This window comes from Legionella steelei (assembly GCF_001468005.1).
Classification (GTDB): domain Bacteria; phylum Pseudomonadota; class Gammaproteobacteria; order Legionellales; family Legionellaceae; genus Legionella; species Legionella steelei.
Genome location: NZ_LNYY01000019.1, coordinates 1,720,084 through 1,835,426 on the forward strand (window position 1 = coordinate 1,720,084; position 115,343 = coordinate 1,835,426).

Sequence of the window (115,343 nt, forward strand, 5' to 3'; positions counted from 1 at the left end):
ATATGATTTACCGTTCGCTACTTTTGCGCTCCCTATTCATGCCTATTTCACGGTGTATCAAAAAGAGGATTGCATGCAACATTGGTTACGCGCCATAAAAGCAGTGGAAGCAATTAACGATTTGGATCTTAATTATCCCTTCTGTGGCTTCACAATTCCCTTATCTGCAACCGTCAACAGCAACACCATCTATCATACTTTTGCACAAGTAATGGACGTCCCCTTACATGCTTTTGATGGTTTTTTCCATGTTGGGATAGAAGCATCTGTTTATGAACGAATTCAACATCGCTTGTAAAATAGCGGTAGCCTGGTTGCAAGCAACCAGGCTACTCCATACCAAAACAGCAAACTTTAAAGCGCAATAACGTCTGTTTGTGAAGGCACTGAATAGATTCCCATGGTGTTTGTATCATTTGATAAAGTGACTGTCATTCCCAAATTATTTGCAGGTAAGCCATCTATAAGTACATTAAATGCACCAGTTAAAGGCGTGACTAAAAGCATGAAGGTTCCCGAAATCACGCCCCCCATAGTCCCTGCTTGATCCCCATTTGATTCGGGAATAATGGTTCCTATATTACAACTTGGTGATGAATTAATTAATACCATGGGTACAAAATCAACACTCATGAGCCAAGTGCCGATATTCATAAAAGGATTAGGAACACCCCGAGGAGGCATTTTACATATATCAATTGGGCCCGCAGTCATCACCTCTCCACCAATCATACACGCCATTGTCATATTTCACCCCAACTGAACTTGTTTCGCCGCAATCTTTGCATCACCCTCAGCATGAATTTCCATTTCATCACAATCAATCCGGTAATTGTGTTTTACAATAGTTCGTAATCGGCCTAGAAATTGATGCTCCAGTTCATTTACCCATTGATAAACACGTAATGCCTGGGTATTAATCGTGTCACTAATTGTTTGTATATACTGACAAATCATCTTGAGTGATTGATAAGAGAATTTTAACTCTTCCCCACTAAAGTGGGCATGTTTCATCGAAAATTTACCATTAACACAATCAATATTGTGTAATGATGCATTTAAATTGATTGCATCATCTGCCATCAGGCTAATCGTAGGAGCCTTAAGTTTTAAGCTGTTATCCTCGCCAACCACACTTAAATTCTCCCCCAATTTAAGCGAGAAAGCGGCTGATTGATGACGATGAATAATCGATAAAATATAATAATTATTTGCGTCTTTAAATAGTAACACTTCGTCATCAACTATAGGAGTTAGTAAACACGAAAAAGCGGGCTGTGCACTAACCAAGTGTCCTTGGAGAAGCACATGGTAGGTATCATCTGAAAAGAATTTAATTTTTCCCTTCAGAATCTCACCGTGGGTACTTATACTGGTGACATCAGATTCAAGCATGAGGAACTCCTTAATTTTATGACCATTGTTCTGCTTCCAATAATTCTTTATTTGTTTGCAGTACGTTATCAAGAGCTACATGCTCCCAATTAACTCGAACTTCGCTAATATGATGCAAAGAGGCTAAATTTAAATTTGCCTTGGTAAAATTGCACGTCGTTAAAGAACTGTTATTGAATCGTGCATAACTGAGTTCGGCTTGTATAAAGGAGCTATCTCTTATTTCCGATTCTTCAAATAATGACTGCCTTAAGTCAGCAGAGTCAAAGCGACAATTTATGATCCTGGACTGATTAAAATTGCTTGGACTTAATCGACACTGAGAAAAATCAACGCCCTCTAATTGAGTTTCCTGAAGACATACTGCTGTCAGGTCCATTCCTTTAAAAGTAGTTTGTTTTATAGTCGCTTTAAATAAATTGATGTGTTTTGTTTCTGTTGCTATCGAAAAATCTGTTCCTTGAATTTTCGCCTCAATAAATAAGCCTCTATGGAGGTTACAACGGTTAAATTGAATTTGATTCAATTCACTTGCTTCAAAATTTGCCGCGGTCAAGTTGACGTTTTCAAAGAGGACTGAAAAAAAATTTGAATTTTTTGCAGTTATTTTTTCCATATTGCTATCAATAAATTTACTCTCAGATAAATCACATTTTGAAAGATTGATTTTAGTAAGATTACAGTTTATGAATGCACAATTTTTAAGATCCTGGCCACGAAATTTGCTGTTAGAGAAATCTGATTCCGTGGCACATAGGTCAATGTAGCCCTCATTTGAGTTTAAATCAGTAGCAATCCAACTAGACTTGTGGCTTATCAGTTGATTTATTGTGGAGGAAATTATTGTACATAACTGCATCGTGCATGATTCAAAAGTAACCTGTTCAAATCGACATTTTTCAAAAACAGATGCAACGAATAGGACATTTTTAAACACCACATTTTTAAATTCGACTTCCAAAAATACGCCGCGCCGTGATTCAATACCTTCAATGGTTATCGAGTCCAATGACACTTTTTGAATTATCTCTTTTTGGGATAGTTTAGTTACTAATTCTTCAGCGTTCATAAAGACTCTTCTTCTTGTAACGAAATGTTTCTCACTAAGCAATCCAGAATTTTTACATTATTTTTCTGACAGTCTGTAAACGGTATGCTGTATAAATTGCAATGGTTAAATTCGATATTTTCAAAAGTTGAACTATGAAAAACACCTTGAAAAAAATTGATGTCCTGGAAAATACTAGAGTCCACTTTACAATTAACAAACCTGAATTTTTTAGCATTACACGTGCTAAACATTGATTTTTTCACGATGCTATTAATAAACTGAGATGCATTAATATCACACCCACTCATAGAAATTTGTTCGTAATGGCCACCCAATATGGCTGCTTTGCGCAGATCACAATGCTCGAAATTGCTCGCTGATATATGAGTATGGTCATTACCACGCAAATTCGTAATCACACATTTTATAAAGTTGCCGCGAGTCAATTGTGCATTCATCAGGTTGAAACCAGACAATGAACAGTTGGAAAAAGTACACTCCGAAATATGTGTTCCTTTACAGCTTAAATGGTCAAAATTACTATCTTCCATTATTAGATTATCAATAGTACATTTCGTGAGTGAGAGTTTTGGGGCAATAATATTGTTCCCGTGCACATTGGATAGTTTTGTGTCCTCCATGTGTGCATGAGATAAATCAGCTTTAACAAAATTAGGATTGATCCAAACGCATTGATTAATATTCGCAAATTGCAGTCTTGCCTCAGAAAAATTGCACGAATCAAAAGTGCTGTCTGAAATATCGAGAAAATTGGCTTTTAGACCGACAAATAAGCTTCCATTAAACTGACAATTTTTAAGTTTGATGTAATTTAAAAAAGCTGAAGAAAAATTGCATTCTTTTCCTGAACACGCTTCGATCAGTGTTTTATGCAAATCGCTTTCTTTAAAATCAGTTCGATTTAAAACAGCATTTTTTATTAAAGCTTGTGATAAGTTGGCACCATCCAATATCGCTTCGGATAAATTGGTATTAATCATTGTTGTTGTTGATAGATTCGCTTTGCTCAAGCGGGTGCGATTCAAATTGCAATCACTCAAATTACAACCTGCTAAATTGATACCCGATAAATCTAAATCGGAAAAATCGATCCCGGACAAATTTTCACCGGAAAACTCTTTTTTCTGCAGGAAACCTTCGATTATATCTTCACGTGAATAAGTAGACGTTCCAACTTTTCCAGTTCGAAATTGAGTAAAGGCATTGGCTTTATCTAAGCGTACAAGTTGCTGTTTAAACTGTTCCGCCTTATGTAATATCTCAGCTTGTTTTGCTTCTGGAAGCGTATCATTGATGTTTTGTTTTTTTAGAAAGTCCAAATAATTTAAATGGGCTTGATTGATGTTTTGTTGCGTATTTTCAAACAAAGATTTATTAAACACCGGTACTGTTTGATTTCGATTTTTATAAAACTGTTCTACTTCCCGCAGGATTTCCTGTGGTGTTTTTCCTTTAAAAAAGTTCCCAGCGTCGATCTCTTCCAAGCTTTTGCCAGAGTGAAAAATTTTAGCCAGGTCTTTAAATTCTTTATCCAAATTCAATCCGAGCTTGGACGGGACGGCTGTTCGAGTTCTAGTTCGCGATTCTTTGGGCTGGATTTGTGCGGCCATTTCTTTTGTTTTATTACGTAGTTTAACGTAATAATCGATATCCTTTTTTGTTTCACTTAAGGGTTCACTAACGCTATAGATAAAATCAATGTCATTGGCCGCAATATCATTCGTATCAATCATACCATGCCAAATGAGGACTCCCGTTTCCTCATCAGGCAGTAACCAGAGCGTATCCAAATTCAGATTTAATTCGCTCAAACTCTCAGGACTGTCAATGCGTTTATAAAAACAACGTACACGTAAACCAGGCAGCTGACTTTTGATAATTGATTTTTCAGGATGCATATGGGTACAAGTAAATACTTCATCACCATTAAAATAATGCTCGCTTTGCTGATCTGGGGCAGCAAGGTTAAAATAAAGCCAATCAATATCCGCAGGATAATAAGGACTTTCATTTAATAACCAATCTTCGTTAAAGGTTCCGAACTTATCAAGTTGGTACTTGCACGTAGGTGAGCGAGGTAGTAATAAGGCAGGCAATGGGGCATCCGTTGGCTGTTTTATAAGGTGTGCAGGTATTTCAATATTGGGTGGCTTTATTTCACTATACGAGTCAGTTGATGCGATATACCCTTTGCCCTCGGGATTTATCTCATGTTCTTTGCCTCCAAAAGCATTAGTTAAAGTAATGGGGATGCTGCGAAAATGGTTGGGTTGGGATAGATGGTACTTTGATTCCATTCCCACCCATTGCCTATCGCCAAAAACGGTTAACTGTTTTTGCATATTACCCACTTGTATCGTTACAAAACTTTTACTCGTGTTGTCTTCATAGGCGTAACAAGAACCCTTGACAAAAAACTCCGCCCTTTTTTTGGGCATATATAAATCGATGAATTCGCCCTGACTCGAATTAAATGATTTTTTTGCAACCTTCCAAAAATCAGCATAACTCAGGAATTTTCCACTTTTTGAAAAAGAAAACATGGCCATGATGGTAATGGCTAATTTTGATTTGCCCTGATGGCGGTGGTTGAATGTAATAATAGTGTGGGGTTTATCTTTAAATATCTTCATCTTTGAAGAGTAGTCCTGATGCTGCACAGCAACTTTAAAAAGTTACTGACAAATATGATGCATGGAGAAATTATTGTCAATCTCATACTATTAAAGAACGTGTTATTAATTAATTAGCTAGGCTAAAAAAAGTACGCCATCTTGACAGCAACAAGAGGGCTTCGTTATTGTCATCACTGTTGTTACATAATATCTAATCCCCATCATAAGTCCTAACGATTTCAAGGGAACAGGAGTCTTAATGAAAACCCAAATAGTGATGCCTAAACTAGAAATTCCAGGTGTGAACCAGTCAGAAATAATTGTTTTGGAATTCGAGGGTAAGCAAGCTATTTCTGAGTTATATCAGTTTAAAATAGAATTTGTGAGTAAGATTTCAATTCAGGCAAAGCAAGTCATTAATCAAAAAGCACAATTAATATTTGCTAAAAAAGGAAGTGGCACTACTCCATTGCATGGGGAGGTCGTATCCTTTACACAGCTTGACGGGGTCGATAATTATCACCGGTACAAAATTAATTTAATGCCGAAAGTTCATCGCCTGCAACAGACCAAACAAAATGAAGTTTTTCTTAAGAAATCGATCCCCCAGATTATTAAACTAATATTAGATAAACATGGAATTTCTCGAGTTAAATTAGATTTAATGACAGAGCATAAACCGAAAGCCTTTGTTTTTCAGTATAATGAGATTGACTGGGATTTTATTTCACGCTGGATGGAGTATGAAGGTTTATTTTATTATTTTAGTCAAGATGAAAGTGGCGAAACACTGGTCATAACAGATAACAATTCAACTCTGAAAAACAATCAGGATATAGATGAAATTTATTATCAGTCTTATACCTCGGATAGTGAAAAAAAATCCACTGCAAATTTAGCTTACAATTTTCAATTGACTACTGAAGCACAACCGCAAAAAGTCACAGTAAAGTCATATTTTCATGAGCAATCATCAAAACTCTATTCCTCTAAAGCAATAATTGATGAGCAAGGTAGTGGTGAAATATTATTTTGGGCAGAAAACGTCCGAAGCAATAAAGAGAATCAGCAGATAGCGAAATTTATTAGTGAAAGTTATAAATGTAAAAAAGAGGTTTTAACGGCTATTTCTTCCGGCTCACTCATTATTCCAGGGACTATAATTCATCACAAAAATTTCAAGATAGCTTCATTAAATAAGCCTATGTTGATTGTTGAAAGTATTTATAGTGGTTCACAAAAGCGCTCGTTCACATCCCTTCACTCAGGAGAGGAGCACTCTCCTAAGGATTATTTTAAATGCGAGTATCGGGCAATTGATAAATGCCTTGCTTATCGGCGGACTATTCAGAACCGCATCCCGCGTATTACCGGCATGCTACCCGCTTTTATTGATCATGAAGGAGATGAAAATACGGTACAAATTAATAAAAAGGGAATGTATAAATTTCGTTTTCCAACGAGTGATGATAAACCTGGAAAAGGCTCTGCGTGGACGCGAAAAATGGAATCGTACATTGGGGATCAATACGCACTTAATATGCCGCTTCGCAAAGGTGATGAAGTGTTAATCGGATTTCAATATGGTAATCCAGACTTACCGATTATACTTGGCTCGGTTAGTAATTCTACGCATCGAAATATCATTACCGCCAATAGCCAAAATTATTTGGGGTTATACACCAAAGAAAACAACATGTTCATGATAAATGAGCAGGATGGTAAAACAAAAGGTATGCAATTTTCGACTAATAATAATAATACTACTATGGTACTAGGTACTGATAATATATTTGATTCACAATTAGACGCAGGATATACCCTCAGAACAGACAATAGCGTCTGCCAGAGTATTGGAAAAAACTCTGTTACTGATATATCGAATCATAACGTGACAAGCATCGGAGGAGATAATATTACGAGTGTTAAGGGAACCACTTCGAATACCATTTATGGAGCAGATTATTACACGTGTTATGGCATGCGCTCTGCCACAATAACCGGGCTCGATTTTATCTCAAGAACTGGTGCGATAATCGAATCTACATCTGGTTTCCAAGTAAAATTAACTGGTGGTTGGCGATACGAACAAGACACCTCGACGAGCTTGAAAACAGCACCAGTTATTATGCAGGAAGCTGAAGTATCAATTGCACTGACAGTGGGTGAATCGTCAATTACCATCACTGAAGAGGGAATTACAATCACTGCCCCCACTATTGACCTTGTATCAGAAGCTGCCATAACCTTGACAACTGATGCGACCATAAATTTAGCAAGTACCGATGTAAATATATTGGGCAACATATCTGGTGGGCCTATGCTGGAGCTAGGGATGGCAGGGGGAGAAGGGGCGGCACCTGCGATGAGTGCGGCACTAATTCAAGCTGTAGCAGAGGCGGCAACAAATGCTGCAGAAAGTGTACCTTTGATAGGGGCAGCTATGGGGGCGTGGAGTGCCGCCAAAGAAGAGATTACACTCGTAGCGGATACGTTTGTTGAACTAGGGAGTAGTTTTAAGGCAGAACTGCAGCCTCTAATAGGGAAAGCATCGGCCGTAAAGGAGAAAGTAACGGGGGGAATAAGGACTGTAGATGAGTCTGTTATTACACCAATAACATCTAAAGCAGGTTACTTTACATCGTTAGCGAGTCAGTCCAAACTATTAGGTCCAGGGCTTGGAATCCCTAAAGAGGTGACTAGCGAAACTGAAGATAACTCATAAATGAGTGAGGGCTCTGTAATTTTGACATGCTCAAGATTTATATTCAATTTCATCAGCTTAATAAGTAGAATAATTTTGCAATTTTTGAGATTTATGCTAGCTTTAATTAATATTAAGAAAGATTTTTTTATTATAATGAACCCGATTTATTAAGGATAAAAAATGACGAACAAGGAACAATCTGTCGCTCCAAAGGAACGTATTAATATAGTTTATAAAGCGCTTATAGAAGGGGTTGAAGAGGAGATTGAGCTTCCTTTACGACAACTCGTTCTCGGGGAGTTCTATCCTAGCGGGGACAATACACCTTTAGAAAAACGTCGCACCGTAAATATCAACAAGGACAATTTTAATGATGTGCTCAAAGAACACCACATTAAATTAGCTCTTCGTGTAGCGAATCGTTTTAGCAAAAACAAAGATGATACCGTAAGTGTCGATTTAAAATTTGAAACGATGAGAGACTTTGATCCTGATGGAATCTTACATCAAGTGCCACAGTTACAAAAACTATTTGAGATACGAGAGGCATTAAAAGCACTAAAGGGGCCGCTTGGAAATATTCCTGAGTTTCGACGCAGATTGGATGCTATTGTTAAAGATTCTGCCGCTCGCGAGGAACTCATCAAGGAAATCAAGGACAAAAAATAAGCCAAAATAGAGTTGCAGGATCAAGGAGACAGCCATGGCTGATGCACAAGATAATGCTAAGAAAAAAGAAGAAAAATCTCTGAAAGAATTATTTGCCGGAACAAATATTACAGCGGATGAAGAGCAATATGCCCTCACTCAGAAAGGTCTACTCGCATTTATAGATAATATTGTTGAAACGAAACGCACTGATGAAACAGTGACTCCTGCTTTAGTGGATGACATCATCGCACTTTTGGATAAACAACTTTCTGCACAAATGGACGAAATTCTCCACAATCCTGATTTTCAAAAACTCGAATCAGCATGGCGTAGTTTAAAATATTTAGTGGATCGCACCGATTTTCGTGAAAACAGTTTGATTGAATACATACATGTATCAAAAGATGAATTGTTTGATGACTTTATTGATGCCCCTGAAATTCCCAAATCCGGTTTATACAAACAAGTGTATACCAAAGAATATGGACAATTCGGTGGTAGACCTTATGGTGCCATCATTGGTAATTACTCATTTAACCCAAGTTATAAAGATGTGACGCTACTCAGGAATATCGCCGCTGTTTGTGCTATGGCTCATGTTCCTTTTATCTCCGCAGCAAGTCCGGATTTTTTCAACATCAAATCGATGTCTGAATTGCCTCATTTAAATGATATCGAAGCAATCTTTGAAAGCCCTGTTTATATTGCTTGGCATAGCTTACGAGAGTCTGAGGATGCTCGTTATATAGGATTGGTTTTACCGCGCTTCATGTTACGTATGCCCTATGGTAAAGATACTTATGGAGTTCGCTCATTTAATTATGAGGAAGATGTAAGCTCCGGTGAAAATGCTTTTTCGTGGGGAAATAGTGCTTTTGCTTTTGCTGGATGTTTGTCTCAGAGTTTCGCCAAATACCGTTGGTGCGTCAACATTATTGGCCCACAAGGTGGCGGTGCTGTTGAAAACTTACCGTCTTATTTTTATGAAGCAATGGGTGAAATTCAAACCAAAATTCCGACTGAATTACTCATTTCAGAACGGCGTGAATATGAATTGTCCGAGCAAGGATTTATTCCACTCACTATGCGCAAAGGGGCTGATAATGCTGCTTTTTTCTCAGCAAACTCAATCCAAAAAGCAAAACATTTTCCAGATACCCCTGAAGGAAAAACAGCACAAACGAATTATCGATTAGGAACACAGTTCCCTTATATGTTTATTATTTGCAGACTGGCTCACTATTTGAAAGTGATACAACGTGAAAAAATTGGTCTCGCTAAAGAGCGCGATGATATAGAACGTGAATTAAATACCTGGATTAATGGTTATGTTGTAGATATGGATAACCCAGTTCCTGAAGTTAGAGCCAAAAAGCCATTAAGGCTTGCTAAAGTGAATGTTGAAGATGTTCCTGGTGAACCTGGATGGTATAAATGTGTATTAATTGTTCGGCCTCATTTTAAATTCATGGGTGCTTATATCACGTTACAATTAACAGGTAGTCTCGATCTTAAACAAGGAGAATAAAAGTGGCTTCAAATGAAAGTGAGGGACATGATATAGCCGTGTTACCTATGTTACCAGACTCTGAGATTGCAAGAACGCAGTATAAGCTCATGGCAAAAATTACCACTCAAGCCTCCGGAGTCGTGAAAGGCAGCAGTACTGTCAAAGGCTATGAGGGATGGGTAACGCTTTTAGATTTTAAGCAACGCATCACACGAGCATTCGATGCACAAAACCAACTGATTGGCGTTCCCGATTGTAAATATTTTCGCCTCACCGGGTTATGGGATCAGGCAGGAGTTGTACCCCATACTCAAAGTATCTTCACAGGCGAAGAAATAAATTCTGCCATTATTCATTGTTTACGCTCCAGTGCTTCAGGAGAAGTTGAGGCAGCGGTTGAAATTACTCTGGAAAAAGCCAAAGTATTGGAAGTAGATTACGCCTACTCTCATCCAGCAGGCCCTCTATTCATTGTGGACATGCGTCCTACTGTCTATAAAGTGATGGATAAGAAAAACAACCAAGAATTTGGTTGGGACTTAACTAAATTAATGCGAGTTGGTTAATGAGGAAAGAGCGTTTAACTGAACGAGTTCGTCGCTATGCTCGTCAAGGGGCTCTTTTATCAGCCAGGTTGGATTCATCCATACTGATTGAATCAGTTCGTAGTCATATCGAAAAAATATTGTCCACAAGACAAGGTAGCGTGCCCATTGATAAGGAATATGGGCTATCAGAGTTACCCATGCTTGTGGAAGATTATTCTTTTGCATATCAAGACGAATTAAGAACTCATTTGGAAGAGACCATTCTTCGTTACGAACCACGTTTAGGCTCTGTTCAGGTGTCTAAAATTTTAATTGACCCAAGCCAACAAATTATTACTTGTAATATTGCAGGGCAGTTAAATAAGTCATTTGATAGCCTCGATGTTTATTTTACTACTATTTTAACAAGCAAGGGTCGCGTGCTTGTTACGTTGTAACTCTAAGAGCCTGTTCAAAAGTCTTTTAGCTTGAGGCGGAACGTCGTAGCTGGGTGAAGGCGAAGTCGTAACCCAGGTTCCGAAGAGGTTCCGCTGTGCTGCACTCTAGGCTACAAGATAAAAGACGTTGAATAAGGCTCTAAGGTAGAAATATGATAATTGATTATTACCAAAACGAATTAAATAAAATAAGAAAACTCGCTAGAGAATATGCCGAACACTATCCTGCAATCGCCCCACTGCTAAGGGAGCAAAGCACTGATCCTGATGTTGAGCGCATTCTAGAAGGAGTCGCTTTTCTTACCAGCCAAATACAAATGGTCATTGATGAAAAATTACCTGGAATGGTCGATGATTTAACCCAATTATTTTTCACGCTCTATTCAAAACCCGTACCCAGTACTTCAGTCATTCAGTTTATACCTAAAAGTAACTTAGGCGAGGCGCTTTTAATTCCTAAAGGAACGGAGTTGGCCTCTATTCCTATTAACGAAGTGAACTGTCTGTTTCGTACCACAGTACCCTTAGTCGTGGAACCGGTCACTATTACAGAGATTAATTTTCAAGATTCAGTGAGTGGTGTAAGTCAGTTTGAAATCAATTGCCATCTTTGTGGCATCACCTTAAAAAATTGGCAAGCCTCCTCACTGCGCTTTTTTATTAATCAAAATTTGCAAGACGCGTGTAATACCTTTTATCTACTCCAAAGATATGTTAGTAGAATTACAATTGAAGCCCCAGGAGAGGAAAAACTGGTTTTATCTCCAGACTATTTGCAGCCTTGTGGTTTTGATAATGAAGAGGTTTTATACCCACTGGCCTCTAACGTTCATCACCCACATAGGGTTTTATATGAGTACCTCCATCAACCCTATAAGTTTCTATTTCTGCGTTTAGACGGCTTAGAACGATGGAAAAAAAATACCGATGGATTTGATTTTAAAATCAATTTTGAATTAGAAGAAGTACCTCCATGGATGGATGGCTTAGACAATTTACAATTGGAATTGCACGCCGTCCCCATCATTAATTTATTTGCTCATCATGCTGAACCTATTTTTCTCGATCATAAGCAGCCTGACTATCAAATTGTTCCCAACAATGATTTTGGCGAAAACTATGCCGTATATGATGTAAAAAAAGTCACGGGGTATCGTCAGCAAGAAAGAAAGCTTATTGAGTACGATCACTTATTAAACTTTAACCAAGAATTAAATTTAAACTACAAATATACGTATCATCATAGACCGTCAGTCACTGGACCAGGGCGAAATACCTACATTAGTTTCTTTTATGATTTCAATAAAGGGTTTCCTGTTGATGAAACCTTATCTATAGAACTCGTGTGCAGCAATGGTGCGTTACCCAGACTCTTAGATAAAGGAGATATTACACTCTCCACTGACAGCTCACCTGAGAATTTGGCTTATACGAATCTTATCCCTCCCTCTTCGTTCTTAGTCCCAACGTATGATCGGGCCTTAATATGGAATTTCCAATCCTTATTAGCACTTAATTTGTTGCAAATACTGGATAAAAATCGCCTGCGACATCTGTTTAATTTATATCTCTATGAGAAAGGAGAAAATTATCAACTGAATATGAGTCGAGTAAAAGGCATTGAAAATATCGTTGTTAATAAAGCGCGTCGTCTCTACTATGGAGAAATGATCGCAGGCTCTCATATTACGCTAATTTGTGACCCTGATTGCTTTAAATGCATTGGAGATATGTATTTATTTGGCTGTGTGTTGGATGCTTTTTTTGGATTCAATGCCCCAATCAATACATTCACTCTATTGCATATGCAAAATTCTAGAACTAAAGAGGTATGGAAATGGCAACCGAGGTTGAACAATCCGAGCTTAATATCTTAGAAAAGCTATTAACTCAACCTAAAAGCTTTAATTTTTACCAAGCAATTCGTTTGATTGGTCATCTCGTATCCTATGAAACAAAACACGGTGGATTAAAAGGAAAATTAGATATCATTCCTTTATTAAGCTTAGCCTTTCCAGAAACCGATATTCATGAAATTCAGCATTATAGTGACTCAAACCAGTTTATCCTAATTGCCACTTTTTTTAGTTTATACGGGACAACCTCTCCCCTCCCCACTTTTTATACAGAACAGCTCATCCAAGATAATGATCTGGATTCAGATGAAGTGAAATGTTTGCTGGATATCTTTCATAAGCGACTATATAAGATGCTTTATCAAGCATGGTCCAAAAATAGAATATTTGAGCAATTTGCAGAGCATCATGATGCCATTTATAGGGAAGCCCTGTATGGATTTATCGGATTAGCAGGAAAGGAGCTGCGACAAAAAATACCTCAATATAATTATTTGCTGCGCTATTCCAGTCACTGGATTTCTGATCATAAATCCATTTGGAGTCTAAAAAGTCTATTAAATGATTATTTCAAAGTGCCGATTAATGTCTATTCATTTTTTCGCTCAGTACAAGATATACCCGAAGAGCAATATTGCCTTTTGGCTAAGGCAAATCATCATTTAAGCCAAACTGCGTATCTGGGCAGTCAGTTTAAATCAAACAGTAATAGTTTACTCATTTCTATAGGCCCTTTAGGTACTGATGCTTTTCCTACTTTTTTAGCAAATACCGCAAACATAAATCGATTAAAATTACTCCTCCAACTTTATGTCAAAGAACCTTTCTCCTATTTTATTGAAGTCATTTTAGATAAAGGTAGTTTCAAACCGATACGATTAGCCTACGAGACAACCAGTATTTTGGGTGTGGTCAGTTGGTTATCGCCACAAAAAGATATTGAGATGTTCAAAGTGCGATATTGGTTAAAATAATTGCGTGATTGTTTGAAAATTGTGCGACATTTTCCTTGCTGATACCCAGGACACTCAGAGAAACATAGTAAGATTTAAGAACTTATTGTTTTCCTTAAGAGTTCTGATACCATGGAAATAAATATTCGCTTTGTTGCTATTCGCCTTAAAAGGACTATATCATGAACCTCATACGCAGGACATGGTGAACAAATTTTGGGGATCGCGTAACAAAGAAGGTCAACAAACCTAATTAACGCAGATGTTAAGGATAATAAAATTAAAGTCATGCTAAGAATAATAATTTGTCTCTTCATGCTCATTATAGGTGGATGCACAACGGGGGGAAAAGATAAAGAGCCTCAGTTAGCAAGCAGCTACCAAGATAATGCCATCCTTATTCGTGCAATAGCCAGCAAAGACTTAAATATATATGACCATAAAAGACATACACTAAAGTTCGCTGTAGTCCAGGTAGAAAAAATAGATGACGTGCAAAGCAAAATAGTTACTGCAGAAGGAATTAGTCAATTACTTGATGCAGATACTGAAGCGAATAACACCAGGCAAACGGATAAAAAAATACATATCCAAACTTTTTTTATCGCCCCAGGCATGACCCAAACCTTTACAATCGCACGGATGGCAGAGGCAAAAAAAGTTCTTGTCGTTGCAGGATATTACAATTTAACAGCCGCTGGGGTAGTTCGTGTCTACGAAATTCCAGTATTTAACAAGTGGAATCCGCTTACATTTTGGAAAAAAACAAGACAGATGGGGCGACTTGGTATTTATCTTGAATTTGGATCACGCGGTATTAACTATACTGAAAGCTCCACAAAAGCATCAATAATCACGAAAACAAGAAATCGTGTGTCCTTAAAAAAATATTGGGATAAATAAATATGATTTGGAATACGCCGATAGATTGGGAACATGGGCTTTTTTTACAACCTCAACACTTTCAATATACTGAGATCAACCAACATTATATTCACTCGCAATCATTACGCTATCAAACCCCATACTTTTGGGGATTTACTGAATTGGAAGTCAATGACAAATCCTTTAAAAGCGGTATTTTCGATGTAGAAAAAATGGCATTTTTTTTACCCAGTGGTGAGTTTGTTGAGGTGGATGTAAATGCCAAGTTTTTACCCCGATCATTTAAATCAGATTGGCCTACAAACGCAAACTCGCTGAAAGTATACATTGGTGTTAAAGAACTTTCGAAAAATGTGGCGAATGTAACGACTGTCGAGAATCTAGAAAATTTAAATAGTGTGGGTACGCGTTATATTAGTTGTAGTGCAGGAGATGAACTTCCAGATTACTACCACCAAGGTGCACAAGCGCATTTGCGGTCCTTGTTTTATGTTGTAAAATTATTTTGGGAATTCGAAATTGAAAATACGCACAATTATTCCATTATCCAAGTAGCAGAGTTGCGACGGGCTAATGATGAAATGTATTATGCCGCTGATTTTTATCCTTCATGTGTCAGCATTAATGCACACAAAAACTTAATGGCATTACTCAACCGCATTCAAAATGATTTAGTGAAGACAACAAGCAAATTGGAGAAATTTAAACAACCAATTGATACATACAGTACCCATGTTGATAACAGTAATTTTGCACGTTTATTTTCACTGCGGTCATTATTACAAAATGTTGCCGTAGTGGAACATTTTCTCAATGCCAAAATCGTCCATCCTTGGCAAATATATGGCCTATTCCAACGCTTGATTGGAGAATTAAGTTTTTATTCAACCGAAATTAATTTCTTTGAGGGTGGTAATGGAACTATTTCCGCAATACCTGTTTATGATCACAGCGACCTGAGTAAAAGTTTTAAGTTAATCGAGGCATTGATTACCAAGTTGTTAACGCTTATTACTGCCGATCCGGATCGCATTCGTCGGATGGTCAAAGAGAAAAATCATTATTATGCAGATCTCGGTAACAGTTTTATCCAAAAAGACAGAAGTTACTTCTTGGTGATTTATGCACAAAATGATCAAGACGAAATTGCGGAAATGATTAAAGATTTTGGCAAGTTATGTGCCTATTCAGAAATTGAAAATTATATAGATTTTGCATTACCCGGAGCACCTATCACCAGACTTCTCACCGCCCCCGAAGGTGTACCCAAAGGAGCGAATTGTCTTTATTATCATGTTGACCATAAGTCAGTAATGTGGTCAAAAATCGAGATGGAACGAAAGGTTGCATTTTATCTAGGGAAAACACCAGTAGACATAGTAATCGATGTTGTTGCTGTAGGAGGATAAAATGAATCTGCAAACCATTTTTTATGATTTATTCAAATACGTTTGGGATTTAAATGTAAATCAGTTTGCGACCGTTAGTTATGATGATTTCAGAAGCAAAGTAACTTTTTTAATTGCTGAAATTAAAATGAAGGAGCATGAAGTTGATAAACATAATTTAAATTCAGCGTTATTTGCGGTTTGTGCCTGGATTGATGAATTAGTACAAAAATCAAATTGGGTAGGCGTGAGACAGTGGCAAGATAAATTATTACAGGCTGAATATTTTAATACAACGAGTGCTGGTGAAGAGTTTTTTACGCGTTTAAGCAAAATCCCCAGCAAACAAGATGACTTATTTAGAATCTATTATCGATGCTTGGTTCTCGGATTTGAAGGCGTTTATCATAAACCTGTTGATAAGCCTGACTTGCTAAAGTATAAAAATTTTGCCCTAGAACAATTAAGTCACGGGTTTAACATAGCGAACTATCCCGATGATTTTGTTGCATTCCCCATGGCTTATAAAAATGATAATTTACAAGTTATTCCCCCGAAATTAGATCAATATCGAAGTTTTTTGTGGTGGTTGTTACCTATTCCAGTGATTTTAATAATATATTTCTTTTTTTATTTTGTAATTAATAATACAGTTACTAACTATTTACATTTAATTAAATAGGGCCTGTTTTACATTTTGCTAGCTTGAGTCAAAATGACTTGATTTTCGAGCACCGAAGCGCAACATACATCAAGTATGTGAGCATCGGAACACAGGGAATCAGGGCATTTTGACCAGGATAATAGAAATGGCCCATTTCGCTAGCTTGAGTCAAAATGACTTAATTTTCGAGCACCGAAGCGCAGCATACATCAAGTATGTGAGCATCGGAACACAGGGAATCAGGGCATTTTGACCAGGATAGTAGAAATGGAAACAGCCCTAAGCAAGAGAGTCAAATGGGACGATTAGGACATATCATTTTCTGGATCTTGCTTGTCGTTATTTTAGGCGCTTATGCCGCCTTTATAACGTTTCATCTCGATTATCCTATATGGATCGGCATACTTATTTTCTTTGCTATGCTCTTGGCATTCATTATTCTCGACAGCATTACTTGGGCTATTAGGAAGTGGTATAAAAAAAGAAAAGCTGCGAAAGCCAAAGAATCCGGTGAAAAAATTGAGACCGAAGGTTTGCGCCTCACTTTAGAAAACGCGCTTAATTATATAGAAACAAATCATATTGCCGGTGGAGCAAAACGTTTCTGGCAAATGCCCTGGATAATTTTTTTTGGCAAAACAACCATTCTCATTTCAAATGGATTGAAGCTACATACCCATTTTATGGTGGGGGATGCGGAAGATGAAGCGCTGCAACGAAATCAAGTTTATGTGCTCGACAATTTTGCTATCTGGTGTGTTGATGCAGAACTCTTTGAAACAAACACCTCAAAAAAAGTAGAAAAACAATGGCTAGATTTTCTTAAGCACATTAAGAGTCAGAAAAAAGCCATTACCCCAGTCGATCAAGTGGTCATTGAGCTGCCTGCCTCTAAGCTTTTAAATGGCGATAAATCGGACATTGCTCATCTTGCGCGAACATTGAAAGATCGCATTGATCAAGTCAGTCTCCTCACCGGCTATCGTCAACAAGTACTGTTTTGCATCACGCGTTGTAATGAATTAGATGGTTTTCAGGAGTTTGCAGGACTTATGCCTGAGCGTTTATGGACGCAAGCAATGGGATATATTGTTGCGAACCCACTCAAGGATTCCACATCAACTGAGCCACTCAAATACCTCAGCAATCGTGCTGAAGAAGTCATTGATATTGTTTTATATGAGACACAAAAACCAATAGATGTCACTGCATTTAATTTCCCATTGACCGTGAAAAAGCTCAAAGAAAATTATTCGCGTTTTACCAATTTATTTTTTGCACCTTCAGCTTATACTGAACCAGCGGTATTACACGGGGTTTATTTGCTTGGTGAATATCAAAATAATGGCTCGGAAGAGAGCGTTTTTTACTATGATTTTATTGATCAAATTCAGCTCTCGCTGATACGCCCTATGTCCTTATTAAACTCCGAAATAAAACAACGAAACAAACGGAGATGGGAGTATTTAGGAGCCTGGTATTTGGTGGGTGCAGTTGCTGCTGGCTATCTAATCTATGTCTATAATGCGACGTCCAATCGTTTAGTGGAGCTGATAAGGCCGCTACCCAAAAAAGAATCCTTCTCTGATCAATTAGAACAAAACCTACTGCAGTTCGGCGATTATCATACGTTGATGAGCCAACTTGATCTCTTTAGAAATCAGTTGCAAATTAAAGTATTGCCTTACCGAGGAGGCTTAAATCGATTATATGCTTATTACAGCCAACAATTTGTTGATAATTTTAAACAATATATCTTAACGCCTCTTGATAGTCACATGGAGCAAATGCTTGCTCATGGGGGTCTAACGGATATACAAAAAGCATATTTAGTCCAAAACATGGTAAGTCGGATTAATTTAATTCAAGCAAAGATAATAAGCGGAGTTAGTCCTAACACAATCATGCAAATGCCCGATCCCCAAATAAAATACCTGGGGTACAACCGCCTACCCGAACGCTTCCTCAATACGTTTGGTCCATTATACAAAGATTATGTCATTTGGAATTCAAACACGGAGCAACTACGAGTTGAATCAGGTAAACTAATTCTATGGCTTGATCAATCACATATTTTGTCATCGGATTTACGATGGCTGCTGGCGTGGGGTAATACTCAAGATGGGGTGTCTGAAATTGGCTTAAACAGTTTCTGGGTAGGCTCAAATGTTGTTAGAGATTATCTCATCGCCCCTGCATACACCAAAGCAGGATTTGCAGCCATTCAGTCGTTATTGGTACAAATTAATCATGCCTTACCTCTATATATCGACATTAGTGCTCCCAAAAGTAGTTTTGAACTGTGGTATGCCGCAGCACGGCTCACCGTGTGGAGAAATTTTGCGCTCAATTTCTATAAAGGGACTAAAACACTAGCCTTCCAATACGAATGGGATCAAACTTTTAATGACATGCTGCAGTCCAGTAGTCCTTATAATGCCTTCTTACAAGAATTAGCATCAGAGTTTCAAGGTAAACTACCATTTACAACACCTCATTGGGTTAAGCTTGTTCTGCAATTCTCCGATCTAATGGTGTACAGTCATAGTAGCGATAAGGGTATCGAGTTTAAGCAGCTTTCTGACCTGATGGCTGACTGGATGAAGAAACTCCAAGAAAAGCCTTCTCAGTGGAAAAATAATAACGTCGACAATAAAAATTCCGCGAGCGTTGGCCCCAATAACATGTTCAACAGACCCCCTAGCGTCGCGAATAAATTAAACTTTAATACTCAAGTGAACGCGGTGAAGTCCTATATGAGATACCGTGATTTATTAAAGCAACTTTATAAGGAACCTTACGTACAATCAGTTAAGGCTTATATGACGGCTAGAGAGTTGTATTTGAGCCAAATTGAAGTAGACAGGCAGTCATCTGTAGTCATGCAAGCGTATCAAGCCCTAGTCGATATGAGACGCTCATTGGAGCATTTTGATCAACTTGATGCATCTAACCCTTTTTGGATGCTGATGCGGGGACCATTGGATTATTACATTGACTATACCAATCGTTTTGCCTCTTGCTTTGTACAACAGAAGTGGCTCGATGAAGTGTATCTACGCACGATCGCTTTAAGTGGTGAAGAGTTGAATCAGACATTATTTGCTAAAGGCGGCTTGGTGTGGATCTTTAATGACAAATATGCCCTTCCTTTCGTCAAACAAATAGGAACACGTTTCTTACCCAGATATGTGTTAAATCATGAGTTCCCTTTCACTGACCAATATTATCAATTATTAAACTTTGGGATGAGAATTAATGAGGACATGGAAGCGCTAAGCCATATGAAACAAAAACCCGAAGAAGGCTCTCCTGTTGATTTACTGGTCTATTCTCAACCTACAAACTTAGATGTCAACGCGACCACACTTCCTTATAAAACAGTATTACGCGTTGAATGTAAAGACAAGCAATATACATTAGAAAATTATAACTACCCATCAGTGGAAAAAATTTCTAATTGGAAACTGGATAGCTGCGGGCCTACAGAGATTTCACTGTACTTTGCTGGCGCACGATTGGTCGTTCAGTATCCTGGAAATGAAGGGTTTTTGCACTTTTTACAGGATTTTAATACCGGCGTAAAAAGCTTTCATCCTCAAGACTTTCCAGAACATGCTAAATTTTTGCAAGCAAACAAAATTGATAAAATGCGCATCAGTTATTACGTTAAAGGTGGCGGTGACATTATGTGGCAGATTGAAAAATACTTTGCCGCACAAAAAGACTTAAGAGTAGCACAACAAAATCTCGCACATGTAACTAAGCTCCCAAGAACCATCACTAATTGCTGGGCGCAGGGAGAATACGATGTTTAGAGCTGACTCCATACACACGTTAGGAACAAATCCTATTCCTGGATTCAGCAAAGCAGGCCAACAATGTTATGACTTTGCTCAGTACACCCTGATTCGTAATGAAATTCAAAAACTATCAAGAATTGGCCAGTCATCTGACGTTGATTGGCCGCGTATTAGCGATAATGCAATTGAGTTGTTGACCTATCATACTAAAGACGTACAAATCGCCACCTATTTAGCATACAGCTTATTTCATCAATACCAATTTAAAGGACTCGCAGCCGGACTAGCATTTCTTGTGGATTTCGTTGTCAACTTCTGGGAAGACGCATACCCACAAGGGCGTTTGCAAGCAAAAATTGAATCGTTAAACTGGTGTGCGACACAATCATTAAGTCATTTATCGCAAATGAAATTAACGCTTGATGATGAGGAATTTCAGCAACAAATTATCCACACCTTAAAAAAACTCGAGAGTGAATTGCTTGCGCGCGCGGTAAATATCGATCTTTTTGCCAATTTGCGGGAAAAAATAGAATCAGCGAATACTTTTGCTCCACAAGTCATAGAGCACAAGGAGCAACCGTTTATTGAGTTGCACGAATCCAAACAACAAAAAGCATCAAATATCCATTTAGAGCCTGCCTTACTGATATTAACTCAATCCGCACGAGAACTCATGGAAAAGGATTCATCCAATCCCTATGCCTACTATTTAAATCGGGTTGCCGCTTGGGGGGGAATCAATGCCATACCTTATAACGAAGAGGGATTAACCTTCGTCAAACCACCCGAATACTTTAATCTAGAGCGTATTAAAAGAGTTCAAAGTACAGGAAATTTAAGTGACATAGTCGCCACAGCGGAAGACATAATACCGCAAGAGCCTTTTTGGTTAGACTTAAATTTGATTAGCTTAAATGCCTTGAACAAACTCGATAAAAAATTTAATCAGGCTTATGAAGCCGTCAAACTCGAGCTAATTCATTTTATAAATAGAATTCCTGGTATTGAACAATTAAAATTTAGCAACAATACCCCCTTTATCAGTGAAAACTATGTAGAACAAATCAATCAGCTCATGGCAAAGAAGATTCCTCTGGGCATGGACAGTGAAAAAACTTTATCAGTCATCGAGCAAAAGCAACTGCACGAGATAAAAGAAGTCATTGCGCAGTTGGACAAGAAAAAAACACCTACACACATCCACCAACTTGAATTGCTTCGTAAAGACGCAATCAGTGATAAGGTGAAGTTATTCGCTTACATGACCGTATGTGAGTCATTGCTTGCCGCAAATGAGTACGCCATTTTAAAACCCTATACTGCATTTATTGTTGAACTCATTGAGCAACATCAATTAGTTACCTGGGAACCAAGCTTAGCTTTAGATGCTCTTATTTTGACTTATCGTTGTATGAAATTTTTGAAAAATAATAGTTCCGCTCAAGAGTTGGAGCATGTCTTTTCACTGATTACGAAGATGGACATCAAAGTGGCAATGGAACTTGCACATATCTAAGCCTGGTGAAATGAAGTGAAACCCCACTTTCGGCCCTTCGAACCTGCACCCAGGCTATAGATAAACGTGCTCATTGGATTGGAAGCTTATCTTACGCCCAAGGCTAACTGAGCTAACAGACAAATACCATTAGCAAACATTCCAGCAGCATATCCCATACTTGCGGACTGGCTGGTCACAGTGAGCATGCTTGGAAGTCGAGAAGGCCCAGGCAATAAAGCATCGGCTACGCCATATAAAAAACCTAAGGTATTACATGCCTTATCAAATGTGGAGCTGTCGCCTTGTGCTGCTTTATAGGCTGTTTCTTCGGCTTTTTCAGCTGCGCGCTTAGGTTTTGGGCCTACCGTGCTTTCGTATAATCCAGCATATTCAGACGCAGCCTTCATTGCCTTTTTGCCTACAGCAGTGCGTCCCAAGTCTGCTTGATGGTTCGCTAGATCAGCAGCAAATTGTCCTCTGGAATAATTGTCAGGCCAGGAGCTAATTTCATTTTCGGGCAACTTAAATGGCATCGGCGCCTTACTGCGTATCAGTGTATTAAGTAGAATCATAAAGTACATATCCGCTATTTTCTTATTTGATTCGTTATTTAATTTTATTTGCGCCCGAACATCTTGGGGTTTCTGTCCTTCAGAAATTAAACGCATAGCCTCTGTTTCTTCAGGACCCCATGATTCTCCTGGCAACATTTCATCGGTTACTTCTTTAAAAATTTCCTCAAAATGAGAAGAGGCACGCATATCGCCAAGGTCTTGTTTAAAATACTTTGGGTCTGTAGACATAGTTATTTACCTCTGTGGCTCTAATTTGCTTTAATTATAGTATAATTTTCAGACAATCCATGCTCTTTAACAAAAGGGATTAATTGCATAAAATAAAAAATTTATTGCACTAAGAGCATGAATAATAATGAAAACGTATAGAAAAGAATTGTGGTTTCATCTTCCCGAACGGATGGGGTTTATCAATATAACCGATAAAGTACAAGAATGTTTAAATGACAGTGGTATTCAAGAGGGATTCGTTTTGGTGAATGCAATGCATATCACCGCCTCCGTTTTTATCAACGATGATGAAGAGGGACTGCACCAAGATTATAAAAAATGGCTGGAACACATTGCACCTCATGAGCCTATATCACATTATCAACATAACAACACTGGAGAAGATAATGCCGATGCCCATATTAAGAGACAAATTATGGGTCGCGAGGTAGTAGTCGCGATTACCGCAGGAAAACTCGATTTTGGACCTTGGGAACAAATTTTTTATGGCGAATTCGATGGACTTCGCGATAAACGAGTTTTAGTTAAAATTATTGGTGCCTAGTCAAACGCTAGGCTTATTAGCCAGCCTACGTTTATTTAGTCATTTTTTGTCAACGAATTAGCTAACACCTACAGGAAGGACAGACTCAATGGCTCTTTAAGCCAATTTTAAGAACGACGCGTCATGGGTGGGAGCAATAAGTTCTTCTTTAGTATCTGAGGCAAATAGCCCAAGGCAGCGACAATCCCGGCCAGTAAAGCGACGGCCCCGGAAATCGTCATAAACTCACCGAGCACGTGTATACTGATTGTATCTTCCGGAGGATATTCCAAAAAAGTTAATGTATGCATTCCTGGACTGTAGATGAAGTTATTTTGTATTTCTAAATGTCTGCGTTTATCAAACAAAAGTAGTTTCTTTGCTTAAAGAAAGGTTAATTATTATAATAAATGATCTTTACTTGGTCAAAAAACCACGAAGACAAGATTCAGAAAATAAATAAGATAAAATTTATATTATAAACATGATACTTAGCAAACCCCATCAAGAAAGTCTGCACACACGGTGCAATTATCTATTTTTCCCTTTTATTTCTGTGTATTATTCCCAGCTACTTTGCGCCTATTTTAATAAAAGGGGATTTTTATGAAGCATCTTGTAAATAATGTCTTACGTACAAAAAATATGGAGGCGTTGTTAAGCGCCATGGGTATTCCCTTAGAAAACACCAAAGTTGCTTGCAAAGATGAGCGTGTCATTTTTAGCCCAGGAACCACAAAAGAAGCTGAGGCTCTGGCCGCAAATTTGCAAAATCTCCTGCAAAAAGATACGGTAAAACCAGCGCTTCGACGAATGACCATTACCGAGTTGCTTGCTGAAGACATTGCGAATGCAATAGATACCTCAAAAGATGAAGCACATAAAAAATCATGCTTAGCCCTATTAAATGTTTTGCAACTCACAGGACAGCTGGACGAGCAACAGGAATACATTAACATCCAACTTCCATCTATTGCTTATGCACCATTATTTGGTTCTCTAAAATATCAGTACATGAGCATCGAAGGGGAACAGATCAAATTTAACATCAAAGAGTTTTTAAAAGCCCACCAACAAGAACTCATTTTAATTGATGGCCCCTCACCCCAACTATTTGCCCATTCAGAATCTTTTGAAAGTAAAAAAGTGTTTTATGCACAGAGAAAAATAAGTGAAGATACAACTGAAGTAACACCTTACTTTTTTGTACCGGACACGCTAACACCACCAGCCTATCATTTTGTTTTGGACACCAGCGGAAGCATGGAAGGAGCGCGTTTGACGACATTGAAAAAGAGTGTTATCGAATTGGCGGACGCCTTGTTTCAATTCCAACCGGATGCAGTAATTCACATTACTGAATTTAACAGCATAACGCGAAAAGTGGGTAGTTATCGAAAACAAGATTTTGCGCTACTCTCACAACATATCAATGGTTTATCGGCTAAAGATATGACACGTCTTTTTGGTACTGTTGCCGAGCAATTATCTGCTCTGTCTCAAACAACACAGCATAATAATATTTTATTATTTACTGATGGTGGCAATACCATAGGAGATGATGCAAACCAAATAAAGGCACTCGAGAAAATGGTTGCCTCCTTAGGTGATGCTACTTCTTTACTGCGCGTGCGTAATAAATTTTTCATTCTCAGTTATGGTACAGCGCAACCCGATATTTTACGTCAAGTAGCAGAAGCATTCGGCTCACCAGTACTTGAGACCAACACCATTGATTTTACTGCTGCCTTATCTGAAAAAGGGAAATTACAGGAATGGGCAGCTGCTCGAGAATTATTCACCTGTCGTTTAGAAATTGCTGACAGCTCGAGCCAAAATGCTCAAGCAGAAGAATACGTCCGCTCTTATGATCTGTCTGGTCAGTTTGTTGCGTTAAAACCGAAACAGTACAAAAATAATGAAAGTCTGCATTTGACAATCACCGACGGTAACGGCAATACCTTGCTGGATGATCAAAGATCACTTGCGAAGAAAGCAACGGGGGCAGTTCTATTGCCAGGTAGTGCGAAAGCGGCAGCTCAGCTTGGTGTGTTCCCATTGCCAAACACCACTGTAACAAATGCTCATACTGTTTCAGAAGCCCCAACCTTTGTATAACTGTTCATGCCCTACAGGCCAAGGAAAAGGCCTGTAACCTTCATGTGATGTCGCAATCGCAAAGAGCCAAAAAAACCTATATTGGAACAAACTCTATAAATAAGTCAAAATAAGCACTTTAGCTAATTTCAAAGTACGGATGTATTAAAGGATCGGCAATTGAACTCTAAGAATAACGTCAATGAACATGATTTGTTTGGCAACACAATTATTTATCGCACCCATGATTCTTGGGGCGATATTTTTGTCATGGATAGAGGAAGTATCCGCGCACTGAACTTCGACCCAGTCTATGATCAAACCGGTATCTACCTTCAATACCCACATATCCCTGTGCATGAATATACACGCGTGATGTTGTTAGCTCTGGCATTTATTAATCCAACGCATATCACTTTATTGGGATTGGGCGGAGGCAGTTTAATTCACTGCCTGCATTTTCTCTTGCCTGAGTGCTCGTTGTTTTGTATTGAACTTCGTGAAAAAGTCTATGATGTGGCAATGGATTTTTTCCAATTACCCGCAGCCAAAAACATTGATATATTAATCGCGAATGCGCAAACCGCAATCAAATTTCAAAAAAGTAACAACACGCAAATCATTTTTGCTGATATGTATCTCGATTATGGGATGGACTCATTTCAAATCCAACAGCAATTTATAGAACAAGCGCATCGTATTCTGGATAATACGGGTTGGCTTGTGATTAATTTTCACGAGCTTCCTGAATGGAACTCCGACTTTATACAATGCGTACGAGAATATTTTGCTGAGCTCTTTATTTGTCCAACGATAAGCGATAATTATATTTTATTTGCCAGTAAGTTATTTGTAGGTGATTTGCATTTAGACAATTATCAAAACCGCCTTGCTGAATTAGAAAATAAACTCAATATCAAATTGCTACGCTTATTAAAAAAAGTGAAACGATATACACATGGTGCATGAGTTACATCGCTATGAACATCTGTATTTTGAGTTCTGGTTCCGCTTCAAAGCGCACCGCAAGTCTTAAGTCCCTCAAATTTTTTATTTCTAAATGCGCACTAGCAAACAGCTTGGAAACAGGATGTTCCGCAGAAAGATCAATATAAATCATTAATCTTTAAACCAAGATTCCTTTGTTAATTTTAAGCACTTGGAGCTAGTGGCTCTAATAATTTGAAACAATTGGCTATTTTGCGGACCAGAAAACATAGGGAAAAACCCCATGCCTCCATGACGATATTCTCGTTGTATGTCTTCTTGAATGGTATTTATCACGTCGTGGTAATGAAGAAATTTTGCTAACGGGGTTGTCAAGCAATGCATGTATTCACCTAATTGCTTTAATTGTACAACCTGAGCGTGTCTGCTCCCCCTTCTTAGGGAATATGCTTCAACTTGATTCAATAACGATTTCATCATGGACTCTGTATCAAAAGTCAAGATGAGATTGAGCCCTGCGCTAAGGAGCTTAATGCGCGAATTTGCTTCAGAAGCAACAAGTTGACGCCATTCTTTACTCACGTTTCTTAATGCTTTCCAGTCTTTAAGCGGAACCTGCTTCAGGATTTCAAACTTTAATTCTCTGGGCAAAAGGTTGATCAATGTGGTGTTCTTTGCTAAGAAATTTTTTAAGTCCGATATCTCAAGGCGTTGATCATGAATAATATTCAAACTAAGCGCAGGTTGATTGTGAGCAATGTATGTAAGAATAATGTTTTGTAAGCTGTCAGGAGTCTTGGTCTTTGCCACAGATTTTGCCGGATTTTCCGATTTATCTTGCACTATTACATGACGTTATAAAAATAAAAATATTATATGTTATGGTCTTTTATGAAACAACCTAGTAGAAGACATAATAAAAAATATAAGTGTATAGGTTATAATATTGAGATAAGGACTATTTTGGACTAGACGAGGGATACTATGATCAAAGGCGCCGAACTCTTAGTTGCCGCTCTGGAAAACGAAGGTGTAACACATATCTTTGGTATTCCTGGCGAGGAAAATCTTGACGTTGTTGAAGCACTTCGCAACTCGTCCATTAAACTGGTGTTAACCCGACACGAACAAGCGGCGGCATTTATGGCGGCAACCTATGGTCGCTTAACCGGTAAAGCAGGGGTTTGTATCACCACACTTGGCCCAGGAGCCTTAAATCTCACAACGGGCGCGGCTTACGCTCTTCTAGGCGCGATGCCCATGATTATGATTACCGGGCAAAAAGGTATTTTATCATCACATCAGGCGCGATTTCAGATGGTCAATACTGTGGCAACGATGCAACCCTTAACCAAAATGTCGCGACAAATAGTCGCTCCTTCAATGATTCCCACCATAGTGCGAGAAGCATTCCACTTAGCACAAGAGGAAACCCCAGGCCCAGTGCATATAGAGCTCCCTGAAGACATTGCCGCTGAAAAAACTAAAAAAGTCCCACTCATTCCCCCGCATCCTGTTGAATACCCCGTCGCAAGTGAGGAAGCACTCAATCGTGCTGCCGAAATGATTATGAAGGCAAAACGCCCGCTGGTTATGCTTGGTGCCGCAGCCTCGCGGCCAAGAGCGACCAATGCACTTGCTCAATTTATTACGCGCACGCAGATTCCTTATTTCACAACCCAGATGGGTAAAGGAACTGTTTCTGTCACAACAGACCTTTATATGGGTACCGCGGCCCTTTCCGAACGCGACTATGTTCATGAAGCCATAGAACAAGCTGATCTCATTATTACCATTGGCCACAGTACAGTAGAAAAACCGCCGTTTATCATGGGGCCTCATCTGAATGTCATTCATGTCGGTTATCAATCTGCTACCGTAGAACAAATTTATTTTCCCCAAGCCGAGGTCATTGGCGACATGGGCCCCTCATTAAAACGACTTGCAGATAAGATAGAAGGCAAAATCCCGCATGCCAATGCGCTTCTTCCTTTGCGAGAAGGTATTTTGAGTAAAATTACTGCTCGCTCTACCGAAGATCGCTTTACACCACAACGTATGGTCTATGATGTTCGGCAAGTGATGCCTCGCGATGGCATTCTTGCTCTAGATAATGGAATGTATAAAATCTGGTTTGCCCGTAACTATCGCACACAAATGGCAAATACTATTCTTCTAGACAATGCACTTGCGACCATGGGAGCCGGCCTTCCCTCCGCCATTATGGCTGCAATATTGTATCCTGAGCGTCGCGTGATGGCTGTGTGTGGCGATGGTGGTTTTATGATGAACAGCCAAGAATTAGAAACCGCTGTTCGTCTTAAATTAAATCTTGTCGTTCTGGTGATCGAAGACCATGCATTTGGCATGATACGTTGGAAGCAAGCGGTAGATCACTTCCCCGACTTCGGCATGACATTTTCTAATCCTGATTTTATTCAATATGCCGAAGCTTACGGAGCGCGTGGTACACGCGTTGAGAAGATTGAAAACTTTCAATCCATTTTGGAAAACGCATTCAATACTGGCGGAGTGCATCTTGTCATTTTCCCAATTGATTATTCAGAAAATAAACGGGTGCTCGTGGATGAATTACAAAAAAGACTGCTGCCAGAGAAAAAGGGAAAATCATGAACAAAACACTACAAGTAGTACATGCCTTTGATCGGACATTAATCAAAGAAATTCCTACCGATGATGCGCAAGCACTGGCAACAAAGCTTAAAACCGCTGTTTCAGCGCTACATCATCGCGAAGCTTGGCTTAAACCTCACGAACGCATGGCCATCCTCAAGCGTGCGGCCCAATTATTAGCAGCCAACCAAGAGCGCTTTACCAAGCTGATTGCGCAAGAAGGCGGAAAGCCTTTTACTGATGCAGCAATTGAAGTGACGCGTGCCATCGATGGCTTAAACGATGCAGCAGAAGAACTACGACATTTTGCAGGCAAAGAAATTCCTATGGGCCTTACCACCGCAAGCGAACATCGTTGGGCATTTACGATTAAAGAGCCCATTGGCGTCGTGGCTGCTATTTCTGCATTTAATCACCCCTTAAATCTCATTGTGCACCAAGTGGCTCCCGCAATCGCTGTAGGTTGTCCAGTAATCATTAAGCCCGCAACGACAACACCTTTATCATGTCTGGAGCTTATCCTCTTGCTTCGACAAGCGGGCCTTGCTGAAGAATGGTGTCAAACCTTCATTACCGAAGACAATGCCTTAGCTGAACAATTAGCGACTGATGAACGAGTTGCGTTTTTAAGCTTTATTGGCTCCGCTAAAGTAGGTTGGTACTTACGCAGCAAACTTGCACCAGGAACTCGTTGTGCCTTGGAACATGGCGGTGCTGCTCCGGTAATTGTTGATCGCAGTGCGAATTTAACACAAACCACCCAAGCGCTTACTAAAGGTGGCTATTATCATGCGGGACAAGTATGTGTTTCAGTACAGCGCATTTTTGTTCATAAAGGGATTATTTCTAAGTTTATGGATGAATTCGTAGAGCGCGTCAAATCTCTGCGTGTTGGCGATCCTCTTTTAAAAGAAACGGAAGTAGGACCACTGATTCTCCCCCGTGAGACGGAACGCGTCGTTTCTTGGATTGATGAAGCCGTAGCAAAAGGAGCAAAACTCTTTGGAGGGGGACGCCTTTCTGCAACGACATTAATTCCCGCAGTACTATTCAATCCCCCTACTGATGCCAAAGTATCCCAATTGGAAATTTTTGGCCCAGTAACCTGTGTTTATGAATATGAGCATATTGACCAGGCAATTCAAAGTGCAAACGCATTACCTTTTGCCTTTCAAGCCAGTGTATTCTCCGAAGAGTTAACACCTGCACTCAAAGCAGCAGAAGGCCTTGAGGCCTCTACGGTACTCATTAACGATCATACCGCGTTCCGTACCGATTGGATGCCCTTTGCAGGATTAAAGCAATCTGGCTATGGCATAGGGGGAATACCGTGGACGATGCATGAAATGTCCAAAGAAAAAATGATTGTGCTGAAAAAAAATTGACATAAAGCAGTGGCCAAGATTTTTTAAAACATAAAACTAACGCCACTTCCAAAGTATGTATTAAAATTTTCCCAGTTGGCCGCTGAGTCTTTTTCCAATTTCCATATCAATGGCAAAATCCTTAGTAACCAAAAAAATAACTCCTGTATCTAAATTGTATCCAGCGCCCTGATTCGGTGCTGTGCGCGTTTGGCCAAATACCTCAACATAAAGTTGTAACCAATTTTGCGCATACCAAGTAAAGCATACATCAGGACTAAATGTGTTAAAACGCGCGCCGCCAGCTGCACTGGGTGTACTTAAAGAGGATATTGACGCCATAGCAGAAATATTAATCACTTGCGTTTTAAACGCTAAAATACCATTAAGTGCATATCCATCACGTGCGGTGCCATACTCTTTGCTTCCTGAAGCAGGAATGTACACTGCTCTTGTCGCGACATTCCAGTATTCGCTATAGGCAATATCATGTTTTAACGCCAATTGCGTACTGGAAAGCCCCGAAATATTTATATAAGAATTTATTTTTTCGCAGGGGAAGGTAATGCTTAACTCACTAAGCCAAGGTAAATCAAAATGAGATTTGTGCGAACTCATATCCATATTTAATGTAAAAAGTATAGCTTAATAACAATCGTGATGTTAAAGACCCTCGGTCTTAAGAAACTCTTTAATATTTTTTATCGTTAATTCTCCCTTCGTTCTTAGTGCTTCCTTGGTATTAAATCCAATATGTGGTGTTACAATCAGATTGGGGGCATCAAAAAGACTATAATCCGTGGGTAATGGCGGCTCAATATCAAATACATCTAATGCCGCACCCGCAATCAGCTGTTGCTCTAATGCCTGTTTGAGAGCAGCACTGTTGACAATTGGGCCTCTGGCACAATTAATTAAATAGGCTGTTTTTTTCATTGTCGAGAGTAAGTCTAAATTCACCATTCCGCGTGTTTCGTTGGTGAGCGGGACATGTAAAGTGACAAAATCGGATTGGGAAAATAAATCTTCTAATGTGACTTGAGCATTCATATCATAAGTAAGAGTGTGCATTTGAAATGCGCTAGCAAGTCTTTTGACCTCCGCCCCGATGGCGCCAAAACCCACAATACCTAATGTCTTATTTTTTAATTCAGTCCCAGTATTGGTTACTGCTTTTTGTCTAATATTTTTATTATTAGCAGGAATATTACGTGCCAACGAAATCATAAGCCCCAATACCAGTTCAGCTACTGCAGTATTTGCATACCCCGCCGCGTTCTTCACAGGTATCTGTCTTTGTTGTACCGCATCGGCATCAACATGATCGATTCCCGCAAATGCAACAGCAATAAATTTTAACTCAGTTGCTGCCTGAATCACCTTTGCAGATAAAGGACGATTGGTGAGTACAATAATGTGCGCGTCTTGTACTTGCTCGATTAATTGCTCGTCAGACCAGTTACGACTGTCACACTCCGTCACTGTGTGCGTAGATAATTCAGACTGAATTTCCTTACTGGGAATACCTATAGGTTCAATTATGGCTATTTTCATTTTTTAGTCCTTCAGTGAAGCAACATAATAAATATAGACTGAACAAGATATAGAAAAAAGAGAAGATTCATCACGAACTTAAAAAATGAGCGAGGTCTTGCACTCCAGCAAAACATTCAATATAGTGAAAATATCAAGTTGCTATGTAGTTCCACATTAGACCATGGATTGAGCTTAAAAAGGAATTTTACATGACAAGACTAGAAGAACTACTCTATTCATTAACTGCCGTTATCATTCGTTACCACGACAGCCAATCCAAAGTAAAAAAATTAATTGTGGAAACGGACGCAGAAGTATCGCAAGAAAAATACCTCACATGCGCTAAAGAAATAATTCAAAATCAGGCCATTCATTTTAAAATAAAGCTAAACAATCTCATTAAACACTGCGCCGATAGCGGACGGAGGCCTTTCTTATATTATATTTTACATGAAGTGATATCACTCAAAACCTTACTGGACAAAGAAGGCTCACTTGAATCAGCACAGTTAGAAGAATACAAAAATCAAATATCGCAGTTATTCATTGATCTTAAACTACTTTTAGATACCCAAAAATCAAAAACCTATAAGGTAACTTACAGTAAAACCGAAGACACGCCGCAAACTCTCATTGCGCTCTCTGGCCTAAGTGAAGGATATGGGCTTTGTAACTCAGGAGAGATTTTAAAGGGCGGTGTTTTAAAACGCTTCGGGATCACCACACACTCGACAAATGACGCACTTAAAAGCATTGCTGAACAAATTTGTATGGAGCATCACCGTAATCTTTTAGTGCCTGAATTACAGGCCCAAGTTGCTGAGCATAAAAAAACTAATTTAGAACAAGAACAAAAACTGAGTTCATTATCAATGCAACAACAGGAAAAACAAAAAAAAGCAGACAGTATGTCCTCCAAACAACTGATGTCCCTTTATTTGTTCTACATCCAGTACAAAAAAATGCAAGCAAGAGATGAACAACTAAAAGCCATTATCGACAAACAGCAAAAAATAATTAACGAACAGCAACAAAAAGTCAGTGAGTTAACACAGCAAACTGAGAAAAAACCCTCTAGTTACAAGTTTTATAGCCCTTTTTAAAGCCCTACTCGGTTTAACTCTCTTTATAGCAACCGCTAGGAAAATCCATACGCAAAAAATGGATTTTATACCCCATTACACAACATTTTTTGGTGCAAAATCAGCCTATTTTGGTGAAAAACACCGGCTTTGTGCCGATAAAATAAACAACAAGAGCTATTTTTAATAATTCCTTAATAAATAAATATTATCATAGAAGCCATAGTACATTCGTTCCAATATGAACCACAGCGAGGTTAATCTGTGTTTAGTAAGCAATTCAAAACCAAAACTGATGCAGTCAATGAAAAAATCAACCGCATTGCCCAGGCAACTGAAGTTCAAGATGTACGCTCCCTGACAAATTTCGAGGAAATTTTGGGTAAAAACCCACATCGTGAACATATTCAGGGTTATTATGTTGAAATCCCCTTATCTATGTATGAAACATTTGTGCCCAACGGAATTCAATTCCCAGATCGCTATGGCCAACCTTATGAAGGCGGGCAGTTTGATGTGCCATTATTCACCTTAAAAGAATGGCGTGACAACTGGGCAAAAGGGCACCCAAATTCTGCAAAACCCGATTTATTAGTTAATGCGAACTGGTTTAATGTATGGGCAACAGGTGTTCCCAACCAGGGAGAAAAAATCAACCCAAGAAAACAATCCCGCACCTATCTTGCAGGATTATCGCTAAGTCGTGGTGAGCTGGTATCCACACATAAAGTGCTCGATCAAGAGAATGTTGGCTTAGATACCATTACCTTTGATGTAGCGACTAAAAAAGCGGCCGTCATTCCACATGCGCAAATTGATGACAAATTAGCAAAAGATCCTGATTTTTATGATAATAAAAATGCCGTCTCTGGATTTATTATTCTCAAAGATAAAACACAATTAAAAACACCTGAATTAAATAATAATCATTCCAATCGATTGCCACGGACAGGTGTTGGCTACAAAAATGATGGCCAGACTGTGGTAGTCATGGTTATTCATAATCCTAATCGTACTTTCGGTGTCACTGCTGAAGAGTTTGCAGATTTATTTGAAGCACTCGGTTGTACCGATGCAATCAACCTAGATAATAGCGGCTCCGCAGAACTGTTTTACACTGGAGTAGGTGAGTTTGGTAAAGAAAGTGTCACGGTACAAACAAAAACGTGTGATGCAGGGGCGCCAACTGAACGACCTAAGCCTAATTGTTTGGGCTTTAAAAACGTAAGTAGGGCTACATTCTTCGCCAAGGATGACTCAGATCTGCCACCGCGCAAGAAGAGCATAGATGAACCAAAACCATCAGCCAAAGCTGATGATGATGTAATCTATACTTATAAGCGTTAGTTTAAGGCCAATTAAAATTACAATATGCAATTTGTGCTCGCTCATCTATAGACATTGCATCAGATGAAGAACTAGCTGATGCAATTTTCAACGTGAGTTCAACAGGCAATTTAGTTGGACTAAAGAAACTCGTACCATCACGAGATGCTTGAGCAAGCATATGCGCAGCATATTGTATTTTATAATGTTCAGTGAAATAAGGGCAAACAACCGCAACATGGTATTTTGAAGCAGTATCATGCATGCGTCTATCATTGAGATAAAAAGTGCATTCATTGGCATTAGAAACAATAAGATTTGCTTTGGCTAAATTCAGGATATGAAGCAAACGTTCTTTTGTCGCAATCGTAGGCAAACTAACTGCTAATTGCTGACTTTTTGTGATAAAAGCAGGCAAAGAAACCGTATTTCCCTCAATAATGATTGAATCAGTTGCGGCATCCGTTTGCTCTTCCTCGATGATTCCGGAACAACTCAAAAATATATTTCGCATGTCCTGATTCGGAAACTCAATGACTAATGAGCACCGCCCCCCTTGCTCCCTCTTGGATAACTTTATGATTGGACCAAGAATGTGCTGAATAAAATGTTCCAATCGTTGTTTTAGATCAGGCACATCCTCGCAATAGCGAGCAATAATCTTTGTAAACCAAGTAGTGCAGCGATTATTTTCAGTAAGCAAGGTGTGTAGTTGCTGATAAAGATCTTGAAGTGTTTTTTCAGAGTCATCCAGGAATAACGCAGAATCGTCTAATAATTGTGTCTGCTGAAGAGCAATTTGGCGCATGATCTTGATAATAGAGAGTACGCGCGAATAACTTGGATTGTTTTGCAAGCGATTTGCTAAGGCGATGAGGTCTTTTATATCGGTAGTCATCAATTTTAATATCGTGTCCTTTTTTGACATTCCATTTTCTTATAACGTCACATAGATTAGAAAATTCTACCAAAATGGGTTCAAGTCTGTCTAATATATAGGAGCTGTGTCATTTTATTTGTCGCTCTTTAGTTAATAGCAATAATACTTTACCACGATCGGCATTTTCTGTACCCTGGCTTTTTTTACATTGACGGCATAAGGATCTTCCATGCCCAATTTTTCTCCTCTATATAGATAAGGGTGCCTTGTCATATAATGAACAATAAATTAGTGCAGTTTTTATTGATTGCAGGTAGTATATTTCGATACAGCCGTTCAAATGCATGGGGATTCATTATTTTGGCATCTATAATATGTTCTCCTCAGAGCCATGCCACAATTTATGATACTGTTGTTGTTGGCGCAGGAATTTCTGGTTTAGCTGCAGCGAAACAGTTACAAGAAAACGATCATAAGGTGCTCATTTTAGAAGCCCGCGACCGAATTGGTGGTCGTATATGGTCAGTCAACACATGGGGAACGACCTTAGATCTTGGTGCTTCTTGGCTTCATGGTGTAAATAACAATCCTGTGAGTCAATTAGTTGAGCAAGCATCGATAAAAACAGTCCCTACCTCCTATAATGCAGATGACTTAAGGCAGAAACTGAGGGATATGGTATTCTACGATGAACAAGGGAAAAAAATATCTGAAGAAGAGGTCAATGCAACCATTCCACTCGTATTAAATTTCGAACAATTTTTTAAAGAAATACCCAATAAAAAACTCTCTTTAAATACTGCTTTCGAACTCTTTTCGCAAAAACAGCATCTCAATAAACGTCAATTAAGCCTACTAAAATATCAAGTCATTTCCAGTTATGCTTATGAATTTGCAGGCGATCTAGATCAACTTTCAGTAGATGTCGATAAACCGTACGACAACAGCGAAGTTTCAGGCAAACAAGTAGTTTTCCCCAAGGGTTATATCCAGGTAGCCAATTTACTTGCCCAACATCTTCCAATTAGATTGAATCAAGTAGTGACACGAATTAACTACGAACAGCCCCTTATTAAAATTGACACTCAGGATCAGCAATACCTGGCCCGCACAGTCATCATCACCATACCAGTTAGCCTTTTGCAGGCTAAAAAAATAAGTTTTAATCCACCATTACCTGCCCAAAAAACAACTGCATTTTCACAAATCAAGATGGGCACTTATGATAAGATATTTCTTTATTTTAAAGATGTGTTTTGGGATAAAGATAAGGAATGGATAGGCTTTGTGCAATCAGAACCAGCAAAGTATCCAGTGCTCGATATCATGAATTATTATAAAATTTCTAAACACCCTATCCTCTTGATTTTTAACACTGGCAAGCAGGCAGAAGAGTTTGAGCAACTCCCAGATCAACAAATTTTAAGTAAAATAATGCAAGAGCTTCGCATCATCTATGGCAAAGATATTCCCGACCCATCTTCTTATGTGATGACACGTTGGCATAATGATCCCTACGCCTTAGGTGCCTACTCCCACTTAGCCCCTAATGTATCGATAGATAATTATCAAATAATAGGTGCACCGATAAACAATCGTCTCTTTTTTGCTGGCGAAGCGACTTCGTTAACCGATCCAGCGACAGTCCATGGCGCTTATTTAAGCGGAATACGTGCAGCCACAGAAGTAGAAACCGTGATAACACCCCCATCAAAATTAGCCCCCTGGGAGCATCTCATGCACCATTTTTTTGATGATGCGACGCCTGAGACAAAATAAGGAAAGCAACAGTAGGCCGAGCATTGAGATATTGTCAGTGTTTATTTGTCGCTACCTCAGGACCTAACCTACTTTCGATTATGCAAAACACACTTTTAAATCGTACTGTCAGAGGACAGAATCTTGCTTTTTCTGTGACTCAAGATGCTTCATAAGTGCATTGTAACGCGGTAAAACATGATTTAAAGAGAGCATTTTAGATGGTTGAAAAAATGACTCGTGATGTACCTCGCCTTTACTTATAATTAATTCAACTTCCTTATCTATTGCCACCTCTGTATCTAACCAACCTGATGCATCGTGTACTAATACGGGTAAGGCAGTAGCCTTAGAGGATAAGGCCTGATTCAATTGACGGCTATATACTCTTAGCTGAAATCTTAGGGGATCATTGACACATGTTTCTGCGGTATAACCTAGCGTATGTAATCTATTTGTTGCTTTGGGAAGCACACCCGGAGTAGCAATTTCTTTAAAATCATTAAAAGAAAAAACCTGCGGTACTTTTTTTAAATAATTATAAACTACAGTCCCCTCATCACTGTCAACAACTCGCTGTTTACCAGACGGTGGTATTTCTGATAACCCTTGCTCATCCAAAGCAGCAAGAACTTTTAGATACAGCTCCCCTTTACCCGGTCTTTTTATTAAATCAATGGTAAAATCCCCATCCATAAAAGCAACTTCATGCTTAATAAACGACAAATCGGTATCTGCATCAACATGAGTAATACTGGCATTGCCTTTTTTATCAGCAATAATTAGGGCCACACATCCCTCTAACCCCACGGTAGCTGGGAAGCCTTTTTGACTCTCCATTTTTCTCACTGTTTCATTTTGTCCTGCAATCAGCATGACTCTTGGTTCACGCTCAGTATCTTTCTTATACATTTTCACCCTCTAAAAAACGCTTTAAGTTCTTTTTTAAGTATACCAAAATTCAGCCATATGGACATTTATCCAGCTTAAAAAGCAAAATTTAGTCTTTATTGGTATTTAAAAATTTTTCTCGAGGGACTTAACCAGAGATTGTCAAATATAGACCACTGCATGGATGGAGTTCGATCAAAAATCTCCCTCTCCCTGGGGCTTTGTTAAATAAATAATTTGGAAGTATACGATAATACCAAACTGCCTTTTTGTCTTTCCCGCGAAGGCGGGAATCTATTCACAAACTTGGCATTGTACCTAACTAATGGATGGATTCCCGCCTTCGCGGGAATGACATACGATTTTTTCAACATAGCTCACAAGGGGCGAGGGAGCATAACATCAAGATACAAAAAAGTTCTTATCTTATTTTAATTTTTATGGACAACATAAACTATGTTCGTCCACTTCATCAAACAGCGAGCCGTTAGGATAGCTGCTGATGAAGTTTATACCGACTTCAATTTCATTGAGTTGTTTGCCTTTGATAAAACGTGAATCAACATACACACTATAAGCTGCGATTGTCGTTAACAATGCGGACGCAATGGCCATTCCTACCGCTAAAAGGGCCATGCCTAATGGGCCAGTAGATACCGCCACCCCAAAGAAAACAACACCTAAAGCGCCTACAGCAGTGATAATTGAATTCTCAAATAGATTCATTCCAGAACAACATTGCTCTAATTTTTTATGTTCTTCAATCTTCGCTTTTAACAACGCAAATCGATTCCCCAACTCATTAGCATATAACGCTGAATTGAAGTTCGGATTGGAAATCGCTTTCTGCATGACAAACTCAACATATCCATAGAGTGAATCAGTTTCTTTTTTACTGGTGATTGCTTTTAACTCACAAAGGCTTGTGATGATTCTTGAGCCATGTTTTCTTAATTGCAATAACGCTTGATATTTTGTTTTTTCCCATTTCAACGTGTCGCTAGCGGAAAGCTTTTCATTAATACTTTTTTCAGAGCCTGCAGTAAAGAAACGGGGAAAATAGAGTTTGCTATACATAATAGATAGTGAGCTAATGTGAATAATATTTATGCGCATTATAAAAATTTAATATGACTTTGCAAGCAAAGTTGCTGTTTTTCATTTAAAGAGGAAAAAAAACTCCGTACGATACAATACAATGAAAAAATTTCAGTCAATTGTGCCTAAGTAATACATGGGTTCGTTCATAATCTATTGTTTTTTTTATGATTATTTCTTGGAGAGCAAATCATTATAGTACAGGTGGGACTTAAAGAGCCCAAAACAATAAAGTTTTTTACAAAAAGTGTTTTTACCTTATAATGTGGGCATATTTTATTACACCAGGGCAAACAATGGCTAAAAATACACTTTTTAATTTTCTTTCTCAAGGCGAAGCGGCCGTTCAATTACCTCCAGGATATCAATTGGCATTAGATACAAATAAAGCAAGTCGCCATTACTACCGCATTGAATGCCCCACACCAACTCAATTTATTCTCAAAGATAAAGAAAATAAATATGAGTTGCTTACACACCATGTCAGTATCTACGAAAATGAATATCGTGATAATCCCAAATTAAGCCAATATCATTACACGGCTGAATTTATAAACCAGCTCGGTGAACATTATCGATTGCATGTGTACTTCAACACTTTTGATGAATTACTCGCAAATATCGCCTTTGAGCAAGAAATCGATGGGGCGTATCAACCAATAGACACAAAGTCTTTGCGGAATCAATTCATAAGATTGGCGCTGAAGCACACAGAGCCGCTGATGAAGCAACTCAAACAGCAACAAAATGAACTCATTAAAACCCTAGATGCTCGCTATAACGATTGCGATGAGCGCCTGGCAAAATATTTTGACGCCAACGTGGATAAGACCATCGAGGCATTACCAATAATGAAAGAAGCATGTACCATATTAAGAGAACTTATTCCGCTTACTCGTTCGCCAAACTACCCAAAACTTCTGCACTTTTACGAAATGTCCGTTCGCGCCTTAGAACGCCAATCAACTCCAGTTTTGGCCATGCCTCTCTCTCAAGCACCTAACATTCATAAAAATGAATCAACTCATGCTGATGGGGATATTGTCGCCGATGCGGAAGTTGTCCCACAAGATGTAGGCTCATCAAAAACAGCGATTACTGTCACAAAAACAAACCCACCAACGCAACCGAAAAACTCAACTGTAAAGCGGGAGATCAAAACACTCAGTCTCCAATTGGAAAAACTCATGGAAGCCTCCGAAGAAGTACAAGCTAAAGCAATAGAGGACTTACTTGCGAAGACTTATGAAATCAGTTTGAGCTACGAGCATCAAATCGAGTTGGAAGACTTACGACAATTACAAAAGATTCGTCGCGAACTCCACAAACTTGGTACTAATTTATTACCCACTTTATTATTTAAAGGGCAATTTAATTTGGCGGCCCTATTAACTTCTGCTCATCATCTGTTACGTGCTGAAAAATACCTCTCCGTTGCCTTGCAAACACATAACTCAAGGTTGTTGGATTTTATTTTGCAATATGGAGATGTCGATATAAATAATCAGCCCGTCAGCGTATATAAAAAAGCATATCCGTCTATGGTACAGGCCTGTCTTGCTGTAGATAGTCCTACATCGTCGATGAGCGAATGTCTCTCTGTTCTAATTCGTCATGGAGCATCTCTTTTGATGCCAGACCCCAAAGGCCTACCACTTGTTTATTCCATACTTTCTGATGCCACGCATCCGCTATATAAAGCCTTGCTGATGAATCGCGATAAGACAATTGAATCCATTGATTTTCTCAAAAATTTGATTGTTATTTTACGGGATTACCTGGAACAACGTGACCTCAGTGCGTCAGAGGCAAACGCTTTAGAAGCCGAATTAAAAAGTTTTGAAGTTCAATTAGAATGCTTACAAAACGCCCAGCTAAAAGACCCAAGTTCACGCTTTTTAATGAAACAGATACATCACTTGGAAGAAAGATACTTCGGTTCCCTGGTAAGTAGATTAAGGAAAGATCCCGACATTATGGCTGTAAATGAACAAATACAAAACGCGGTTCATCAACTAAACGCTAAGCTCACAAAAACACAACTCCGACAAAACAAGATTAGTGCCTCCAATTACATTGAGACGCTGGATAAGGCTTTAGCACATGTTGATGTAGCAAGTCTGGAGTTTGAATTCTTAAAAGCTGAGGTTCTAAAAAACTTAAACAACAATTTACAATTGATAGAAAAAAGATCGGAGCTCATTGATGTACAAAAGGAAATAGCTCGAGGTCCACATAGTAAAAAAGGATATAAAGCGTATCGAGGCAATTTGCGACAGCAAGATATACTGCTGCAAGAGATAAATGAACTGGCTAGTGGACTTCCTCAGGAAGAAACGATGCAAGAGTTTCTGGAGCTAAATAAAACGCTCGAATCACTGCAAGGGATGGGTAATTTAGTGACTCAATTTTCCAGTATATTCTCCTCTATAGCGCCTACTTCCCAAGCACCATCAACCGATAATGCTGATGAAGAGGAAACTGAGCTCGAGTTAGAAGCATTGGCAAATCTTGGCTCGTTCTTGAAGAAAACCTTCGGGAAATAAAATAATCCTGAAATCGTATTGAAGCATTTAGAAGTGTAGCCTGGGTGAGGCTCTGAAGGATTGTACTTCGTTTCACCCAGGCTACATCTGCTTATATGTGTTGGCGACGCTAAGGATTAGGGCAATGCAAAATGCCAGTTCATTGCTTTCGACAAACCTTCAAGCATGATTTCACCGCGGATGCTATTGCCTTTCGCATTCACTTTTGGGCTGAGCACTACAATACCCGCTTTGCCTGGAACAACCGCAATGGTATAGCCAGATACACCGCTTTTAGCAGGCATCCCTGTTTTGACCATATGGGTGCCGGTTTCATCATAGAGTCCGCACGTTGCCATAATGGCTAACGTAATTTTAGTGGTTTCGGTGGAAATAATTTGCTCCCCACTGTCTGGGTCTCTGCCCGCATTAGCTAATAAAGTAGGCAGGTAAAGCATTTGCTCTAACTTCGCTTCATAGGAACATAGCGCAAAATATAAATCCAGTGTTTCATGAACGTCCGCAACAAGATTACTTCTGCTTTTGAGCAAATAAGCAAGGGCGCGGTTACGATTACCGGTGCGTTTTTCTGAAGCAAAAACCAGAGGGTTAATACTAAGGCGCTGATTAAATAATTTTTGTGTCCAATATTCTAACCAGCCAAATTGTTGTTCACCTTTGCCCGGAATATGCGAACATAAGGTAATCGCCCCTGCATTCAGCATAGGATTTGAGGGTTTAGGACCAAACTGTTCCAAGCGGGTAATTGAGGCAAAATCATCCCCAGAAGGTTCTACCTTAACCCATTCGAATACTTGCTCCCCATATTCTTCAAGCAGTCCAATCAAAGGAATCATCTTCGCTGTACTTTGCAGTGTTACCGGATTTAGCGGGCTATTACTGAACGAAAGAGGTTGCCCTCCTAATGGTTGCACAGCAATTGCAGTCAAGTCGTGATTCACATTAGCAAGTTCTGGAATATAATCTGCAGTTTTGCCCTCTTGATTTAACTGTGCGGCATAAACTAAATCTTCTAACAAATTGATTGTAAGCAATGATGACATGGGACCCTTAGACTGAAAAAGCGGCCATTATGATAAATTTAGCACATTAAAACAAATAAATTTGCAAAACGCATTAATTAAAAACTCACCGAAGGAGTAAAATATTGAAGATAATTTGCCGGCACTAGGTACCGCGCATAGGCGCTGCACCTAGAGAAAAATCCACTGATTACCTAGCCGGTTCAAGTTTTGTAATATCCTCGTGAATTTGTACTGCAATAGTTTTTGACTCAGTTTTTAATTTAAAAAACAATTGGTTTTCAGGAATATGCTTATAACTGCTATAGATTTTAACAGGAAGCGCAATAACTACATTCAATATCGCTCTTCCAAGCCAGGTGCGGAAGTTTATATCTAAGGCATTATTATCAATTAAATTAGTTTTAACAATTTTTGCCATCTCATCTCTGCATTGAGACTTGATTACTTCCTGTTGGCTGCCTGGATTTTTTGATAAATAGTCCTGTTTACATTCTTCTTTCGCCGCATCGATTTGGCCTTGGATTAACTCTTTGACCTTGTTTAAGTGGATAAGTCGGCCATCATCTCGATTTTTAAGCTTGATTCTCTCTATTTCACTTTGAAGTCGACCTTGAATCGTTGTCGCTGAGGTAAAAAATGGCGAATCTTGTATACGGCGAGACACTTGTTGTACTTTTTTCTCTTGCTCCGCATCTCGCTCTTCTTTTTCTCTTTGCCTCTTTAAAGCCTGAGCCTCATCTATAGCCTTTGGAAACTGATCTTTAAAAACTTCGAGGGTCAGCAGCGATTGACTCACCGGGGTTACTTTTGTTGCTGCCTCACGCAATTTTATTTGCAAATTGCTAGAAAGCGGCAAATTTTTGGGCTCTGAAACATCAAAAAATCTACATGCGGTATCTATAAAAGAACATGCATCAAGAAAAAACTTATCGCTGCCGGGTATTTTCGCGGTTCTCTCTGCCAGACCAATAGTCATCTGTCTAAAATGAGACCAATCATCCATTAATGCTAATAAATCCGCAGGATTAGGTAGATGCAAGGAGAAAATATTCTCCCATTTCTTTTTAGATACTAACCAAGGTTCTAAGATTAGTTTAGACGTAGCCATAATTACCGCCCCCTACGACGTCACTTAAATCCAGTTTAACTGATTATTATTAACAAAATATGACGCGATTTGAGGGGTAAAATTGTGGCTATCGTGTAGGCCCAACTGACCTTAAAACGATTACAGTTTCGTTAATTTAATACCTGGGTATGCGGTTTACTCCACCTGGTATTTCTTATAGCCTTTTATAGTATGAAAACTTACCCAGCAAATGCAGTTGAACTAACGAACATGTTCCCGAATGAGGACGCATGTCTTGATTATTCGAGTATGATTTGATGGCTGTATGGATACGAGTGTTTGCGTTGTAAACGTGTGAAAATCAGGTCGGGGGTTGTATCGCTGCCAATCCTGTAAGTATGAAGGTTCTGTGATTGTTTACACCCTTTTCCAAGATACATATAAGCCACTGCAATTATGGTTTCAAGCGATTTGGCACATTGTTAGTCCAAAAAATGGCGTCCGTGCTCTTGGCCTGCAGAGGGCACTTGGATTGGGTAGCTATCATAACAAGTTGCGTCGAACAATGGTGCAACCTTGTCGATATAAATTGAGTGGCGCAGGTGAAATCAATGAAACTATAATTGGTGGCGCAAAATCAGGGGAGAGAGGGCATGGCGCGGGAGGAAAAACTCTAGTATTGATAGAGCAATGGGGTATTGGGCGTATTAGATTAACCACCTTTGCGAATGTATTTTGGAACAGGATACGCCATGATACAGCAGCTGAAAATAAGTCCTGCAAGTGAAATTAAAATAGAGAAATCATTTGTTCAAAATATGTTAACTGAATAGCGTAAGGGTAACTGTACAAAAAGTGATTGAAATTGGCCACGAACTTGGGTTGAAGGTCGTCGCAGAAGGGTTGAATCTAAAGCACAGCTACTATTTCTACAACATCATCACGGTGATATTGCTCAAGGCTATTATTTTAGCAAACCAATTTCTATAACCGAATTAGACAATTGGATAAATAATAATTATGGATTTAACTAAATTGTGTTGTGTGGCAGTAGGATTCAATCTTTAAGTATATCCATCGTTTTTCTAACTGACTCAATGAGAATTATTGGCAGTGTAATCACTTGAAGAATGCTCTATACTAACGCGAGGACAATGGGGTTTCCGACTTAAAACAGTGTGACAATATGGACAATTATCATGTTATTGTACTCAATTCTGGCTCTTCAAGTATTAAATTCGCCGTATACGAATTAAGAGCGGTGTTACCCAAACTGTTGCATGGCATCGTTGAAAATATCCGAGAAGCACCCGTCCTAAAACTGTTTGACCAAAATAATGTCCTAGTGAGAGAAGAGCATTTCTCCAAAGAACAAGGCTACAGTTATTTTTATGAATTATTATTCTCGGCACTGAAAACCAATCAATTTGGATTCAACATTATTGCAGCAGGGCATCGAGTGGTCCATGGTGGCAATGAATTTCATGCACCAACCTTTATTTCTGCCGAGCTGATTAACCAATTAAAAAAATTTATCCCTTTCGCGCCACTTCATCAGCCCTATAATCTCCAGGCTATTGAAAGTATCAATACACTGTACCCTGATATACAACAAATCGCTTGTTTTGATACCGCTTTTCATATGACTCACCCACACATAGCAAACCTATTTGGTCTCCCAAGGAAGTTTTATGAAAAAGGCGTAAAACGTTATGGTTTTCATGGTCTTTCCTATGAATTTATTATGCATCGCTTGCGCAGCATTAATCCGCAAAAGCACAAGGGGCGAATCGTCATTGCGCATCTAGGTAATGGAGCTAGTATGTGTGCCGTCAAGGAAGGAAAATCCATAGACAGCACTATGGGATTGACCGCATTGGATGGTCTTGTTATGGGTACACGCTGTGGCAACCTAGATCCAGGGGTTATTCTTTATTTGCTGCAATCAGAACAAATGACTGCAGAGCAAATTCAAAATGTACTCTATAATGAGTCTGGTTTATTAGGCATTTCAGGCAGTACCTTCAATATGCAAGAACTGCTGCAAGATAAGAGTCCCCATGCAAAAGAAGCAATCGAGTTGTTTGTTTATCGCATCCGGAGGGAGCTGGGAGCACTTACTGCCACAATTGGAGGGCTTGATCTCTTGGTGTTTACAGGAGGTATTGGCGAGCATGCATGGCAAATTCGCCAAGCCGTCTGCCAAGACTTTGAATGGCTTGGCATTGAGATGGATGCAGAGTTAAATAAGACCAATCAATTAGCGATTAATAGCTCTAAAAGTTGCGTCGACATTTATGCAATCCCTACTGACGAAGAATGGATTATTGCCAATCATTGCTATTGTCTTATCAAACATAAGGAATGATGAACATCGATAATACATTACTTTCAGGAAAAAAAGCGTTAGTAATTGGTATTGCCAATGACCATTCCATCGCTTTTGGCTGTGCTCGCGCATTGAAAATGGCTGGTGCTGACCTGGCAATCACGTATTTAAATGAAAAAACCAAACCCTATGTAGATGAAATTGCCAATGCTCTTAAACCCACGATTTATTGTGAGTGTGACGTCACCAACGAACATGATTTAGATAATTTATTTTTAGAAATAAACAAAAAATGGGGACAAATTGACATCGTCATCCATTCTATTGCGTATGCGCCCAAACAGGATTTACAAAACCCCGTGTATGAATGCTCTAAAGAAGGATTCCTCACTGCGATGGATATTTCTTGTCATTCGTTTATCCGCATAGCAAATCGCGCGAAGCCACTAATGAAAAATGGTGGCTCATTATTTGCGATGTCCTTTTACGGTGCGGAAAAAGTGGTTGAAAATTATAATCTCATGGGACCCGTTAAAGCAGCTCTAGAAGCTTCTGTGCGCTATATGGCCGTAGAGCTGGGACCACAACAGATTCGGGTAATTGCCCTTTCTCCTGGTCCTTTAAAAACACGCGCGGCCTCAGGCCTGGAGAAATTTGATGAATTAATCCAACGTGCAAAAGAAAAATCACCTCTCAGATCGTTGGTTGATATTGATGATGTGGGCGCGATGGTTGTTTTCCTTGCAAGTCATTACGCGAAAAACATTACCGGTGACACCATTTATATTGATAGTGGCTATCATATTATTGATTGATGCAAAGACTTAAGGACTAAAATGAAATCTATAGCATGGATCACTGGGGCAGCATTGGGAATAGGTAAAGAAGTTGCTCTGGAAATGCATCGACGAGGTTATCAATTAATTTTATCAGATTATAATGAAACCGCGCTACGAGAAGTTGCTGATGCAACGCAAGCAGACATGATTCCGTTTGATGTCCTTGATAAACATGCGAATAAAGCAGCAGGGGAAAAAATATTAGCAAAATATGGCTATGTTATCTTGTGTTTCTTAATGCAGGAAAATATGAATCGATTGACGTAAAAAATTTTAATAGTGAGACGGTTGAAGCGATTTTACAAGTCAATTTCTTAGGGCCTATTTATGGTGTTGAAGCATCCCTTCCACTGCTTAGAGCCAGCAGCCAACCTCAGCTGGTCGCAATGAGTAGTGCTATGTCTTATTTTTGTCTTCCCAAATGCGAAGCCTATGGAGCGAGTAAAGCCGCAATAAGTAACTTTTTTCAAGGCCTAAGGCTGGAGTTAGCAAAAGAACAAATCGCTGTTTCCATTGTGATACCCAGTTTTATACAAACGTCATTACTCGATAATGCTAATATTCCGCAAAGATTCATTTATAGTGTGAGTAAAGCGGCTAAACTAATCGTTGATGGGATTGAAAAAAAGAAAACTGAAATTAAAGTGCCGAAATTACAGGTATACCTCTCACAGTTATTAAGACTGCTGCCTAATAAACTCAGCATCTATTTAATTAATAAAATGGATTAATAACCAAGCGCTATCTTGGTAGGCTACTCTTCTTTCTCGGGATTAATGCGGTATAAAATGCAATAAAAGGCAGGTACTAAAAACATGGTGAGTATCGTACCGACGGTCAGCCCAAACATAATGGTTACAGCAAGAGAAACCCCAAAAAAACATCTTGTAATAAAGGAATGCCCCCTAATATGGTGGTCACTGCGGCATTCACTACAGGTGATAACCGACTTAACCTCGCAGAAATGACCGCATCATAAAACTTTCTTGATATTGATTTTATTTATCTATTCTATATTGGTATTGCCTTGTGCCTATCAGTATAGTTCAAAAAATGATAGATAAGCTTTTTATTTTATTCAATTTTGTGTATGTTCCTTGCAATTAGCGCCACACTAAATAGTCATCCGATTTTTTTCCATTTTGACCAACATAAAGCCTTTATCCAGAAGCTATCTCTTTTGTGAGTATTACCAGTAGGACATTAATTACCCAGGTATTTCCTTATCGCAAAGTCAATCAGTGCGATTTATCTTTTGCAAGAGAATCTCGCCAAGCTTGTTCCTCAGATTCAGTTTCAAAAATCTCGGTATCTGACTTTTCTGCTCGCTCTGGCACCACCTTTTCATGCCTGGGAGCTGGCATACTACTGGGTTTATTTCGAAGTTTATTAATACGCTCCACCGCATGTGGTTGGGGATTGAGATAGGTTTTCATATGAGTCCCTTTTAATCATCATAGTGACTATAAGTATAGTTCTTTCATATAAAACAGACTTACCTGCTAAGAAAGTGCATTTTGTATCTTAGTCCATGTTTTCTTATTGAATAAGGAGTCTGAATGGTAAGATGGTATCCTTCACGGCAGAGGGAAACACTACAGAAAACATAAGGGCAGATACGTATCTGCCCTTTATGATATGAAATGAAAACCGCTAATTCGCTCTTGGAGAGCGGCCATTGTATGATGCGACGCGAGCGCCCCATTCCAACAAGTTTTTATTGCAATCATCTTTATCTAAAATCACCTCGATAAAACATAAACCATCTGTTTTTTTTGCTTCTTCGATTGCATCAAGAAGCGCTTGATGCGTAGGTGCTTTAAACGCGCGAGCGTTGGCTTGCTGTCCGTTAAAAACCTCCACCAAATCAGCATAATGCCAATTGTTAATCACATTATACGGACCATCATGAATTTGCACTTCAATCGTATAAGAAGCGTTATTCATTAAAAAGATAATGGGTTTATACCCATAACGAATAAGGGTTGACACTTCTTGAGCACTCATTTGGAACGAACCATCGCCGATCAAAGCAATGACACGTTTTTTATTATGAAGTGCTGCTTGCATACCCAGAAGTGCGCCGACAGACCAGCCAATTGATCCATATTGCATTTGAATTTCAAAGGGACAATTTTCGGGTAAATTAAGACGCATGCCATTAAACCATGAGTCACCAGTCTCTGCCAAAACACCGTAATCACTACTTAAAAGCTTTTGGATTTGTCCAAAAAGGAATCGTGTAGTGAGCGGTGAGTTCAAGTCATCCGGCTCATGATATAAGGGAGCAGATCCCGCAATGCGTTTGTATGCTTTAAGCGACGCATCATTGAATTTCAATTTGTCCTTTAAGCCACTCAAAAACTCATTCATATACACTTCGGTATATACTTTACCGGCAACAGACACGCTACCATCCGCAATGACAATGAGTTTCTTTGGCTGGATGTTACACATATGGCCAACAGTTGTATAATCGTTAAAATTAGGTCCGATAAAAAAATAGAGATCACTTGATTCGACAATTTCTCCACATCCAGGCGAACTGACTGGCCCCCAATAAATGCCAATATAATTAGGATGCTGTTCTGAAATAAATCCCTTTGCATCAGGCATTGCTGCCAAGGCATAACCACAAGATTGACTTAAAGCTTCAATCATAGCAGTTGCCTCACAGGGTCGCGATTTACTTCCTGCTACCAACACTGGCTTGACTGCAGCATTAAGTTGTTTTGCGGTATCTTCAATTGCAGCAGCAAGAGAGGAGGTATCACTCAAGCGTTTGACGTTAAGCGCCCGTTGTGTCGGAGGAGAAACATCGGCTCCCGCAATGTTGCATGCAATTTCAATATAAACAGGTTTTTTCTTTTCAAGTGCAATCGCGATCGCCGCATCAATTTGCATGGGTGCATCACTTGGTCTATGAATAAATACGCTATGCGCTGTAATTTTCGCAAATATTTCGCGAACGTAGCTGTAATTTTCCGTTGCCAAAGTATGGTGTAAAATCTCCGCATCCTGCACCGAGTTCGTATTAGGCCCACCTGAAATAACAATGATCGGCAAATTCTCAGCATAAGCTCCTGCAACCGCATTGACTGCACTTAAACCACCAACACTAAAGGTTACCACCAGAGCAGAAACGCCTTTGATGCGCGCATAACCATCTGCGGCATAACCTGCATTCAACTCATTACAGCAATTGATCATTTTAAGGGAGTCGTTTTTTAATAGTTCGTCTAGCAAACCAAGGTTGTAATCTCCAGGAATGGCGAAATAATCATTCATTCCTAATTCTTGGAAGCGTTGTGCAAGATAAGTGCCTACAGTGGCCATAAGGAGTCCTTTTCTTTGAAAATACTGATAGAGAATTAAATTTATTATGGCAGTGGGTTGTGCTTTCTTCAAGGTATTCTTTGTACTTCTCCTTACTCGTAATTTATGTGTTGCGCACCACTAATTTGCGGGCTCCGCATGCTATAAATGCGCAACAAAATACGCCCCTATTCTGCGTAAAACATATTGATCCGTGAAATAAAGAGAATGATTTGCATTGGGCACTAATAACATATCAAAATCCTTATCTGCCTTAATTAAGGCATCCACTAAGTGCATCATATTGGACGGATGCACGTTATCATCTAAATCACCATGAATTAAAAATAAGTGCCCCTGTAATTGTGACGCCAGAGGATAATTTGATTGTACGGTATAATCTATATCACTTGGCAAACCTTGATAGCGCTCCCCCCAAAATGCCAAATAACTTCGTAAATCTTGTAACCCAGAAACACAAACCCCTACCTTATAGACATCGGGAAAAATCAGTAATGCGCGCGTTGCCGCATAACCTCCTGCTGACTGCCCCATAATACCCACTCGGTTGATATCAATATAAGAATACTGCTTGGCTAACTGTCGAATGACCTCTACATGATCCTCTAATCCTCCAGCAGTTTCTAAATGCTGGTACGAATACTCATGAAACTTTTTAGAACGCAGCGGGGTACCGCGTCCGTCCATATTAACAACGATGAATCCTAACTCAGCCAAACTTTGAGGCCACCAACAACCATAGATATATTCTGGAAGATCAGAACAATATGTTTTAGGTACACGCATCAATTGTGGCCCGGGATAAATATCATCAATTATTGGATATTTTTTCTTAGGATCAAAATCTGTAGGGAAATAGATAAGACCATAAATATCCGTCTCTCCATCAGCACCTTTAAGGCAAAACGACTGTGGCGGCTTATAGCCCAAAGCAAATAATTGAGAAAAATCGGCTGTTTCCAGCATTGCAAGCTCATGCCCATTTGTATCACGTAATTTAGTTATGGGAAGAGAATCCATAGACGAATAATAATCGATAAAATAATCCTGAGATGGTGAAAAAACAATGGTGTGATCGGCTGTTTCTGGGGTTAGTAATTGCACATCACTCCCATCTAAACGGGCACGATATAAATAACGAAAATAGGGATCAACACCCGCTTCTTTTCCATTCCCTAAAAAATAAATCCACCGATTGATAAGATCGACATGGAATACCTTACGCACCATCCACGCACCTTGCGTTACTGGATTTTTGACTTGTCCAGTCTGTAAATCATGTAAATACAGATGCGCCCAACCATGCTGATCAGATAACCAAGTAAATTCATTCGTTGCTTCGAGTATGTGCGTGTAATTCTGCCACAGGATGAGCTGGCTGGGTTCAACATATCCCGTGGATTTTTCAGTTAAAATAATCCGCAGCTGCTCGGTAGCAACATCCAGCTCACATAAAGAAAGCTGATGATTTCCTCGTTCTTCTTTTAAAAAAAAGATTTTTTTACTGTCTTCACTCCACCAGACATAGCCTGCCTCAATCGGTGAGCCTACCAATGCAGGCATCAATGGAGGCACGTCAATAAAGCGCAGCGTCTTTGTGGGGACATCAATCACACATAATTTAATTTCTGGAATCACTGCATCGCCGACCAACGGAATATGCGCCTCAAAAACCTGCGGACGCAAAGAACCATCCTCCGGCACATGTTGCAGCAATGCTAATTTTTTTACATGCTCTTGATTGCATTGAAACGTCACAATCTTTTGTGAGTCAGGAGACCAAAGCGCCATAGGCGGAAGCGTTATCTGCATACGGCGTAGTGTGAGCGAAGTTAAATTCGTATCTGGGGAAGCAGCATAGGCCTGTAGCGCACTCCCATCTGTAGTCAGTTGATATTCTTTATTCTCAGTACCTGAAAAAAGAAATAAATTATGGTCTTTGCTGTATATATCCCAATGCTGATCTGGTGAACGTATTCGTGACAGGATTGTCGCGGGAATAAACCCCCAAATTTCCATAATTGTAGGACAATGAGACATGGCGGTTTGCTGTGTGGTATCCGCAATCCATACGAGCTCTTGAGTTGTTCTATCATATTGAAAAATAAATTGTTCGATATGGAGTTGCAAAATATGCTCGTTAAAAAAATCCACCTTACTGATGGGCAATATAAAGGCGTTTATTTCTTTATTTAATTGCTCAGCAATTTTTTTTGCCAGGAATAGATGGTCAAAAGCCGGTTCTTTCTTTTTACTCTCTAGATTAAAAATAAGATATTCATAGCCTTTTGCCGTATCATGCCTATAGCAAAGAAACTTTTCATTGGGTGACCATGCAATCGCAGGCTGTAAGTTCTTGATTAAGCACCCCACATTTTGAGGGAGAAATTTCTTTGACTTTTCATAGCGCTTTGTTTGATCGTGTTCCATAATTAGGCCTATTGTTTTTGGCTTTGTTGCATTTTGGCAATCATGTCATTTAAATCACTATAGACCCAGGCTTCAATAATTTGATGATTATGATCCAGGCGAAAAATGGTAATCCCACTATAAAACACGGATATACCTGTGGCGGGAATACCCGAAAATTCATTCTTATGGGTTCCATGGCCATGCCAACGTGTCACCACTTTATCGCCACTCACAATAAGATCATCAATCTGATGCAGTAGATCGGGAAAGGCCTTATACCATTGTTGTAACGCTTCTTTGAAATCCTGTAAATTGGCTGCTTGTTCATAGCTAAAATGAATTGAAGTCTTTGCTGAAAATAGCTCATCAGCTACTGCCACCTTTTGCTGATTCCACAGTTCATCAAAAACTCTTCTCACTGTCTGCTCTATCGCTGAAGTCATATTCATACGCTCTCTTTGCTTCATGGGGTAACGGATTACGCTGCAGGATTATGTGTCGTACTCTCTAGTTTTTGGGCTTTATTTCTATATGCTGTAACTTCTTCTTGCTGCTCAAATAATCCTTCGTTTTTTTGTTTATTACCTATTGGCACAGCCTCTTCCTGGGTAGCCTTTTCATCTGTTGCTTTTTTTCTGGGGGGAGGATTGTTGAACAACTCTAAAGACTCTTGTAAATTATTTTCTTCTGCATGTTCACGTAGCGTGTCAACAAGAAGATTGTTCGCCTGCAATCCATCTTCCAGAATCTTCTTGAGCAAGTTTTCTGTGGTTTCTTTTCCCTGCTGTGCGTTAAATTGAATTGTCGGTGCTTCCTCTTTTTCTTGCATACTCACAACTAAAAAAATAGAGAATATTTAGAGTATAGTTCTCTTTTGAAATTATGGTGCCATACTCTTATTTAAGGCAGTTGCCGCAAGAAGAACCCCCGCCGCCGCAGTTAATCCGAAGGCTAAAGCAGGTTTAAAAAAACTAAATTGATTGGGTTTTATTTCAGCTTTGTTCACTTTAGGTTTTTGGATCACTGCCGTATCCTGTGTCGAACTTGCATCCATAAGCATGGTAGGGCCTTGTGGCGGGCTTGCGTTCACAAGCATTCCTTTACGCGCTTTAATAATTACCTTAGAAAAAAGGATATTATCCTTTCTTGCTTCCATAATGTAATCACCAGGCGGCACATTGAGAAAAGCCACGCCGCCATCCAGTGACGTCGATTTCAAAGTGCGGATAAAAGGATTGGTTTTGTGGATAAATGGAAAAATATCAAAATAAAAAGTTCGTACCTTTACGTTAGGAGATAAACTGACTGTAACCCCCTCAACACCTTGTGGAATATCATCCATGGTTGTATTAGGCGGTGTTATGGTTGCAGCAATTTGGCACGCGTCCGGATCTTCAGCTTCTCCAATAGCAAATGAAAGTAATTTATAAGCCATATTGGAAGGAACTTGGAATGAAATATTTTTAACGTAATTTTCATGGTTTATTCCTTCTGGTGGGACAATCACCGTAGCGGTTTGTGTTGTCTTATATCCAGTCCAAAAAGATCCTGGTTTCTCAAAAACTAAAGTAATGGGCTTGCCGACAGCCCATGCAAATGGTCCAAATTTTCCAGAAGCGTCCGTCTTAAATTTTAGTTGGTTATTTTCAAGTACAGTAATTGTTGCATCTGCAATAGGCAGTCCAGAGATAAACGAACGAGCAAATCCAGAAACCAAGACTGCTTTCATAATAAGTTCCTTTTCTAGATGTTCCCTTAATTACTTCATACTCTAATGGAGCCTAGCAAAAATATAAAGCCCAATTACCCTAATAAAAATATTGTCTAATCAGTATGTTGCCCAAAATGATAGGCTAAATAAGCGTTAAGCTTAGGTAAAATAAATTCTGGCTTTAGCTCTTTAAAAAGTTCGAGTGCATTCTCCTTATGTTCCGTATCAGGAGTATTCATATATAAATCCGCCTTAAAGTCAGACAGATGAACAGCAACATGATGTATGCCATCTTCAAAAGTAGACCAATCATGTTTATTTATCCAAGGAGAAAAAATTGTAAACGAAGGCTTGTTGAGCGCTTTCGCCATATGGATTGCGCCACCTTCATTACCGATAATCGCATCACACTCATTCATAATCCCAATAAACGTTCTTAAATCATAATTGGATAGCTCAAAAAATATCTTCTTTCTGGCGTCATCATTGCACAATTCATAGACTTTTTGTGCTTCCTCTTTTTGGTGAGGCAAAAAGTTAAATAAAATATTCACATCGACCTGGCTTACTATCTGATTCACCAGCGTTGCTATATATTCAAGAGGATATGTTTTTAAAGGACAACTCCCCAAAATGTTAAGCATTAGGTTTTTTTTAGCAGGGACATGGTGTTTTTTAAATAAAAGTGCAGCCCTTTGTTTTTCATCTTCAGAAAGATAGATTTGCGGATGGCGTTCAGGTACTACATTGTTTAAAAAGGGTTGAATTAAAAGCAGTTTTAAATCAATCATCCGACCAGGCGGAGTGTTCTTTACTGATTCTCGAGGAAGATTATCTGTATACAGAAAGGTCCTGTATTTTTTCCTATAAGAGACCCGACGCTTTGCGTTACAAAGCCAAACAATAATCCAGCTTTCCAATTTGGTATACGCATCAATTACAATATCGTAGTGTTCACGCCTGATTTGCAAAGCAAACTTTATAAAAGTACGGACACTAGTCCTATGTTTAGGATGCAAGGTAATAACCCGACTAATGTTAGGGTTTCCTTCTAATACAGGTAAAGCCTCTTTATTCACTAAGTAATGGATCTCTGCATTCGGCATTATTTTTTTTAAGTTATTACAAATAATACTACTCATTAAAACATCACCAATTTTTTTATGCTGCATGACCAATATTTTCATTTTATCATCTTATTAAAACTTAAATCGATAAAGAGCTGGAGTTTCAATAGTCACAGTTTCCACCTACGATGAACCCACCACCATTGTTCGGGATGTTCAAGAATTAATTGTTCCAATTGTTGGTTATACCGTAAGGTATTATTAGATATTGCCTGCTCCTCATCCGGATGGGTCTCCCATGATAAGGCGGGGAAAAACTCCAGTACATGTTTACCATTGGCTAGGCGATAGCATGCAAGAGGCACCACCGGAGCTTGATATTTACCGGCAAAAAGAGCCAAACTGCGGAACGTTCCTGCCTTAGCATTAAAGAAGTTTACGGCAATACCTTCTTTATTTTTAAGTTCGGCATGCTGATCCATGGTAAATAAAACCGTTTCTTTATTTTTTAGTGCCTTGATTATTTTTAGCGGGGCTCCAGCTTTATCAATTCGTTGCCCACCATAACGCTGATTACGGTTAAAAATGAGCCGTTCAAGCCACTGGATACGAATGGCCTTTCTAATAATCCAAATAGGACCAATTAACGATTTCAATTGAGAAAATACCAGTGAAATAGTTAACTCCCAGTTCCCTATGTGCCCCATAAGCAGAAAACATCCATGATCTTGTTTTTTGGCCTCCAAAAGATGCTCAATCCCTTTAATTTCCACGCGATTATCAACGCGCGCATACCAATCCATAAAGATTAACTCTTTGATAGTGGAAGCCACATGCGAATAGAACGCCCAAGCCAAATGCTTTTTCTCTTTTAAAGAAAGCTGATTCTTAAAAACACGATCGATATTTTCCAGCACGATTTTCCGACGTATCGGTACTAAATAATAAAATAGAAATCCTGCAATACTAATGCGACATTGACTCCTCAACTACATCTCCTACGACATTACCACCGCTTATACGACCACAGCCACTGCTCAGGATATGCAAGCAGCATTTCCTCCAATCTTTTATTATATTTTTCCGTATTTTCCAGATAGGCTTGTTTTTTGTCTTTAGAAGCATCACTGGGAATTTCAGGGTAAAATTCGATAATATGTTGTTTTTTGTTTAATCGATAAAAACTAACGGACAATACGGCACAATTCAGACGATGAGCCAGATAAGCGATGCTTCCATAAGTTTTACTTGGCTGGCCTAAGAAACTGGCGCTTAAACTGGACTTGCTATGGCAAGGTGGTCTTAAATCAAAAGGGAAAAAAACAACATTTTTAGTTCTTAATGCAAGACGGGTTTCAGCAAGCGCATTATTTTTGTTAATTATTTTAAAGCCCGCTTTTTCAAAACGGCCCCAAAAAATAGAATTTAGAAAACTGAGTCGTAATGCTTTACGAACACAATAGTAATGGTGTGCTCCTTTTTCAACTTGGTTCAGTGAGAACAGAGGAGCAAACTCCCAATTACCTAAATGCCCCGTTAAAATAAGCACCCCATTTTCTTTTTTGAGCGCATTATATAGATGTTCGACACCAATAAGTTTCACCCTCTTCTCTAAAGATTTTTCTGTTAAAAAATTCATTAAAAAAAGTTCTTTGATACAAAGAAATATATGGGAATAATAGGCAATAGCAATACGTTTTTTCTCGTAGGCTGAAAGCAAACCATGGAATACTTGCTCGATATTTTTTTGCGCAATGCTGTACTTTGTGGGCATCAAGAAGTAAACAATCCACCCTACCCAATTCACCGGAAGCACATTACAATTGCGTTTCATCTCGAGCATACAACATCCTAATCTGTAGATTGCAACAAGCAGAAAATTTGCTCACGCAGTCTACCTACGCGGGTATAGAAAGTAAAGGGATAAACAGTCCAATACCAATCTCGACAACGAGCCCCTACAATCGAAATATAAATGGAGTAATTGATACACTACCCTATATCAGTTTTATACGGTCTAAGATGTAGGCAGCAGGTAAGCATAGCCAAAAGTACTCATTTTTTCTGGATGTTTCTCCCACACCAGATTGAATTTATCGCCTAATTGAGCATTGGGAAACTTTTCAGCTAAATAGCTTGGTATTGCATACTCACCATCGTTTTGCAGCCATATAAGAATAGCGCCATTCATTTTTACCTCTGATAAATTGATCCATTCTGATATATGTATGTCCCCATTAATCCATACATTAGGCCGATGTTTTTCACTGCTGTAGAAAGCTATATTTCCAGCGATCCAGGTGTCGCCAATAATAAATTTTAAAGGTGTCTGTGTTTTTGTATGCCATAATGAGTGAACGTATTTTGACAATTCAAGTCCTGGAAAATCTACTCGACGCGGATTATCATTTTTTTCATTTGCGTGATAGTAATTGACGCCCACATAAAGTGTAATCTGAAACAGAAACATGACTATCCAGAAGGAAAAAAATTTGTAAATCCTATTTTTATTCACTTCAAAATAAGACAAGAGTGCAAGCGGGATAAATGATAAGAAAGGCATACCATACATATCCTTTATTTTATGACCGCTAATAAAACTAATCAAAATTAATAATACAATGGGAGACCAAGCCAACCAGGAAACAATCTTTCTTTTGAAAATTTCTTCAGTTTTCTTGGGGCTTATAGCATGAAAAGGATATAATAAAAGGCAGACTCCTAATAAAGAAAAAACACAATCAAGAATCTGGACCAGCAAAAAACGTAGGGAATAATATAGGCTGTCTTTGACTGTTAAAACATCCCCAAGTCTATCTTTGATATAATATTGGGGGAGAAAATTATGCTGAATTAACCACTGAAGGTGCGGAATGAACAGTATAATAAAGGACAACACCGTCAGATAAGGACCTGCTTTTTTAAAATTATTACGAGCACGAGAATTGAAGACCAGGAATAAAAAAAGTACGGTCGCTTGTATTAGGGTGGTGTATTTCGTGTAAAAACTAAGCGCAATGATGCACCCAAGCAAGATCCAATAGATTATATTAGAGCGTAATAAAGCCAGCGCAAATACATAACTTCCTATCGCTGTCCAAAACATTTGTAATACATTAGGATTAAATTCCGTAGATAGAAAATTAAAGTAGACTATATTTTGTGCCAATGCGGCTCCCATTAGTCCATGAATTGGACTAATAAGTAAAGCCCCTGTTCGATATATTGCATATAAACTAAATCCGCTAGCGAATGCGGACAATCCATAAAATCCAACGGGAGAAGTTCCAAATAGATAATATACAGCCTGGAGCAACCATGCATACAGGGGGGGATGTCTGTAAGTGCCTAAAGGCCATTCGTTGCCCCAAACAAATCCTTCACATACATCAAGCGGGACATTAAGTTGAAAAATCGCAGGCAAAATTACCCAACAGCTGATATGTAAAAAGAAGAGACTCCAGAAGCAATAGGAAATATGTTTTTGAGAGTCCAAAAATTTTAGTCTGTTGCCTCGTGCGATACTATACACATTAACCATCTACATAATTTTAAGGGCTTAAGATTAGCTCAAGTTTCTTATTCTCTCAAGGCATTAAAGAGGCCCAAGAAAAAAATCAACTACATGCCGCTTTTGGCAGAGCAAAATCCAAAACTAGAGAAAAAACCTGAAAATTAGTTCCCAACCTCGAAAATAAAATAGTATTTGGCTTTTAGATCTCAGTTAAGTAATATCAGCACATTAAAAAACTACCGTATTGATTCATTATGGATACAAGCAAAACTCCAACTCGGATTGCAATAGTTGCTGGAGAAGCCTCTGGAGATTTATTGGGGGCAGGATTAATACGCGAGCTAAAAAAGCATCTGCCGGATATTGAATGGATGGGCATTGGTGGTCCTGAGATGATACGGGAAGGTTTTAACTCCAGGATAGACATGCAGCGCCTTTCTGTTATGGGAATTAGTGACGCGCTGCTTCATTACCCTAAATTATTCAAAATCAGAAAAATGCTCTATAAGGAATGGCAGAAAAATCCTCCTGATGTCTTTATTGGAATTGATTATCCTTATTTTAATTTATCACTAGAGCTACGCCTAAAAAAATTGGGGATTAAAACCGTCCATTTGGTCAGCCCCAAAATCTGGGCTTGGCGACAAAAACGAGTTTTTTACATTAAAGAGGCTGTTGATTTAATTCTTACTTTATTTCCTTTTGAAGAGGTTTTATATAAGAAGTTCGATGTCCCAGTACGCTATATAGGCCATCCTCTTGCTGATCATATTGACATAGACATTGATGCCGCCCCTATCAGAAAACAATTGGGCTTTTCAACTCAAGACAAAATAATTAGCGTCCTCCCAGGAAGTAGGGCAAGTGAAATAAAATATATGGGACCGTTATTCCTTGACGTCATGCATGAGCTCACGACACAGATGCCTGATCTTCAGTTTATTGTGCCAACAGCCAATGCCAATCTAAAAGCGCTTTTTTTACAACAAGTAGCAAGTAAGGGGTATGATTTAAAGCTTAAGATACTGGATGGGCAATCTCGTGAAGCCATGCTTGCTTCGGATTTTGCGATAGTCAAATCAGGAACGGCCACATTAGAAGCCATGCTATTAAAACGTCCCATGGTTGTTGCCTTTAAATGGAGTGCGTTAAATCATGCCATTATCGCCCCTCAAGTTAAAATCCCTTTTATCTCCTTACCTAATATTTTAGCAAACCAGAAATTAATTCCTGAGTTTATCCAATCTGAAGCATTAGCTAGGCCAATTGCCCAAAAAGTATTTCAATTGTTGAACTCTACAGATACCGAGGAACAGAAAAAACAATTTACGAGCATACACCACTGCTTAAAACAAAACGCCAATGAAAAAGCAGCCTTAGCTATTTATCAGCTTCTGGGTACTTGTCGCTCTTAAGCCGTTTTTTTAAAAAGTAAGTTTGTCTGTGCCATTCACGATCTGGTAAAGCAGGATAGCCTCCCACTCGCGCACCTGGGTCAACATCTTGAACTGCAGTAGAACCAACCAGAATCGTAGCACGATCTCCTATAGTAAGATGCCCACTTACTCCAGCTTTACCAGCTAAGGTAACATATTCACCTAGTTTACTGCTGCCCGCAATACCGACTTGCCCACAAAGAATAGACCCTTTCCCAATTTTTACATTGTGACCAATCTGGATCAGATTATCCAAACGGCACCAATCACCAATTTCAGTATTTTCCATAGAGCCTCTATCAATACAGGTATTGGCTCCAATTTCAACATGACTTCCGATAACAACCCCACCAGCCTGGGGAATTTTATAATATCCATGCTCATCGCCAGCAAAACCAAACCCATCTTGGCCAATTCGTGCTCCTGGATAAATCAATACCTGATTTCCCATAACGGTATGACTAATACTGACATTATTTTCAATACAACAATCATCGCCAATGACGACACCATCACCTATAAAAGTATTAACTCCAATTTTACAACGAGCGCCGATACGAACGTGCTCACCAATATAAACACCATGAGCAATGTGACATTCTGGACCAAGCGTAGCGCTTGCAGCAATAAAAGCAGTCGGAGCAATAAAATGTTTCACTGCATCAGTTGGGTAGAAGACCTGTGCAATAAGTGCATAAGCCTTATAGGGATTAGGATGAACCAATAAATGCATCTGTTTGGGTGCATGATGTATGTAACTTGGTGAAATAATGCATGCACCTGCTTGAGAGTTTTTTAGCGCTTTTATGTATTTTTTCTCATGCAGCATGGAAATATGATGTTCTTGAGCATTTGCAAGTGGCGCAATATCTGTAACGGTATATGTCGCGCCACCATTATGATGAAGTGATGCGCCAGAACACTTTGCTAAATAAGCCAAACTAAAAGGACCTTGGGGAGTAGAAAATCGAAATGACACAATGCAAACACCTTAATTAATGAATCTTAACGATACAAGCCACGAGTAGAACCTTTAAGAAAGTGCACGATATGATGGATATCAATATTATCTGCAAACTCAGATTGTACTTGTATGATGGCTTCTGCAATGCCTAATCCTTTATGAAATAAAGTCTTATATGCACGTTTAATACAGCTTTTTGCTTCAGATGAATACCCTCTTCGACGTAAACGTTCGACATTAATCCCATATAATTTTGCCGGGTTTCCTGAAACCAAGGCATAAGGACAAACATCTTTAGTGATTAAACTAAGAGCCCCTATCATGGACATGCGACCTAGTTTGATAAATTGATGTAAACCACAAAGAGCGCCGACCGTGACCCAATCCTCAATAACGACATGGCCACCAATGGCCACCGCGTTTGAAATGATATTATGATTCCCAATAAACACATCATGTCCCACGTGCGCTGAGGTCATAAGAACATTATTATTACCGATGCATGTCTGTCCGCCTCCTCCTCGCGTTCCACGATTTATAGTGACGTACTCACGAATAATATTATCATTTCCAATAACGACCTTACTGATCTCTCCATTAAACTTGAGATCTTGAGGAATGCCTCCGATAATGGCCCCGGCACTGATCTGATTACGCGCCCCAATTTCTGTCCATCCCTCAATTGTTACATGGGAAGCAATTGATGTTCCTTCTGCAATCCTTACATTTTCACCGATAATAGAATAAGGACCGATTATGACATTAGGACCGATTTTAGCCCCAGGAGCAATCAATGCTGTTGGATGAATTTGATTCAGGCTAGGAATAACATTAATTGCTAAATGATCTAATTGACTCACTAGCATTTTTACCTCCACAACTTAAATCTCAAAACAACGGTCATTTTAAAGGTACATTAAGTATCCAAACATAATGTACCTTATAAAGCCTTTCTCAATCTAAAAACAAACTTCTGGATATTGTGTCTTTTAGATTAACATGTGTAACTTGCTTTAATGAAAACGTCACGAACAGCAAATCTTTGAGCAAAGTAGATATTATTTTTAGAAATACTGCTACGTATTGACTCTGCATTAACCTGTGACCAATATTGTTCTGTATTAAGACCACCTTGAACGCCAAAGCTGCTGCCGTTATGGAACGGGATTGTTGCTGCTACTGCGATATTCGAGCCCACTACAATAGAAGTCCAAAGCGTTGTTGGCGTAGATTGCTTATAACTATATTGATTCATCACCGCATTAGTTGGGTAATTAGGAATAACTCCTGAAGTACTTAACTTTTCATCCCAGCCAGAATTATAAGAACCACCTAAAACAGACGCCGATACATCGCCGACAACACTTATATAACGATTTAGGCTCCAAGATGCTCCCATACCAATTTGAGGTCCAATTCCGAAATATTTTGCTGAGTAATCAATTTCATCGTCTAATGGAGTTTCGAGCAATGCAAAATTGGGCGTTAAAAATGCCATGGTTCCATTGTATTCAGCTGAAAATCCTTTTTTAAACTCAGTCGCCTTAAGTCCATAAAAACGTGAAAAACGCACATTTTTTAAAACAGAACTTTGGAAATAATGATGTGTTAATAATTCAGCAGTTTGGAAATCATAGTGAGAACTGACCGACGCACTCGCATTAATCATTTCCTGTCCACCAGCATGTAGCAGGCTAAAGAAACTATTTTCATTTTGCACAATTTGGCTTAAGCGGTTTGATAGTACGCCTTGGGGTCCGGTATTAACTATCTCACTAAATCCTTTGCTTTTTAAATTAGTATAAGTAAATGTCACATCGTTATCTTTCTGCGGGCCAAATGTATAACCAGCGCCTACTGTAAAGCCCCAACGCGAGCCAGGTCTTATTTGATGTGCAACAATATCGCCATCCACAGTAAACGTATCGGCAAATAAAGTTTTATTAATTCCTTCGTCACTTAAAGAACCATATATTGCACCGCCAGTAACGAAAAAGCCGTTGCTGTAGTTTTGAACATCACCTAAAGTACCGGAAAAAGCGAGGGTGCTGTTAGCAAGAAATAAGCCGAAAAGAAACTTCCCTTTTTGTTTTAAAATTATCACGTTCACTCCATTAACAGATTACATTTAACAAAAATTTAATCAGAAATCCTCTGAGGCTATAGATTAGCAGAATCCAATTAGATGTCTATATGTTTACCCTTAACTCAGGTAATGAAATCATAAGTCTAACGTGTAAAATAAAAAGACAAAAAGAGCCACTTTTAAGGAGAGTAAAACCTATCCGTTTCGACACATTTTTTTCCGAAAAGTGCTCTCTGCCCCCCAATAGTTGGAACGGGAAAATTTTTTATGTACAAGAAAAACCACGTGGCGTAAGTAAATTTACAATTGACAACCATGCAGAAAAAGTTGACCCTGAGTGATGGTTGCATCCCTATTCTTTTAAAATATTATTTTGGAAATAGATCGCTATGGCACATTTTAAAAAAATAATTTTCTTCTTTTTATATTTCACTCTAAGTATTAATTCCCATAGCCAATCACTAGAACAAGATAATGAAATCCTAATTAGCTACACTTCGCTAGGGATGCTTCCTAAAGAAATGGCAGAAGTAGCCTTAAAAAAAATGCCGCCACTTGATGCACTGACAGCAAAGTACGATGTAACCCTTTATAAAATTAATTATAAAACCCCTGCACCCGATGGACATATGAGCACCGCCTCTGGTCTCGTTGCGATCCCCTCAGTACCGGGTGACCTGGGCATCGTAAGTTATCAACATGGAACTCGCTTCAACCACAATGATGCACCGTCCAGAATGACAGAGGGTGATGCGATTTATCCTGCCTTGTTTGCCAGCCATGGTGGTTATTTGACAGTGCTGCCAGATTACCTTGGTTTTGGAGATAACGAGTTAACCCTACATCCTTACGTACAATATGAAACCCTTGCCAGCAGTAGTGTGAATATGCTTTTGGCCGCCAAAGAACTTGCCCAAAAAATACATATTAAAGTAAATGATCAGCTCTATATTGGTGGTTACTCAGAAGGAGGCTTCTCCTCTTTAGTGATGTTTGAATTACTTAGCACACAGTATCCCAACATACCGGTTACTGCAGTTGCTTTAGGTTCAGCACCTTATGACTGGGATGAAACGATGAAATTCATCATGCTTGATCCTGGCCCCAGAGCAACTGCCTATTTAGCGTATTTTTTCTATTCCCTGCAAGCTTATAAAAACTATTGGACTGATTTAAATCAGATATTTGTCAGCCCATATCATGTCATTGTTCCCAAATTATTTGATGGACTTCATTCGTCGAAAGAAATACTTAATGCGCTCCCGCAAAATCCAGCATTAATTTTTCAACAGGAATTCTTCAATGCCATCTTAGATCATACAGATAGCCACTCGGACAACCTTAGGAGCTATTTCAATCATTATGATTTCTCACCAACAGCACCGTTACTGCTTATCGGTACTAAAGGAGATAAAGACGTGCCTTATCATGGTGCCGAACTCGCTTATGAGCAATTTACAAAATACAGCAGTGCCGTCTTTATTCAATCAGTCAGCGACACCCTCGACCATAGAGATGCCGGACCCTATGTTTTTTATGAAATGCTCAAGTTCTTCAAGCATTCCCATTCCGGATAATAAGATGACACTATTAAGCTAAGCTCAATAGTAAGGTAGGCTGGGCCGTTAAGCCCAGCGTTTGCTGAATTAATTCTTATTTCTCAAAATGTCCATTATGAAAACCATCACGGTAATCTCAATTAACAAGTACGTACCATAATGTTCATACATTGGCATTGTTACATGCTGGGCTTAGCTGCCCAGCCTACGTTTATTAAGTCATTTTTTGCCAAGAGAATAGAATGATAAACAACTCCTATTTTAATGCACAAGAAACCGGGCCATTATCAAGTTGCAATTCATTGCCCCCAAAATCCGTCATAAATTGCCCAGTGTAGGCGTGATTTTGTTTGTTCCATTGTGCTGAAATGAAAATCCGCGGGCGTTCTTTCTCATCCTGATCCATGGCTACGAGCAATAAATTGTCTGTGTGCAGACTAAACCGCGTCACCTCAACTGGATAATCAAAATCAATTTTAGGCAAATCACCGATTTTATTCGGTGCTACAAAAGAAATAGCATTGCTCATTCCCTGCAGATGACAAACAACCGTTTTATGCGCCGCATACGTGGCACCAGAACTAGCCAGAATTAATAACAATAATAAACTCAGACGTTTCATAAGAATGAGCTCCTTCTTTTAAAAAAGAAAATCATAGCTTAATAGTTCGAGTTCACCAACTCCCCTGCATTAAGAATGCTGATATTGCCTGCACCGTATCGGTACAGCAAGTGCTGAATGTTTCTGAACCACATCATGGGAGCTGCTACAAATAATCCATATTCCCTGGCCCCTAGGTACTCGCTTTATGCGCTGTATCCATAACTATCTTTAAGTTATCTCTGAGTTTTCTTCAAAACAAGATTTCTAGATACCGCGCATAAAGCACGGTACTTAGAATACGAAAATAAGAAATCAATTAGACCTCTTGCATAACCTAGGATGCCAGAGATTTAGACAAGCCACTCCTCATTTTTGATCCAGTTATTGCCTGTTCTTTACCCCACTGTTTCGGTTTAAACAGGGTAACTCCTGTTACAAAAATAGCGATACGCTCTAAATCTTTTTCTTCTGACAATGGTGTCGTTTTTGCTTCAAGTTCAAATTCTTTTTTTATTGTTTTGACTAAACACTCAAGATATTTATTGTCTTTGGATCCATTAGTATAAAAAGAAAGGCGCTGTTTAAAAAAGGACTGGATGTCCTTAAAAGTACAACCAAACAAGCAAGAGCTTTTCATTTCCAATAACTTACGTATCACTTCGATTTCATAAATATAGGCATTTGCTTCTGTATTAGCGATTTTTGCTGCAACATTGAACGCATGCCCTGCCTCATGAATAATCGTCCCAATCACCTCAATCGTATTTTGCTCCAAAAAACTTGCCTTTAAAGCAATCGTTTGATTCATGTCCCAATTTTTATGTAGATGTCCCAAGAGCTTATAAGTACTTTTGTTGATAAAGATCGCAGGATTCCCCTGGACACCTAAAAAATCATATGGTGGTTTTAAAATATCAATTTGAATTTGTGGGATAGAAGCAGTTACACCGTTATCGAGTCCACTCCGACCCATTCCACGACATTCTTCTATGAGTAATCGAATATGGTAAATTGTCAACATGATACTCTCCTTGTATACATATAAACAGAACATGATAAATAGAGGACAAAATGACCAATATTTACAAATACCATTATTGCGAATCAATATTTACCAGTCAATACATTTTGCGATCATTCGGTGCATATTTAATTTATTTTGCCAAAAATAATTAAAATCATTTCAAAAAGTGCTCGCGAATCAAATGTTTTTACACTTTGATTGCTTTGTATTCTATGAGTTGCATTTTGATATCGCTGGAGATGAATCGGGGAAGGCCAAATATTTGGCCCTCAATAAAAAGAGGCTTTAAAAGGTGTGCCTGCGTTAGGTTTCCTTGTGGAGGGTTTTTCCAAGCGTTCGTATCAGAAAAAGGAAACTAATTACGAGTTTCACTCACGGCTTAATTAAAGAACATGCCCTCCATCTACTTCAAAGACTTTGCCGGTAATCCAGTTTGCTTTTTCCGAAGCAAGAAATAAAGCCATATTGGCAATATCATTTGGTGTTCCAGGCTTTTGTAAAGGAATATTGCTCACATAATATGCCCATAACTCTGGATTGCTGGTTGACGTATCTTCATTCATTCCCGCCTCAACAACACCTGGCGCAATAGCATTCACCCGTATGCCATGTTTCGCTAAATCCAAGGCAGCATGTTTCGTCCATTTATTCAGTGCCGCCTTCGAAGCACCATAACCAATACCTTTGGGCATGGTGATAATGCCACTGATTGAAGAAATATTTAAAATACAGCCTTTACTTTCTTTTTCCACCATATGCTTCGCGCATAGTTGAGCTAAATAAAGTGGCGAAATCGTATTCACCTGAAAAACTTGCTGCATTTTTTCTGGGGGCAATTCAAACAGTCTTTCACGACATAACATGCCCGCATTATTCACTAAAATGTCGACACCACCTAAATACTCAATGGCCTCTTTAGTAAAAGTTGCAACATGCTCCATTTGGGAAAAATCAGCATACAATGCGTTTGCCTTTCGTCCGAGCACCTTAATCGCTTGCACGGTATCCTCTGCACCCTGTGCACCACTGCGATAACTAATCACCACATCAGCTCCTTGTTCGGCAAAAGCTATGGCTATTCTTTGGCCGATACTGCGGTTAGCTCCGGTAACAATGACTTTTTTCTCTTTAAAATCCATACCGTTTTCCTTAATTAAAGGCACTCAAATTTAAATTCTTTTTACACTACCTCATAGTTAGATGCAATGCATGTGTGACGGAGAAACCCCTGAAGCTTCAAGTTATGACGCTACGGATATAGGACTCCTTTTTTTAAACTAAGCTTCTATTTTTAAAAGAAAATTTTTAATGTAAGAACAATTAAACACCTTGACAGCGAACCTAACGCACAGTAGAAATTAAAGCAACCAAGGATTGGAAAGGAGAGAATGATGGGTGGAGAACTAGAGCTCTATCAGAAAGAAATTGATACAGCAATTCAGCCTATTTTTGCACGTCTTGAACACTATCGTAATGCCATGTTTGAGATAAGGAAATTATTAAAAGACTATTTTTTTGATACATGGCGAACAAAAAAACTCACCGAAGTTGCCCAAGGAGATGAGCTTGTCTTTAGCTTCAATTTGGTTCAGGAAGCTATGGAAAAATGCTTGGTTGAAGAGAACATATTAATAGAAACGGCACAAATAATTAGTAATAACACAGAAAATCCAAGTCTTGTAGCTGCTCTTGATGCACATGTTTTAGAATGTGGTTTACCTATTACACTGCGTGAAACAGATGGAGTATATCTTTTTAAATCGACTAAGTCTTATACGCCTTCTGCTCATGCATTTATGTGTCAATTTGCTTATGCCTTAAGCGCATATCGTTTGTGTTTAGGAATTTGTGAAACCTATTTCGCTCTCTATCGTCATGAAGGGATACAAACAGAATATCTGCAAAATTACAGTGAATCAGCAACTTTGTTAAAACAACAAATTGAAGGAGGCATCAATTTAACCTCCCTACATCAACAGGCCAAGGCCAAAGAAAAGGAAATTATAAGCGCTCTTCGGACTGAGAAAGTCCATGAGGGACTCAGTCGTTTTGAACAGGATCTTGGTTCGCTCACTAGCAAACTGGTCTCGTTATTAGAGTCAGGGACCGTTCTTTTGCAAAATTGTTATCAAGAATTTCCTAACAACCCCATATTATGGATGCTGCATGATCGGAGTTGGCATACCTTGCTCAAGACTCTTTCTGGACTATTGTATGCAGATCAATACACCTATTCTACTTTATACGGCACCTTGACGATTAAAAAAGAATTTATCGAACTAATTAAAACAGAAATAGAGCATTTTGGTTCAGTAACATTAACTAAAAATCCTGTGCTTAAAATTGAGTTTTTAAGAAAAGCAGCAAAACTTATTGCTGAAACAAAAATAGACATCCTTGCAAAGCTTGCCGAACAGGGAGTAGAGGTAGTTAAAGCGCCTAAAATAGGCATATTTCCCCCTACTCCTCCCGATGCTTATTCTCTACTCTTGAGCTCTTGGCAACGCTTTACTGGAAAAGAGCAGGACGATACCATGGAAAAAGAAGATCCATATTCCGGTATGAATCCATACTGATTTATCACTAAAAAGTCATTTCTTCCAAATTGTTGTTACCGGATATAAGAGACTTACTATAAGTCTCTTTCCCTCTTACTTGCAAAGTAGTTTTTATCCACCTACCTAAAAAATATCGAGTACATAAAAGCAAGAGCAATTGTATAAGCCAAGCAGAGTAAAACACGGGGGATAGCACGCATGGACACCACAAAGAAAACACCCATCATGTAAAACAAAAATAATGCGCCAAGAACATATTGGTTTATTCGTTCCGCAGTAGGGTAAGAATAATGGCTCAAAAAGCTATCAGGAAACGCATTCAAGCGCGTGACGACTGTTGCCATAAGAATAATTAGAAAAAACAAATATAAAACAATGAGATAAGTAACCAAAAATAATGCAATCTTAAATTCCTCCCCTTCCTTTTCTTTATCGAAGCTTTTAATAAAGAGCAATGCAATGATCGAAACAATAATCCCAATCAAATTAAAACGAACAAATGAGGAGCTTACTAAAGGAAAAAAATTCAAATGGGTCAACAAGGACCATTGATATTCTGCGACTAACGCGATGAGTATCAGAGGAAAAAATAATGCAGCCTTCAGCAATAAAGGGTTTGTGCTATCCATCTTAAATAACGAATTCGTGTATTGAATACGGAGGAAAATATTCCACACAAATGCAGTAACAAAAATTAAAAAAAACGCATTAATGAGGAACAATAAAGTGATGGGGCTAAACAATACAGAGATAAAAGACTCATGCATCGCATTTCTCAAAAATATTCAGTGCTTTTAATTATAGAACACAAGCTCTGTTTTAACTCGTCTATATAAGACCATCCAAATTGATCAAAATATAATCATCTATACTATAAAAACAGCAACTATTTTTTTTTTGCTCATGAAAGAAAAATTTGAAGAGCTTTCCAAACGTCTCACTGGATTAGGCATTAATCATCAAAGTGTTCAGGAAAATGATAATGACTTAATGCAGCAAATAGCCTATATCGATTATTTAAACCATGCTGCATATAAAGAGATTGAAGAACAATACGCACAGTTTGACCCCAATGCAGATATGGATGCGCAGCTTCAATTTTTTAAAAAAATCATCGCAATCAAAAGTGTCTTAAGAGAGTTACAAGTAGTTCATAATGAATTAACAAAAAATTTATGCCAAAAGGAAGAGATATACATTCACAATGAACAAGACATTTCATTCAATGAAAAATACATTCTTCCGGCCTTAAAAGGAAAACAACCCAGAGAAATTGTGCGCGCAAATTTCTATCAACTCTTAGATAATATCAATAAAAATAATTCGCTGGGTACCGATGAAGCGGCTTATATTAACTCACTCCTAATGCAGCTTGTTTCCAGGCCGGGGGGAATAAAATTAATTGTAAAGCTTAATTATTTACTGGCCACTAAAGATGCACAATTAATATTAAAGCCTAGTGAGAATTTTGAGTGCTCTATGGCCTCTACTGGATTTGCAAAGATTAATCCAAACTATAACAGCAAATTACTTACACCCGACCAAGATTTCAGAACAATTTTAAAAAGAGAAACTGCTCCTGGAGCTGGGACACAAAAAATACTTGTTGGAGTGGATTATCGCTATAACGATAAGATTGCTTCCCTGAATTTAGACACCTATGCCTCAACTGGAAATGGATTAACTGATGCCGGACCACCCTTTATTTTGTTGGCTCATGAGCTCATTCATGGCGTGCATAATCTTACTGGCAAAGCACGAAATAATTTTGGCCCTTTTTTTCAAGGACCAAAATATCGTGATGATCCTTTGATGAGCCTGTTATATCCGCCAAACTCATTATATAGCATGGGTCCTGGGGCTGAAGAATATTGGACTATTGAAGGCGGTAACCTATGTGAAAATCTTATCCGCCAAGAACACGGTTTTTTTGGGCGAACAGGACATATTAGCTCCGAACCAGGCAGTCGCGGAATTCGTGATCTCTATTATCTTGGATTAGCACGCAGCTACAATAAGAGTCATCTAGAGCGCTACTTAGCGTACATCAATAATCTTGAAGAGGCAGAAGACCATGATGAAGAGGATGTGATTGTTGAGAGGCTGCTACGATTTGAAAAATTTAAATCTTTGTCTTACTCTTTAGCCGATCTAGTTAAGCTCAGCCAAAGCTTTTCCCCTTTCCAACTCAATAAAATAGAAAAAGTTATCGCGCAATTCAACGTCCCCTCCGATGAGTCACTCGATGATGCACCTGTCGATAAGGAGCAAATCTTGGAACACTTTTTAGTTTCATTACACCCTAAAGCAGCTCAACTCCTTGTTGTTATTACCAACGGTAATATGGTTGACAATGGCGAAGAAATAGAATTAGATTTGCTCAACCAGGCACTTCCTGCTATTCAAAAAATCAATGAACTGCTCAAAACCTCGAATTTATCCCCGCAACTGCTAGAGCCTTTTGCCCGGTTTACGGAACACATAGAAACAAAAGTCGATCTCCACCATCACAAACACGTCTTCTAGCGTTATAGAAACAAACACCTTGTCATTCCCGCATAAGAAATCCATCTATGTTTTAGCACAGTGCGAATGCAATGATGGATCCCTGCCTGCACAGGGATGACAGTGTGATTTGCGATGACATGTTCAAACGATTTAGAAAAGAGCACAACAGCCGACCTTTATTGATTTCTCTTCATTTTGTTCAACAAAATGCTGAACTAAGGTTTCTTTATTCAATCGCTCATGGAAAACAAACTGTTTGTCAGCTAACAACTGGTTCAGCCATGAGGCGCACATATTCAGTGAGGAGTTATAAAACTTATCAAAATTCGTCCCTGCAAGCGGAAAAATATCCCCTATCCAGGGATCAAGTAGGAAATCCTTGGTAATCACTACAGTATGTCCAATGTCTTCAATATCATAAATCCATGCAGGAATTTTCTGCTGCCTCAGTGAAGCGGCTAAATAGAATGCCTGGTGCTCACAGTTTCCCGCTTTACATCGGGACATGGTGTATTTTATTGGTGCTCTTGCATCGAGAAAACTCATCTTCTTATCCTCAAGATGTTTGGTAACTTTAAATAAAAAAGTTCTTATCTCTCCGACTCCCTGCACCGCAATAAGACTATTTTCATTATATTGGGCCATTCGTTCTGCACGTATTTTTGCTGTTAATTGATTCATAACTAAAGCAGAAGTACTCGCAATACATACGGACATGGTGGTCTCTAATGCTTTACGTAAGGTGTTACGATATTTTAGTGGATCAATCCCCGCTTTTTTGTTGTCAAACAATTTAACCATAGCCAATCTCCATTTGTGCTAATAACTTAGTGCAATTGCAAAAAATATTAAACATCTATTAGCAATAAAATGTTCACTAACTAGAAATCCAATACATCTTTATAACCCTGAGTAACATGAAAAAAATTAAATCTTGATGAAAATAAACTAAGCTCAGTTACTTTTCGTACAACTTGCAATGAGTTAATATCAGACACCATGGTTATTTAACTATTGTTAAACATTTCATTTTTTTGCATGCCAAAACGGCATCAAATTGAGAAATTCATTATAAGGGAGGGCATCAATTAGGTCGTAATGAGCCAAAAAGACCCTGTTAGTATTTTTGAAAACGAAGCTGTGAAGAGTAGGACGGATATTTTCCTGAAAATTGAGTAGTGATTTTTAGGCACTTTCTAGCGAATAAAAAGAGAGGGACAATGAGCATTTTTAAAGATATTACCCACCGTTATTGTAAAAAAATATGGGATGCCTACAAAACACAGGCCGATGACAAGACCTATAAAGGTAAAGAAGCAGCGCTATTAATTAAAAGAAATGAGTTTGCTCGAGATTTAGTAAGAACAATTCAACAAATTGAAGTTACTGACAATGACTATGCTAGCTATTTCGACCAGGTTTTAAACGAAATTAACTCCGCACTAAAGAAAGTTGCAGAGGCGGTTGATGCATATAATAAAGAACATAAAACAACATTCACTGCTGATCTCTATGAAACTTTGTTTACCCCTGCCTTAATCAGTTTTATTAATGCATTAAGCAATCTAGTTAAAAATAGCCCTCCCACAATTGTAACTATTAAAGATAAAGCTTTATTTAACCAAAATAGAGATGCTCCTTTTATTTACTATTTTACGTCGGTCTTATATGAATACATTCTTGACAAAGAATTTGATTTTGCGACCACCAAAGTTGAGCGTGATATTTTTGACGCAAAAAAAAGTTTGATCCTTAAATACGTGCAAAATGCAGGGACTCTATTTACACGTTTTGAAGAAGATGAGAGTAATGCGGAATATCAGGAGCTGATGCAGGCATTGTTAAATAGTATGACTTCTGACGAAAAAGTCATCCAACGACGCAAAACAGAAGAACCAAGTCCAAGCTATATGTCTTTGCTTTCCCAAACATTTTATAAAGCGTCTGAAAAAATAGTAGGGACAAGCCAGTTGGGACAAAAAATGGAGCTTTTGACGAAGCAATTTGGTGAAATAGCAAAAAGTAAGGAGTTCACTGCATCCTAATCTCTTACTCCCATCATAAATAAAGGCGAATGATTACTGAACATTCGCCTTTGCTGGGTTGATCACTGAAAAATCCTACAAAAAATATGATCCTTAGGAGCTCATATTAGTGCTGCGTTGTAGCGCTATAGCAGCTTGTTGTTCTAAATCACCTTCCTTAATTACATCAAGCTTTCCTTTCAACGCCTTAGTCTTTTCAACACCTTTGGTGATTATGTTTTTATCAAAAACTGAAGCCACTTTTAAAAAAAACTCACGTATTTTATTTAAGGTTTTATTGGGTTTATAGCTTAAATTTGCCTGCAATTGTGCATCAACCTGAGCGTTTGGCTGCTCCTTAGCTTTAACTTTATCAATAAGTGCTGTGCCAAATTCGGTTCTTTGTTCTTTGTTCATTATTTTATGAGAGGGATCCATGCACTGGATTTCTTTATCGAGTAACGCTATAAAATGATAAACATCTTTCTTATATAAAGTAACATCATGCAAATGTTCGACTTCTCTTCCTTCCTCCCTAAGCCGACTATTAATAACCTCTAACAATCTACCGCGAAGCCCATACGTAAAATGCCCTCCTTTGGGCAAGTCAGTAATCTCACTTAATGAGCGAATTAAATCCTTCGCATTAATATTAAGCTTTTTATTTTCATCGATCAGTTCATTAATATCAGCTGGAACAGTTACCACTACAGGCTTTATACATCTCACTAAATCACAACCCTGCTCTAAACATTCAAGCATTATTTCCTGATCCGTGCGGCTGTAACTTTTTATATTGGTGAATAACTCTCGCACCTTTTCCCATTGCCCTTCTTGCGCATAGAGTGGAATTAATTGCCGCTGGACTTCAATATTGTCTTGAGCTACTAACTTTTCTAAGGCTTCAATTTTTTCTTTACGCTCAGAGAGCAGATGAATTCTATCGAACTCTGCTTTAACTTCTGGAGTCACCACAGGAATAATGGAAATTTTTGAGGGGACCATAGATGCTTTTTCTCTTGGTAACGCCTCAATAGCATCTTGGATTTCTTTTGCTGCCTGCAGCCATGTTATTCCATTTTTATGCTTAAAAGCCTCATCGACCAGTTTATTAATGTGTTCATATCCAGGGATGTCTTCTAAGATACTTCTCACATTCAAGCAATAGGCTTCAGGAGAGCAATAAGTGTTGCGTTGTATGTCATCGATACCTCGTGCTTTTGCACGAAGCATAAAGTCCATATAGGGATCTTGACCAACAACCGCTGTTCCGACCAGCCCTATATTTTTTTTCCATACGTCCAAAGGAATAGAGGCTGATTTTTCCTCACCCCAAGTCATAATGCGAATATTTACTTTATCGTTTTGTTCATCAAACTCAATATTTCTCACGATAAAAAAATGACCATCCATAAACCGTTGTACGGCATTTTGGTCTTTAGGTGCCCCATCTTCTGGATTGAGGATATATGCAGCAAGAGATCCTGTACCTGCAAAGCCAACCATATAACCATCTTGAATGAGTAATTGTAATTGTTTTATTCGCTCTTTATCATTGATGGGAATATTTTGTACATGGTGGTAGCCTGCTTGTTTCATCCAACGGTTTACTTCATGATGCGTGGTCACACCAAAAAGCTGTTTGGCAAGCTCAGCACCTTCTGCACTGTAACCAACAGTTGTGTTTTCTGAAGAGCGTATCCCATTTAAAATAATGTGATCCACATCATGAAGCGTATCTCCCGCTGAGCTTTTTTTATTTGCCACGGCTTGGGTTACCTCAATTCGCAAAACACCTTCTTTTCCGGCAAATTCTTTAAGATCACAAACTCCTGTTGCGGCTAATTCAGCGGTTATTTTCACATATTTCAAGGGATTAAATAGGGCCATATTGTGCACAAATGCATTCACACCACAGACCTGATCATCACGCTGATTAATATAGCGAGGGTCCAATACACGAATCATCATCTGTAATGTAAGTAGGTCACGATCAAAATTTTTAAATTTAAGCGGATCTACTTTATTTAGAAAATTGTCGCCCTGATAATCTTCGTAATGACACTTTATTGAATTTAATAAAGGAAATTCTTCGAGAACTCCACGGATGGCCTCTTGTTCACCAGTTAAAAAAGCAAATGCTTCAAGCTGTTTCGCTACGGTATATAACTTAGGGTTATTTTTACCGTACCAATCATTTTGAGTGTCTCTAAGATGCTCTTGGTATTTTTGCAATAAAATTTTTGCTAATTTTTGTACATAAGCTTTTGATAAAGGCGCATCGTCTTCATTGCCACAAATTTGTGTTACTTCATCTAAAACACGCAAATAATCCTGATATGACGTGGCCTTTCTACCGTCGGTGAAAGTCGCATCAAATATTGGCTGTCCATCGTCTCCATAGGTTAAAAAGTCTGTTAAAGGAAAACCCATAATGACCCCAAACAAAATAATCATCATTCATGAATGAGCAGATAACGAGACGTTATTTAGGAAAATAAGCCATGCTACTCTTCACTTGTAATGATAAGTATAGTTAAAAATTTAGGTAGATGGTCTTTTTGAATAGAAATGTAATATGTAGCCTGGGTGTAGCGCGGTGAAACCCGGGGGCTTTGCACCAATTTCCCGGGCTCTGCTGCGCCACATCCAGGTTACTCTATGTACTGCTGTAAAAGCGCAAATGCTTTTTTCGCGTACTCAAGTGGAGGCGCTTTGGCAGGATCCTGTTCTGCTTCAACGATCATCCATCCAGAATATTGATTTTTTTGCATCATGTTAATGATGGGCGCGAATTCAAGCGCACCATCGCCAGGAACAGTGAAGACTCCTGCGCGCACCGCATCCATAAAGTTCATGTGCTCGTTTTTCACTTTATCGAGCACCTCAATGCGAATGTCCTTTAAATGAACGTATAAAATGCGCTCCTTGTATTTATTGATTAAATTAAGTGAATCAATATCTGCAAATGCAGCATGCCCAGTATCCAGTAATAACGAAACCAATTGCGGGCTTGTATTTGCCATTAAATAATCGATTTCATGCTCATAAAAAACTCCTGTTCCCGCATGGTAGTGATAAACAAGTTGCATATTAAAATCATGGGCAATGCGCCCCATAGCATGCAATCCTTGAATCAGCGCCTCCCACTGCTCTGCACTAAACTCCGGCTTATGTGGGCTGAGAATAGGGCGCTTTGTTCCTTGAATCGCATGCCCACATTCACATACATTGATAAACGATGCGCCCATCGCTCTCATAAAACTTAAATGATCCATAAATCGTGATAAGGTGTGTTCATACTGATCTGGCTCAGTAAAAAAAGTACTGAACCACGCGCTCGATAATTGTAAGCCATGCTCAGTTAATGCTTTTTTTAAAATAGAAACATCGCGCGGGTATTTATTTCCTAATTCGGTCCCGACATAACCTGCCGCTGACATTTCACTAATACATTGTTCAAAACTAATCTCTTTACCCAATTCAGGATCATCATCATTGCACCAATTAATTGGCGCAATTCCCAGTTTAATGCGCATAAATAATTCCTTAATATTAAGACAATATAAGACTTCTTTCGAAACTCGCTGCAGTAAGTAACGTGCGAGGAGAAACGGAGCGCAGAATCGGAGTGTACACGCAAGTACATGAGGATTCGAGCACCGCATCGACGAAGCAATTTGCCACTGCAGCGAGTTTCGAAGAAGTCTATTCTCTAACCTGTTTCAGTTGTTCCTGCATCATTTGATGTGCCTTAGTCACTTCAGCAGAATTAGATATTTCTGCAACGCCTACACGCCACCAAGTTTGATATCCAGAGCTCATAGTCTTAGGCAATATGGGTAAGACAATCACTGAGGAGGTTTCTTCATTACGCGCAGCATGCATCACCACTGCCAATTGCTCATAAGAATCTGCAAAAAAGGCTTTAGCACCCAATCCTTCGGCATATTTAACAAAATCAATCGGTAAATAATCTCCAGACAATTTCTTGGTTTTAGCTTCTCGATAGCGAAACTCATTACCAAAACCTTGGCTGCCCTGGCTTTCCTGTAAATTTCTAATACATTGAAAACCATGATTATTAAAAAGAATAATCGTTATTTTCTTACCTTCTTGAATGCTGGTAAGCAACTCGGAATGCATCATGACAAAACTGCCATCACCGACCAAAACATACACTTCACCAGCATTGTTTTCCTTAGCGAGCCTAACACCTAAGCCTGCTGCAACTTCATAACCCATACAGGAATAAGCATATTCCAAATGATAATCTTTAGGTTTTTTGGATTTCCACAGACGGTGCAAATCCCCAGGTAAACTACCTGCAGCACAAATAATGACATCATCTTCCGTGACCATCTCGTTTAATATACTCAGTACTTTGGTTTGCGATAAACCCTCTTGTTCAGCAGGAGTCACCGTAGCAATACGTTGTAATTCCTGTTGCCATTCATTTTGATAATGCAGCACCCTTTGCTGATATTCTTTAGACGTTTGATAGTTTCCTAATTTTGTCCCTATTTGCTCTAAACCTGTTTTTGCATCGCCCTTCAACATCAAGCCATCCATTTTGATTGCATCAAAACGAGAGACGTTGAGATGCATGATCCGGCACTCTTCATTTTTAAAACCCCATTTGGATGCGGTAGTAAAATCTTGTAACCGTGAACCAATCACGAAAATCACATCCGCTTGCGCAGCAAGAACATTAGCAACTTCAGATCCTGTAACACCTATTCCCCCCACGTTCAAGGGATGACGCTCAGGCAAAGCACTTTTTCCAGCCTGTGTTTCAGCTACTGGAATTTTATGCTGCTGTGCAAATTGCGATAAAACCTCAGTAGCAAATGAATAATGTATCCCACCGCCTGCAATAATGAGTGGTTTTTTTGCATTGCGAATCAGTTGAATTGCTTCCTCAAGTGCACGTTCACTAATCGGTTCTCTATCAATATGCCATAATCGTTTTTTGAAAAAAGAAGCATCATAATCATATGCCTCAGATTGCACATCCTGAGGTAAGCATAAAGTCACCGTACCCGTTTCAGCAGGATCAGTTAAAACCCTCATCGCATTGATACATGCTGTCATCAATTGTTCGGGACGCGCAATTCGGTCCCAATATTTACTTACTGGTTTGAAGCAATCATTCACTGAGAGCGTGTAATCGTGAGCCACTTCAAGCTGTTGTAAGACGGGATCCGGTTGTCTGCAGCTGAATGTATCCCCAGGCAGTAACAACAAAGGAATTCTGTTGGTGGTTGCTGTAGCGGCAGCAGTAATCATATTCGTCGCCCCCGGTCCTATGGACGACGTACAGGCAAAAATGCTTAATCTATTTTTTTGTTTTGCGTACGCGCTAGCAGCATGAGCCATTCCTTGTTCATTATGGCCTTGATAATAAGTTAAACCATAATTATCGTATTCAAGCGCCTCACCCAAACCCGTCACATTGCCATGCCCAAAAATTCCAAATACTCCCGCTACAAATTGATGTTCTTTGCCATCCATAACGACATATTGATTCGCTAAAAACCGCAATAAAGCCTGAGCCATTGTTAATCGAATTTTCATAAACATCCTTTATAATCTAAGTCTTTTTCCACACCCTGTTATTTGCTTTGCTTGTTCGTGTCCACTCGTGCTCTTTAATAAAAGTGGGCAGAGTATAAGGATTGTCTTGTAAATGACGTATAAACCAAAGTGTATAAAGAGCATATCCTGGTGCCGCGCAATGCGCATGACTCTGACCCTTGGCAATATGGTACGTATCATAATTCTCAATACGCAAAACCTCTTTTCCATTCTCACCAAATGCATAACCCTGGGGTTCAGAAAAACGGTAATGATAGATTTCCGGTTGGTCATGATAATGAGAAGGATAACTTGACCAACGTCCTTGAAAGGTAATAATTTCGCCAACCACCAAATTAGACTCTGGCCTGTTGCGTTTATCAAACACCGTCCTCACAATACGATAAGAGCTATCATCTAAGATATCTTTTCCTCGATTATCCAACTCCAAAAGATTAGATTGATTAAATAATAAAGGCGCAAATGCGGCATGATTCTCTGTTTCAATAAGTAAAATCTCACAATCGCTCAACGCGTCAACCGCAGCTCTTTGCCCTGCAGGACAATGTAGAACAACCGGTTCTTGGGAAAAATAATCGTAGCGCTCAGCATGCTGGCTTTGATTGGCATAATGAAATACCACTTTTCCCGTCATTAATAATGCCGCGAATTCATAATGATCATTGAATAAATATTTTTGCCCCGCATTTAATTTAAGCGAACTAAAATTCATGCCCTCATGAGATAAGGAATCCAATGTCACAATGGTATTCAATCCTTGAGTAAAACCGTGTGGATTTTTAATAAGAAGCTGTGGATTTTTCGGTGTGTTCTTTTGATGTAATTGAGCCAAATAAGTACTTTCCCAAATCCGCGGCTCGGCATCAAAATGCTGTATAAAATAATCTAATTCTTCTTTATAGGGTATCGCTGGAGCACAACCATGACGAGTAACGACCAAAGCCCCACAGGCATTTGCATAAGCCGTCGCTGCCTCCCAAGATGTTCCTTGTAACAACGACGATAAAAGACCTGCCATAAATCCATCACCAGCGCCAAGTACATTAAGGACTTCGACAGGAAATGGCTTAGAGGCCAAGGGTTGACTATTACCCGCAAAATAAACTTCAGCGCCTTTTTCACCGCGCTTGAGTACGATGGGCGCCCTGCTCAATGCACGAATGTTCTTGAGTGCGCTATGAATTTCATCACAGCCACCAGCAATACAAATTTCCTCTTCAGTACCTACAATTAAATCACAAAAAGACAAAATGCGTTGGTAGATTTGACTTACCTTCATGCTTGCGCAGTATCGTGTTTCTCCATTCCCGCGGGTGGTCAGTCCCCAAAGTACCGGACGATAATCCAAATCAAGAACTATTGCAGTTTCTGTATGTCTTGCAAGCTGAATCACCTCTTCTGTAGTGTGCAAGATGGCATCGGTAGATAGACCAGTGCCGGTTATTAAAATGGCTTTGGTCTGTTGTAATATGCTTTTGTTAATTTGCTGCGACTTAATTTGCATGTCAGCACAATCAGTACGATAAAACATTAAGGGAAATTCATGGGGTGGTTTAATACCCAGCAATACGAGTCCAGTCAAATGCTCTGGGGTTTCACATAATAAATCGGTATTGACGCCCTCACGTTCTAATTCATTTTTTAAAAAACGTCCCATCTCATCCTGACCAACACAAGAAAACATCATGCACTGAAGCCCAAGACGCGCAGTCCCCACCGCAATATTTCCCGCACAACCGCCTAAATATTTTCTAAAACTCTGTGCCTCACTGAGTGATACGCCAATTTGCTCTGCATACAAATCGACTGCCACACGTCCCATACAAATCAAATCAACAGGTCTATTCGCATCAAAATAAAATGGTGGATAAGTCATACTGCCCTCAACTCAAAGAAACAGGTAATTTAGTCACTAACGATTGCTTCGCAGCTTGCGCAATGCGCAACGCCTGTAAACCGTCTCTTCCTGAAACTGGACTTGGGTTATTATGTAGCCACGCATCATAAAATGACTCTAACTCTGCTTTAAAAGCTTGTTGATAACGTTCTAGAAAAAAGTATTCAGGATTTGCTTGCTCGGTGAGCGTATTGGTGTAATGCATCACGGAATGCTTCAGCTGATTATTTGCCAGTAACATCCCTTCCTTGCCAAATACCTCAATCCGTTGATCATATCCATAAACAGCCTGACGACTGTTATCAATTACCCCTAAAGCGCCATTAGCAAAACGCATTTGGATAATTGCCGTATCGATGTCATCCAATGCTTCAAAATCAGGATTAATCAGTACCGCACCCGTGGCATATACTTCAACAACCTCCGATTGCGTCAGAAAACGTGCCATGTCAAAATCATGAATGGTCATATCCATAAACAGGCCGCCGGAGGTTGCACAATACTCCTTAGTAGGACAAGCCGGATCACGAGAAGTAATTTTCACAAGATGTACTGCACCAATGTCACCTGCTTGCACCTGTCGCTGTAGATGCGAAAAACTGGGATCAAAGCGGCGGTTAAAACCGAGTTGTAACAAGGTATTGTTTGCCTGAATTGTTTTGAGTACATCCACAATTTCTTCTTCATGCAAGCCAATTGGTTTTTCACAGAAAATGGCCTTTCCGGCGTCACTTGCACCTTTAATCTGTGCTACATGTAAATTCGATGGAGACGCAATCAAAATGGCATCTAAATTTTGCTGAGCAAGCACTTCCTCAAAATGAGCGTATTGGCCTGCAATAGATAATTTATCTGCCCATGCTCTATCCAGATAAGGATCGGCAATGGCTTGTAACACAAATTGTGGCAAATGGTAGGCGATATTCTCTGCATGCAGTTTACCAATTCGCCCTGCACCAATAATCCCAATACGACATCTTCTTTGTTGGTTTGTACTGTCCATCTCTAATCTCTCACTAATTCAAATTCGTTTGTTTTTATTCCTGGTAATTCATTACCAATGTCTCTAACTCGTTTACCTGCTAACAAATTCTTTTCTATTTTTTCTAGGGAAGCTCCCGTAGTCTCTGGTACAAAATAGTAAACAAAGAAAAAGGCGAGCAAGCATAATAAGCCAAATAAAACAAAAGTAAGCACGCCTAAATTTTGATAAATTGCCAGAAAAGAAAGAGAGACCACAAAATTAGCCCCCCATTGCACCACCGTGGCAATGCTCATTGCAAGACCGCGGATGGATACAGGATAAATTTCAGAGATCAAAACCCAGAATAAAGAACCGACACTAATGCAATACCCCATCACATAGACTGATAGTGCTCCTAAGACCCAAAATTTTTGGCTGGGCACTTCCATATTAAATAACAAACCAACTGCAAAAAGACTGAGTGCAGCAATGAGCGTCCCACTTAACAATAAGAAACGTCGACCTAATTTATCTACATAAAAAAAGGTCAGGACCGTAAATAAAAAATTAACTACCCCCATACAAAAAGTAGCTAAAATTGCGTTAGAAACCGGATAAAATCCTGCTGATTCAAAAATCACCGGTCCGTAATACATCACCGCATTGATCCCTGAAAATTGTTGAAATATTCCCAAGGCAACTCCTACGGCCAGAACAAAAATAATAGGCGGCTTAAACAATAAATTATATTTGGGTTGAATTGTATTTAAGTTAGTTTGAATTTCATCAATTTCTTTTTGAATGTTATAACCCACCGGACGAATCCGCTTTAAAGCATGCAATGTCTTATCGATGCCGTATTTTTTCATCAGCCAACGCGGCGAATGAGGAACAAAATGCATTCCTACAAATAAAATTAAGGCCGGAATGCAGCCTATTCCAAATAAAAATCGCCAGCTGTGCGCAGAGTAATCATGAAAAAAATAGCCGATTAAATAAGCAATCGCCTGGCCAAAGGTAATCGCCAAACCATTAATTAATACTAAGGTGCCTCTTCTGTTCGGTGGCGCTATTTCTGCGATAAACAGTGGCGCAATATAAGATGCGATGCCGATACAAATGCCAATGATGAATCGGCCAATTAATAAGAGTATGAGGGAGTGTGTCAGTGCACACAGTGCTGTCCCTAAAATAAACCCCAAAGCAACTGCTTTCAAAAGATAACGCCGACTTAGTTTATCTGCAAAGAGCCCACTCAAAGGAATACCTAGAACACAACCAAGTAAACTGATGCTTACTACTTGAGACCATTGCCATTCTGAAAGGGCTAATTGGGCCATCACCTGATCCTTTACGTCGGCAATTACACTGGAATCAAAACCAAATAAAAAACCACCAAACCCAGCAATCAAGGCAACAAAAAAAATAAATGAATTAACTCCATCATTCATAACATCACTTTCCTTAGCATCATCCGTAATCGATGCTGATGTTATCACCGTATATAGTGAATAAATAGAGGGCAATGAGAATAAATTTAACTAATGTTTTCCTTGGTTTTTTAACATGATGAACATAGTCTATATGACCTACGTGAACGTATGCGTGCCTGAGAAATTATTGTCTCTGAGGCTATCTTCTTATAAAATTTATGCATCAAAGGAACCTGCTTTTTCGGGCACGTGCCCGTATAAAAAATAACACAGCAGAAGGCGTTTATCTTCGCACAGGTGATCTTGGTTTTTTACACGAGGGAGAACTGTACGTCTGTGGTCGCATAAAAAATATGATCATCGTTCGAGGCCAAAATTATTATCCTCATGATATTGAGTTGGCAGTAACACATGCTGATCCAGCGCTGCGCAAAGGTTGTGTCGTTGCGTATGCGAGTCAATTGAATCATGAAGAAGGAATCGTTGTTGTCGCGGAACTAAAAGCCCAAACGCCCAAACATTATTATTCTGAGTTAGCCAACAAAATAAATCAAATGCTTGCCCAGGAAATCCATCTCTCAGCCCAACAAATCATATTGCTACCACCCAAATCAATTCCTAAGACCACTAGTGGCAAGTTACAAAGAATTAAATGTAAGGAACTCATTGAAGAACATAAAATCATCCCTTTATTCTCCTATTGCGCGCCAGAGGAGTTGTACGAAAATAATAGGCCGAATCAATTACTGCCTCTTCTTCAAGCTGCACCGGTAGATAAACGTTCTGAATTGTTGCAAAACTATCTGCAACAACTCATTAAAGAGGTGGCGCATTTGCCGCAAGAAAGCGTGATTGATCCAGAACGTCGTTTTATGGAAATGGGTATGGACTCGTTAATGTTCATTGAATTTAAAAACACGCTGCAAGAACTTTTAGACAATACGGTCGCACTCACTAATGATGTATTTTTTGAAAACGATCATCTTATCTCATTGAGTAACTATCTCTTAGAACAACTACATTTAGAAAACACCCTTGAAGAATTGCTTATCCCTAAAAATGTACATCAAGACATACACTTTAAGGGAGGAGAACATGCCATTTTATTATTATATGGACTTAGTGGCACACCTCTTGAACTGATGCATCTCGCCAGACACCTTCATCAGCAAGGGTATAGCATTGAAATTCCGCATATTGATGGATATGCTTTTTTAAAAGATAAAAACACCAATCTCCCCCATGAAGAATGGATAGAATCAGTCGCTCGTTATTTTCAGGATATGAAACAAAAATATAAAACCGTTTCCGTTGGTGGATTATGTGCTGGCTCTATTCTCAGTCTGAAACTTGCCGCATTGTTTCCCTCACAGGTTGAATCTTTGATTATCCTGTCGCCCTCATTTTTTTATGATGGCTGGGCTGTGCCATGGTATTCTTTTTTATCACCACTGATTTATCATACTCCGCTGAAATATTATCTTTACTATAAAGAAAAAGCACCTTATGGCATTAAAAATGCAGAAACACGCAGAATAATTGAAGATGAAATGCAAGAAAATCGATACTCAATTACTGGTGGCTCAAAAATATCCTATTACCGGATAAATGAAGCCAAACGATTAAACAAAAACGTGAAGCAAAATTTAGCAAGCATCAGTTGCCCAGTACTGATGATCCATGCCGTTGAAGATGAAACGGCCAGCCTACGCAATGTTAATTTTATAGAAAATAAGATTAAATCAAAAACCAAGAGAAAGGTCATTCTAACCAATAGTTATCATATTGTTACGGCAGATAATGACAAAGATATAGTAGTTAATGAAACCATTAATTTCCTTAAACAAAACGTATCATAAATAAAGTTTTCTTAAGTTGCTCAAGTCAACCATATTCATCAGCGTAGTACCCGTCTGTCCATTCTATTTTTTATGCAAAACCACCAAAAATACATTTTTCTCCAAAGTGTGCATATAATTTACATAAGAGCCATGTATTAGAGGTACGTATGCCTAGAGTCGATGTGGTAATGGATAGCGGTGGTGCTATAAGTATGGCCGGATCTGATGATGAGCATTTTACCGATGGTTTTGGTGGATGCACTGCATTTTATGCGCGAACTGATTCAGGAGAAATCTACGGGCTTTATCATCTCAGTTCGACTCTTGATCGAGCGCCACAAATGGTAGACGGGGTTTCCGATTCAAATGAACCATTTAGAAACTGGATACGTGACCTAAAAGCACAAACCGCAGGACAACAAGTTCATTTTTTCCTGGGTACTCCTTGGCTTTTTGGAGACCAAGAAAAAGTTGAAAAATCGCACCCCATCTTGGGTATGGAGCGATACTTAAGAAAAATTTGTGCCCAACATGAACTGGAAAATTATGACATTACTTTATTAAATATGATTGATGTTGAGTGCATTTCCATTACCGAAAAAGGCATGATGTGTTATGGCTATAATGGAAAAGAATTAGGCACCCCACCGATGGCCAAATACCAAACTGACGAAGAGATTTTTGAACATCTGGGCTGGAGCAATCAAAAATGCCTTCAATACCTCACAGCGGATCCCAATGTAGACTTTGATGGAAGGCTAAGAGAAAAATACAAAGGACGATGTGAGCAAGAGGCGTTAGAAAAACAACAATTAGAAATGCAAGCAAAACAAATAGAGATGGAAGCCGAATACAAAGAGATGGAACAACAAAAACAAGCAAAGCTAGTAGCGATAAAGCAGCCCATTTTAGACGTATTAGGAAATATGGTAGCACAATACCAGCAGCTAGTTGATGAGAGCCCCAAAGGAGATAGCCAAGCAGTTTTTCAGTATCTTTTTGCACAAGAATTACTCGGTGCCGTTGAGTCAGGCGATCTAGGCTTATTACAAGAAATGAAACGACTTGATTATTTCAAACAAGTTACAGAAAAAAGCTCGTTTTCTTCTATTTTCTCAAAAGAACGAACTGAGCTTGGAAAAATTTTTTATCAAGCAGAGCTGGCTCTGACCTCTGCTCAGGCACTCCGCGTCGAAGAAAGCCCATCCATATTACGAAAATAGAAACAATAGAATTTCATTAGCTCAGTTAATAAATGCTATTGTTATAAAATTTCTAATTCTGCAACCAAGTCTTACAAATTGCTACTCAAATAACTAATGCGTGCAACAAAAACATCATGCTAAGATACAAAAAACCTTAGGGTTTGCTTCTATTTGAGCCACCTCACTTAAGATTCTACATAGTGATATAGGAGATCTGCCATGGGACAAGGAGATAAATATGATATGCACTTTAAAATACTTATTCTGGGGGATAGTCGCGTAGGGAAAAGTACTTTGGTGCAACAATTTGTTGGCGAACCCGCTGATGATTATTATTGTGAAAGTTTAGGCGTTGATTTCAAAGAAGCCATACTCAATTTTTTAAATCACCGCATTAAGCTATGTATATATGATGCCTGTGGTAATCCTAAGGTAGACTTTTTATTAAAACCATATCTTTCTATCGTACAAGGTGCTTTTGTCTGTTTCGATGTCACCAACCCCCTCTCATTTTATAATATAGAACGCCATATAAAAAAAATTAAGGAACAGCACCATGATATCCCAATATTTCTAATCGGTTGTAAGTCCGACTTGAGTCATACACATTCAGTAGAAACAGAAAAAATCAAGGAACTGGTGGCGCAACTGGGACTGCCATACTTTGAAACATCGGGGCGCAAAGCAATCAATGTACAGGAGCCTTTTACACAAATAATGCAGCAAATGTATTTTTTGTCACTGCAGCCCTTGCTGCAAAAAATCATACCTACTCTCGAGCAGCACCTTCATAATTATTTGCAATCCACACCTGCATCCAACAATGTTTTTAGCTTATTTGCAGGTCGAAGTGCTCGAGAGAATCTCTTAATAGAGGAGTATAAAAAAAAATTAGCGGCACTTAGCCAAAGCAAAAGTGTACACGAAGTTGAAGCGTTTTTTAGAGCGACTTTAGACATTATTGAACGAGCAGATAACCTTTTTGCCGCTGAAAATCCATTTTTGAGTATGATGGCCACAAGTCCACTATCAAAAACACTTGGAAAAACCTTATTTGATTTAGGCAAAACGACAAAAGATTTTATCGATTTATCTGCCTTAGTCGATGTGAGTCAGTTAAAAATTTAATGAGGTGGTTTTGGGCAAACATTCATGATAGCTTTAGAGAACAAACACCCAGTTTATTGCCAACATCATGAACAATCGCCTTGTGAAAAGCGCCGTATTAAGTCTACTCCTCGTCTACTCAGCGTTGGGTTTTACAGACACTCATCGAGACAGCGTCTCTAAAGAAGAAGTGAATGGTACCTTCCTTATGCACTTTCCGGCACCGCATAATGACATGGCCAATGAACTGACTGTCCGTGCACTGGGTGGTGGAAAAATTAATGTGTCCTTTAAATTAGTCTACCCTTATGTGGTCAATGGCGAGCTACAAGCTAACAGCGGTGAGTTATCCGGAGTTGCCAGCATTAAAGGCGATACGGCCATATATTCGTCATCTGAATATGGTCAATGCACCATTACCATAACCTTCGTTAAACCTGGAGTGTTGTCTGTAAAACAAGAAGGGACTGATGCTGATTGTGGTTTTGGCCATAACGTCTATGCCGATGGAACTTATTATAAAAAATAAAAACAGCCAATTTTGCCCATCGCTCAGGCTGGCATCAGCTTAGACATCAGCACCTTCATAAAAGCATATATAGCCGGATGCAACGAAGTGAAACCCAGGTTATGCTCCCTCAGAACTTCTCCGGCTACTCATAAGTGAACACGCATACTTTTTCTGAGGGTTGCAATAAACGCAACACCAGGATAAGTCATTTCGTTTAGGTTGCTTTCATTTAGTGATTATGATTTGATTTTACTAAAGGGAATTAACAGGCGAGTATTATGATATACATCCTCTATTTGCTTCTCTTCATCAGTCTACTGGTTGTATTACAGCGTAAGTTTATATCATTTAATCAAGTCATTACGACTTTATCTGACATTACATCAAAACGTAATGCTTTAGAACATGAAGATTTATTGACCCTTTTTGATAAATTCAATTACGAACACGACGATGGGGTATGCCACGGCTTTACGTTAACCTGGGCTCAGGAGGCAGCACTTGGAGTGGAACATCAGTTTTACAATCGCCTAAATCTGATTAAAAAAGAAAAAGAAACATTACCCACCTCCTTGCAAACCATTACCGAAAAAATAAAATCCAGTCAGACGCTGTCCTCAAAAGAACGAAAACGCAATGAAATAAAGCCTTTTCTTGAAGCCATCTGTCTGGCTCAATCTCCTGACGATTACTCCGAAATTTATGCACAAACGATTCAGCAGTCTGACACCGATATTATCTATAAAATGATTCAGTTGCACCTCGGTAAGGCCCAAAATACTGTTAAAAATCTCTTCGGTAAAACAATCAGCGTGGCATCGCCTAAAGAGATGCGCGGATTTATGCATCAACTGAATAACCTCCTCGCCATTAAAAATCAGGTTGCAGTGGTATGCAGCAGCGAAGAACACACGGTGGGCTTTAAAAAACATAAAGACAATACCTGGTTATTTATGGATATCAATCACTTATACGAACAAAGTGAAGAGTATCCTTATCAATTGTTAACCAGTGAGGAGCTTGTTCCCGTCCTGTATCAATCCCTTTTTGAAACCAGCAAACAATTGGTATTCCATTGTTCGTTCATTGCAAAAACAGGGCAACGAAAATTAGCACAGCAGCTGCAGGCGCTCGATGACTTATACCCCGCCACCCCAGAGGGCATGCAAATCAGCAATTGTCGTGGCTATGGTCCGCTCGCGCTGGCAGTGCAAAATGATGATAGAAATACCGTACGCGAAATACTACGATTACACAAAAGCGCTCCTGTAATCAGTCAATCCGCATTAGTGAATGCACTTTTTTATGCGGCAGCATGTAATCGAGCGTCCATTATGAATCAACTCAAAAATACGCCGCAAATAGACATCAACCATCCTTGTGATACTGATGAGAACACCCCGCTTGGCGTTGCCTGTAAATATGGTAATGAAGCGATGGTGCGCTCGTTACTTGCTGATAAGCGTATTAACGTGGATGCACAAAACGCTGAAGCGATGACGCCCTTAATGGTAGCCTGTGCATCATCCTACACCCAAAGAAATCCTACACTCTTTAAGTTGCTTTTAGCGGCCGGAGCCAATGCAGCACTGACCAACCTTGACGACGAAACAGCACTCGATATCGCAAAGAAACATCATAATAAAGTCGCCATGGATATCATCGCAACGCATCGCTCTAAGCAGGCTCAGCAATCTAATGCCAGTGGTTCGCAGAGCCAACGTTCCAAATGCACACGGCCTGGTATCACGGGTTCATTCTTAAATAATTCTTTTCTTAAAAGGCAGGATAAGTCCATTATGAAGCCCCCGCAAAAAGAGGGCTTCACAGAAACGCAACAGTTACAGGATGAGCCAACAAAAATGTTCTACCTATAAAAATTATTTGGCGGGGAAACAGTTAAGTTGCCTGCACGTGCCATTCCAACGCAGGTGTGCATTAAAAATGTAAAACGCCTAAGCCGACAACCCCAGCAACAATCAGATAAATAGCGACAATATAATTTAATAAGCGAGGCATAAGCAGTATTAAAACCCCCGCAACTATTGAAATAATCGGTGTAAGATGAGTCGTAAGCATATTGTTCTCCTCCGTGAACTCAATCTAATTATAGCAGCCATTCCGATGAAGTCTTATTGGGGCGGTCTTGGATTGAATAAATAAGTGAGCTCCAAAGATATAAATCGCATACCCTCTCCCAAATAACTCAAGCTGATAAAATAAATGAATCTTTGCTTTGAGCCTTGAGATCACGAAGAAGTTGGGGCATTTGCCCTGGGATAAGCGCATTTCAAAATGATTGGCACAATGTAGATAGTTAACCCGCTCTGCCATGATTTTGTAGCACCCTTAATAAATAATAAACACATTATATTTTTCTGTGTTAAGCTTGACCAATATATGAGAAGCGAGTTTGGTCATGATAAAAGTTGGACAATTTAATAAATTAAAAATGGTACGAGAAGCTCCATTTGGGGTATATCTTCAAGGAGGAGAATGGGGAGAAATTTTATTACCCAATAAATCGGTGCCTAAAGGCGCTTTAGTTGGTGATGTGCTGGATGTATTTGTTTATTTTGACTCTGACGACAAAATTATAGCGACAACAGTGCGTCCTCATGCCAAATTAGGTAGCTGTGCTTATTTAAAAGTGATTGATGTAAATCCTGTAGGCGCTTTCCTTGACTGGGGATTAGACAAAGATTTATTAGTCCCCAAACCAGAACAACACCGCCCTATGGAAAAGGGGAAATCTTATCTTGTTTATTTAAAGCAAGATAATCAAGGGCGTATTATTGCCAGCTCAAAAATCGATTATTTTTTGGATAAGACAGAAGCGCACTTTAAGTCAGGTGAGGAAGTGAGTCTGCTTATTGCAGATACTACACCGTTAGGACGAAAAGTAATTATCAACAACAGTCACTGGGGTTTAATCCATGCTGGTGATATTTTTCAAACATTAATTTATGGCAAAAAAATAAAAGGCTACATTAAGCAGGTACGCGAAGATGGCAAAATTGATATTGCTTTAAGACAAATAGGTCAAAGCAGCATTAATGAATTAGCACAACGTATTGTATCCAAATTGGAGCAATCCGGTGGTTTTTTAGCATTACATGACAAAAGCACCCCTGCAGAAATTCAGCAAATATTTTCTGAGAGCAAAAAGAATTTTAAAAGCGCATTGGGACAACTTTATAAACGCGGTTTGATTGATATTGAAGAGCAAGGAATACGTTTACGGACAACAGCCAAGAAGTGTTAATGTTTGCTTCGTGAGGTAGAACGGGCTATAGTTGAACCAAGTCAAATCCCAGTACTCTATTCGATAACATGTCTGAGAAAACCTATTGGGTTTATATTTTACGATGCAACAATCATAGCTATTACACAGGATATACAGACAATCTTGAAAAGCGGTTTCAAGAGCACCTTGCAGGTAAAGGGAGTAAATATACACGCAGCTTCAAGCCCCTCTCCATTGCTCAAAGTTGGGTGATAAAAGGGGATAAATCAATAGCCATGCGAGTAGAACGCTATATTAAAAAACTGTCTAAAGCGCAAAAGGAACAACTCGTACTCAATCCTTATTCTGATACTTTAATCAACATGTTAGCCAATGCGCGTTAGCGACTTTTATTTTAGAAATCGCAAATAAAAAAACAGCAAAAAACAAAACGATGCCGATGTTTGCCTGCAGCCGCGCCCAAAATCGATCCTTGAAGAATAAGATATCAATGCCTACGATTAAAGCGATAAGGATCACGATGTACATTACAATCAATATCTGTTTTGTCATAACATAAAGAATAGTTCACAATAGAACTCATGTTGGCTCTCTAAAAAGATGGGCGTAGATTACACCACTCATATTGTTTATGATGTACATAGCAATCTGAGCAACTGAACGAGTATCGATGTGGGGCGTATCAGACTTTACTGAAAATAAGGACTAACCAATAGGCTCATGTACAGAGCCTTGGAGATAGCAATGGAATACGAAAAACAACAATTGGGTGAAACATCCCTAACTGGTTTCCAAAACCCTCCACTGCCAACAACATCAGCCGAATTTATCACCGTCTTGGCTCATTATCATCGAGGTGAGATCGCACGGATGGCGGGCTGGCGAGACCGAATCGATCGCACCACCAACTGGGCAATTACCGCAGCAGCCGCAATGCTTTCGCTGTCGCTCTCAACTGCGTCAGCACATCATGGGGTACTGTTGTTTGCGATGATACTTGTATTACTGCTTCTTCTCATCGAATCAAGAAGATATCGCTTTTTTGATGTCTACAGAGGACGCGTGCGCCTTATCGAACGCCACTATTTCGCTCCGATGTTCACAGCAACCAGAGCGATTGAGGAGCATTGGGCAGAAGTTCTAGGACAAGACTTACGTGAGCCTCGCTTTCATATGAGCCTTCGCGAAGCAATGTCGCGGCGACTGCGCAGAAACTATATCTGGATGTTTCTTATTCTATTAATGGCATGGATTCTGAAGATATCTTCTCCCAAGCTGCAAAGTGTCGGCACACATCAGGAAATGGGCATGTCTTTCGGCCAGATCGTGAAAGATGCTGCATTAGGCTCAATTCCCGGATGGGTGGTGACTACAAGCGTCGCTTTATTTTTTGGATGGCTTACCTATATTTGCCTGTATTCTCCCAAATATGTCGGCGAGTTGTCGTATGGTGATGTTCATGTTTGATGAGCGAAACATTCTTTGAGTATCTTTTATCATGATCAAAGTATTAAAGTGGTTGACGGAAATCTATAGTAATTGGCGAGATGATAGAGTGGCGAGTCTTGCGGCAGCCCTTGCCTACTACACCCTATTTTCACTTGCGCCAATTTTATTAATTTGTATTACGATAGTAGGCTCTTTATTTGGAGAAGACGCCGCTCGGAGTCAAATATTAACTCAAATAAGTATTGTCGCAGGGGAGCAAGTCTCCACAGAAATTCAAGAAGTTATTAAAAATGCAACGCTCCCAACAAACTCCTTAAATGTGCAAATCATTAGCATTCTCATTTTGTTGTTTAGTGCCACAGGTGTTTTTAGTGAAATTCAAGCCGGGTTAAATATTATTTGGGGGGTTCAGCCGCATCTCAACAAGAAGCGATTTACGGTCATTAGAAGCAGACTTTTATCCTTTGCTATGGTTTTGATTGCAGCCTTGTTATTATTGATTTCCTTGATCATAACGACCTTGCTTGCTGCCTTAAGTAGCCACATTCATTATTTCATAGGCGTTGATATTTTCTTTGAATTGGTCGTGAGTTACTTTATTTCTTTTATAATCGCCACCCTACTCTTTGCGCTGATGTTTAAACACTTACCTGATGTCAATCTTAAATGGAATAATGTATGGGTAGGTGCCTTAAGTACCTCTTTATTATTCATTTTGGGAAAAATATTCATTGGTTTTTATGTAAATCATGCTCATATCACTTCGATATTTGGTGCGGCAGGTTCTTTAATAATCCTTCTAATATGGGTTTATTATTCAGCACAAATTTTCTTTCTTGGCGCAGAAATAACAAAGATTTATGCCACTAAAAAAAGGGATAGAATTACTCCGTCTAGAAACTCCTTGCCCTAGAAAATCAAATGAGTGGACAACAAGATTTTTATTAATTTTATCAATCCTTTATGTGACATGACATATTCCAAAATGCTACTCTCATATTATGTCCTGGCTTTTGGATAAGCTTGCAAACCATAGTCGATTTGCAAGCGGAAGTAAGCAGAACGACTGATTGCTTACCACGAGGCGGCATTTGCTTGATTAAAATAAGCAGACAGACTTACAATTGAACATTCTTTATTTGCGAAGGTTTCTATGTCTAAGAATAATACAAATCCGAAATACCTTACAAAGTCTAAAAATTCTTTTTTTGAAAATCTAATAGTAAAACAACAGTTTTTAAACAGACCCAATGCCACTTTTGAGTGGGATGAGCTGCTTGCCGAAAAAGAGACTCGAAAAAAAATAAAAAGAGATCCAAACCATCGTGAATTCTTCGCCTACATTGAATCTCGATTTGCTTATGACCATGCCAAACTCTTTGACGTCAAATTAAGAGAAGAACATCCAAGTGCCAAAGAACACTTAAAGGTTCGAGAAACCTTACAATATTTTATTAGAGAAAGCATCAGCAAGCATGCTTCTCAAGATGTGCAAATTCATGCTTTTCGCCGATGGATTGATACCGCAATCCGGTTAAGGCAAAGGCATAATTATGAGGGCTATTTTTTAGTGCGTGATACCTTAATGGAAATAGATAAAGAGTATCAATTAACAAAAGATAAGGCGTTTAGGCCCTATCTCAAAAGGTACAATCAACTAGTACACGTCGATGCGACACTCATTGATGAGCAATTAAGAGCAGATTATAGCAAAATTCCACTAAGCGATTTTGCAAACCCTGAGGGCTTTTCCAAGAAACCAAAGGCAAGCGTAAACCTTAAAACATTTTTAGCCGGCAGAGACTACTTAGAAGATGAGCTGAAAAGGAATATTATGGAAGCTCAAGGAAACGCACGCATTAAGGCTTTTTGTCGCTGGATTGATATCGCCGTTGAACTAAGGAACAAGCATAATTATGAAGGATATGTTTTGGTGATTACGAATTTGAGCTTGATAGATCAAATAACTACAAACAAAGATTTCCCTAAATCCTATGTGCAAACCTATGCTCAACTTCTTAACCATGCCGATCCCTCCATCAACTTTTTAAAACTTAGAGAGTTATGGACTAAAGATAAATCTCCCAATAAATTAAAAGCTACATTTTACTGGTCTAAAGAATTAACGAATCTTAATGAAAAGATTGAGATAGCATGCAATCCCGGTGCGCAATTATCTATGCGACAAGAAAAAAATAGAAAACTTGCGGAGATCGATAGAGAACAGCGAAGTTTTAGGGATAGAGCAATGACTTATTCAACCAACATACCAGACCATTTGGAAGTTCAATTTGCAATGATGCAAGAAGAATACAACGATGGCCCCAAAGAACAAGCAGCCTCTCAAAGCAATACGCCCGTAGTTTAGTAAGCAATAGCCTGGTTGCTTGCAACCAGGACACCTTAATCTCTAAACTCAAGTAGCTAGGGCCTTGGCTCAACACATACGTTATCAGATTGTTTCAATAACGCTTTTATGTAATTAAAAAAGACTATGAAATAAACCGCTCGAGAACCATGAGTTTTGCTAAAAAGACCGCCGAAAATTGATTGACGAGTACTAACCATGCATCACATAATTCCATGTGCTCCATCGCTTGCAAATGTATTTTTTTGCAGCGAATTTGATCGAAAAGGAAAGGAAGCATCAATTTGTTTGTGAGTTATTTCGATGGCAAATACTAAATAAGTTTAACCAGAGAACTTTGGACTCTCAAGCAACAATCAACACATAACCATTTAACGGAGGTTAAATAGTTATGAAAAAGGTTTTTTGATATTAGGCACATTAGACATCCTAATGTAGCAACAGTTATCAACTTTGGTAAGAAAAGATCGATCCCATAAGTGAAGATAAAGCCAGCTCGGTATACTTTGTCCAAACCATACCGTTTGCTCACTATGTAAAAAATCGAATTATCGACGCAATTACTGCAAATTAACGTGACGAAAGTTGCTGTTGTCTAGGCCAGTTTCTCTAGTTTTATATTGTTCTGCTTACACTGAGCACACAATCCCTTAACTTCTACAGTGCAATTGATAATTGAAAACTGAATTGAGTTTGCAAATTCTGTAACGGATGTGAAGTCAACGATGCATTCTAATTCTTTGACGAAATCACATTGACTGCAAATAAGAAATTGAGCTTGTCCTACATGATGTCCATGCAAACAAGCAACATAAGATTTAAGACTATCAATACAATGAATAAAACCCTCTTGATGCCAAAACTGAATAGCGCGATAAACTGTAGGCGGTTTTGGATTCTCAATTTGTTTGGATAATCTTTGCAGGATTTCATAAGCACCAAGAGGCTTTCTCTCTTCAACCAATATTTTGAGGACGCGCTCTCTTGGCTCCGTAAATCGATAACCATGTATTACACAGTGCTTATAAGCCTTGTCCAGCAAATTGTATTTCATTAATCATTTTTAAGTTTAAATACGCTGATATTCCATTGTACCACAGTCCTTATTTTACAGAAAAATAATCAAATCACTTTCTTGAGTAATCTACAAAAATTCTTTTGGTTTAAAAATCACTAAATGTGTCTTGTTCTTTGGCAACAGAATGTTACAATGTAACACTTTTAGGTATTAAGCAAAATGAACAGTCACCATCCTAGTGATTACGAACCGGATTTCTTTGCTTAGCCAGATTTTTCTATCGTTAGGTTGCAACGTTACTGTAATGGTCATGATATGTATGAAATTAATATTGACGCACAACTGATTAAATTAAGCAGGCGCTCTGCCAGCAGGTTTTTGCAAAAAATAGGTAGTTGCCTCTCATTCACCTCTATATATCCAGTAAACGGAGGAAGCAATGCATCTTAATTATTATAGATTCCATCTTGCCGGTGACCCAGAACTTTTCGCTGACCAACAAACGGCAGACAAAATCGAACAAATTTTGCAAGAGATAAATGACCTGCAGTTAGTGCGCACAGCAATCGATTTGACGCCCCCTAATCCCAGCATCAGTTTGTTATGTAAATCCTCAGATACTGAAGCCATCGCAACGAAAGTAAATCAGCGCCTATGGGAAGAGAAGATCGCATTTGCCGAATTGATAGAGACAGAAGTAATTGAATATAAAGCAGAAAATGGGCATGCAGATCATGTTTCTTCCTCCACCCCCGAACATTCTGCACATGGTAAAAAGAAACGAAAAAAACGTCTTGCTCACGCCTCCGCTCATGACCACTCTCATGAGCATGACCACTCTCACGACCATGAGCATGACCACTCTCACGACCATGCGCATGACCACTCTCACGACCATGCGCATGGCCACTCTCATGGCCATGAGAATCATTGGCTTAAAGCGGCATTAGGTTTGATTTGGGGAGTAGGTCTACTTGCTCTTTCCATTGCCAGTTTTAATATTCCACTGATTGCCTATTTACTTATCACCGGACTTACCACATTGATGACATTATATTTAGGATATAATGTATATAAATCAGCATGGTATTCATTGCTGGAAAAGAAATGGGATACCGCAGCTTTATACACCATTAGTACATTGACCATCGTCGCCGTGTCAATTGCAAGCATGTTTATTCCCGGACTACCGATGATGTTCGAAGCAGCACCATTGGTTTTGGGGTTTTGGCATTTAGGTGAAGGTATTGAACATACTTTAGTCGGTGAAATCCAGAAAAAATTAGATGTCCGTGACTGTTTGCCTCTCTCAGTCTTATTAAAGGGTAATCCCGATAGAGAAATTTCGGTCAAAAACTTAATCCCTAACGATAAGATAATCATTAAAAAAGGCGAGGTGATCCCTGTTGATGGCATATTAACGGAGAGAGCGCTTCTTTATACTACTCGCGTTGATGGTTCGCCTGATCTGAAAGAATTTAACCCCGGGGATGAGGTGCTTGCCGGCATGCGTTTAGCCGATCATCTTCCTTCCGTGGCAATGCGCGCTACCAAAACATATCAAAAATCTTATCTTTCATTAATCGCTGAGAATAATGCTAAAGCAAATAATGAAAAAGCACCAGTGGAACGATTTGCAAACACCATATTGAAATATTTTGTTCCTGGCCTCCTCCTAGTCGCTCTTGTTTCGGGTATTGTTATAGGTTCATTGTTTACCCCCGCGCTTGCTATTCAATGTGTCGTCTCAGTTCTTGTCAGTGCATGCCCCTGTGCTTTGAGCTTGATTACGCCCTTGGCAGTTAAAATCGGCATGAAAAAAGCATCTGAAAACGGAATTCATTTTAATAATGGCAAGGCCTTACAAGCAGCTGCAGATATAGATGCTACCGCTTTTGATTTAAATGGCACCCTGACTCAAGGGAAAATTGTGGTGCAAGCAGTAAATGTCCAGAAAAAGTATTTGCCGTATCTCGCATTATTAGAAAGTCAATCCGACCATCCGTCAGCAAAAAAGATTAAGTCTCATATAATAAATCGTCTAGGTATTGTTATCGACGAGCAGTTAAAAATAGACCGTGACTCCATTGACCGCCATCATGCGGGCATAAAAGCCGAAATTAATGGTGAGACATTCATGGTAGGCAATAAAAATATGCTCTTGGAGCACGGAGTTACAGTTTTTAATAAGCCTTATGATGACCCTAGAAAGGGTAACATTTATATGGTGCGCAGAACAAAAGTACACGATAAAGAAGAAACTGAAGTAATAGGACAAATTGACTTATTTGACCCTCTCCGTGAAGATGCTTTTGCTACCGTGGCGCAATTAAAAGAGCTCGGTATAGCAATATATATTATAACAGGAGCAGATCAAGATACAGCAGAAAGATATGCTGAGTTACTGGGTATTTCTCCAAAGAATATTTTTGCCAATACAGTTGGGGCTGTTACTAAAAAAGGGTGTGACCTTCATTTGCTGTCCGAATTACCCAAAAGGCCTGCACAATACAAAAACAGCTATGTATTTATCAAAAAGAACGATACTCAGGAACTGTATTATGTTAATCCCAATAGGGAATATGAAAAAGTAAAAATTTTAGATTTCGATTTATTTGAAGAAAAAATAAACACCATTAAAAATAAGGATGAGGCCACATTACATCTCAGTAAGAAGCAAATTAAAGAAATTATAACAGCAAACGGAAGCCACACCCCTAAAAAATGGCAAATATCCAAAGCAAGTTGCATTAAAAGAATACAAAGAAAAGGCCATAAAGTTGCGATGGTAGGTGATGCCGCGAATGATGACACCGCCATTGCCACCGCGGATGTCGGTATTGCGGTTAAATCAAATATTGGCGACACCGCTACCCAGCAAAATGCAGGCATAGTACTTCAGCAAGGCTTGTTATTTCCTATCGCTACTGCATTTGATATCGCTGCAAAAGCAAAACAAAATATTGCTCAAAATCTGTTCGTAAGCTTAACTTATAATTCAGTCATTACTCTAGTGGCTGCCGGGTTGTTTGTTGCCATAGGTTTTGCACTGAATCCCGTGATTGGTGTTGCCTTAATGGTGCTTGAATCTGCTATTGTTTTATCCAATTTATACCTGTTTAAACAACAGGACGTGGTGTTGGCAGAACGGAAAACGCCCTCACCTGCTGATGAAGTTGCTGGAGATACAACCACCAATATGTTGCATTCCTTAGGCCATAGTTTTCAACCTAAAGCAGAAGTTACAGAAACACAAACAGCCGGCTCTTATGTTAAAAGTTTATTTGCTGGAGAACCTCAGTATTCTCCGGATAAAGATACACCTGAGTATGCATCATCATGTATCATGCAATAAAATTGAGGATATTGAAACATTGTAATTTACAATGAAGTCCTCGACTAAATAGGGCCACTGGTTGGCTCATTATTATCAGCGGGCCAAGACTTCTTTTCATTTTCAGCCCTATTCATGTCCACTTTCCAAAAAAGTAATCTTCGGTCTATAGACTCATCCAGGCACTGATTCTCAGTAAACTCCTCCCAAACCAAGGAACATGGGTCCTCGAGTTTATAGTCCGCTAAATTGGTTCCTGGAAGTAATTTATTTTTAAATCGCTCCCCATATAAAACGCACTCATAAACAGAAATAAATTTTTGATACTCCAGAAAAGTAAAATGCGCATAATGTTTACTTCGATGCTCATAAAGGATACACAATAAATCGTGCACTGTAGTTGATGATTCCAGGTCCAGGCTTATTGATTCCGCACTATTTTTTTTATTCATTATAAGTTTCATTGAAGTCCATTTCTCAAATGATCCTTATCCATTAATATATTTTAAATCGCGAAAAATCAATAGAACCTGGCTGTACTTCATATGGTCACATCTCGCACATGTCTACATGTGTATCAGGCCACACGCCACATTGAACTTGCCCGATATGCTTTTTTTGCAACATCAGCATCACCAAACGAGATTGGCCTATTCCCCCACCAATGGTTTGCGGCAAAGCACCCGAAATCAAGCGCTGATGCCAATCAAAATCCAAACGTTGTTGGTAGCCTGTTAATGCCAGTTGATATTTCAATATGACTTCATTGACGCGAATACCCATAGAGGAAATTTCAAAAACATCTTCGAGCACGGGATTCCAGACTAAAATATCACCGTTTAACCCGGTAAATCCTACTTCATTGACTGAACTCCAATCGTCATAATCTGGAGCACGTAAATCATGTGGTTTGCCATTGGATAGCGAGCCACCGATTCCAATTAAGAAAACAGCACCATACTTTTTAGTGATGGCCCGCTCCCTATCTTTAGGCGATAGATGAGGATATAAAGCGAGTAATTCTTCTGTATACATAAAATGAATATATGGTGGCAAAAATGGCGTTAAACCATAAAGCTCGCTCACCATTTTTTCCGTTTTTTTTATGGCATCAAAGAGTTCAATGACCGTTTTCTTTAAATAACTCAAACTACGGTCTTTATTGTCAATGACACGCTCCCAATCCCATTGATCCACAAAAACAGAATGTGTCGCACTTAATACCTCCTCATCAGGTCTTAACGCGATCATATGCGTATAAATGCCTTCCCCGGATTGAAAAGCAAATTCTCCGAGTAGCTTTCTTTTCCATTTTGCTAAGGAATGTACGATCTCAAAAGTACGATCTGGGATGGCTTTTACCTTAACCGAGACTGCTTGTTCTATGCCGGACAAATTATCTTGTACGCCATCGCCAACGCAAGCTAATAACGGTGCTTGTACTTCAATAAGACCTAATCTTTGTTCTAATTCTCGAGAGAAAAAAGATTTGACTAAACTAATTTGTTTTTGTTTTTCAATAAATGCCTGCTTCATTATACTACCCCACAATAAATTGATTTAATATTATATTGAATTTTTCGAGTATTTTTATTGTAAAAATAAAATAAACATGGATAAAAAACATAATATTTAATAAAATATCAATTTTATTAAATATTATTTAAAAATAGCTTATGAAAGACCTAGAAAATTATCAAATCGATGATCTTGACAAAAAAATACTCCAGACATTAATAAAAAATGCGCGTACCGCTTATGCGGAATTAGCTAAGGCTTATGCGGTAAGCCCGGCAACGATCCATGTACGCGTCGAGAAAATGCGACAAGCAGGTATTATTGAAGGGGTACATGTACACATTAACCCCAAACGATTAGGCTATGATGTCTGTTGTTTTATTGGAATTACCCTGAATCATGCGAAAGACTACCAAGCCGTTCTAAAAAAACTGGAAGATCTAGAAGAGGTTATTGAGGCTTATTACACTATTGGGCATCATTTTAATATCTTTATTAAAGTCATGTGCCAATCAATAGATGCCTTACAGCAACTATTAGTAAATAAAATCCAGCTTATCGAAGAAATACAATCAACAGAGACTCTTATCTCCCTACAAAATCCAATCATGCGTTCCGTAACGCCCTAATCGTTCACGCCCCCGCCATCTACAAAAAAAGCTAAATAAACGTAAATGCGATGAATGCTTCAATGGCTGCCGCCAAACAACAAAACGAAGCAGCACAACAGCAAACATTACAAACCGAAATTAATGCAATGCCTGTTGATAACTCCAACCAATGGTAGTACTTAGCCTGGGTGAAACGTGAAACCCGGGTGTTGGTTCTTCACCCAGGCTACCTTTAAGTTGGCATGATTACGTGTGCACCTAAAGTTTTGGGCTGCTGCTCGATTCCAATAATGTTGGCTCGACAAAGTTCTTCATTAACTCATTAAGAGCTTTTTTTTGCTCCCTAAATTCCGCTAATTGTTTTTTCATCTCGTTTACCATTTCAGAACTTTGTTCTAAAAGTTGATCACATTGACTGATTCGAGCGTTAATTTTGACACTGTCAGGAAAATCCTTTTTTAACTGAGACAAAGAAATTATTTCTTTCCTCAATTGGAGCATAATTTCAAGCATTTTTTTCTGTGCTTGAGCCGTTTGTTGAATTAATTCTTCCCATTTTTTTTGCTGCTCTAGCAGCTCATCGATTTTATCCATTGCCATTTTTTCTCATATAAATTTGGCTACAATTGGAAGATTATATCATCAACCTCAAAGCATATGTCTTCTCAACCTGATTTTTGAGTCAGTATTTGTGATGGTTGTGCATCATCGTTCTTAATTCCATTGGCTCTCTCTTTAAATTTCTGCGTGAGTTTTTGCATTTGCAAATGCATTTGTCTCATCCGCACTTCAGTTTCTGCAGTTAAGGTTGCACCAGTACTCTTAATTTTTGCCAGCTCTTGTTGTAACTTTTCCAACTCTTTACCTAGGGTAAACTCGCCTAACTCTGGTTCTTGGGCATGTGGCATATTCAGTTTTTGCAGCTCTTGATCATTACAATACATTTCTCCAGTATTCATATTAATTTCGTAATTCATTTGTGCAGGAACACCATCGATAATCATTTCAACCGATAATTTAAAACCTTCAGCCTGATAGCGCTCGCTTCTTGCAAGAGTAATTGACTGGAACACAACCTGCGTATCATCAGGAGACTTTTCAACAATAGAGCGTTCTAAGTAGTACAATAGCTCTCTGTAAGTGTCCGCTTGATTGACTTTCAGAAATAACGGTGACTTGTTTCCTTGATTAATCAAAGAGTAGTGATCATCACTTAATTTGAACGTGACACTTCTATCTCGATAATTAAATTTGCCATTGGCAGGAAGATTTAATTCCGGTGAAATATCCCTATTCATTATGCGTTCGAAATGTGCAGCAGCAGCGTCCGAAGCCGCTTGATATACTTGTATAGAACGTCCCTCATTGAGAGAACTATTTTTATCGCATTGAGCAAAATAGCGCACCATTTGTAATTTCGTTTGTTGGCAATAGGATTGAAAGGCATCCCAGTTATCGTTCTTGACCCCTTTAGGTTTACCCATGTATGCAACGTTGCTAAAAAATACAGAGAACGTCTGGTATTTTTCTTGTGGTGTTGCTGCTTTTTTATCAAGAATACCAACAGTTATTTCTTCACTCTTAATACCTAAGAGAGCAGCCTGCTGTAAAACAAGCTTGACATTATCAAACGTATTATCGGTATAAGTATCCAGATCTTCAGGAGCCATTGCCGCCTGAACTTTAAGCTCCAGTTCATTCAGATATTGATACAAACGACCATGAACACTGCTTTTCAATGAACGAGAATGTGTTACATCTTGCTCCAGCAATTTTTTTCGGGCTGCAGCAATATGCTCTAAAACTTGTTGCGGACTTTGATTTTCTTTTTGTAATTTTTTAAGCAACTTGGTAACCACCTCTTTGCGATCAAGACTCACATAACCTCGAGACCACCAATTGTCTCGATAAGCAGTTAACCAATTTACAGCTTGTGTTTGTATGCCTGGAGCTTTATCACCTCCACGCCACCATGTGGCAAAATCATCTTTCTTCCATTGGTGAGCCTCTTTGGGCAATAGCGTACGTCCTTCAGCCATAAGCATACTTAAATACTTCACTTTTTGAGATTCATGTTCACCGCGATGATGAGTCAATACGTTAAAATGTCCCTTCCGTGCTTGAATCACAGCGTCAAGCAATTTCTTATCCTGGCTCCATAGCATTTGCTTTTCAAAACGTTGACACTCCTGACTAAGACGTACATACGCAACGGGATTCCCATCACGATGAGCTTGGTACCTTAAATAAAGTAATGCCCCCATGATTTCCTTGACATTCTTTTCAGTAAAATCTCCGACAGCTATGTCAAATTTGCCCCTTAATTTTTGGCGATGGGCCTGAGTACTTAACCATTCGATTTTCTTGGTGATGTAAGCTTGGGTGGCCTCGGTTCTTGCTTGAGCAACTGCTTCTCCCATCATGCTGAATTTAGAAGCAGCCATAAAATCACTATAAACTGCGGCCTCGGGTACTGATGGGTCTACTTTGCCATATTGCTGTCTTCTTTTTACATAGAACCGCTCTAGGCGAGGTTTTTGGGCTCTAACCGTTTCGAGCAACTCCTGGGAATCCAGCGGTTTTATCTCAGGGAGCTTTAGAGACGTCAGTTTATTGTATTCCGCCCAACCCTTTATATCATCTCGCAAAGCCCCATTGTCTTTAGCAAGTTCATTCCATTGCGCACATGCAAATTTTGCGATCTCTTCCAACTGCTGACTCATGTTTCCCTTTAAGTTAGGATCATGTTGTAACTCTTCCCAGCGGTCATCAATGCGGCTTAATACAAGATTCCATTGTTTGGTTAATTTCTCACGGATTGCTTTTTTGGGAACATTTTCAGCAGTTGCATTAAGCACTTGAATGTATTTGAAAAACTCTTGATAAATAATGTCTTTCACATCATCGAATGATTCTCGCAATTGCCGTTCGACAACACGTTTTTCATTACGTACTCGGTTTAATTCGTAAATGGCTTGATCAAGACCTTCTATGGTCTCTGGAATTTTGCGCATTTGCTTGGGCGTGTAAATATCCGAAAACTCACTACGTCGAACAATTAAACGGGTAAAGCCTTGCTGACCAGCACGCCCAGAACGACCAATTTTTTGCCGTTTGGAGCGCTCTAGGTCTTCGGAAGAATAAGGATTGGTATCAACAAACGTATCTATCGTATACAAGCCATTGTCATGTGTTGGTTTTATGTCAGTTCCCCGACCAAACACCGTAGAAATGGTAATCACTCCATCTTGACCTGCCTTATTTTTTATAGCTATTTCTTCTGCATTTCGCGCTGCTGGCGTAGATTGTTCGCTGCTGTAAAAGCGTTGAATACCTTGAGATACACCTTGAAATTTAGACTTATATTTCTTTGGATCTTTTTCAATAGCCTTTTTCAGGGCATCATAAATTTTCTCCCCTTGTTCTTTATCCGCACAATGGATCAACATTGGCCCGGCGAGTCCGTTCTCTTGGCTTCTTAAATAATGAAGCGTTTCCTTAACAATACGATTAATATGATCGCGACTTTCTGCCTCTGGATCGGTTACATACTTTGGATTTGTCAGAATCGGTTGTAAATCCTCACGGTTGGATTCATCGAAGGGTGGTATATCCACAAAGCGAAAACCATATTTCGCATGTTGCTCTTTAAGCTCTTCTCTTGAGCCGACAGTTCCGCTCATCCCCAGACGCTGTTTATAAATATTGAACAAGATTTTACTATTCAGCGTGGTAATATAAGTTTTTTCAGGCTCAACCAGAAAATCAGGCATTTTTCCTGCATCAATTTCACTACGGTATTTTTGACGTAGGCGCACATGCAAAAATTGCTGAATTGCGTCACTGAATTCTGCTTGAATATTAGGTCGTCCACCCGCTAGAATGCACGCCTTGGAAACTGAGCCATATTTTTTATGTTCTAAAGGAATTACCCGGAAGCGAACCTGCTCCATTTCAACCAGCTGATTGGTCTTGCCTGCTGCAACCAACCAAGTTTCCAAGCGTTTCTTATAAACCTCTGGCTGCTCTTCCAGAACTCTGAGCTGTTCCTTTTCTTCTTTAGTTTTAGCGGTATTTCTTAACCAGTTTTTTGCTTGTGCCAGAAACTCTTCATCGCTTTTGGGTGCCTTCTGAGAGTCAACAAATTGCACCAATGACTCGTAAATCCATGTATACGGACTTTTATGGGGATCGGTTACCGGATCAAGGGAGGTTGCATAACGATAGCGGGTACTATCATCCAAAGTTGAAAAGTCAACTTCATCGGCAATTAAAGTACAATTTTCTGGGAATACTTTACCCAACAGCTGCATTTTGGAGCGATGCAACGCCAATTCTGACATGCTGGAATAATGAATTGCTCCTTCCTCATATTCATCCTTTCCGGAGTTTGCATGAATAAGTTTGGCCTTCATCCCCAAGTATTCGAAAAAGCCATGATTTTCCTCTAATCCTTCGTTCGCCAAAAACAAGCTGCTTGTGCAAATATCAACAGTTTTTCCTTCTACATTTGCCATTGCAGCAGCCAAACCTGCCGTCATTGACTTGCCTTGGCCTGTTTGAATTTGCGCGACAAAATCCTGACCACTCTGCATTGCAGTCAATAAATAAAGAATTTGGGTGGGCCTTGGGAATTTACCAGTGCCGCGGTACATTGCTTCACGCAATAGGGCAATGGTTTCAAGGCGTATCTTAAGGCGAGCTTCTTCAGAGAGGGAGGTCGTGTCTTTTAACTGAACACGGTAATGTTTGAGTAAGCCTTGTATTTCCTCATGGGACATCTCTTTAACAGGCTTACTCGCGCCACCTTCGGGAGTCCATGGCTGAGTTGGAATTCCCCGATTGTTACCAATGGCATTAATATATAAAAACCACCGCTGTAGCTCTTCCCGTTGTGAGAGCAGCAACGGGCGCTCGTAATTCAGGTCCTGCAGATTATCGAGATACTTGGCAAGCTGATTGGCAATAAACTGGGAGTGGCCTCGCTTTGATGTTTCTTTAAGAACAAGGCTGCACACCTCATGAATTGTACATGGGGATGGCCTCGCAGCGGGCTGGTCAAAATTTTTATTTTTAAGTACAGCCTTGATCGCCTGGTCATCTAAATAATGATTTTTATTGTCTTGCGTCTTGTAATAAAATCTTTCAGTTGCGTCTTTATATAGATACAGGTGATTTTTATCTGATTTCTTGATGTTCAAATTACCTGACATCAAAAAGAGGTCACACCCATAAAAATTCCTATGCATGTTCTTAGTTTTCAGCCAGTAATCACGATCATAATCTGCCTGCAAAGTTTCCAAGACCTTCGCATTCAGAGGTGTTAGTGGATCAGAAAGCAGAGCATTTAAAGAGGCCAACTCAGGATGTTTAGGCGAACGATACAATGCATCCAGCTGCTTCAGAATTTCTGGGTCAAGCTTATTCAGATTGATTATTACCTGACGAAGCAGGTCACCTTGATAGGTCTCAGGATTTTGTTGCGCGGCTTTCAAGGCAATAGCCAATACCAGCGAACGTTTTGGTTTATCAGCTATCTTACCAAGCTCCGTGATGACCGGTAAAAAATCCGTTCCTCTTTCCTTGTCTTCGGTAAAAAAGCCCACAGTTTTTGCATTCAGTTCAGGTATCGTCAGCTCATTAAGAACCTTAAAGGCATCGTCTATATCGGTTAGATTTTTGGCTTCGACTTTTACAAATCCAGAAAGAAGTTTCATCCGGGCAGCAAATAAATCACCGTCTGCTGCTTGATAAGCTAATATTTTCTTTATATATTCTGGAGCAGTTCGCGGATCGACGGCTGCGTCGCAATAGCGAAGGGCCAATTCGCAAAGCAATTTTTTTTCAGTATTTTTTAAAAGACTCGTCTTTTCTTTATCTAAAGCTTCATCAACAATACCTTTTAATGCTTCTATGGTTTTAACGTCCTTAACCGCCAGGAATTGATACAGCAGATCGCTGGGGAAAGGAGTGTTTTTATCAAAATTTGTTACCAATGCACTGGTAATATGAGCAAGCAAAGGTAAAGGATAGGCGTTAAGATTCGGGCTGTTATCTAATGCATCAAGAACATTGCCGAAATCAACAGGCCATGCTTTATTAATAAGTTGCAAGTTACCCAAGAATTGGTTAAGGGATTGCAACTCTCCTGCAAATCCCTTACAAAACCGCTCAAAATCATCCTCTTTTTTAATTGGATGATTCATTTTATTGTTAAGAATTTTAGCTAAGCGCCCCTTAGCCACATTATCTTTTATGCCGATACGCTCTTGACCATCACTCACCACACCATCATAAACTTTAAGCATCACGCCTTTAATTTTTCCCTGGACAATCCCTCCAAGAAGTCCAGTCATATCAGCAATATTTTCCAGGCCATCTAATAATCTTCTTGTGCCTTCAGGAGTAGCAAGACCGTCAAAAAATCCTTCGCCAAGCTTGGCATCAATTTGAGTTTTGTAATCGACTAACTCCGCTCTAATCTCACCCATATATTTGGTAATAATCATATGTAAATTACCCGCGGGCTCGACTGGGGAGGCAGTCACCTTTTCCATTTGTATCACGCAGGATTCCGGCAAGTTGCTTTTTACAGTGCGTTCAAGAGTGTTATAGTCTGGTTTAGCATGTTCAGCTATTCCTTGGATAAGTGTGGTGAGCTCTTTGAGTGATGGTAAATCCTTTGACTTCTCCACATCAATATTGCCAAGCAATTCGAGTAAATCATTTGTTGTTTGGGCTCCATGAGCCTTGAAGCATTTCTCCACTTCCGCATATAAGGCTTTAGCCGTTACCAGCGCGTTAGACTCATCTACGCCTGTTGAATTACAGACCGCCAGCAGTTTTGCTGTAGCAGACCTTATTTTAGGTTCCAGGTCTACTTCTGCTTTGACTTCTCGCATACTATTGAAAGGAACATTTAGTCCTTCGAGTTGATAAACAATATCTATAAAATTCTTGGCACCCAGGTTTTGCTTATTCTTGCTTAATATCATCAAAGCTTCGAGAAAGTTTTCTGCGGATTTTGTGCCCTCTTGGCTCATTAGAGTATTATATTTACTCATGATGCTTTGCACCCTTTTAATGCAAATCCTTGGCATACCGGTAGTAAAAACCAGTCTGGAAATATCTATTATCTCCGCAATAGTAGGACGAATAGATTGCGCCAGTAATGAGCGCCAAGAAGAGAGCACTTTTTCCATCTCCCCAGATTCATCAGAAGGGCATTGGCCAACCCAATCTATAAGGCGCGTTATTTCATCTTGAGTGAAACATTTACCTCGTTTTCCAACTCCAAAACCTGCGACTATAATTATCAAATCCTCCTGTTTCTTACCTTCATCGTCCTTACTTTCTACTTTTAAGATCTTGTTGAATGCCTCATGGTATTCGCTTAGTGGGGCACGATGATTAAAAGTTGCGATATAACGTAGAAACAGCGATTTTCTTTTTTCATTTGAATCGACAGCATAGTCAGCAAAATTTCCTCCAAATTTAGTTTTATCGCTTCGGAAACAAAAACCTTTTTGTGCAAACACCATATTTGCTTTTGCTCTTTTTTCAGGTGTAGAAGCCTTATGATAACTATTTTCCAAATCCAACATCATGTCAGCAGTCACTAATTTATACCCTTCATAACGTGATGCATAAAACGGTCCTAGCGGTGCGAGAGACAATCCCTGTAATCCCTGGTAAAATTGCTCATCCACATCCAAGGCATTGGGTAAAATAGTAGTTAACAAACGATCCAGGGCCACCCGCATATCGGCGACCTCCGTTAGAGGACAATACTCGGTCAGTGCAAGTCCAGGACTAACCTCGTCCAATTGACCGCAAAAATAGAGAAACCCATCGGTCAATTCCGCCAAATTTGCCCAACGTTTGCCCGGAGCTTGTATTACGGTGAAATCACTTTGGTCGGATTCGGGTTCATACAAAAGATTGCTGGAATGTTGCTCTGTTAATGAAACCCACCATGCGGTCTGTGCGGATGATAAAGTTAACAACTTCTGCATCGCCGCACGGGCGCTGTCCGTCGTCAATTCGTTAAGATTTTGGGAAGGATCGATAAAACACGTCTTAAAACTTGCAAAAAACTTCTCTCCTTTGATTGTCCTAATCTGATTCAAGTCCTCTAAGAGGTTAGATAAACCTTTGGGTCCCTGTTCATAAAGCACTTCGCTTATTGCTTTGATATTAGATGACGTCAGTTTCGCGCCAAAAATGTTTTCAATTTGTCTCTGGATGGTGCTGGCCTCTTCTTTGCTGACCATCGCAGCAATGAAACCATTTAAAATTTTGACTCGTTGTGAATCGTTTAGAGTGATATCTTTGTTTTCTACAGTGAAAGTATCACTTTTTAAAAAGAAAAATTGACTGATGCAGGCATCCAAAGTAGGTCGTGGTTTCTTCATAGGTTCTATGACACTTTTATAGAGACTTTCAGCCTGTTCACGAGTCATAAACTGTAAGGCATTACCATACCATTGATTAGGAGCCATTGGTTTGCTGAAGCGAATCGTCAGTGGCGATTCATTGGGATTGACTGCTGGATTAAAAGCGGTATAGGCAAGCACCAGCTCCCCATCCTTCTGTTGCTGTAGCGAAAATCCTCGGGGTAAGTTATCTGGATGCAGTCCATACTGTACATCTTGCAAGTTTTCAATCAAAACTTTGGCGGCAGAAACTGTCATATTCTTAATGCCGTACTTAAATAAATCGGCATTGGCTCCAGTAATCAAATCCCAACATTGCTCAATATTTAAATGCGGATGACGCTTTGCAATAAAAAATGCCAGGCGTGCAATTGTTGCTCGATTGATTAAATCCTCAGTGCCCGCATAGGGGAGAAACGGTTCTCCTGAAAGCTCTTCTTCTTCCGGAAGTTCCTCATCATCGAGCGCCGTTTGTATTTGCTGTTGGACTTGTTGTTGCTGTTGCTCCTGAATCTGAACTTCAGTATCCAATCCTGCCAACCCTTCTGTTTTCAGAATGGCTTTACCGATTTTACCAAGAACAACCGCTTCTGTTGTTTTAGCCTTTAGAGCGTGATGGCCAGGACTCGCAGTAGAAGCCAATCCTAGGCGTCGGTTAGATAATGCAGCATTCTCCAGCTCCTGCAATTTTTCCTGCAGAGTAGGGCTAATGGTACCCTTTGCTGCCTTAAAAGAAAGAACTGTTGGATATTTTTTCTCTCGTATATGAGTAATTAAGGTATCTATAGTTTGTTCCGGAAACTTTGCCAGAGAGTCGGTATTAATTTGCAATTTTTCAAGCCCAGGCGCTTTCATAGCCGCCAGAATGGCAGTTAGCTCTTGATTCAGTGTTTCATGATTCTCTGCCAAATTGGGTATGTCAAAATTGAATTGTTTAAAAGGAATGTAGGGCTCTTCAGATTGTAAATGTGCTCTTAAAGCAACCAAAAATCTAAGACCGTCCTCTATACGTATAGGCTCTTTATGCTGAGGATTGACCTGAGTCATATCGAATTCTTTGAACGGAAAGCCACTATCTTCGCAGCGATCTTCATGAGTCGCCATGTACTGTAACAGTTTGGCAAACCCTGCCGCACCCAAAGCAGCTACAGCTTCAGTATGTCTTTGGGCGTAGTGGTTCATCCATTCAAATCGCTCTCCAGCCGGAAAATCAGCAGGCGTAAACAGGATGTGTTCAAACAAAGAATCCCAGGGGTCGCTTCCTTCAGGCACAACAATCGTTCTGCCATCAATTAGCGTATTGCGTGCATTGATGAGTTCTAGATATTTCGTTAATTTGGGTTCGTCAGAAGTTAACTTAATTCGGAGTGGCAAATTATCAATTTTTTCATGCAAAAGTTGCTGCCCTATTTTATCAGTTCCAGAGAGCTTCAATGTTTCTAAATCCATGTTTTTTGCAACTTGCTCAAAAATAACTCGTAACACCAAATTGGGATCCGCCACTTTTACTGCTACAACATCAAGAATACTTTGTAAGTTTAATTCAAGTGGCTCATCCTCAGATGTAGCGAGACTCTTAATAACCTCCATGTCACGTAAAACATTAATTTTTTTATTTTGTTCTACTAGCTTTTCTAACTCTTTCAATTGTTCGTCGTTGAGTTTTCCTTGTTTTCCTTCTTTCTTCACTTTTGGTTGCGAGAAAGTGAGCAATTGTCCTTCAACCAGTGCAGGCTTTACAACAAACACACCTCCGCTCGCTGCTTCAAAAACACTTGCAGGTAAGAAGTGTTGCAGTACTTCTTTTGTTTCATTTGAAATAGATTGATTTCCCAACAAAGAACGATACACGAAGTTACGAAGACTGGTAGCGTCCGCACAATCCAGGAATTTTTGATAGTCTTCTTTATCCCCGACCTTGATCACATTCTTCTGAATCAGATCGGCGAGAATCCCTTTTAACGCGCGATACCCACATGTGAATCCATCTCTTTGCTCACCTGAGCCATTTATATTAATCGTTGGATTATCGCACTCCGGAAAAGCTTTATAAACTTTTAATGGTTCATCCCTTGAGTATCCGCCAAGCTCTGTCCGATACTTTATCGCTTGATTAAGGACTTTTCTAACTTTTTCTTGGCTACTTTCATGTAAAAATAATTCATCATTGTAATCTACAGTAATCGTTGGTGGCGCAGTCCTAGGATCTACTGTAACCATCATGCGAGTCCAGTGAACTCCGCGAGAATCAAGGCGACTGTGACCATCTTCTCCAAGATTAACGATTAAAGGAATCACATAGGGTTCTTGGGGATCGTCAAGCTCATGCTTTTGCCTTTCAAAGTGCAGAGCTAACCCGATATCATCTGCTTTGAAAGGAACAATATGAACCAGGCGCTCTAACCCCAGGAGGGCCAGCTCACGTCGAATGTCCAGATCGGAAAGCCATTCATCTCTTTTTAGCTGCCCCCCCAGAAATCTTTCAAAAATACCAGGATGCTCGCTCTTAGAGGGATCAAAACGAATATGAGTTGGGCGAGTACTTTGCCATCGCAACCAATCGGTTCCAGCGGCCAGAGGGTCAAAATCAATTGTATACTGATCACCCAATTCTCCTGGTTCCACTGTGTAACTCATATGCTTGATAAAAACATTGTAAAATGTTGCAAAATCATTAAGGCTTACTGCAAGGGTTTGATCATTCTGTATGGCCAATGGCGACAAAGGTAGATAATCACCATGTTCACTATCAAAACGCTTGAGCCCCTCTACTAAGGGTGTAGCATCTTTTATAGATACAGAAGGGGCTTTTTTTATAACATCATATAGTTTTTTTAACGAATTATTCGGTGAAGTACTGATATCAAGGCTACCGTTTACCAGAGACTCCCATTTGCTTTCCAAAGAGACGGTAGATTGCTTGCTAATGGTTTCCAGTTCTTCAACACTTATAGCCCCGTCTTTAACCGCTTTGGAAAGAGCTATCATATGGTTAATCAAAGTGGGGGTGCGAGATTCAGAACGGTGATCATCAAAAAAAGGCATCGGCATATCGAATTCAACAATTTATCTATCCTTATTATAAAAATAGCACAATAACCTGATTACAATATTAAGACAGGAGAAAATGGGCATGAAGAATATAAATTGCAAAAAAATCTGAGAATTGAGCCTAAAAATGCTTAGGATTCATTCCTTGGGCATGAAGCTCTTGAGATACGGCCTTATTTTTATGTAAATTTCAACTGATCCCCAATAGCATTTTTCGGGTATGCATACGTATGTAAGGCCAGAATCAGCATATGTTGTATGGTCTTTAATGTTCATCATTAGGCGGTACTACAATCGCAAAGGGCTCGCTGGCACTACCATCGATGGATTTACTTAGAAGTTGCACTCTAACTAAAACCTTCATTGTTTTGCTGTCCTCAGAACAGTTGGTTGCCTGTGGTTCGCGCTTACAATTTGCAACTTGATGTACTGTATCTATAGGACTGTTGTCGCTATCAATCTCTTTTTGGTGTTCCAAATCAATAAGCACTAACGACAAATGACTCAGCTTCCACTCATTGCCTTCTGCACCATATCCCACGCGTCGTTCATGAACTAAGGTAACTTTTTGTCCTCTTTTCAGCGTGGTTTCATATTCCCATATTGGTTTTTCAACAGTTAACTCGCTTTCTATAATATTGTCTTTCTGTTGATAAGCTTTTTCCATATTGAGATAACCCCAACCATACGTTCTATTCCATGCAGAGCCCATGATTTCCGAATGCCCAGAATCGGCTGTACCGGCATCAGCCCAGGTATCGGCGCTATTAATAAGTAAGGCTTTGATGGCCATAGGATTCTGAATACCAGCATCTTGCAGTAACAATGCCGAAGCACCTACATGCGGTGCCGCAGAACTGGTGCCACCCATAAGACGATAGCCATCTTTGTACTTCATCGCATTAGAATAGACAAAGCCATATACTTTGGGATCAGGCGCGCAGGTAAACGTATCATGGCCTGGGGCCGTTAAATCAGGTTTACGCCGACCAAATGGGGTAGGCCCTCGACTGCTGGTTTGCTTTATTATATGTTTGCTTCTATCTGCAGTTTTTACTACAACCGATTCATTTTCGGTAATCACTGTATTCATATTAGCAATCGTCAGCCCATTATAATTATCACCAGGCACTGTTAGCGTGGAAGCAAAAGTATATTGATGTGCGGGTTCTATGTATCCCGCATTTCCTGCCGATTTGACCCAGAGAATTTTTTGCGTATTCACCACATAGTCTATGACTTTTGCAAGCCCACTCCATTCAGGGCACGCAGGACAATTTAAATCCAATCGACCATTGCCCATACTGTAATTAATGATAGTAGGCTTCTGTTCCGTGCGGCTCAACATCCAGTCCAAAGACCCCATGGTGCGCATAATACTTGCAGGATCAGCTGTTTCCTCTCCCGCCAGTCCAGAAATAATGGTGGACGCACCATAAGCCATGCCTTTATATTTTTCATGATTACTCGTATAAATACAGGCTACACCTGTGGCATGTGGCTCTTTCACGCCATTAAGATGATTTGAATACCCAGAACTTCCATCCTGTTGCAGGATTAATTTTTTATTAGATAATGAAGGGTGCAATGGATCTACACCGGTATCGATTATACCAATAATCCCTTTTTGACCAGTGTAACCATGATCCCACCAATTATTTACATTAGGATAAAAGGATGAAGGAGTAAGTTTTAAAACTTGCGCATTAATATCCAACTCTGGCGTTGCGGCAGTATGTGAAGAAATTTGGGCTGCTGAATCCAAATTGGCAATTTGATAGAGTAAACCGCGATCTCGTGGAACTTGTATTGCTACTGCAGGCATAAAACCTAAATCTTGTATGTACACACCCTCAATTTTTTTTATTTCTTCAATAAACGATACTTTTTCTGTCTGATTATGTAAAAAAACTACCAGAGATAATGTGCCCCGCTTTGATCCTTTAGGATATTTGAACTTTTGGATAACGTCCGCGTCAATAATGGCCCTTGCAGAAAGAAGGGGGCTTATAGCGATTAAAATCATTGCCAGATAAGATCTTTTGAATGCATGCCACATAGAGTGCCTCATTTGCGGGGTTAACATAATAAAATAAACAATTTCTTACCGTTCTAATTGGCAACTTATTGTTTTTCATCCTGTATGTTAGAGAGATTTTAAAGCAAGGGGGAACAAGAGAAAAGCGGTCGATATAAAAAATTTTAGCCAATACAAGC

At 39.2% G+C, this 115,343-nt stretch carries 89 protein-coding genes (1 of these 89 running past the window's edge); 44 read left to right on the top strand and 45 right to left on the bottom strand.

The features are described from left to right. Positions 1–298: the 3' portion of a hypothetical protein gene (locus tag Lste_RS11690; protein WP_058511105.1), read on the top strand. It extends 230 nt beyond the left edge of the window; 298 of the gene's 528 nt are visible here — the last part of the coding sequence; its start codon lies beyond the left edge, outside the window; its stop codon occupies positions 296–298. Positions 299–354: 56 nt separating this feature from the next. Here Lste_RS11690 and Lste_RS11695 read toward each other — a convergent pair whose 3' ends face one another. From Lste_RS11695 to Lste_RS11710, 4 genes are read right to left on the bottom strand one after another with little or no spacing between them, the layout of a single operon-like run. Next, entirely contained in the window at positions 355–747 is a 393-nt protein-coding gene (locus Lste_RS11695; RefSeq protein WP_058511106.1) for a DUF4150 domain-containing protein, read from the bottom strand. Positions 748–750: 3 nt separating this feature from the next. After that, the gene (locus Lste_RS11700; RefSeq protein ID WP_058511107.1) at positions 751–1,395 is read right to left on the bottom strand and encodes a DUF3540 domain-containing protein; all 645 of its coding nucleotides are present in this window, start codon (positions 1,393–1,395) and stop codon (positions 751–753) included. 16 nt (positions 1,396–1,411) lie between these two features. Beyond that, a complete protein-coding gene (locus tag Lste_RS11705; protein ID WP_058511108.1) occupies positions 1,412–2,464 on the bottom strand; it encodes a pentapeptide repeat-containing protein in 1,053 nt (350 codons plus the stop codon). Then, a complete protein-coding gene (locus Lste_RS11710) occupies positions 2,461–5,100 on the bottom strand; it encodes a DUF2169 family type VI secretion system accessory protein (RefSeq protein WP_058511109.1) in 2,640 nt (879 codons plus the stop codon). The genes Lste_RS11705 and Lste_RS11710 overlap by 4 nt, the downstream gene beginning before the upstream one ends. Positions 5,101–5,341: 241 nt before the next feature. On the opposite strand from Lste_RS11710, the gene Lste_RS11715 reads away from it, so the two are divergent. The 12 genes from Lste_RS11715 (at position 5,342) to Lste_RS11770 (ending at position 22,003) form a co-directional block, all read left to right on the top strand. Beyond that, on the top strand, positions 5,342–7,807 hold the full coding sequence (locus Lste_RS11715) for a type VI secretion system Vgr family protein (RefSeq protein ID WP_058511110.1): 2,466 nt from the start codon (positions 5,342–5,344) through the stop codon (positions 7,805–7,807). A gap of 162 nt (positions 7,808–7,969) precedes the next feature. Next, on the top strand, positions 7,970–8,458 hold the full coding sequence (tssB, locus tag Lste_RS11720; RefSeq protein ID WP_058511111.1) for a type VI secretion system contractile sheath small subunit: 489 nt from the start codon (positions 7,970–7,972) through the stop codon (positions 8,456–8,458). Positions 8,459–8,492: 34 nt separating this feature from the next. Further along, positions 8,493–9,968: a type VI secretion system contractile sheath large subunit gene (tssC, locus tag Lste_RS11725; protein WP_058511112.1), complete on the top strand. Its 1,476-nt coding sequence runs from the start codon at positions 8,493–8,495 to the stop codon at positions 9,966–9,968. Between the two features lie 2 nt (positions 9,969–9,970). Next, positions 9,971–10,516 (top strand): type VI secretion system tube protein Hcp, encoded by a 546-nt coding sequence (locus Lste_RS11730; RefSeq protein ID WP_058511113.1) that lies wholly within the window; start codon positions 9,971–9,973, stop codon positions 10,514–10,516. Beyond that, positions 10,516–10,935, top strand: a complete 420-nt coding sequence (gene tssE / locus Lste_RS11735; protein WP_058511114.1) for a type VI secretion system baseplate subunit TssE — start codon at positions 10,516–10,518, stop codon at positions 10,933–10,935. Before Lste_RS11730 ends, tssE begins: the two co-directional genes overlap by 1 nt. Positions 10,936–11,087: 152 nt before the next feature. Then, complete coding sequence (tssF, locus tag Lste_RS11740; RefSeq protein WP_058511115.1) at positions 11,088–12,812, top strand: type VI secretion system baseplate subunit TssF; 1,725 nt, start codon at positions 11,088–11,090, stop codon at positions 12,810–12,812. Then, entirely contained in the window at positions 12,773–13,765 is a 993-nt protein-coding gene (gene tssG, locus Lste_RS11745; RefSeq protein ID WP_162264140.1) for a type VI secretion system baseplate subunit TssG, read from the top strand. The genes tssF and tssG overlap by 40 nt, the downstream gene beginning before the upstream one ends. A gap of 267 nt (positions 13,766–14,032) precedes the next feature. Beyond that, positions 14,033–14,647 (top strand): type VI secretion lipoprotein TssJ, encoded by a 615-nt coding sequence (locus Lste_RS11750; protein WP_083503949.1) that lies wholly within the window; start codon positions 14,033–14,035, stop codon positions 14,645–14,647. 2 nt (positions 14,648–14,649) lie between these two features. Continuing rightward, positions 14,650–16,038 carry a type VI secretion system baseplate subunit TssK gene (gene tssK, locus Lste_RS11755; protein ID WP_058511118.1) on the top strand — a complete coding sequence of 463 codons (1,389 nt, stop codon included), beginning with the start codon at positions 14,650–14,652 and terminating at the stop codon, positions 16,036–16,038. A gap of 1 nt (position 16,039) precedes the next feature. Further along, a complete protein-coding gene (locus Lste_RS11760) occupies positions 16,040–16,699 on the top strand; it encodes a DotU family type IV/VI secretion system protein (protein WP_058511119.1) in 660 nt (219 codons plus the stop codon). A gap of 278 nt (positions 16,700–16,977) precedes the next feature. Next, positions 16,978–20,499 (top strand): type VI secretion protein IcmF/TssM N-terminal domain-containing protein, encoded by a 3,522-nt coding sequence (locus tag Lste_RS11765; RefSeq protein ID WP_058511120.1) that lies wholly within the window; start codon positions 16,978–16,980, stop codon positions 20,497–20,499. Further along, a complete protein-coding gene (locus tag Lste_RS11770) occupies positions 20,492–22,003 on the top strand; it encodes a TssA family type VI secretion system protein (RefSeq protein WP_058511121.1) in 1,512 nt (503 codons plus the stop codon). Before Lste_RS11765 ends, Lste_RS11770 begins: the two co-directional genes overlap by 8 nt. Before the next feature lie 86 nt (positions 22,004–22,089). On the opposite strand, the gene Lste_RS11775 is transcribed toward Lste_RS11770, so the two are convergent. Beyond that, entirely contained in the window at positions 22,090–22,788 is a 699-nt protein-coding gene (locus Lste_RS11775) for a hypothetical protein (RefSeq protein ID WP_058511122.1), read from the bottom strand. A 127-nt stretch (positions 22,789–22,915) separates the two neighbouring features. Here Lste_RS11775 and Lste_RS11780 point away from each other — a divergent pair, with 127 nt between their 5' ends. The 3 genes from Lste_RS11780 to Lste_RS11790 all read left to right on the top strand — a co-directional run bounded on the left by Lste_RS11780 (position 22,916) and on the right by Lste_RS11790 (position 26,380). Further along, positions 22,916–23,335 (top strand): secondary thiamine-phosphate synthase enzyme YjbQ, encoded by a 420-nt coding sequence (locus Lste_RS11780; RefSeq protein WP_058511123.1) that lies wholly within the window; start codon positions 22,916–22,918, stop codon positions 23,333–23,335. 585 nt (positions 23,336–23,920) lie between these two features. Further along, positions 23,921–25,432: a vWA domain-containing protein gene (locus Lste_RS11785; protein WP_058511124.1), complete on the top strand. Its 1,512-nt coding sequence runs from the start codon at positions 23,921–23,923 to the stop codon at positions 25,430–25,432. Positions 25,433–25,591: 159 nt separating this feature from the next. Then, the gene (locus Lste_RS11790; RefSeq protein ID WP_058511125.1) at positions 25,592–26,380 is read left to right on the top strand and encodes a class I SAM-dependent methyltransferase; all 789 of its coding nucleotides are present in this window, start codon (positions 25,592–25,594) and stop codon (positions 26,378–26,380) included. A gap of 1 nt (position 26,381) precedes the next feature. Here the strand turns inward: Lste_RS11790 and Lste_RS19175 are convergent, their stop codons facing one another. Continuing rightward, complete coding sequence (locus Lste_RS19175) at positions 26,382–26,531, bottom strand: hypothetical protein (RefSeq protein ID WP_157070734.1); 150 nt, start codon at positions 26,529–26,531, stop codon at positions 26,382–26,384. Beyond that, on the bottom strand, positions 26,531–27,169 hold the full coding sequence (locus Lste_RS11795) for an F-box protein (protein WP_162264141.1): 639 nt from the start codon (positions 27,167–27,169) through the stop codon (positions 26,531–26,533). The genes Lste_RS19175 and Lste_RS11795 overlap by 1 nt, the downstream gene beginning before the upstream one ends. Before the next feature lie 174 nt (positions 27,170–27,343). Here Lste_RS11795 and Lste_RS11800 point away from each other — a divergent pair, with 174 nt between their 5' ends. Together Lste_RS11800 and Lste_RS11805 are read left to right on the top strand one after the other, a co-directional pair. Continuing rightward, positions 27,344–28,993 (top strand): acetolactate synthase large subunit, encoded by a 1,650-nt coding sequence (locus tag Lste_RS11800; protein ID WP_058511127.1) that lies wholly within the window; start codon positions 27,344–27,346, stop codon positions 28,991–28,993. After that, the gene (locus Lste_RS11805; protein ID WP_058511128.1) at positions 28,990–30,378 is read left to right on the top strand and encodes an aldehyde dehydrogenase family protein; all 1,389 of its coding nucleotides are present in this window, start codon (positions 28,990–28,992) and stop codon (positions 30,376–30,378) included. The genes Lste_RS11800 and Lste_RS11805 overlap by 4 nt, the downstream gene beginning before the upstream one ends. 60 nt (positions 30,379–30,438) lie before the next feature. Here the strand turns inward: Lste_RS11805 and Lste_RS11810 are convergent, their stop codons facing one another. Both Lste_RS11810 and Lste_RS11815 read right to left on the bottom strand, forming a co-directional pair. After that, positions 30,439–30,975, bottom strand: a complete 537-nt coding sequence (locus Lste_RS11810; protein WP_058511129.1) for a transporter — start codon at positions 30,973–30,975, stop codon at positions 30,439–30,441. 45 nt (positions 30,976–31,020) lie between these two features. Then, positions 31,021–31,911, bottom strand: a complete 891-nt coding sequence (locus Lste_RS11815; protein ID WP_058511130.1) for an NAD(P)-dependent oxidoreductase — start codon at positions 31,909–31,911, stop codon at positions 31,021–31,023. A gap of 191 nt (positions 31,912–32,102) precedes the next feature. Here Lste_RS11815 and Lste_RS11820 point away from each other — a divergent pair, with 191 nt between their 5' ends. Both Lste_RS11820 and Lste_RS11825 read left to right on the top strand, forming a co-directional pair. Continuing rightward, on the top strand, positions 32,103–32,996 hold the full coding sequence (locus Lste_RS11820) for a DUF3450 domain-containing protein (protein WP_058511131.1): 894 nt from the start codon (positions 32,103–32,105) through the stop codon (positions 32,994–32,996). A 243-nt stretch (positions 32,997–33,239) separates the two neighbouring features. After that, entirely contained in the window at positions 33,240–34,322 is a 1,083-nt protein-coding gene (locus Lste_RS11825; protein ID WP_058511132.1) for a phosphodiester glycosidase family protein, read from the top strand. A gap of 1 nt (position 34,323) precedes the next feature. Here Lste_RS11825 and Lste_RS11830 read toward each other — a convergent pair whose 3' ends face one another. After that, the gene (locus tag Lste_RS11830; RefSeq protein WP_058511133.1) at positions 34,324–35,229 is read right to left on the bottom strand and encodes a hypothetical protein; all 906 of its coding nucleotides are present in this window, start codon (positions 35,227–35,229) and stop codon (positions 34,324–34,326) included. A gap of 228 nt (positions 35,230–35,457) precedes the next feature. Between Lste_RS11830 and Lste_RS11835 the strand changes: the two genes are divergently transcribed. Then, on the top strand, positions 35,458–36,960 hold the full coding sequence (locus tag Lste_RS11835; RefSeq protein ID WP_058511134.1) for a flavin monoamine oxidase family protein: 1,503 nt from the start codon (positions 35,458–35,460) through the stop codon (positions 36,958–36,960). Positions 36,961–37,068: 108 nt separating this feature from the next. Here the strand turns inward: Lste_RS11835 and Lste_RS11840 are convergent, their stop codons facing one another. Together Lste_RS11840 and Lste_RS11845 are read right to left on the bottom strand one after the other, a co-directional pair. Further along, positions 37,069–37,851, bottom strand: a complete 783-nt coding sequence (locus Lste_RS11840) for a hypothetical protein (RefSeq protein ID WP_058511135.1) — start codon at positions 37,849–37,851, stop codon at positions 37,069–37,071. 417 nt (positions 37,852–38,268) lie between these two features. Continuing rightward, positions 38,269–38,907: a hypothetical protein gene (locus Lste_RS11845; RefSeq protein WP_058511136.1), complete on the bottom strand. Its 639-nt coding sequence runs from the start codon at positions 38,905–38,907 to the stop codon at positions 38,269–38,271. A gap of 317 nt (positions 38,908–39,224) precedes the next feature. On the opposite strand from Lste_RS11845, the gene Lste_RS11850 reads away from it, so the two are divergent. Then, positions 39,225–41,474: a hypothetical protein gene (locus Lste_RS11850; RefSeq protein WP_157070736.1), complete on the top strand. Its 2,250-nt coding sequence runs from the start codon at positions 39,225–39,227 to the stop codon at positions 41,472–41,474. A 116-nt stretch (positions 41,475–41,590) separates the two neighbouring features. On the opposite strand, the gene glsA is transcribed toward Lste_RS11850, so the two are convergent. Both glsA and Lste_RS11860 read right to left on the bottom strand, forming a co-directional pair. Further along, the gene (glsA, locus tag Lste_RS11855) at positions 41,591–42,517 is read right to left on the bottom strand and encodes a glutaminase A (RefSeq protein WP_058511138.1); all 927 of its coding nucleotides are present in this window, start codon (positions 42,515–42,517) and stop codon (positions 41,591–41,593) included. A gap of 169 nt (positions 42,518–42,686) precedes the next feature. Next, positions 42,687–43,607, bottom strand: coding sequence for a hypothetical protein (locus Lste_RS11860; RefSeq protein WP_058511139.1), 921 nt, complete (start codon positions 43,605–43,607; stop codon positions 42,687–42,689). 370 nt (positions 43,608–43,977) lie between these two features. On the opposite strand from Lste_RS11860, the gene Lste_RS11865 reads away from it, so the two are divergent. The 5 genes from Lste_RS11865 (at position 43,978) to Lste_RS11885 (ending at position 47,467) form a co-directional block, all read left to right on the top strand. After that, positions 43,978–44,355, top strand: coding sequence for a hypothetical protein (locus Lste_RS11865; protein WP_058511140.1), 378 nt, complete (start codon positions 43,978–43,980; stop codon positions 44,353–44,355). Positions 44,356–44,754: 399 nt separating this feature from the next. Beyond that, on the top strand, positions 44,755–45,936 hold the full coding sequence (locus Lste_RS11870; protein WP_058511141.1) for an acetate/propionate family kinase: 1,182 nt from the start codon (positions 44,755–44,757) through the stop codon (positions 45,934–45,936). 5 nt (positions 45,937–45,941) lie between these two features. Continuing rightward, entirely contained in the window at positions 45,942–46,712 is a 771-nt protein-coding gene (gene fabI, locus Lste_RS11875) for an enoyl-ACP reductase FabI (protein ID WP_058511724.1), read from the top strand. A 21-nt stretch (positions 46,713–46,733) separates the two neighbouring features. Next, positions 46,734–47,003: an SDR family NAD(P)-dependent oxidoreductase gene (locus tag Lste_RS19725; RefSeq protein ID WP_058511142.1), complete on the top strand. Its 270-nt coding sequence runs from the start codon at positions 46,734–46,736 to the stop codon at positions 47,001–47,003. Next, the gene (locus Lste_RS11885) at positions 46,964–47,467 is read left to right on the top strand and encodes an SDR family NAD(P)-dependent oxidoreductase (RefSeq protein WP_058511143.1); all 504 of its coding nucleotides are present in this window, start codon (positions 46,964–46,966) and stop codon (positions 47,465–47,467) included. Before Lste_RS19725 ends, Lste_RS11885 begins: the two co-directional genes overlap by 40 nt. Positions 47,468–47,974: 507 nt before the next feature. Here the strand turns inward: Lste_RS11885 and Lste_RS11890 are convergent. From Lste_RS11890 to Lste_RS11935, 10 genes are all read right to left on the bottom strand, one after another. Next, complete coding sequence (locus Lste_RS11890; protein ID WP_058511144.1) at positions 47,975–48,172, bottom strand: hypothetical protein; 198 nt, start codon at positions 48,170–48,172, stop codon at positions 47,975–47,977. A 217-nt stretch (positions 48,173–48,389) separates the two neighbouring features. Continuing rightward, positions 48,390–50,072, bottom strand: coding sequence for a thiamine pyrophosphate-binding protein (locus Lste_RS11895; RefSeq protein WP_058511145.1), 1,683 nt, complete (start codon positions 50,070–50,072; stop codon positions 48,390–48,392). A 141-nt stretch (positions 50,073–50,213) separates the two neighbouring features. Further along, positions 50,214–52,502: a S9 family peptidase gene (locus Lste_RS11900; protein ID WP_058511146.1), complete on the bottom strand. Its 2,289-nt coding sequence runs from the start codon at positions 52,500–52,502 to the stop codon at positions 50,214–50,216. Between the two features lie 8 nt (positions 52,503–52,510). Then, on the bottom strand, positions 52,511–52,933 hold the full coding sequence (locus Lste_RS11905) for an ester cyclase (protein WP_237760476.1): 423 nt from the start codon (positions 52,931–52,933) through the stop codon (positions 52,511–52,513). Positions 52,934–52,962: 29 nt separating this feature from the next. Continuing rightward, positions 52,963–53,313, bottom strand: a complete 351-nt coding sequence (locus Lste_RS11910) for a hypothetical protein (protein ID WP_157070737.1) — start codon at positions 53,311–53,313, stop codon at positions 52,963–52,965. Between the two features lie 51 nt (positions 53,314–53,364). Then, a complete protein-coding gene (locus tag Lste_RS11915; RefSeq protein WP_237760477.1) occupies positions 53,365–54,213 on the bottom strand; it encodes a carboxypeptidase regulatory-like domain-containing protein in 849 nt (282 codons plus the stop codon). A 95-nt stretch (positions 54,214–54,308) separates the two neighbouring features. Continuing rightward, positions 54,309–55,382: a glycosyltransferase family 9 protein gene (locus tag Lste_RS11920; RefSeq protein ID WP_058511149.1), complete on the bottom strand. Its 1,074-nt coding sequence runs from the start codon at positions 55,380–55,382 to the stop codon at positions 54,309–54,311. A 50-nt stretch (positions 55,383–55,432) separates the two neighbouring features. Beyond that, complete coding sequence (locus Lste_RS11925; RefSeq protein ID WP_058511150.1) at positions 55,433–56,251, bottom strand: lysophospholipid acyltransferase family protein; 819 nt, start codon at positions 56,249–56,251, stop codon at positions 55,433–55,435. Between the two features lie 17 nt (positions 56,252–56,268). Next, entirely contained in the window at positions 56,269–57,105 is an 837-nt protein-coding gene (locus tag Lste_RS11930; RefSeq protein WP_058511151.1) for a lysophospholipid acyltransferase family protein, read from the bottom strand. Positions 57,106–57,279: 174 nt separating this feature from the next. Continuing rightward, positions 57,280–58,686, bottom strand: coding sequence for a glycosyltransferase family 39 protein (locus Lste_RS11935; RefSeq protein WP_193393406.1), 1,407 nt, complete (start codon positions 58,684–58,686; stop codon positions 57,280–57,282). Between the two features lie 344 nt (positions 58,687–59,030). Here Lste_RS11935 and lpxB point away from each other — a divergent pair, with 344 nt between their 5' ends. Beyond that, entirely contained in the window at positions 59,031–60,191 is a 1,161-nt protein-coding gene (lpxB, locus tag Lste_RS11940; RefSeq protein ID WP_058511153.1) for a lipid-A-disaccharide synthase, read from the top strand. Here lpxB and lpxD read toward each other — a convergent pair. From lpxD to Lste_RS11955, 3 genes are all read right to left on the bottom strand, one after another. Then, entirely contained in the window at positions 60,157–61,194 is a 1,038-nt protein-coding gene (gene lpxD / locus Lste_RS11945; RefSeq protein WP_193393430.1) for a UDP-3-O-(3-hydroxymyristoyl)glucosamine N-acyltransferase, read from the bottom strand. The genes lpxB and lpxD overlap by 35 nt on opposite strands. A gap of 23 nt (positions 61,195–61,217) precedes the next feature. After that, positions 61,218–62,042, bottom strand: coding sequence for an acyl-ACP--UDP-N-acetylglucosamine O-acyltransferase (lpxA, locus tag Lste_RS11950; protein WP_058511155.1), 825 nt, complete (start codon positions 62,040–62,042; stop codon positions 61,218–61,220). A gap of 128 nt (positions 62,043–62,170) precedes the next feature. Beyond that, complete coding sequence (locus Lste_RS11955; protein WP_058511156.1) at positions 62,171–63,280, bottom strand: Lpg1974 family pore-forming outer membrane protein; 1,110 nt, start codon at positions 63,278–63,280, stop codon at positions 62,171–62,173. Positions 63,281–63,651: 371 nt separating this feature from the next. Here Lste_RS11955 and Lste_RS11965 point away from each other — a divergent pair, with 371 nt between their 5' ends. Further along, positions 63,652–64,839: an alpha/beta hydrolase family protein gene (locus tag Lste_RS11965; protein ID WP_058511158.1), complete on the top strand. Its 1,188-nt coding sequence runs from the start codon at positions 63,652–63,654 to the stop codon at positions 64,837–64,839. A gap of 238 nt (positions 64,840–65,077) precedes the next feature. On the opposite strand, the gene Lste_RS11970 is transcribed toward Lste_RS11965, so the two are convergent. From Lste_RS11970 to Lste_RS11980, 3 genes are all read right to left on the bottom strand, one after another. Then, the gene (locus tag Lste_RS11970) at positions 65,078–65,443 is read right to left on the bottom strand and encodes a hypothetical protein (RefSeq protein ID WP_058511159.1); all 366 of its coding nucleotides are present in this window, start codon (positions 65,441–65,443) and stop codon (positions 65,078–65,080) included. A 316-nt stretch (positions 65,444–65,759) separates the two neighbouring features. After that, entirely contained in the window at positions 65,760–66,446 is a 687-nt protein-coding gene (locus tag Lste_RS11975; RefSeq protein WP_058511160.1) for a hypothetical protein, read from the bottom strand. Between the two features lie 386 nt (positions 66,447–66,832). After that, positions 66,833–67,588, bottom strand: coding sequence for an SDR family NAD(P)-dependent oxidoreductase (locus Lste_RS11980; protein WP_058511161.1), 756 nt, complete (start codon positions 67,586–67,588; stop codon positions 66,833–66,835). A 249-nt stretch (positions 67,589–67,837) separates the two neighbouring features. On the opposite strand from Lste_RS11980, the gene Lste_RS11985 reads away from it, so the two are divergent. After that, a complete protein-coding gene (locus Lste_RS11985) occupies positions 67,838–69,025 on the top strand; it encodes a hypothetical protein (protein ID WP_157070739.1) in 1,188 nt (395 codons plus the stop codon). A 101-nt stretch (positions 69,026–69,126) separates the two neighbouring features. On the opposite strand, the gene Lste_RS11990 is transcribed toward Lste_RS11985, so the two are convergent. After that, positions 69,127–69,774 (bottom strand): hypothetical protein, encoded by a 648-nt coding sequence (locus Lste_RS11990; protein WP_058511163.1) that lies wholly within the window; start codon positions 69,772–69,774, stop codon positions 69,127–69,129. A 136-nt stretch (positions 69,775–69,910) separates the two neighbouring features. Between Lste_RS11990 and Lste_RS11995 the strand changes: the two genes are divergently transcribed. Then, positions 69,911–71,533 carry a type III secretion system effector protein gene (locus Lste_RS11995; RefSeq protein WP_058511164.1) on the top strand — a complete coding sequence of 541 codons (1,623 nt, stop codon included), beginning with the start codon at positions 69,911–69,913 and terminating at the stop codon, positions 71,531–71,533. Positions 71,534–71,665: 132 nt separating this feature from the next. On the opposite strand, the gene Lste_RS12000 is transcribed toward Lste_RS11995, so the two are convergent. Then, entirely contained in the window at positions 71,666–72,316 is a 651-nt protein-coding gene (locus tag Lste_RS12000; protein ID WP_058511165.1) for a hypothetical protein, read from the bottom strand. Between the two features lie 419 nt (positions 72,317–72,735). Here Lste_RS12000 and Lste_RS12005 point away from each other — a divergent pair, with 419 nt between their 5' ends. After that, positions 72,736–73,560, top strand: a complete 825-nt coding sequence (locus Lste_RS12005; RefSeq protein ID WP_058511166.1) for a hypothetical protein — start codon at positions 72,736–72,738, stop codon at positions 73,558–73,560. Positions 73,561–73,653: 93 nt separating this feature from the next. Here the strand turns inward: Lste_RS12005 and Lste_RS12010 are convergent, their stop codons facing one another. The 6 genes from Lste_RS12010 to Lste_RS12035 form a co-directional block, all read right to left on the bottom strand. After that, complete coding sequence (locus tag Lste_RS12010; RefSeq protein ID WP_058511167.1) at positions 73,654–75,972, bottom strand: tetratricopeptide repeat protein; 2,319 nt, start codon at positions 75,970–75,972, stop codon at positions 73,654–73,656. 221 nt (positions 75,973–76,193) lie between these two features. Then, positions 76,194–77,078: a myo-inosose-2 dehydratase gene (gene iolE / locus Lste_RS12015; protein ID WP_058511168.1), complete on the bottom strand. Its 885-nt coding sequence runs from the start codon at positions 77,076–77,078 to the stop codon at positions 76,194–76,196. 169 nt (positions 77,079–77,247) lie between these two features. Further along, positions 77,248–79,116, bottom strand: a complete 1,869-nt coding sequence (gene iolD, locus Lste_RS12020) for a 3D-(3,5/4)-trihydroxycyclohexane-1,2-dione acylhydrolase (decyclizing) (protein WP_058511169.1) — start codon at positions 79,114–79,116, stop codon at positions 77,248–77,250. Positions 79,117–79,132: 16 nt separating this feature from the next. Beyond that, positions 79,133–81,013 carry a 5-dehydro-2-deoxygluconokinase gene (gene iolC / locus Lste_RS12025; protein WP_058511170.1) on the bottom strand — a complete coding sequence of 627 codons (1,881 nt, stop codon included), beginning with the start codon at positions 81,011–81,013 and terminating at the stop codon, positions 79,133–79,135. 7 nt (positions 81,014–81,020) lie between these two features. After that, positions 81,021–82,037 (bottom strand): inositol 2-dehydrogenase, encoded by a 1,017-nt coding sequence (gene iolG, locus Lste_RS12030; protein ID WP_058511171.1) that lies wholly within the window; start codon positions 82,035–82,037, stop codon positions 81,021–81,023. 2 nt (positions 82,038–82,039) lie between these two features. Further along, complete coding sequence (locus Lste_RS12035; RefSeq protein ID WP_058511172.1) at positions 82,040–83,449, bottom strand: sugar porter family MFS transporter; 1,410 nt, start codon at positions 83,447–83,449, stop codon at positions 82,040–82,042. Between the two features lie 200 nt (positions 83,450–83,649). Here Lste_RS12035 and Lste_RS18880 point away from each other — a divergent pair, with 200 nt between their 5' ends. The 5 genes from Lste_RS18880 (at position 83,650) to ankG (ending at position 89,972) form a co-directional block, all read left to right on the top strand. Further along, complete coding sequence (locus tag Lste_RS18880; RefSeq protein ID WP_058511173.1) at positions 83,650–85,290, top strand: phosphopantetheine-binding protein; 1,641 nt, start codon at positions 83,650–83,652, stop codon at positions 85,288–85,290. A gap of 149 nt (positions 85,291–85,439) precedes the next feature. Next, entirely contained in the window at positions 85,440–86,495 is a 1,056-nt protein-coding gene (locus Lste_RS12045) for a hypothetical protein (RefSeq protein ID WP_058511174.1), read from the top strand. 201 nt (positions 86,496–86,696) lie between these two features. Then, complete coding sequence (locus tag Lste_RS12050) at positions 86,697–87,605, top strand: Rab family GTPase (protein ID WP_058511175.1); 909 nt, start codon at positions 86,697–86,699, stop codon at positions 87,603–87,605. A gap of 67 nt (positions 87,606–87,672) precedes the next feature. Beyond that, entirely contained in the window at positions 87,673–88,113 is a 441-nt protein-coding gene (locus tag Lste_RS12055) for a hypothetical protein (RefSeq protein WP_237760478.1), read from the top strand. Positions 88,114–88,373: 260 nt separating this feature from the next. Further along, positions 88,374–89,972: a Dot/Icm T4SS effector AnkG/AnkZ/LegA7 gene (ankG, locus tag Lste_RS12060; protein ID WP_058511176.1), complete on the top strand. Its 1,599-nt coding sequence runs from the start codon at positions 88,374–88,376 to the stop codon at positions 89,970–89,972. A gap of 61 nt (positions 89,973–90,033) precedes the next feature. Here the strand turns inward: ankG and Lste_RS18885 are convergent, their stop codons facing one another. After that, positions 90,034–90,174, bottom strand: a complete 141-nt coding sequence (locus tag Lste_RS18885; RefSeq protein ID WP_083503952.1) for a DUF3096 domain-containing protein — start codon at positions 90,172–90,174, stop codon at positions 90,034–90,036. 340 nt (positions 90,175–90,514) lie between these two features. Between Lste_RS18885 and Lste_RS12065 the strand changes: the two genes are divergently transcribed. From Lste_RS12065 to Lste_RS12085, 5 genes are all read left to right on the top strand, one after another. Next, the gene (locus Lste_RS12065) at positions 90,515–91,360 is read left to right on the top strand and encodes a CvfB family protein (protein WP_058511177.1); all 846 of its coding nucleotides are present in this window, start codon (positions 90,515–90,517) and stop codon (positions 91,358–91,360) included. A 68-nt stretch (positions 91,361–91,428) separates the two neighbouring features. After that, positions 91,429–91,725, top strand: a complete 297-nt coding sequence (locus Lste_RS12070; protein WP_058511178.1) for a GIY-YIG nuclease family protein — start codon at positions 91,429–91,431, stop codon at positions 91,723–91,725. A gap of 361 nt (positions 91,726–92,086) precedes the next feature. Then, positions 92,087–92,809 carry a DUF2270 domain-containing protein gene (locus Lste_RS12075; protein ID WP_058511179.1) on the top strand — a complete coding sequence of 241 codons (723 nt, stop codon included), beginning with the start codon at positions 92,087–92,089 and terminating at the stop codon, positions 92,807–92,809. 31 nt (positions 92,810–92,840) lie between these two features. Next, positions 92,841–93,704: a YihY/virulence factor BrkB family protein gene (locus Lste_RS12080; RefSeq protein WP_058511180.1), complete on the top strand. Its 864-nt coding sequence runs from the start codon at positions 92,841–92,843 to the stop codon at positions 93,702–93,704. 240 nt (positions 93,705–93,944) lie between these two features. Continuing rightward, entirely contained in the window at positions 93,945–95,159 is a 1,215-nt protein-coding gene (locus Lste_RS12085) for a RasGEF domain-containing protein (RefSeq protein WP_058511181.1), read from the top strand. 595 nt (positions 95,160–95,754) lie between these two features. Here the strand turns inward: Lste_RS12085 and Lste_RS12090 are convergent. After that, the gene (locus tag Lste_RS12090) at positions 95,755–96,213 is read right to left on the bottom strand and encodes a Fur family transcriptional regulator (RefSeq protein WP_058511182.1); all 459 of its coding nucleotides are present in this window, start codon (positions 96,211–96,213) and stop codon (positions 95,755–95,757) included. A gap of 403 nt (positions 96,214–96,616) precedes the next feature. On the opposite strand from Lste_RS12090, the gene Lste_RS18895 reads away from it, so the two are divergent. Beyond that, positions 96,617–99,532 (top strand): heavy metal translocating P-type ATPase, encoded by a 2,916-nt coding sequence (locus tag Lste_RS18895; protein ID WP_083503954.1) that lies wholly within the window; start codon positions 96,617–96,619, stop codon positions 99,530–99,532. 44 nt (positions 99,533–99,576) lie between these two features. On the opposite strand, the gene Lste_RS12100 is transcribed toward Lste_RS18895, so the two are convergent. Together Lste_RS12100 and asnA are read right to left on the bottom strand one after the other, a co-directional pair. Further along, positions 99,577–99,963, bottom strand: coding sequence for a hypothetical protein (locus tag Lste_RS12100; protein ID WP_272947121.1), 387 nt, complete (start codon positions 99,961–99,963; stop codon positions 99,577–99,579). A gap of 97 nt (positions 99,964–100,060) precedes the next feature. Further along, positions 100,061–101,047, bottom strand: coding sequence for an aspartate--ammonia ligase (asnA, locus tag Lste_RS12105; protein ID WP_058511184.1), 987 nt, complete (start codon positions 101,045–101,047; stop codon positions 100,061–100,063). Between the two features lie 140 nt (positions 101,048–101,187). On the opposite strand from asnA, the gene asnC reads away from it, so the two are divergent. Continuing rightward, a complete protein-coding gene (asnC, locus tag Lste_RS12110; protein WP_058511185.1) occupies positions 101,188–101,658 on the top strand; it encodes a transcriptional regulator AsnC in 471 nt (156 codons plus the stop codon). Positions 101,659–101,898: 240 nt separating this feature from the next. Here asnC and Lste_RS12115 read toward each other — a convergent pair whose 3' ends face one another. The 3 genes from Lste_RS12115 to Lste_RS12125 all read right to left on the bottom strand — a co-directional run bounded on the left by Lste_RS12115 (position 101,899) and on the right by Lste_RS12125 (position 115,185). Continuing rightward, on the bottom strand, positions 101,899–102,240 hold the full coding sequence (locus tag Lste_RS12115; protein ID WP_058511186.1) for a hypothetical protein: 342 nt from the start codon (positions 102,238–102,240) through the stop codon (positions 101,899–101,901). A 65-nt stretch (positions 102,241–102,305) separates the two neighbouring features. Further along, positions 102,306–113,126, bottom strand: a complete 10,821-nt coding sequence (locus Lste_RS12120) for a hypothetical protein (RefSeq protein ID WP_083503955.1) — start codon at positions 113,124–113,126, stop codon at positions 102,306–102,308. Positions 113,127–113,391: 265 nt separating this feature from the next. Next, positions 113,392–115,185: a S8 family serine peptidase gene (locus Lste_RS12125; protein WP_058511188.1), complete on the bottom strand. Its 1,794-nt coding sequence runs from the start codon at positions 115,183–115,185 to the stop codon at positions 113,392–113,394. Positions 115,186–115,343: the final 158 nt, after the last annotated feature.

Coding starts and splice junctions, on each gene's coding strand:
- Lste_RS11695 (WP_058511106.1), bottom strand. CDS start 747: ATGACAATGGCGTGTATGATTGGTGGAGAGGTGATGACTGCGGGCCCA.
- Lste_RS11700 (WP_058511107.1), bottom strand. CDS start 1,395: ATGCTTGAATCTGATGTCACCAGTATAAGTACCCACGGTGAGATTCTG.
- Lste_RS11705 (WP_058511108.1), bottom strand. CDS start 2,464: ATGAACGCTGAAGAATTAGTAACTAAACTATCCCAAAAAGAGATAATT.
- Lste_RS11710 (WP_058511109.1), bottom strand. CDS start 5,100: ATGAAGATATTTAAAGATAAACCCCACACTATTATTACATTCAACCAC.
- Lste_RS11715 (WP_058511110.1), top strand. CDS start 5,342: ATGAAAACCCAAATAGTGATGCCTAAACTAGAAATTCCAGGTGTGAAC.
- tssB (WP_058511111.1), top strand. CDS start 7,970: ATGACGAACAAGGAACAATCTGTCGCTCCAAAGGAACGTATTAATATA.
- tssC (WP_058511112.1), top strand. CDS start 8,493: ATGGCTGATGCACAAGATAATGCTAAGAAAAAAGAAGAAAAATCTCTG.
- tssE (WP_058511114.1), top strand. CDS start 10,516: ATGAGGAAAGAGCGTTTAACTGAACGAGTTCGTCGCTATGCTCGTCAA.
- tssF (WP_058511115.1), top strand. CDS start 11,088: ATGATAATTGATTATTACCAAAACGAATTAAATAAAATAAGAAAACTC.
- tssG (WP_162264140.1), top strand. CDS start 12,773: ATGGCAACCGAGGTTGAACAATCCGAGCTTAATATCTTAGAAAAGCTA.
- Lste_RS11750 (WP_083503949.1), top strand. CDS start 14,033: ATGCTAAGAATAATAATTTGTCTCTTCATGCTCATTATAGGTGGATGC.
- tssK (WP_058511118.1), top strand. CDS start 14,650: ATGATTTGGAATACGCCGATAGATTGGGAACATGGGCTTTTTTTACAA.
- Lste_RS11760 (WP_058511119.1), top strand. CDS start 16,040: ATGAATCTGCAAACCATTTTTTATGATTTATTCAAATACGTTTGGGAT.
- Lste_RS11765 (WP_058511120.1), top strand. CDS start 16,978: ATGGGACGATTAGGACATATCATTTTCTGGATCTTGCTTGTCGTTATT.
- Lste_RS11770 (WP_058511121.1), top strand. CDS start 20,492: ATGTTTAGAGCTGACTCCATACACACGTTAGGAACAAATCCTATTCCT.
- Lste_RS11775 (WP_058511122.1), bottom strand. CDS start 22,788: ATGTCTACAGACCCAAAGTATTTTAAACAAGACCTTGGCGATATGCGT.
- Lste_RS11780 (WP_058511123.1), top strand. CDS start 22,916: ATGAAAACGTATAGAAAAGAATTGTGGTTTCATCTTCCCGAACGGATG.
- Lste_RS11785 (WP_058511124.1), top strand. CDS start 23,921: ATGAAGCATCTTGTAAATAATGTCTTACGTACAAAAAATATGGAGGCG.
- Lste_RS19175 (WP_157070734.1), bottom strand. CDS start 26,531: ATGATTTATATTGATCTTTCTGCGGAACATCCTGTTTCCAAGCTGTTT.
- Lste_RS11800 (WP_058511127.1), top strand. CDS start 27,344: ATGATCAAAGGCGCCGAACTCTTAGTTGCCGCTCTGGAAAACGAAGGT.
- Lste_RS11805 (WP_058511128.1), top strand. CDS start 28,990: ATGAACAAAACACTACAAGTAGTACATGCCTTTGATCGGACATTAATC.
- Lste_RS11810 (WP_058511129.1), bottom strand. CDS start 30,975: ATGAGTTCGCACAAATCTCATTTTGATTTACCTTGGCTTAGTGAGTTA.
- Lste_RS11815 (WP_058511130.1), bottom strand. CDS start 31,911: ATGAAAATAGCCATAATTGAACCTATAGGTATTCCCAGTAAGGAAATT.
- Lste_RS11820 (WP_058511131.1), top strand. CDS start 32,103: ATGACAAGACTAGAAGAACTACTCTATTCATTAACTGCCGTTATCATT.
- Lste_RS11830 (WP_058511133.1), bottom strand. CDS start 35,229: ATGTCAAAAAAGGACACGATATTAAAATTGATGACTACCGATATAAAA.
- Lste_RS11835 (WP_058511134.1), top strand. CDS start 35,458: ATGAACAATAAATTAGTGCAGTTTTTATTGATTGCAGGTAGTATATTT.
- Lste_RS11840 (WP_058511135.1), bottom strand. CDS start 37,851: ATGTATAAGAAAGATACTGAGCGTGAACCAAGAGTCATGCTGATTGCA.
- Lste_RS11845 (WP_058511136.1), bottom strand. CDS start 38,907: ATGTATAGCAAACTCTATTTTCCCCGTTTCTTTACTGCAGGCTCTGAA.
- Lste_RS11850 (WP_157070736.1), top strand. CDS start 39,225: ATGGCTAAAAATACACTTTTTAATTTTCTTTCTCAAGGCGAAGCGGCC.
- glsA (WP_058511138.1), bottom strand. CDS start 42,517: ATGTCATCATTGCTTACAATCAATTTGTTAGAAGATTTAGTTTATGCC.
- Lste_RS11860 (WP_058511139.1), bottom strand. CDS start 43,607: ATGGCTACGTCTAAACTAATCTTAGAACCTTGGTTAGTATCTAAAAAG.
- Lste_RS11870 (WP_058511141.1), top strand. CDS start 44,755: ATGGACAATTATCATGTTATTGTACTCAATTCTGGCTCTTCAAGTATT.
- Lste_RS19725 (WP_058511142.1), top strand. CDS start 46,734: ATGAAATCTATAGCATGGATCACTGGGGCAGCATTGGGAATAGGTAAA.
- Lste_RS11890 (WP_058511144.1), bottom strand. CDS start 48,172: ATGAAAACCTATCTCAATCCCCAACCACATGCGGTGGAGCGTATTAAT.
- Lste_RS11895 (WP_058511145.1), bottom strand. CDS start 50,072: ATGGCCACTGTAGGCACTTATCTTGCACAACGCTTCCAAGAATTAGGA.
- Lste_RS11900 (WP_058511146.1), bottom strand. CDS start 52,502: ATGGAACACGATCAAACAAAGCGCTATGAAAAGTCAAAGAAATTTCTC.
- Lste_RS11905 (WP_237760476.1), bottom strand. CDS start 52,933: ATGAATATGACTTCAGCGATAGAGCAGACAGTGAGAAGAGTTTTTGAT.
- Lste_RS11910 (WP_157070737.1), bottom strand. CDS start 53,313: ATGCAAGAAAAAGAGGAAGCACCGACAATTCAATTTAACGCACAGCAG.
- Lste_RS11915 (WP_237760477.1), bottom strand. CDS start 54,213: ATGAAAGCAGTCTTGGTTTCTGGATTTGCTCGTTCGTTTATCTCTGGA.
- Lste_RS11920 (WP_058511149.1), bottom strand. CDS start 55,382: ATGAAAATATTGGTCATGCAGCATAAAAAAATTGGTGATGTTTTAATG.
- Lste_RS11930 (WP_058511151.1), bottom strand. CDS start 57,105: ATGCTCGAGATGAAACGCAATTGTAATGTGCTTCCGGTGAATTGGGTA.
- lpxB (WP_058511153.1), top strand. CDS start 59,031: ATGGATACAAGCAAAACTCCAACTCGGATTGCAATAGTTGCTGGAGAA.
- lpxA (WP_058511155.1), bottom strand. CDS start 62,042: ATGCTAGTGAGTCAATTAGATCATTTAGCAATTAATGTTATTCCTAGC.
- Lste_RS11965 (WP_058511158.1), top strand. CDS start 63,652: ATGGCACATTTTAAAAAAATAATTTTCTTCTTTTTATATTTCACTCTA.
- Lste_RS11970 (WP_058511159.1), bottom strand. CDS start 65,443: ATGAAACGTCTGAGTTTATTATTGTTATTAATTCTGGCTAGTTCTGGT.
- Lste_RS11975 (WP_058511160.1), bottom strand. CDS start 66,446: ATGTTGACAATTTACCATATTCGATTACTCATAGAAGAATGTCGTGGA.
- Lste_RS11980 (WP_058511161.1), bottom strand. CDS start 67,588: ATGGATTTTAAAGAGAAAAAAGTCATTGTTACCGGAGCTAACCGCAGT.
- Lste_RS11985 (WP_157070739.1), top strand. CDS start 67,838: ATGATGGGTGGAGAACTAGAGCTCTATCAGAAAGAAATTGATACAGCA.
- Lste_RS11990 (WP_058511163.1), bottom strand. CDS start 69,774: ATGCATGAGTCTTTTATCTCTGTATTGTTTAGCCCCATCACTTTATTG.
- Lste_RS11995 (WP_058511164.1), top strand. CDS start 69,911: ATGAAAGAAAAATTTGAAGAGCTTTCCAAACGTCTCACTGGATTAGGC.
- Lste_RS12000 (WP_058511165.1), bottom strand. CDS start 72,316: ATGGTTAAATTGTTTGACAACAAAAAAGCGGGGATTGATCCACTAAAA.
- Lste_RS12005 (WP_058511166.1), top strand. CDS start 72,736: ATGAGCATTTTTAAAGATATTACCCACCGTTATTGTAAAAAAATATGG.
- Lste_RS12010 (WP_058511167.1), bottom strand. CDS start 75,972: ATGGGTTTTCCTTTAACAGACTTTTTAACCTATGGAGACGATGGACAG.
- iolE (WP_058511168.1), bottom strand. CDS start 77,078: ATGCGCATTAAACTGGGAATTGCGCCAATTAATTGGTGCAATGATGAT.
- iolD (WP_058511169.1), bottom strand. CDS start 79,116: ATGAAAATTCGATTAACAATGGCTCAGGCTTTATTGCGGTTTTTAGCG.
- iolC (WP_058511170.1), bottom strand. CDS start 81,013: ATGACTTATCCACCATTTTATTTTGATGCGAATAGACCTGTTGATTTG.
- iolG (WP_058511171.1), bottom strand. CDS start 82,037: ATGGACAGTACAAACCAACAAAGAAGATGTCGTATTGGGATTATTGGT.
- Lste_RS12035 (WP_058511172.1), bottom strand. CDS start 83,449: ATGAATGATGGAGTTAATTCATTTATTTTTTTTGTTGCCTTGATTGCT.
- Lste_RS18880 (WP_058511173.1), top strand. CDS start 83,650: ATGCATCAAAGGAACCTGCTTTTTCGGGCACGTGCCCGTATAAAAAAT.
- Lste_RS12045 (WP_058511174.1), top strand. CDS start 85,440: ATGCCTAGAGTCGATGTGGTAATGGATAGCGGTGGTGCTATAAGTATG.
- Lste_RS12050 (WP_058511175.1), top strand. CDS start 86,697: ATGGGACAAGGAGATAAATATGATATGCACTTTAAAATACTTATTCTG.
- Lste_RS12055 (WP_237760478.1), top strand. CDS start 87,673: ATGAACAATCGCCTTGTGAAAAGCGCCGTATTAAGTCTACTCCTCGTC.
- ankG (WP_058511176.1), top strand. CDS start 88,374: ATGATATACATCCTCTATTTGCTTCTCTTCATCAGTCTACTGGTTGTA.
- Lste_RS18885 (WP_083503952.1), bottom strand. CDS start 90,174: ATGCTTACGACTCATCTTACACCGATTATTTCAATAGTTGCGGGGGTT.
- Lste_RS12065 (WP_058511177.1), top strand. CDS start 90,515: ATGATAAAAGTTGGACAATTTAATAAATTAAAAATGGTACGAGAAGCT.
- Lste_RS12070 (WP_058511178.1), top strand. CDS start 91,429: ATGTCTGAGAAAACCTATTGGGTTTATATTTTACGATGCAACAATCAT.
- Lste_RS12075 (WP_058511179.1), top strand. CDS start 92,087: ATGGAATACGAAAAACAACAATTGGGTGAAACATCCCTAACTGGTTTC.
- Lste_RS12080 (WP_058511180.1), top strand. CDS start 92,841: ATGATCAAAGTATTAAAGTGGTTGACGGAAATCTATAGTAATTGGCGA.
- Lste_RS12085 (WP_058511181.1), top strand. CDS start 93,945: ATGTCTAAGAATAATACAAATCCGAAATACCTTACAAAGTCTAAAAAT.
- Lste_RS12090 (WP_058511182.1), bottom strand. CDS start 96,213: ATGAAATACAATTTGCTGGACAAGGCTTATAAGCACTGTGTAATACAT.
- Lste_RS18895 (WP_083503954.1), top strand. CDS start 96,617: ATGCATCTTAATTATTATAGATTCCATCTTGCCGGTGACCCAGAACTT.
- Lste_RS12100 (WP_272947121.1), bottom strand. CDS start 99,963: ATGAATAAAAAAAATAGTGCGGAATCAATAAGCCTGGACCTGGAATCA.
- asnA (WP_058511184.1), bottom strand. CDS start 101,047: ATGAAGCAGGCATTTATTGAAAAACAAAAACAAATTAGTTTAGTCAAA.
- asnC (WP_058511185.1), top strand. CDS start 101,188: ATGAAAGACCTAGAAAATTATCAAATCGATGATCTTGACAAAAAAATA.
- Lste_RS12115 (WP_058511186.1), bottom strand. CDS start 102,240: ATGGCAATGGATAAAATCGATGAGCTGCTAGAGCAGCAAAAAAAATGG.
- Lste_RS12120 (WP_083503955.1), bottom strand. CDS start 113,126: ATGCCGATGCCTTTTTTTGATGATCACCGTTCTGAATCTCGCACCCCC.
- Lste_RS12125 (WP_058511188.1), bottom strand. CDS start 115,185: ATGTGGCATGCATTCAAAAGATCTTATCTGGCAATGATTTTAATCGCT.